Source organism: Streptomyces sp. NPDC048514, from assembly GCF_043199955.1.
In the GTDB taxonomy this organism is placed as follows: domain Bacteria; phylum Actinomycetota; class Actinomycetes; order Streptomycetales; family Streptomycetaceae; genus Streptomyces.
The window spans coordinates 1-112,939 of sequence record NZ_JBICWT010000003.1; the positions used below are offsets into that span (position 1 = coordinate 1).

The 112,939-nt window shown below is 68.8% G+C and carries 95 protein-coding genes and 16 pseudogenes (1 of these 111 cut by a window edge); 57 read left to right on the forward strand and 54 right to left on the reverse strand.

Going from position 1 to position 112,939, the window contains the following annotated elements:
- Positions 1–221 precede the first annotated feature (221 nt).
- Positions 222–605, reverse strand: a complete 384-nt coding sequence (locus ACGFT2_RS05905) for a helix-turn-helix transcriptional regulator (protein ID WP_393273914.1) — start codon at positions 603–605, stop codon at positions 222–224.
- Positions 606–956: 351 nt separating this feature from the next.
- Positions 957–1,700 carry an AraC family transcriptional regulator gene (locus ACGFT2_RS05910; protein ID WP_393273916.1) on the reverse strand — a complete coding sequence of 248 codons (744 nt, stop codon included), beginning with the start codon at positions 1,698–1,700 and terminating at the stop codon, positions 957–959.
- Between the two features lie 54 nt (positions 1,701–1,754).
- On the opposite strand from ACGFT2_RS05910, the gene ACGFT2_RS05915 reads away from it, so the two are divergent.
- Positions 1,755–2,930, forward strand: coding sequence for an MFS transporter (locus ACGFT2_RS05915; protein ID WP_393273918.1), 1,176 nt, complete (start codon positions 1,755–1,757; stop codon positions 2,928–2,930).
- A gap of 92 nt (positions 2,931–3,022) precedes the next feature.
- Here ACGFT2_RS05915 and ACGFT2_RS05920 read toward each other — a convergent pair whose 3' ends face one another.
- Positions 3,023–3,655, reverse strand: coding sequence for a type III effector protein (locus ACGFT2_RS05920; RefSeq protein ID WP_393273920.1), 633 nt, complete (start codon positions 3,653–3,655; stop codon positions 3,023–3,025).
- Positions 3,656–3,783: 128 nt separating this feature from the next.
- Here ACGFT2_RS05920 and ACGFT2_RS05925 point away from each other — a divergent pair, with 128 nt between their 5' ends.
- The 4 genes from ACGFT2_RS05925 (at position 3,784) to ACGFT2_RS05940 (ending at position 7,275) form a co-directional block, all read left to right on the forward strand.
- Complete coding sequence (locus ACGFT2_RS05925; protein WP_393273922.1) at positions 3,784–4,215, forward strand: Hsp20/alpha crystallin family protein; 432 nt, start codon at positions 3,784–3,786, stop codon at positions 4,213–4,215.
- 458 nt (positions 4,216–4,673) lie between these two features.
- The gene (locus ACGFT2_RS05930; protein ID WP_393274915.1) at positions 4,674–5,054 is read left to right on the forward strand and encodes a DUF2267 domain-containing protein; all 381 of its coding nucleotides are present in this window, start codon (positions 4,674–4,676) and stop codon (positions 5,052–5,054) included.
- A gap of 966 nt (positions 5,055–6,020) precedes the next feature.
- Positions 6,021–6,470 carry a hypothetical protein gene (locus ACGFT2_RS05935; RefSeq protein ID WP_393273924.1) on the forward strand — a complete coding sequence of 150 codons (450 nt, stop codon included), beginning with the start codon at positions 6,021–6,023 and terminating at the stop codon, positions 6,468–6,470.
- A gap of 439 nt (positions 6,471–6,909) precedes the next feature.
- Complete coding sequence (locus ACGFT2_RS05940) at positions 6,910–7,275, forward strand: hypothetical protein (protein ID WP_393273925.1); 366 nt, start codon at positions 6,910–6,912, stop codon at positions 7,273–7,275.
- Positions 7,276–7,339: 64 nt separating this feature from the next.
- On the opposite strand, the gene ACGFT2_RS05945 is transcribed toward ACGFT2_RS05940, so the two are convergent.
- Both ACGFT2_RS05945 and ACGFT2_RS05950 read right to left on the reverse strand, forming a co-directional pair.
- Positions 7,340–7,588, reverse strand: a complete 249-nt coding sequence (locus ACGFT2_RS05945) for an SCO4226 family nickel-binding protein (protein WP_393273927.1) — start codon at positions 7,586–7,588, stop codon at positions 7,340–7,342.
- 862 nt (positions 7,589–8,450) lie between these two features.
- Positions 8,451–8,822 (reverse strand): annotated as a pseudogene (locus tag ACGFT2_RS05950) (YdcF family protein); the annotation flags it as partial.
- Positions 8,823–8,836: 14 nt separating this feature from the next.
- Here ACGFT2_RS05950 and ACGFT2_RS05955 point away from each other — a divergent pair.
- Positions 8,837–9,388, forward strand: coding sequence for a hypothetical protein (locus ACGFT2_RS05955; RefSeq protein ID WP_393273929.1), 552 nt, complete (start codon positions 8,837–8,839; stop codon positions 9,386–9,388).
- Between the two features lie 78 nt (positions 9,389–9,466).
- On the opposite strand, the gene ACGFT2_RS05960 is transcribed toward ACGFT2_RS05955, so the two are convergent.
- Together ACGFT2_RS05960 and ACGFT2_RS05965 are read right to left on the reverse strand one after the other, a co-directional pair.
- Positions 9,467–9,781 (reverse strand): NIPSNAP family protein, encoded by a 315-nt coding sequence (locus ACGFT2_RS05960; RefSeq protein WP_393273930.1) that lies wholly within the window; start codon positions 9,779–9,781, stop codon positions 9,467–9,469.
- A 180-nt stretch (positions 9,782–9,961) separates the two neighbouring features.
- Positions 9,962–10,129, reverse strand: coding sequence for a hypothetical protein (locus ACGFT2_RS05965; protein ID WP_393273932.1), 168 nt, complete (start codon positions 10,127–10,129; stop codon positions 9,962–9,964).
- A gap of 1,451 nt (positions 10,130–11,580) precedes the next feature.
- Between ACGFT2_RS05965 and ACGFT2_RS05970 the strand changes: the two genes are divergently transcribed.
- From ACGFT2_RS05970 to ACGFT2_RS05990, 5 genes and pseudogenes are all read left to right on the forward strand, one after another.
- Positions 11,581–12,192 (forward strand): toxin, encoded by a 612-nt coding sequence (locus tag ACGFT2_RS05970; RefSeq protein WP_393273934.1) that lies wholly within the window; start codon positions 11,581–11,583, stop codon positions 12,190–12,192.
- Entirely contained in the window at positions 12,189–13,382 is a 1,194-nt protein-coding gene (locus ACGFT2_RS05975) for an MAB_1171c family putative transporter (protein WP_393273936.1), read from the forward strand. Before ACGFT2_RS05970 ends, ACGFT2_RS05975 begins: the two co-directional genes overlap by 4 nt.
- Positions 13,375–14,766, forward strand: coding sequence for an NAD(P)/FAD-dependent oxidoreductase (locus ACGFT2_RS05980; protein WP_393273938.1), 1,392 nt, complete (start codon positions 13,375–13,377; stop codon positions 14,764–14,766). The genes ACGFT2_RS05975 and ACGFT2_RS05980 overlap by 8 nt, the downstream gene beginning before the upstream one ends.
- Before the next feature lie 197 nt (positions 14,767–14,963).
- A pseudogene (locus ACGFT2_RS05985) lies at positions 14,964–15,989 on the forward strand (transposase).
- 24 nt (positions 15,990–16,013) lie between these two features.
- On the forward strand, positions 16,014–16,664 hold the full coding sequence (locus ACGFT2_RS05990; protein ID WP_393273940.1) for an HAD family hydrolase: 651 nt from the start codon (positions 16,014–16,016) through the stop codon (positions 16,662–16,664).
- A 127-nt stretch (positions 16,665–16,791) separates the two neighbouring features.
- Here ACGFT2_RS05990 and ACGFT2_RS05995 read toward each other — a convergent pair whose 3' ends face one another.
- A complete protein-coding gene (locus tag ACGFT2_RS05995; protein ID WP_393273942.1) occupies positions 16,792–16,998 on the reverse strand; it encodes a hypothetical protein in 207 nt (68 codons plus the stop codon).
- Between the two features lie 468 nt (positions 16,999–17,466).
- Entirely contained in the window at positions 17,467–17,826 is a 360-nt protein-coding gene (locus ACGFT2_RS06000; protein WP_393273944.1) for a sodium-independent anion transporter, read from the reverse strand.
- On the opposite strand from ACGFT2_RS06000, the pseudogene ACGFT2_RS06005 reads away from it, so the two are divergent.
- The 4 genes and pseudogenes from ACGFT2_RS06005 to ACGFT2_RS06020 all read left to right on the forward strand — a co-directional run.
- A pseudogene (locus ACGFT2_RS06005) lies at positions 17,761–17,961 on the forward strand (transposase); the annotation flags it as partial. The gene ACGFT2_RS06000 and the pseudogene ACGFT2_RS06005 overlap by 66 nt on opposite strands.
- A gap of 271 nt (positions 17,962–18,232) precedes the next feature.
- Positions 18,233–18,697: a PaaI family thioesterase gene (locus tag ACGFT2_RS06010; protein ID WP_393273945.1), complete on the forward strand. Its 465-nt coding sequence runs from the start codon at positions 18,233–18,235 to the stop codon at positions 18,695–18,697.
- Positions 18,694–19,680 carry an MBL fold metallo-hydrolase gene (locus ACGFT2_RS06015; protein ID WP_393273948.1) on the forward strand — a complete coding sequence of 329 codons (987 nt, stop codon included), beginning with the start codon at positions 18,694–18,696 and terminating at the stop codon, positions 19,678–19,680. Before ACGFT2_RS06010 ends, ACGFT2_RS06015 begins: the two co-directional genes overlap by 4 nt.
- A gap of 296 nt (positions 19,681–19,976) precedes the next feature.
- Positions 19,977–20,381, forward strand: coding sequence for an acyl-CoA thioesterase (locus tag ACGFT2_RS06020; protein ID WP_393274917.1), 405 nt, complete (start codon positions 19,977–19,979; stop codon positions 20,379–20,381).
- A 378-nt stretch (positions 20,382–20,759) separates the two neighbouring features.
- On the opposite strand, the gene ACGFT2_RS06025 is transcribed toward ACGFT2_RS06020, so the two are convergent.
- Together ACGFT2_RS06025 and ACGFT2_RS06030 are read right to left on the reverse strand one after the other, a co-directional pair.
- Positions 20,760–21,728 carry a CU044_5270 family protein gene (locus ACGFT2_RS06025; protein WP_393273950.1) on the reverse strand — a complete coding sequence of 323 codons (969 nt, stop codon included), beginning with the start codon at positions 21,726–21,728 and terminating at the stop codon, positions 20,760–20,762.
- Entirely contained in the window at positions 21,725–22,312 is a 588-nt protein-coding gene (locus tag ACGFT2_RS06030; protein ID WP_393273952.1) for an RNA polymerase sigma factor, read from the reverse strand. The genes ACGFT2_RS06025 and ACGFT2_RS06030 overlap by 4 nt, the downstream gene beginning before the upstream one ends.
- A 482-nt stretch (positions 22,313–22,794) precedes the next feature.
- Here ACGFT2_RS06030 and ACGFT2_RS06035 point away from each other — a divergent pair, with 482 nt between their 5' ends.
- Positions 22,795–23,535, forward strand: coding sequence for a class I SAM-dependent methyltransferase (locus ACGFT2_RS06035; protein ID WP_393273955.1), 741 nt, complete (start codon positions 22,795–22,797; stop codon positions 23,533–23,535).
- A 30-nt stretch (positions 23,536–23,565) separates the two neighbouring features.
- On the opposite strand, the gene ACGFT2_RS06040 is transcribed toward ACGFT2_RS06035, so the two are convergent.
- The 8 genes and pseudogenes from ACGFT2_RS06040 to ACGFT2_RS06075 form a co-directional block, all read right to left on the reverse strand.
- Positions 23,566–23,694 (reverse strand): hypothetical protein, encoded by a 129-nt coding sequence (locus ACGFT2_RS06040; protein ID WP_393274966.1) that lies wholly within the window; start codon positions 23,692–23,694, stop codon positions 23,566–23,568.
- A 188-nt stretch (positions 23,695–23,882) separates the two neighbouring features.
- Complete coding sequence (locus ACGFT2_RS06045; RefSeq protein WP_393273957.1) at positions 23,883–25,412, reverse strand: amino acid permease; 1,530 nt, start codon at positions 25,410–25,412, stop codon at positions 23,883–23,885.
- 43 nt (positions 25,413–25,455) lie between these two features.
- Positions 25,456–26,352, reverse strand: a complete 897-nt coding sequence (locus ACGFT2_RS06050) for a hypothetical protein (RefSeq protein ID WP_393273959.1) — start codon at positions 26,350–26,352, stop codon at positions 25,456–25,458.
- 1,087 nt (positions 26,353–27,439) lie between these two features.
- Positions 27,440–28,408, reverse strand: a complete 969-nt coding sequence (gene sph, locus ACGFT2_RS06055; RefSeq protein WP_393273961.1) for a sphingomyelin phosphodiesterase — start codon at positions 28,406–28,408, stop codon at positions 27,440–27,442.
- Positions 28,409–28,956: 548 nt separating this feature from the next.
- Positions 28,957–29,349 carry a hypothetical protein gene (locus tag ACGFT2_RS06060; RefSeq protein ID WP_393273963.1) on the reverse strand — a complete coding sequence of 131 codons (393 nt, stop codon included), beginning with the start codon at positions 29,347–29,349 and terminating at the stop codon, positions 28,957–28,959.
- A gap of 37 nt (positions 29,350–29,386) precedes the next feature.
- A complete protein-coding gene (locus ACGFT2_RS06065; protein WP_393273964.1) occupies positions 29,387–29,896 on the reverse strand; it encodes a hypothetical protein in 510 nt (169 codons plus the stop codon).
- Between the two features lie 409 nt (positions 29,897–30,305).
- Positions 30,306–30,592: pseudogene (locus ACGFT2_RS06070) on the reverse strand (IS110 family transposase); the annotation flags it as partial.
- 191 nt (positions 30,593–30,783) lie between these two features.
- The gene (locus ACGFT2_RS06075; RefSeq protein ID WP_393273966.1) at positions 30,784–31,185 is read right to left on the reverse strand and encodes a TraR/DksA family transcriptional regulator; all 402 of its coding nucleotides are present in this window, start codon (positions 31,183–31,185) and stop codon (positions 30,784–30,786) included.
- A 150-nt stretch (positions 31,186–31,335) separates the two neighbouring features.
- Here ACGFT2_RS06075 and ACGFT2_RS06080 point away from each other — a divergent pair.
- From ACGFT2_RS06080 to ACGFT2_RS06090, 3 genes and pseudogenes are all read left to right on the forward strand, one after another.
- Positions 31,336–31,482: pseudogene (locus ACGFT2_RS06080) on the forward strand (transposase); the annotation flags it as partial.
- 179 nt (positions 31,483–31,661) lie between these two features.
- Positions 31,662–31,847, forward strand: coding sequence for a hypothetical protein (locus ACGFT2_RS06085; protein ID WP_393274918.1), 186 nt, complete (start codon positions 31,662–31,664; stop codon positions 31,845–31,847).
- Positions 31,840–32,706, forward strand: a complete 867-nt coding sequence (locus tag ACGFT2_RS06090; protein ID WP_393273968.1) for an RNA polymerase sigma factor — start codon at positions 31,840–31,842, stop codon at positions 32,704–32,706. The genes ACGFT2_RS06085 and ACGFT2_RS06090 overlap by 8 nt, the downstream gene beginning before the upstream one ends.
- 739 nt (positions 32,707–33,445) lie before the next feature.
- Here the strand turns inward: ACGFT2_RS06090 and ACGFT2_RS06095 are convergent.
- Both ACGFT2_RS06095 and pepN read right to left on the reverse strand, forming a co-directional pair.
- Positions 33,446–34,291: an LLM class flavin-dependent oxidoreductase gene (locus tag ACGFT2_RS06095; protein WP_393273971.1), complete on the reverse strand. Its 846-nt coding sequence runs from the start codon at positions 34,289–34,291 to the stop codon at positions 33,446–33,448.
- 1,637 nt (positions 34,292–35,928) lie between these two features.
- Positions 35,929–38,412: an aminopeptidase N gene (gene pepN / locus ACGFT2_RS06100; RefSeq protein ID WP_393273973.1), complete on the reverse strand. Its 2,484-nt coding sequence runs from the start codon at positions 38,410–38,412 to the stop codon at positions 35,929–35,931.
- A gap of 663 nt (positions 38,413–39,075) precedes the next feature.
- Between pepN and ACGFT2_RS06105 the strand changes: the two genes are divergently transcribed.
- Positions 39,076–39,399, forward strand: a complete 324-nt coding sequence (locus ACGFT2_RS06105; RefSeq protein WP_393273974.1) for a hypothetical protein — start codon at positions 39,076–39,078, stop codon at positions 39,397–39,399.
- 377 nt (positions 39,400–39,776) lie between these two features.
- Here ACGFT2_RS06105 and ACGFT2_RS06110 read toward each other — a convergent pair whose 3' ends face one another.
- Positions 39,777–40,196 (reverse strand): hypothetical protein, encoded by a 420-nt coding sequence (locus tag ACGFT2_RS06110; RefSeq protein WP_393273977.1) that lies wholly within the window; start codon positions 40,194–40,196, stop codon positions 39,777–39,779.
- A gap of 314 nt (positions 40,197–40,510) precedes the next feature.
- Between ACGFT2_RS06110 and ACGFT2_RS06115 the strand changes: the two genes are divergently transcribed.
- Entirely contained in the window at positions 40,511–43,405 is a 2,895-nt protein-coding gene (locus ACGFT2_RS06115) for an XRE family transcriptional regulator (RefSeq protein ID WP_393273979.1), read from the forward strand.
- Between the two features lie 267 nt (positions 43,406–43,672).
- Here ACGFT2_RS06115 and ACGFT2_RS06120 read toward each other — a convergent pair whose 3' ends face one another.
- Entirely contained in the window at positions 43,673–44,011 is a 339-nt protein-coding gene (locus ACGFT2_RS06120; protein WP_393273981.1) for a hypothetical protein, read from the reverse strand.
- Between the two features lie 104 nt (positions 44,012–44,115).
- Between ACGFT2_RS06120 and ACGFT2_RS06125 the strand changes: the two genes are divergently transcribed.
- Entirely contained in the window at positions 44,116–44,478 is a 363-nt protein-coding gene (locus ACGFT2_RS06125; protein WP_393273984.1) for a hypothetical protein, read from the forward strand.
- 15 nt (positions 44,479–44,493) lie between these two features.
- On the opposite strand, the gene ACGFT2_RS06130 is transcribed toward ACGFT2_RS06125, so the two are convergent.
- A complete protein-coding gene (locus ACGFT2_RS06130) occupies positions 44,494–44,952 on the reverse strand; it encodes a PPOX class F420-dependent oxidoreductase (protein ID WP_393273987.1) in 459 nt (152 codons plus the stop codon).
- A gap of 45 nt (positions 44,953–44,997) precedes the next feature.
- Here ACGFT2_RS06130 and ACGFT2_RS06135 point away from each other — a divergent pair, with 45 nt between their 5' ends.
- Positions 44,998–45,234, forward strand: a complete 237-nt coding sequence (locus ACGFT2_RS06135) for a hypothetical protein (protein ID WP_393273989.1) — start codon at positions 44,998–45,000, stop codon at positions 45,232–45,234.
- A 116-nt stretch (positions 45,235–45,350) separates the two neighbouring features.
- Positions 45,351–45,799: pseudogene (locus tag ACGFT2_RS06140) on the forward strand (IS5 family transposase); the annotation flags it as partial.
- 265 nt (positions 45,800–46,064) lie between these two features.
- Here ACGFT2_RS06140 and ACGFT2_RS06145 read toward each other — a convergent pair.
- Positions 46,065–46,472 (reverse strand): hypothetical protein, encoded by a 408-nt coding sequence (locus ACGFT2_RS06145; protein ID WP_393274968.1) that lies wholly within the window; start codon positions 46,470–46,472, stop codon positions 46,065–46,067.
- Here ACGFT2_RS06145 and ACGFT2_RS06150 point away from each other — a divergent pair.
- Complete coding sequence (locus tag ACGFT2_RS06150) at positions 46,426–46,965, forward strand: DUF4265 domain-containing protein (protein ID WP_393274920.1); 540 nt, start codon at positions 46,426–46,428, stop codon at positions 46,963–46,965. The two genes, ACGFT2_RS06145 and ACGFT2_RS06150, sit on opposite strands and share 47 nt — an antisense overlap.
- 228 nt (positions 46,966–47,193) lie before the next feature.
- On the opposite strand, the gene ACGFT2_RS06155 is transcribed toward ACGFT2_RS06150, so the two are convergent.
- Complete coding sequence (locus tag ACGFT2_RS06155) at positions 47,194–47,352, reverse strand: hypothetical protein (RefSeq protein ID WP_393273991.1); 159 nt, start codon at positions 47,350–47,352, stop codon at positions 47,194–47,196.
- A 223-nt stretch (positions 47,353–47,575) separates the two neighbouring features.
- On the opposite strand from ACGFT2_RS06155, the gene ACGFT2_RS06160 reads away from it, so the two are divergent.
- Genes ACGFT2_RS06160 through ACGFT2_RS06180 form a run of 5 tightly spaced genes read left to right on the forward strand, consistent with a single transcriptional unit; the run spans position 47,576 to position 51,551 of the window.
- Entirely contained in the window at positions 47,576–48,244 is a 669-nt protein-coding gene (locus ACGFT2_RS06160) for a DedA family protein (RefSeq protein ID WP_393273993.1), read from the forward strand.
- Positions 48,241–48,846, forward strand: a complete 606-nt coding sequence (locus ACGFT2_RS06165) for a phosphatase PAP2 family protein (RefSeq protein WP_393273996.1) — start codon at positions 48,241–48,243, stop codon at positions 48,844–48,846. The genes ACGFT2_RS06160 and ACGFT2_RS06165 overlap by 4 nt, the downstream gene beginning before the upstream one ends.
- Positions 48,843–49,550, forward strand: a complete 708-nt coding sequence (locus ACGFT2_RS06170; RefSeq protein ID WP_393273998.1) for a phosphatase PAP2 family protein — start codon at positions 48,843–48,845, stop codon at positions 49,548–49,550. The genes ACGFT2_RS06165 and ACGFT2_RS06170 overlap by 4 nt, the downstream gene beginning before the upstream one ends.
- Entirely contained in the window at positions 49,525–50,187 is a 663-nt protein-coding gene (locus ACGFT2_RS06175; protein ID WP_393274000.1) for a response regulator transcription factor, read from the forward strand. Before ACGFT2_RS06170 ends, ACGFT2_RS06175 begins: the two co-directional genes overlap by 26 nt.
- Positions 50,184–51,551 carry a sensor histidine kinase gene (locus ACGFT2_RS06180; protein WP_393274001.1) on the forward strand — a complete coding sequence of 456 codons (1,368 nt, stop codon included), beginning with the start codon at positions 50,184–50,186 and terminating at the stop codon, positions 51,549–51,551. The genes ACGFT2_RS06175 and ACGFT2_RS06180 overlap by 4 nt, the downstream gene beginning before the upstream one ends.
- Here the strand turns inward: ACGFT2_RS06180 and ACGFT2_RS06185 are convergent.
- Together ACGFT2_RS06185 and ACGFT2_RS06190 are read right to left on the reverse strand one after the other, a co-directional pair.
- Complete coding sequence (locus ACGFT2_RS06185) at positions 51,532–52,431, reverse strand: hypothetical protein (protein ID WP_393274004.1); 900 nt, start codon at positions 52,429–52,431, stop codon at positions 51,532–51,534. The genes ACGFT2_RS06180 and ACGFT2_RS06185 overlap by 20 nt on opposite strands.
- 152 nt (positions 52,432–52,583) lie before the next feature.
- Entirely contained in the window at positions 52,584–53,426 is an 843-nt protein-coding gene (locus ACGFT2_RS06190) for a hypothetical protein (protein WP_393274005.1), read from the reverse strand.
- Positions 53,427–53,787: 361 nt separating this feature from the next.
- Here ACGFT2_RS06190 and ACGFT2_RS06195 point away from each other — a divergent pair, with 361 nt between their 5' ends.
- Together ACGFT2_RS06195 and ACGFT2_RS06200 are read left to right on the forward strand one after the other, a co-directional pair.
- On the forward strand, positions 53,788–54,657 hold the full coding sequence (locus tag ACGFT2_RS06195) for a sodium-dependent transporter (RefSeq protein WP_393274007.1): 870 nt from the start codon (positions 53,788–53,790) through the stop codon (positions 54,655–54,657).
- 408 nt (positions 54,658–55,065) lie between these two features.
- Positions 55,066–55,539 carry a hypothetical protein gene (locus ACGFT2_RS06200; RefSeq protein WP_393274009.1) on the forward strand — a complete coding sequence of 158 codons (474 nt, stop codon included), beginning with the start codon at positions 55,066–55,068 and terminating at the stop codon, positions 55,537–55,539.
- An 87-nt stretch (positions 55,540–55,626) separates the two neighbouring features.
- Here ACGFT2_RS06200 and ACGFT2_RS06205 read toward each other — a convergent pair whose 3' ends face one another.
- The gene (locus ACGFT2_RS06205) at positions 55,627–55,782 is read right to left on the reverse strand and encodes a hypothetical protein (protein ID WP_393274011.1); all 156 of its coding nucleotides are present in this window, start codon (positions 55,780–55,782) and stop codon (positions 55,627–55,629) included.
- Positions 55,783–56,032: 250 nt separating this feature from the next.
- On the opposite strand from ACGFT2_RS06205, the gene ACGFT2_RS06210 reads away from it, so the two are divergent.
- The 5 genes and pseudogenes from ACGFT2_RS06210 to ACGFT2_RS06230 form a co-directional block, all read left to right on the forward strand.
- A complete protein-coding gene (locus tag ACGFT2_RS06210) occupies positions 56,033–56,410 on the forward strand; it encodes a hypothetical protein (protein WP_393274014.1) in 378 nt (125 codons plus the stop codon).
- Between the two features lie 63 nt (positions 56,411–56,473).
- Positions 56,474–56,718 (forward strand): annotated as a pseudogene (locus ACGFT2_RS06215) (transposase); the annotation flags it as partial.
- A gap of 169 nt (positions 56,719–56,887) precedes the next feature.
- Positions 56,888–57,196 (forward strand): annotated as a pseudogene (locus tag ACGFT2_RS06220) (DUF1048 domain-containing protein); the annotation flags it as partial.
- Between the two features lies 1 nt (position 57,197).
- Positions 57,198–57,524: a DUF1048 domain-containing protein gene (locus ACGFT2_RS06225; RefSeq protein ID WP_393274017.1), complete on the forward strand. Its 327-nt coding sequence runs from the start codon at positions 57,198–57,200 to the stop codon at positions 57,522–57,524.
- A gap of 1,095 nt (positions 57,525–58,619) precedes the next feature.
- A pseudogene (locus ACGFT2_RS06230) lies at positions 58,620–59,005 on the forward strand (transposase); the annotation flags it as partial.
- A gap of 9 nt (positions 59,006–59,014) precedes the next feature.
- Here the strand turns inward: ACGFT2_RS06230 and ACGFT2_RS06235 are convergent.
- The 4 genes from ACGFT2_RS06235 to ACGFT2_RS06250 all read right to left on the reverse strand — a co-directional run bounded on the left by ACGFT2_RS06235 (position 59,015) and on the right by ACGFT2_RS06250 (position 64,749).
- Positions 59,015–59,632, reverse strand: a complete 618-nt coding sequence (locus tag ACGFT2_RS06235) for a hypothetical protein (protein ID WP_393274018.1) — start codon at positions 59,630–59,632, stop codon at positions 59,015–59,017.
- 685 nt (positions 59,633–60,317) lie between these two features.
- Positions 60,318–62,303 carry a S8 family serine peptidase gene (locus ACGFT2_RS06240; RefSeq protein WP_393274021.1) on the reverse strand — a complete coding sequence of 662 codons (1,986 nt, stop codon included), beginning with the start codon at positions 62,301–62,303 and terminating at the stop codon, positions 60,318–60,320.
- Positions 62,304–62,562: 259 nt separating this feature from the next.
- Positions 62,563–63,513 (reverse strand): hypothetical protein, encoded by a 951-nt coding sequence (locus ACGFT2_RS06245; RefSeq protein WP_393274022.1) that lies wholly within the window; start codon positions 63,511–63,513, stop codon positions 62,563–62,565.
- A 294-nt stretch (positions 63,514–63,807) separates the two neighbouring features.
- Positions 63,808–64,749: a hypothetical protein gene (locus tag ACGFT2_RS06250; protein WP_393274025.1), complete on the reverse strand. Its 942-nt coding sequence runs from the start codon at positions 64,747–64,749 to the stop codon at positions 63,808–63,810.
- A 281-nt stretch (positions 64,750–65,030) separates the two neighbouring features.
- Between ACGFT2_RS06250 and ACGFT2_RS06255 the strand changes: the two genes are divergently transcribed.
- From ACGFT2_RS06255 to ACGFT2_RS06275, 5 genes and pseudogenes are all read left to right on the forward strand, one after another.
- Positions 65,031–65,636: a papain-like cysteine protease family protein gene (locus ACGFT2_RS06255; protein WP_393274028.1), complete on the forward strand. Its 606-nt coding sequence runs from the start codon at positions 65,031–65,033 to the stop codon at positions 65,634–65,636.
- 4 nt (positions 65,637–65,640) lie between these two features.
- Complete coding sequence (locus ACGFT2_RS06260; RefSeq protein ID WP_393274030.1) at positions 65,641–66,543, forward strand: hypothetical protein; 903 nt, start codon at positions 65,641–65,643, stop codon at positions 66,541–66,543.
- Positions 66,544–66,818: 275 nt separating this feature from the next.
- On the forward strand, positions 66,819–68,471 hold the full coding sequence (locus ACGFT2_RS06265; protein ID WP_393274032.1) for a M4 family metallopeptidase: 1,653 nt from the start codon (positions 66,819–66,821) through the stop codon (positions 68,469–68,471).
- A gap of 71 nt (positions 68,472–68,542) precedes the next feature.
- Positions 68,543–68,688: pseudogene (locus tag ACGFT2_RS06270) on the forward strand (DUF1990 family protein); the annotation flags it as partial.
- A gap of 750 nt (positions 68,689–69,438) precedes the next feature.
- Positions 69,439–70,557 (forward strand): GDSL-type esterase/lipase family protein, encoded by a 1,119-nt coding sequence (locus ACGFT2_RS06275; protein ID WP_393274034.1) that lies wholly within the window; start codon positions 69,439–69,441, stop codon positions 70,555–70,557.
- Positions 70,558–71,007: 450 nt separating this feature from the next.
- Here ACGFT2_RS06275 and ACGFT2_RS06280 read toward each other — a convergent pair whose 3' ends face one another.
- The 3 genes from ACGFT2_RS06280 to ACGFT2_RS06290 form a co-directional block, all read right to left on the reverse strand.
- Entirely contained in the window at positions 71,008–71,160 is a 153-nt protein-coding gene (locus ACGFT2_RS06280; protein ID WP_393274037.1) for a hypothetical protein, read from the reverse strand.
- 79 nt (positions 71,161–71,239) lie between these two features.
- Entirely contained in the window at positions 71,240–73,177 is a 1,938-nt protein-coding gene (locus tag ACGFT2_RS06285; protein WP_393274040.1) for an ATP-binding cassette domain-containing protein, read from the reverse strand.
- On the reverse strand, positions 73,174–74,064 hold the full coding sequence (locus ACGFT2_RS06290) for a phosphotransferase (protein ID WP_393274043.1): 891 nt from the start codon (positions 74,062–74,064) through the stop codon (positions 73,174–73,176). The genes ACGFT2_RS06285 and ACGFT2_RS06290 overlap by 4 nt, the downstream gene beginning before the upstream one ends.
- A 1,008-nt stretch (positions 74,065–75,072) precedes the next feature.
- Between ACGFT2_RS06290 and ACGFT2_RS06295 the strand changes: the two are divergent.
- Positions 75,073–75,348, forward strand: a pseudogene (locus tag ACGFT2_RS06295) (aminoglycoside phosphotransferase family protein); the annotation flags it as partial.
- 219 nt (positions 75,349–75,567) lie between these two features.
- Here ACGFT2_RS06295 and ACGFT2_RS06300 read toward each other — a convergent pair.
- A pseudogene (locus tag ACGFT2_RS06300) lies at positions 75,568–75,825 on the reverse strand (ATP-dependent DNA ligase); the annotation flags it as partial.
- Between the two features lie 309 nt (positions 75,826–76,134).
- Between ACGFT2_RS06300 and ACGFT2_RS06305 the strand changes: the two are divergent.
- The gene (locus ACGFT2_RS06305) at positions 76,135–77,871 is read left to right on the forward strand and encodes an Imm49 family immunity protein (RefSeq protein WP_393274922.1); all 1,737 of its coding nucleotides are present in this window, start codon (positions 76,135–76,137) and stop codon (positions 77,869–77,871) included.
- Between the two features lie 148 nt (positions 77,872–78,019).
- Here the strand turns inward: ACGFT2_RS06305 and ACGFT2_RS06310 are convergent, their stop codons facing one another.
- From ACGFT2_RS06310 to ACGFT2_RS06320, 3 genes are all read right to left on the reverse strand, one after another.
- A complete protein-coding gene (locus tag ACGFT2_RS06310; RefSeq protein ID WP_393274924.1) occupies positions 78,020–78,367 on the reverse strand; it encodes a barstar family protein in 348 nt (115 codons plus the stop codon).
- A gap of 512 nt (positions 78,368–78,879) precedes the next feature.
- Positions 78,880–79,065: a hypothetical protein gene (locus ACGFT2_RS06315; RefSeq protein WP_393274046.1), complete on the reverse strand. Its 186-nt coding sequence runs from the start codon at positions 79,063–79,065 to the stop codon at positions 78,880–78,882.
- Positions 79,066–79,517: 452 nt separating this feature from the next.
- On the reverse strand, positions 79,518–80,000 hold the full coding sequence (locus tag ACGFT2_RS06320; protein WP_393274048.1) for a hypothetical protein: 483 nt from the start codon (positions 79,998–80,000) through the stop codon (positions 79,518–79,520).
- Between the two features lie 1,208 nt (positions 80,001–81,208).
- On the opposite strand from ACGFT2_RS06320, the gene ACGFT2_RS06325 reads away from it, so the two are divergent.
- Positions 81,209–81,697: a GNAT family N-acetyltransferase gene (locus ACGFT2_RS06325; protein ID WP_393274050.1), complete on the forward strand. Its 489-nt coding sequence runs from the start codon at positions 81,209–81,211 to the stop codon at positions 81,695–81,697.
- A gap of 793 nt (positions 81,698–82,490) precedes the next feature.
- Here ACGFT2_RS06325 and ACGFT2_RS06330 read toward each other — a convergent pair.
- The 4 genes from ACGFT2_RS06330 to ACGFT2_RS06345 all read right to left on the reverse strand — a co-directional run bounded on the left by ACGFT2_RS06330 (position 82,491) and on the right by ACGFT2_RS06345 (position 86,124).
- Positions 82,491–83,021, reverse strand: coding sequence for a dihydrofolate reductase family protein (locus ACGFT2_RS06330; RefSeq protein ID WP_393274053.1), 531 nt, complete (start codon positions 83,019–83,021; stop codon positions 82,491–82,493).
- 322 nt (positions 83,022–83,343) lie between these two features.
- Entirely contained in the window at positions 83,344–83,982 is a 639-nt protein-coding gene (locus ACGFT2_RS06335; protein WP_393274056.1) for an NAD(P)-dependent oxidoreductase, read from the reverse strand.
- A gap of 13 nt (positions 83,983–83,995) precedes the next feature.
- Positions 83,996–84,958, reverse strand: coding sequence for an EamA family transporter (locus tag ACGFT2_RS06340; protein ID WP_393274057.1), 963 nt, complete (start codon positions 84,956–84,958; stop codon positions 83,996–83,998).
- A 338-nt stretch (positions 84,959–85,296) separates the two neighbouring features.
- Positions 85,297–86,124 carry an SDR family NAD(P)-dependent oxidoreductase gene (locus ACGFT2_RS06345; protein WP_393274059.1) on the reverse strand — a complete coding sequence of 276 codons (828 nt, stop codon included), beginning with the start codon at positions 86,122–86,124 and terminating at the stop codon, positions 85,297–85,299.
- A 363-nt stretch (positions 86,125–86,487) separates the two neighbouring features.
- Between ACGFT2_RS06345 and ACGFT2_RS06350 the strand changes: the two genes are divergently transcribed.
- The 4 genes and pseudogenes from ACGFT2_RS06350 to ACGFT2_RS06365 all read left to right on the forward strand — a co-directional run.
- On the forward strand, positions 86,488–87,429 hold the full coding sequence (locus ACGFT2_RS06350; RefSeq protein ID WP_393274061.1) for a LysR family transcriptional regulator: 942 nt from the start codon (positions 86,488–86,490) through the stop codon (positions 87,427–87,429).
- The gene (locus ACGFT2_RS06355) at positions 87,413–88,123 is read left to right on the forward strand and encodes a Tn3 family transposase (RefSeq protein WP_393274063.1); all 711 of its coding nucleotides are present in this window, start codon (positions 87,413–87,415) and stop codon (positions 88,121–88,123) included. Before ACGFT2_RS06350 ends, ACGFT2_RS06355 begins: the two co-directional genes overlap by 17 nt.
- Before the next feature lie 177 nt (positions 88,124–88,300).
- Positions 88,301–90,739, forward strand: coding sequence for an FxSxx-COOH system tetratricopeptide repeat protein (fxsT, locus tag ACGFT2_RS06360; protein WP_393274064.1), 2,439 nt, complete (start codon positions 88,301–88,303; stop codon positions 90,737–90,739).
- A gap of 113 nt (positions 90,740–90,852) precedes the next feature.
- Positions 90,853–90,981 (forward strand): annotated as a pseudogene (locus tag ACGFT2_RS06365) (recombinase family protein); the annotation flags it as partial.
- A 120-nt stretch (positions 90,982–91,101) separates the two neighbouring features.
- Here the strand turns inward: ACGFT2_RS06365 and ACGFT2_RS06370 are convergent.
- A pseudogene (locus ACGFT2_RS06370) lies at positions 91,102–91,433 on the reverse strand (diadenosine tetraphosphate hydrolase); the annotation flags it as partial.
- 867 nt (positions 91,434–92,300) lie between these two features.
- Between ACGFT2_RS06370 and ACGFT2_RS06375 the strand changes: the two are divergent.
- Positions 92,301–92,879, forward strand: coding sequence for a GNAT family N-acetyltransferase (locus tag ACGFT2_RS06375; protein WP_393274066.1), 579 nt, complete (start codon positions 92,301–92,303; stop codon positions 92,877–92,879).
- Between the two features lie 16 nt (positions 92,880–92,895).
- Positions 92,896–93,165: a hypothetical protein gene (locus ACGFT2_RS06380; RefSeq protein WP_393274067.1), complete on the forward strand. Its 270-nt coding sequence runs from the start codon at positions 92,896–92,898 to the stop codon at positions 93,163–93,165.
- Between the two features lie 651 nt (positions 93,166–93,816).
- Here ACGFT2_RS06380 and ACGFT2_RS06385 read toward each other — a convergent pair.
- Together ACGFT2_RS06385 and ACGFT2_RS06390 are read right to left on the reverse strand one after the other, a co-directional pair.
- Positions 93,817–94,344 (reverse strand): 2'-5' RNA ligase family protein, encoded by a 528-nt coding sequence (locus tag ACGFT2_RS06385; RefSeq protein WP_393274070.1) that lies wholly within the window; start codon positions 94,342–94,344, stop codon positions 93,817–93,819.
- 707 nt (positions 94,345–95,051) lie between these two features.
- On the reverse strand, positions 95,052–95,294 hold the full coding sequence (locus tag ACGFT2_RS06390) for a DUF5302 domain-containing protein (RefSeq protein ID WP_393274073.1): 243 nt from the start codon (positions 95,292–95,294) through the stop codon (positions 95,052–95,054).
- Positions 95,295–95,784: 490 nt separating this feature from the next.
- On the opposite strand from ACGFT2_RS06390, the gene ACGFT2_RS06395 reads away from it, so the two are divergent.
- Together ACGFT2_RS06395 and ACGFT2_RS06400 are read left to right on the forward strand one after the other, a co-directional pair.
- A complete protein-coding gene (locus ACGFT2_RS06395; protein ID WP_393274075.1) occupies positions 95,785–96,171 on the forward strand; it encodes a hypothetical protein in 387 nt (128 codons plus the stop codon).
- A gap of 394 nt (positions 96,172–96,565) precedes the next feature.
- On the forward strand, positions 96,566–97,021 hold the full coding sequence (locus ACGFT2_RS06400; RefSeq protein ID WP_393274078.1) for a GNAT family N-acetyltransferase: 456 nt from the start codon (positions 96,566–96,568) through the stop codon (positions 97,019–97,021).
- A 202-nt stretch (positions 97,022–97,223) separates the two neighbouring features.
- Here ACGFT2_RS06400 and eno read toward each other — a convergent pair.
- Together eno and ACGFT2_RS06410 are read right to left on the reverse strand one after the other, a co-directional pair.
- Positions 97,224–98,429 (reverse strand): annotated as a pseudogene (gene eno / locus ACGFT2_RS06405) (phosphopyruvate hydratase); the annotation flags it as partial.
- Between the two features lie 37 nt (positions 98,430–98,466).
- Positions 98,467–98,964 (reverse strand): hypothetical protein, encoded by a 498-nt coding sequence (locus ACGFT2_RS06410; RefSeq protein WP_393274081.1) that lies wholly within the window; start codon positions 98,962–98,964, stop codon positions 98,467–98,469.
- A gap of 842 nt (positions 98,965–99,806) precedes the next feature.
- Here ACGFT2_RS06410 and ACGFT2_RS06415 point away from each other — a divergent pair.
- Both ACGFT2_RS06415 and ACGFT2_RS06420 read left to right on the forward strand, forming a co-directional pair.
- Entirely contained in the window at positions 99,807–100,364 is a 558-nt protein-coding gene (locus tag ACGFT2_RS06415; RefSeq protein WP_393274083.1) for a DUF3291 domain-containing protein, read from the forward strand.
- Between the two features lie 146 nt (positions 100,365–100,510).
- Positions 100,511–101,053, forward strand: a complete 543-nt coding sequence (locus ACGFT2_RS06420) for a GNAT family N-acetyltransferase (RefSeq protein WP_393274085.1) — start codon at positions 100,511–100,513, stop codon at positions 101,051–101,053.
- A 365-nt stretch (positions 101,054–101,418) separates the two neighbouring features.
- On the opposite strand, the gene ACGFT2_RS06425 is transcribed toward ACGFT2_RS06420, so the two are convergent.
- Positions 101,419–103,986 (reverse strand): CehA/McbA family metallohydrolase, encoded by a 2,568-nt coding sequence (locus ACGFT2_RS06425; protein ID WP_393274087.1) that lies wholly within the window; start codon positions 103,984–103,986, stop codon positions 101,419–101,421.
- 1,083 nt (positions 103,987–105,069) lie between these two features.
- On the opposite strand from ACGFT2_RS06425, the gene ACGFT2_RS06430 reads away from it, so the two are divergent.
- The gene (locus ACGFT2_RS06430; protein WP_393274090.1) at positions 105,070–106,056 is read left to right on the forward strand and encodes an Ig-like domain-containing protein; all 987 of its coding nucleotides are present in this window, start codon (positions 105,070–105,072) and stop codon (positions 106,054–106,056) included.
- A gap of 350 nt (positions 106,057–106,406) precedes the next feature.
- On the opposite strand, the gene fxsT (ACGFT2_RS06435) is transcribed toward ACGFT2_RS06430, so the two are convergent.
- The 4 genes from fxsT (ACGFT2_RS06435) to ACGFT2_RS06450 form a co-directional block, all read right to left on the reverse strand.
- A complete protein-coding gene (fxsT, locus tag ACGFT2_RS06435; protein WP_393274092.1) occupies positions 106,407–108,854 on the reverse strand; it encodes an FxSxx-COOH system tetratricopeptide repeat protein in 2,448 nt (815 codons plus the stop codon).
- A gap of 146 nt (positions 108,855–109,000) precedes the next feature.
- On the reverse strand, positions 109,001–109,468 hold the full coding sequence (locus tag ACGFT2_RS06440; protein ID WP_393274094.1) for a hypothetical protein: 468 nt from the start codon (positions 109,466–109,468) through the stop codon (positions 109,001–109,003).
- Between the two features lie 572 nt (positions 109,469–110,040).
- Positions 110,041–110,730: a hypothetical protein gene (locus ACGFT2_RS06445; RefSeq protein WP_393274096.1), complete on the reverse strand. Its 690-nt coding sequence runs from the start codon at positions 110,728–110,730 to the stop codon at positions 110,041–110,043.
- 1,142 nt (positions 110,731–111,872) lie between these two features.
- A complete protein-coding gene (locus ACGFT2_RS06450) occupies positions 111,873–112,253 on the reverse strand; it encodes a hypothetical protein (RefSeq protein WP_393274099.1) in 381 nt (126 codons plus the stop codon).
- Between the two features lie 343 nt (positions 112,254–112,596).
- On the opposite strand from ACGFT2_RS06450, the pseudogene ACGFT2_RS06455 reads away from it, so the two are divergent.
- Positions 112,597–112,939, forward strand: a pseudogene (locus tag ACGFT2_RS06455) (transposase); its annotated part runs 7 nt beyond the window's last position; the annotation flags it as partial.

Sequence of the window (112,939 nt, forward strand, 5' to 3'; positions counted from 1 at the left end):
ACCCACCACCACAACCACCACCACCATCATCTTCCTCATAACCCACCCAACGACACACAACCCAAACAGTTCGCCCACCAACCACCACCACACCCCACCCCCACCCAAACAGACCCCCCCACACCACACCCTCCCCCCGGCACCACTAGCGCATCGGCATGCGGAGCCACGCCTACCCGGTAGTGGTCACTGTCCGGTGGGTCGCAGTGGTGCAGCTCCCGTCAGCCGGCACCGACCAGCCCCTCTCCCTGTGTCTCCTGCGCAGAGACCAGCCCAGCGGCGTCCGAGCGCCTTGCCCGGTGGCGGCCCGGGGCGATTCCGTACTTCCGCTTGAACGCCCTGTCGAAGGCGAACTCCGAGGCATAACCGGTCCGCTGGGCGACCACCCGCAGCGGCTGGTCGCCCTCGCGCAGCAGCTGGCCGGCCAGGGTCAGCCGCCACCAGGTCAGATGGCCGGGCGGTGGCTCGCCGACGAAGGCGGTGAACCGTTTCGCGAACGCCGCCCTGGACAGGCCTGCCATCACACCCAGCTCCTCCACCGTCCATGGACGGGCCGGCTCGTGGTGGATCGCGCTCAGCGCCCGCCCGATGGCGGGGTCGTGCAACGCCGCCGCTCAGCCGGCCGTGGGCTGGGCGTGTTCGGCGTACCAGGCCCGCAGGATGTACAGCAGCGCGGTGTCGAGCAGTCCAGTGGTGGCGCGGCCGCGTCGGACCGGGCCTCCTGCGTCTCGATGCGCAGCAGCTCCAGCACCCCGCCCAACGGCCGGCCCTGGCTGGGCAGCCGGACCAGGCCCGGAAGGAGAGGTCAGCAGCGGGTGCGGGCGGGACCGGTGCAGCTGATAGGCGCCGCACAGCATCAGCGTCCCCGGCGTCGGGTCGTCGGTGGTGACCGGTCCGACGGCCAGGACCCGTCCGTGTTCGGGACCACGACGGTCCGTGAGTCGGCAGGATCCTGCTCACACGTCGGGCAGGGAGCCGGGGGTGCGACCGAACGCGCGGCGGAAGACGTTGATGAAGGTGCTGGCGGATGACCAACCGCATCGGTGGGCGACGGCGGTGACGGGAGTGTGGTCGGCCAGGAGGATCAGTGCGTGGTGGAGCCTGATCTGGGTGCGCCATCGGGGGTAGGTGAGGCCGAGTTCGTCGTGGAGGTGGCGGGAGAGCGTGCGGGCGCTGGCGCCGATCTGTCGGCCGAGTTCGTCGAGGGAACGGTTGTCCGCCGGGTCGGAGCACAGGATGTCGTGCAGTTGCCGCAGCAGGGGGCCGGTGGGTGTCGGCAGGTGCAGGGGCTGCTCGGGGGAGATTGTGAGCCGGTCGAGCATGACGGCGCGTAGACGCAGGCGGGGCGGACTGTCGTCCTCGGGGGCGCGGGTGTAGGCGATGATGAGTTCGCGCAGGAGGGGACTGACCGCGAGGACGGCCGGCTTGTCGAAGCCGAGGGGGTTTTCCGTGGCGGGCAGGCCGACGAGGTGGAGATCGAGTTCGCCGTGGGCCTGGTGGCGGTGGACAGTTCCGGCGGGGATCCAGAGCGCGCGGGTGGCTGGAGCGACCCAGGAGCCGGCGTCGGTGGTCACGGCGACGGTGCCCTGGCCGGCGTAGACGATCTGGTGGTCGTCATGGCGGTGAGCATCGATCTCGCCGCCGGACGACAGACGCTGGGTCCGGGTGGGTGCGACGGGAGTGTGGCGGATCTTCTGCATCACTTGGCAATCTATCGAAAGCGCGACAGTGACCGTCTCTCCCAGCATGGACGGGTGCGAAGGAACACATCAATCTCTCTGCTGGCCGTGGGCCATGCGTGCGTCGACGTCTACCAGGGCGCCGTCGCGGCGCTGGTCCCGTTCTTCGTGGCCGAACGGGACTACAGCTATGCCGTGGCCTCCGGCATCGTCCTGGCCGCGTCCCTCCTGTCCTCGGTGGCCCAGCCGGTGTTCGGCGCACTCACCGACCGGTGGGCGATGCCGTGGCTGCTGCCCGTCAGCACCCTGCTGGGCGGTGCGGGCATCGCCCTGAGCGGCCTGAGCGCGTCCTACGGACTCACCCTGGTCTTCGTCGCGATCTCCGGGATCGGTGTCGCGGCCTATCACCCGGAATCCGCCCGCGCGGCCCGGCTGGCCAGCCGGGGCAGCCACAGCGCGATGAGCTGGTTCTCCCTGGGCGGCAACATCGGCTTCGCACTTGCTCCCATCATGGTGTCGGTCGTGGTCGGGCACGGCTCCCTGCGCGCGACACCGGTCCTGGTCCTGCCCGCACTCGCCGGAGTCGCCGTGTGCGTACCAGTGCTCCGGATACTCGGCCGGCGCCAGGCCAGCACCTCCACGATGTCGGCGGGCGCAGGCGCCGACGACGTGGCGTCGTTCGTGAGGCTGTCCTTTGCGGTGGTCTTCCGTTCCATCGCCTTCACCGGCCTGAGCACCTTCATCTCGCTCTACGCCCAGCAGCGCGCGCACGGCAGTGCCACCGCAGGGACCATCGCCCTGTTCCTGCTGTTCCTGGGCGGCGCCGTCGGCTCGGTCCTGGGCGGCGCCCTGGCCAACCGCTACGGCCGCGTCCGCGTCGCCCGCTGGTCCTACCTGCTCTCGATCGCCGCCGTCACCGGAGTGATCTACACGCCCGGACCGGCCATGTCACTTTTCGTGGCCCTCACCGCTGCCGGCCTGTACGTCCCCTTCTCCCTCCAAGTCACCCTCGGACAGGACTATCTGCCCTCCCGTATCGGCACCGCCAGCGGCGTCACCCTCGGCCTCACCGTCAGCGTCGGCGGCCTGACCAGTCCCCTGCTCGGACGCCTGGCCGACTCCACCTCACTGCGGACAGCCCTGACACCCCTGATCACCATGCCCGCCCTGAGCTGGCTGCTCCTGCGCGCCCTGCCCGAACCCGCCGTCCTCAAGCCCCAACCCACCGCACCGGCACCACAAGACGCATAACGCCGCACCCACGAACAGCCACACGGAACTCCTGACGCGGAAGATCCCCCGAACCACAGACCAGGGCTACCCGCGTGGAACAGCGGATGAGGTCAGGGGGGCGTGAGGGTGTCGACTTCTGCGGCGAGGTCGGCGTGGGCGGTGGTCAGATGGGGGCGGGTGGCGTAGAGGGGGCCGATGAGCTCGGCGGGGTCGTCCTGGGCGAGGGCTGCGTGAAGCCGGCTCAGCGGGTGGTGGGCCGCGGCGGGCAGGTCGGTGAGGGCGGTGATCTGGCCGGCGATGCGGCGCAGGTCGGCTGCGTTGCGGCGGGCCCAGGTGGCGGTGGTGCGTTCGGCGGCGCGGCGTTCACGGGTGGCCTGGACGCGCTGCTCGCCGGTGGTCCCGGCCGGACCGGGGCGGCCGCGCAGGTAGCGGCGTTCGGCGGCCTGGCGGCTGGCGACGCCGAGGGGGTGGGCGAGGTCGGCCCAGCTGGCGCCCGCGTGGCGGGCGGTTTCGATCAGGCCGGATTCCCATCCGGCCAGCTGCTCGCGTACCTGCCGCAGCAGCAGGAGCGAGGCCAGGGCCTGCTGCGGGCCGACGTCGTGGGTCTCAGCAGTACCGGAGGCCTCGTGCCGGGCCGCGTGCAGGGCGTCATCTATGGCTTTAAGGGCCGCCGCGGCGGCGAGGAACGAGGCCGGGCCTTGCGTGTCGGCGCTGGACGACGCCGGCTGGTCGGCTGCGGTCATGGGCACCTCCCTCTCCTTGTCATCGGATGGACGACATCCCGCTTGTCATCCATTGGATGACATGTTACAACGGTTCCAGTGAAGCGCATTGGCAGCAACTGCCCAAACCTGCTGGAGGTGTTTTCACGATGTTGATGCGCACTGACCCCTTCCGTGAGCTGGACCGGCTGGCACAGCAGCTGATGGGACCGGGCACCTGGTCAAGGCCGTCTGCGATGCCGATGGACGCCTACCGCGAGGGCGACGAGTACGTGGTGGCCTTCGACCTCCCGGGCGTCAGCGCGGACGCGATCGACATCGACGTCGAGCGGAACATGCTGACGGTCAAGGCCGAGCGCCGGCCGGTGGCGAAGGCCGACGACGTGCAGATGGAGCTGTCCGAGCGGCCGCTGGGCGTCTTCTCCCGCCAGATCGCACTCGCCGACACCCTCGACACCGAGCACATCCAGGCCGACTACGACGCGGGCGTGCTCACCCTGCGCATCCCGATCGCCGAGCGCGCCAAGCCGCGCAAGATCTCCATCGGCGTCGGATCCGGCCGCAAGGAGATCTCCGGCTGAGCCGGACAGCCGAACGCCGACCAGCGGTGGAGGACGGGACCTGATCCCTCTCCCGTCCTCCGCGCCCCATGGACCGAGGAAGGGGCGCGGCCGACGTGAGTGCGCGACGGGAAGCGTTCCTCGACCAGGTGGAGGGCACGCGGCGAATACATCTCCTCGCAAGAGGCCGAGCGCGTGGACCGCGTGGTGCCCGCCCCGCCGGGCGCACACCTGGTCGGCGAGGTACGCACCCAGCGGCACCGCGTCCGCCGGAGGACTTCGCCTGACTCCGGGCTACGACCCCTCTTCGGCCACCCCCACCCCACCTTCCTCTTCGGCCACTCCCACCCCACCTGACCACCCACCCTCGGTGACCGCACACCGGCCACCACGACCCTGGTGACAGAAAGGCAATCACCGCAGTGAAGCCCGACCAGAGCGCACCCCTCCAGCAGCCCTGCACAAGGGCGTACGAGCAGATGCTGGAAAAGGTCCGCTACGACGGCGCCTACCCCACCCGAGAGAAGGCCGAGGAAGTCGTCCGCCTCGTCCTCGCGGGACTGGGACGCCAGCTGACCGGCGACGAACGCGTCGAACTGGCCCCCCGCCTCCCCCTCGAAGCCGCACGCATCCTCACCGCGCAGATCCCAGACACCCAGCCGCTGACCGGCCCGGCCTTCGTCAAGGACCTCGCCGCCCGCACCGGCGCCTCCCTGGCCACCACCCGCTGGGACACCGGAACCGTCTTCTCCGCCGTCGCGGCCTACGCCGGCCCCGACCTCATCACCCGCATCCTGCACAAACTCCCCTCCGGCTACTCGCTGCTGTTCGGCCGCGCCCAGCTCACCACCGCCGCGTAGCCGCCGACATGCGTGCTCGGACGCGACCGCCGCGACGCGGTCCGCCCTGCGCCTCGAGGCCCATTAGGTGATCACCGCCGCCCGCTCGACCGCCGGCACCGACGAGTCGGCACGCCCGGCATGAGCCACGCCAACGTCACCCCACCCTCCCCCGCCCCTCGTCCGTCGATCCGCATGCAGACCTCCACGCGGGCGTACCGCTTGGCCATCCAACGGGCGGCCCCGGCGCGCAGGCCGGAGGTTGTGCGGGTGCCGGACTTGCTTGCGCTGTCGTCGGCCAGGGCCTGTCCGCCACGAGGTCCCGTGGGCCTTGTCGGCGTGGACCGTGTCGTCCCGGTGGAGCAGGCCGGGGGGTGATCGGGAGGACCGACGGACGGTTGCGGGGGGTGGTGGTCTGCTGTGCTCGGTGGAGATCGAACACGTCGTGCTCGCGTGTTCCGCAGTGCCCTGCCGGTCGCAATGTGGAGTAGTGATTACTCCGAACCGTGCGGGGCCGGTGCATGTCCTCTTGAGGGAAGATCGCGTTTCCCGTACAAAGAGTAGTAGTCATGGCATTTCCCCCTGCGCCGGCGGCCGGCTCGCGGACCGCTGCGGCGAACGCGGACGCGGCCGGCACCGCGCGCGTGACGGCCTCCGGGCACCGGGACCGGCGGGCGCGGCGCGTCCCGACTGCCGTGCTCGGCGTCAGCCTGCTGGCGGGCCTGGCCGCATTCGGTTCCCAGCACGCCGCCTACGCGGCGCCGCAGCGTGCCGCGGCGTCCACGATGCCTGCGGTTCACAGCGCTCATGCGGTAGCCGCTTCGACGACGGCCAACCAGGTCCGGCTGCCCGCCCCCGGCCCCCACACGACCCTTATCGGGACCGGCAAGACGGGACGGTCACTCGGCGGCCTTCTTCGACGCCCACACCAGCGCGCAGAAGACGGTCAAGGACTACACGGCCAGGCTGAAGGCGGCGGGCTACTCCGTGTCCCAGGGCCGCCAGGACGGTGAGCCGATCAGCAACGTCTACAACGCCACGAAGCAGGGCGTGAAGCTGATCCTGGAGGCACGGCAGACCTTCACCGCCGACACCGTTCTCGTCGTCCAGGTGCAAGCCGGCCACCCGGTACTCCCCAAGGCCCCGTCGTCGGGCGGCTTCGAGAAGAGGGTGCCCACGAGCAGTCAGGTGGTCCTCATGGCCGCCGGAAAGAACGACGGCGACACCCCCCGGGCCTTCTTCAACCTGAACCCCATCAGCTCGTTCAACGACTGCATCGGCGCGTTCAAGCACGCCGGATACACCGTGAAGCAGGCCACCCAGGACGGCGAGCCGATCGCAAACGTCTACCGCGCCACCAAAGCGGCCAAGTCCTTCACCTTCGAACGGACCGTCCTCTACAGCCTCTTCGGAGACATGATCATCGCCACCCCGTAACGACAAACCGGTCACGCGGAATACGACCGGACACACCCCACCCGGCCCCGCGCGACACCAGCTTCGGCGCACCCGTCCTGCATGCGGGACGGGTGCGCCGGCGTACCGCGTACGCTCGCAGCCCAGGTCCCCGAGCGTCACCGCCTTCGCAGCAATGCCGGCTCCGGCCCCTGGCAGGCGAGAGCGGACCCCACCTACGCCAAGGGCTGTCGCCCGGGGGTGAGGCAACAGTGCACCGGCCGTGTCCGATGGCCGCTCTCCGGGACGTGGAACCGCCCCCAGCAGCCGAATTACCGCGCAACCGCCGGGCGGAAGGCGCTGCACTCGCCCGTGCGCTCGCAACCGGGGCACCGCTGTGTCCCTGGCCCGCATGACAGGTGAAGCCTCGGATGAGCCACCTATACTGGCCCGCAGCAGCACAGGGGGAAGGGGACTGCGGGTGGACTGGTTCTGGTGGGTGCTCATCGTCTTCTGGACGGGCGGCTTCGCCTGGGCAGCCGACAACGTCCGCACCGCACTGCGCAATCGGCATGAGCGCAAGTTGCAGCTGCTGGAGGCAGCGAGGCAGGAACGTTTGGCCGTAGAAGCGGCGAAGAGGTCCCCTGAGCCAGTGTGTGGATGCACGCACCATCTCGCCAAGCACGACAAGCAAGGCCGGTGTCACGAACGCGTCGAGGTACCGACGGCCTGGGACGAGAAGAAGCAGCCACTGCGTTACGAAGCCGGCCAGTGCAACTGCCAGCAGTATGTGGGGCCGCAGCCTCTTTCGCAGGTGTTCGCCGAGGAACTGACCGACCGCGCCTGATCAGGACGGAAAAGCAGTACGGCCAGTCCCTTCTCCGCGTGCTGATGTAGGTCGTCCCAGGCCCTCAGACCTGGAGTGGTACCGGATGCACTTCGTCCGCGCGGTGCCCGGCGCGCTCGTGGACGCGTTGGACGGCCTCGGCGGAGGGTGCCTCGGAGAGGCAGTAGACGAGACCGGACTCGGGGTCCGCCCAGGCATGCTCGAAGTGCACGGACTCCTCCTCCTCGACGGCGAGGTCGGCCTGGTGCGCTTCCAGCAGTTGATCCGCTGTGATGCCGTGCATGTCGCGGTGTACGTCCATGAACTTAGCCATGGGCCCACACCTCCTTTTCACTACCACCGGTGCTTTCCACCTGCTCACCTCCATGCTGCGCCCGGCGGGCGGGCGGGGCATCCGGTACGGCACGCGCGTGCCGGTCAGCCGCCCTGGCAGTGCTGACCAGGCCCGCAGCCGCCATCCGAGTCGCAGCCGCACGCACCGCGTGTTCTCCACGAAGGCCGACGCCTCCGAGGGCGGCGGACTGTACCGCTCGGCGATCATCGCCCGGCTCACCGCAGTCGCCCGCCGTATCCCGGACCGCATCACGCCGCTCGGTGACGAGCGTGATACCGAGCGGCACCTCGGCGCCGCGGACGAGCTGGTGGCCCACGGTCTGGCCGACGACGTCCGGAATGGACGGCGCACTTCGCCGCTGCCGAGCACGCCGGTGCCCGCGCGGTTACCGCCCGCGACCACGCCAGGTTCGGCCGGCAGCGCAAGCCCGCGAGCGTCCACTTCATCTACGCCCTTGCCCTGCGCGAGCCGGGGTTCGAGCGGGTGCGCGTCATGGACCAGGTCGGACTGGCCGCCGCGCTGTTCACCGAGGGAGACCCGTTAGGTGCACCGACCTGCTGCGCCGCTGTGCGGAGGAGGCGCCTTCGCTCCCGGTGACGCTCGATGGGCTCCGTCAAAGGCATCGCGTGGCAGCTCAGGCGAGGGTCATGTTCGTCTCCCAAGTCCGGCGCAACCTCAACGGGGATCAGTCGCGATACCCCGAAGATCCCCGTGCGCCGCCCGCGGATCCGCCAGGAGATCGGCACGACATCCAAGAAGCCCTCCTCACTGTGGGGCGCAGCATCACCTGCTGGCGTGGGCTCATGAACCACCATGCGTGAGGCCAAGCGACAGCGGCTGTCTAATGCGAGACCTGCCGCTCGTCGGCCTTGAGGCCGCGGAGTGTCCAAAGTCCGTACAGAGCCAACAACGGTTTGACGACCATCCACTCGCCAGGGCGGTAGTCCTCCGCGCGCACCAGCCTCTCTGCAAGATCGGGGCGCTGCCGCCGCAAGTACGCACGGGCCTTGAGCGCATGAGCTGGCTGGGAGGCGATCTTGATGCGATCCACGTCCTCAAGCAGTGGGATCACGTCCGTGATGTTCTCCCAGGTCGTCGTGCTTTGTTCTTCGAGGAGCACCGTGCCGTCGAACTCAAGCACCGACTTCGCGTAGTCAGCCATCAACTGAGCCTCCGTGGCGCCGCCGCTGATCGCACCGCCGCTGACGCTCACTAGCATCACGCTTCATGATCGCAGTGGTCGTCACCATCGGGCTGGCCTTCGCCGGCTACGTCGTCACCTACCTCAACGGATTGCGCCTGTCGCAGCGCCATGAACGCCTAGCTCGCGTAAATCGCCAGCTCAGCGACTTCTATGGCCCCCTGTTCGCCCTCACCGAAGCCAACAGCCGCATCTTCGGTGCGTTCATGGAGCGCAATGCTCGCCCTGACGGTAAATCACCCTTCGCTCAAGAGACGCCACCCACCGAAGAGGAGCTCGCCGAGTGGCGGCTGTGGGTCATGACCGTCTTCCTCCCGAACATCCAGGCCATGCGCAACCTCGTCATCAAGCACGCCGACCTTTTGAGCGAACCAGAGATGCCGCCACTCCTGCTTCAGCTGTGCGCACACGTATCGGGCTACGAGATCACAGCCGCCCGATGGGGACAGGGCAGCGACGACCAGCACCTCTCAGTCGTACCGTTCCCCAGCGAGGAGATTGCCGCGTACGCACGCAAGGGGTTCGCCCAGCTGAAGAGGGAACAGGCCCGCCTGCTGGGGCAACGGCGCGACATCTAACGCAAGGAGATGACCTCCAAAGGTCATCTCCTTTGACTGAGGCCGTCAGCTGTGATGGGGACCATTCAGTGCGGCTGATCAGGGGGATCCGGGTAGCAGTGGGCGCATGAAGGTGCGGTCGTAACGCAGCACGCAACCACTTTCATCCCTGATGCGGTCCGCATCGATGAACTCGGGGTCCTTGCCGAACAGCGCTCGATACTCCTCGTACGCGGCGAGGCTGGGGAAGCTGAACAAAGCGATCGCCTTGTCGCTGGCGCCCTCTGCAGGCAGGAAGTAGCCGTGGTGTGTGCCACCATGCCGGTCGACCAGCTCCATCCAGCGGCGCCCAAAGCTCTCGAACGACTCGATCTTCGCCGGATCGATCACGTACTCCACCACGCAAGTAATCACTCTCCGAGGCTAACGCCGTCCCGCTCCGTCCGCTGCGCACCGTCGTCTGACGGCCCGTCCGGGTGGCCTCCAGTCCCTGAGGCTTGTCGCGGGCCAGGCAGGCCAGAAAGAGGCGTAGCGGTCCTCCTGTCTGCGGTCCTCCGGTGACGGGTTGTCACCGGAGGACCGAGCGTGCAGGGGTCAGCGTCTACGGGTCCAGCCGGCACCGATTCCGGCCACATGCAGGGCCAGCGCCGTCAGCCCCAGCAGCATGACGTTCGTCGAAGAAAACGCATCGTTGGTACTGATATCAGCCGCGTTGATCAAGAACGAAACGAAGAACAGTACTGCCGCGACTATGCCGAGCATGACGAGCTCCTCTCAGAAGGGGGTGAGGCCCGTATGCCCGGCTATCGCGCTCGCAGACGCGAGATGCCGCCCGGATCATGCCCGGCGGGAAGGCGGGGCGGCCAGTACGCCCGACGTCGACGTCCTGCAGGCACCCGCGCGCCCTGCCGGCGATTCTGCGCATGCCGCTGCGTGTCCGGGTGAGCAACCGGGAAGTGTCCGCAATCATGTCCATCGTCTCGCCGAACTGATCAAGGAGGCAGTGGCTGGACGGTTCCCACTCGCCGTCCGGCGCGTGCCGATCCGCCATCTCACGGCACCGAGTGAGGAACTCGGCGCTTATACATCAACCCCCAAGCCAGTGGCCACAGCTCGGTTAGCGAATGCGAGAAGGAGACTCCGGTCGATTGCGATCTACACGATGGCACGGCACCGAAGCTACGGACGAACTGCGCCTGTGCGGTGGCTGCCAGCGATCAACCTGCATGAGATGGAGCACGGAGCAGACATGGTTGCGATACGCCGAGCGGAGGTACGGCATGCCTGACACGCCAAGTTGCTCTGCTGTGACTGATCGTCACATTCAAGGAGATCCCGGCAAGACACGAGCATCAATGTCAACTCCTGTATCCATCGAGGCATACTTTCTTATCCATCGGTCCAGTTGAGGCGCAGGTTGTGCTGTGCGGCTCCCCCCTCCTTGCTGTGGCACGTTGTCGACGTCGGCACCCCCGTGGCGTGCAGCGCCGGTCGCCAGTAGTCGGCTGCACTTGCCGTGGTCGTAGCCGCGGTCCGCAAGGAGGGCATCCGGTCGGCGTCTGGGACGGCCGACGGCGCCGGCAACGGCCGGGACGCCGACGACAGCGAGCAGGTCCGGCATGAGCGAAGCGCGGCCTGGCGCCATGGGCGGTCCTCTGAGATCCGCAACGGCGCGATCCGGGCGGACGTGACGCTCCGCCCTGCCGCCGAGACACGACGCACGCCGCCAATCTCCCGCGCCGGCGCTCTGTGACCTACGCGGGGCATCGGGCGCCCCTCACCCACCTCGTCGGACGCACAGGCAGCCCGGCCAGCAGATCACCATGCACGAGGACCGCACCCGGGCCGGCACCGCAGTCGTCCTGGAGGTACCACCCCGCCACAGCCAAGTACGCGGGATGCCGTGACTGGCTCACAGCCTTCCCGCTGGTGGACGTGTCTCCGTACTCCACCCCCGTGCCGGGGGCGATGCGCAAGGCGCGTGTGACTGATCGTAGTTACATGCACAACGTTCGTTTCCATGGTTGCAACGCCGACGTAAGATGCGGCCGAAGGAAGCTCGATCGCTGCCCCATCAGGAGTTCATCGTTGGAGCCATTCAATCCACCCCTGTCCGCGGCTCCTCAGCGCCTGGACGCAGTCATCGACGAGCACGGGTTGAGCAGAGCGCAGCCAGGGGTACCGGTTCCTCCGCGAGACGGGGGACCTGACCGATGAGCGCCCGGGCAATGAGGTCTTTGCTCGCAAGTCTCGGCCGCGAGGCAGCCAAGTCAGTCCAACGACCGGCGGAGCCAAGGGTGGTCATGGCAGAGTTCTGTCGAGCCATGAGCGCCCGCAAAGGCCGTCCGATCCAGCTCGTGTTCCGAGCGTTCCCGCCCGATCTGCCGGTGTCCGGGATGCGTCTGGACTGCGGGGAGTACTCCATCATCGTAGTCGACGACACCACCGTTCCCGAGGCCCAACTGGTCATCCTCGGTCACGAACTGTGGCACGAGGAACAGGGGGACTGCAGTCACCACATCGGCGGGCTGCAGGCTTCGACCCGCACTCTGACATCCCTCCCCGGGCCGGATGCCATCCGGCAAGCCGCCCAGGAGATCCTTGCCGCCGAAGAGGTGCCGATGGCCGCGATCCTCACAGTGGCTGCTCGGGCCGAGTCCGGCGACACCCACGAGGTCGACGCGGAAACCTTCGGGCTGCTGTTCGGCCGAGAAGTCCGCACGTGGATGACCGGACGGTACGCCCAGGGTCCCGTGAACGCGGCCACCCTCGAGGGCCGAATAAACCTGTCCCTCCTGAACCGCGGCGGACGCATACTCGGATGAACCCTCACTTCCTCATTCCCTACGCCCTCCCCACGCTGCTACTGGCGTTAGCCCTGGCCCTGAAGGCCCCCACCCTCGTGCGGGCCTGGCGGGACCCCGACGTACGGGCCACGACGCTACTACTGGCCTTGGCCACTGCCGTTCTCGTCGTCATTACTCCGGTCAACATCGACCGGCTCAACAAGCTGACCGGCATCCCGAACATAGCCTCTCCCTGGGCGTACAGCTTCTTGACGGCATTCTGCGCCACAGAATTGACCATGATCATGAGGTGGCGAGAAGAGCCATCAGCGCGGCGGCGCCGACGGATGATCACCGTGTACTGGGTATACGCCGGAATCATCGCCGCCCTGTGGGTGACCTTCCTGCTGGCGGATGTACCGCGACCACGCATCTACGACCTCGACACCTATTATGCCAACACACCGTGGATGCGCGAACACACAATGCTGTACATCGTCGCGCACACGGTATCGTGCCTGGTCGCGGCATCCATGCTGTGGAAGTGGTTTCCCGAGGTCACTAACCGCTGGCTTAAGACCGGGGTTATATTCCTGCAGCTGGGCTACGCGTTGGGCCTCGTCTTCGATGCATTGAAGTTCATCGCGATCGGTGCCCGCTGGACCGGCGGGAACCTTGACTTTCTCAGCACCAACGCAGCACCGCCCTTCGCGCTCCTGGAAGCCACCTTCGTGGCTATCGGTTTCATCGCCCCGCAAGCCGGGCCATTCATACAGCAACGACATCGGGATCAGCGTGACTACCGGCGTCTGCGCTCCTTGTCGCGAGCGATCCGAGTAGTCCAGCCTGCCGGCCCTCTGGCCCGCCTCAATCTCTGGACCCCTCTAGACCTGCGGCTCTTGGCTCGGCGGCAGCGCATCCACGACTCCCTGCGCCTGCTCTCACCCTTCTACGACTACAGCCTCTACAACCGGGCCTACACGACCGCGGTGGCCTCGCACGGCGAGAGCGCGGCACGGGGCATAGCCGGTGCCGTGGCGATCCAAGCCGCGACCGCCGCCTACCAGGCCCAAACCCCGCGCAGCCCCGGCAGCGGACCTGCGTCCGCGATCGGCCCGGACATCACGAACCACATCGATGCCATCGCATCAGCCCTGCAGCACCCACGCACCACTGACAGCATCCGCCAGCGAGTGACCGGCACAGAAAGCACGAACGCACATGCCTGACAGAGCCCGCCCCACCGCCATCGTCATAGGCGCGAGCGCCGCAGGCCTCTTCGCCGCGGCCGCGCTAGCCGAGGTCGCCGAGGTCACCATCATTGAGCGCGATGTCCTCCCCGCCGGCCCCGAACCCCGCCGCGGTGTGCCCCAGTCCCGGCACGCGCACCTCGTGTGGAGTGGAGGCGTGAATGCGTTCAACGAGTTGCTGCCAGGCATCGTCAACGACATCGTGGGCAAGGGCGGCCGCCTGGTTCACATCATGGGTGACATGATCTCCCGCGCCCCGAATGAGATCTGGTTCCGGCGTTTCACATCAACCCATCACCGCAACCTCGTATGCTCCCGCGACCTGCTCGACTTCGTGCTCCGGGAACGAGTCCTCTCCCATCCACACGTTTCCGTCCGTCAGGAGACCACCGTTCTCGGCCTGAACGGCACGGCCGCCCGGGTCACCGGCGTGCGAGCCCGTACAGGTGACGAGGAATCAACCTTGAGCGCTGACCTAGTCATTGATGCCTCCGGCCGTGGATCTCGGGCCCCCCAGTGGCTCGAAGACCTCGGGCTCCCCCCGATCGCCCAGCGCAAGGTCAACGCGGGGGTGGCCTATGCCACCCGTGTCTACCGTGCACCCGGCACAGCCGCCGGCCTGGACTTCCCGCTGGTCAATGTCCAGGCCAACCCCGCGAAGGCACCTGGGCAGGGAGGCATCATCCTGCCCATAGAAGGGAATCGGTGGATCGTCACCCTTTCCGGCACACGTGGCGGAGAGCCCACCTCGGATCCGGAGGCGTTCGTAGACTTCGCTCTCGGTCTCGGGGACCCCATCATCGGTGAACTACTTCGCGGCGCTGAGCCACTCAGCGAAGTGGCCACCACCCGCAGCACTGCGAACCATCGCCGCTACTACGAGAAGTCGCAAGCCTGGCCCGATGGCTTTGCCCTGCTCGGCGATGCCATCGCTGGGTACAACCCGGTCTATGGACACGGTCTGACGGTCGCTGCACAAGGGGCTGTTGCCGTTCGCGACGTGCTGCGCACCAAGAGCATCGCGGCACGCGGTACCGCTCGGCGCCTCCAGTTGGCCGCTGGCCGCCCTGTGGCGGCCGCCTGGGATCTGGCTGTCGGCCAGGACGCGTTCTATCCGGGGGCCAGCAGCACCCCGCCGACCGCTGTGGAACGGTTCCTGGCTCGGTTCGTCGACCGAGCTGTGGCCAACGGCGCCGGCAACCCCCGTGCCCTCGGTGCCCTGCTGGACGTGATGAGCATGGAGAAGCCGGCCACGCGACTGTTTTCCCCGGACATGCTGATCCCCATGCTGTTCGGGCCCAGGAGGCCGCACTTGCAAGGACCACCCATCTCGGACCAGGAGCGAGCAGCAGCCAGTTCCTGAGCAAGCTTGTCCTTGAACGTCCGGACCCCGCACGATCGACGTGTGGGGCTTCACCACGTCCGGCTCCAGGACATCGGGCAATGCTCGAGACCTGTGGATCGGTTCCGGGAGGGATGCGGAGGGCGTACCTTCCCGAATGATCCTTTGATGGTCATCGAGTAGGCCCGCGTTGCAGCGCGGGTCGGGAAGGCACGCCCGTGCTCAGCGTAGTCACTGCCGACGGTTCCACCGTGTCCGGTGCCCTGATCGACGAGATCGTCCGCGAGGGCGCCCGCCGGATGATGGCCGCCGCGCTGGAGGCGGAAGTCAACCGATACATAGCCGAGTTGGCATCCGAGATCGATGAGCGCGGGCGTCGTAGGGTGGTCCGCAACGGCCACCACCGACCCCGGACGGTGGTCACCGCGGCCGGCCCGGTCGAGGTCACCGCGCCGCGGGTGAACGACCGGCGGGTCGACGATGCGACCGGCGAGCGGCAGCGGTTCTCCTCGAAGATCCTGCCGCCATGGTGCCGCAAGTCGCCGAAGGTCTCCGAGGTGCTCCCGCTGTTCTACCTGCACGGACTCTCCTACGGGGACTTCGTCCCGGCGCTGGAACAGTTCCTCGGCTCGGCGGCCGGGCTTTCGCCGGCCACGGACACCCGGCTGACGAAGCAGTGGAGCGACGACCACGCCGCTTCCTTCGGCGACGGCGCGATGGGCCTATGGCGGGCGCTCGCCGAAGTGTTCCCCGGTGCTAGGCATCAGAGGTGCTGGGTCCACAAAGCCCGAAGTGTTCCGAATAGCCTGCCGAAGTCCGCACAACCGGGCGCGACGAAGGCTATGCAGGAGATCTACAACGCCGAGGACCGCGCGCATGCGGAGAAGGCGATCGACGCGTTCGCGAAGACCTACGGCGCCAAGTGGCCCAAGGCGGTCGCGAAGATCACCGAGGACCGGGAGGAACTGCTCGCGTTCTAGGACTTTCCCGCCGAGCACTGGATCCACCTGCGGACCACGAACCCGATCGAGTCGACGTGCTCCACGGTCAAGCTCCGCACCAAGGTCACCCGCGGTGCTGGCAGTCCCGCCGCCGCGCTCGCGATGGTGTTCAAGCTGGCCGAGTCCGCGCAGGACCGCTGGCGCGCGATCACCGGAGCCCACCTCGTCGCCCTGGTCCGCTCCGCTGCCAAGTTCGCCTACGGCGTCTTGGTCGAACGCTCTGATAGCAGCACAGCTGCCTGACTGGTGAGGTCCTATGCTGCGGGGATGATCAAGCCCATTGAACTCGTCATATTCGACTGCGACGGCGTGCTGGTCGAGAGCGAGCGCATCGCCGCACGCGTGCAGGTCGCCCTGGGAGCCGAGTTGGGCTGGCCGCTGACCGAGGACGAGGTCGTGGACCGGTTCATCGGGCGCTCACACGCTGCCATCCGCGACCAGGTCACAGCTCAGCTCGGCGAGGACACAGCCGCGACCTGGTCGGAGAGGTTCGAGCAGCTTCACCGCGAGGCCGTGGACGCCGAGCTCTCCCCGGTCGAGGGTTTGCCAGAAGCCCTCGACGCACTCACCCTGCCGACCTGCGTCGCCTCCAGCGGCTCCCACGACAAGATGCGGCACACCCTCGGCCGCACCGGACTCTACGAACGTTTCGCGGGCCGCATCTTCAGCGCAACTGAGGTCTCTCACGGCAAGCCCGCCCCGGACCTGTTCCTGCACGCCGCCCGACAGATGGGCGTCGATCCCGCAGCCTGCGTGGTGATCGAGGACAGCCAGCCCGGAGTCCGCGCTGCCCGCGCCGCCGGCATGCGATCTTTCGGCTATGCCGGCGGGCTCACCCCGGCTGAACGACTTGAAGGCCCCAACACCACCGTCTTCTATGACATGCGCAAACTGCCGACACTCATCGCGGAGCGGTAGTCACCTGCACCGTCCCATCCACACGAATTGACAATTGCTCCAGGACATCGGACCTCACCGCTGTGCTGGATGAGCGACGGCCGCACCGATTATGGTCTCGCGCATCGCATTGAACACTCACCCGACTTCAGGAGACCTGCCGGTGAGATAACCGCTCCGCGCGCTCGACGAGCCCCTGAGGCACATCGACTCCCCACTCGGGGCCGGCAGGAGTCGTCGCGACATCTTCGACAGGCAGCGGCTGGAGCAGCTGTCGATCGCCAGTGGCGAGCCCGTCCACGCCGTCGAGCTGCTGCTGTCCGGTGATCAACTGCCGCAGGAGGACGTCGGTCACCGGATTGTCCGCCGCTTGGAGTTTCTCCGGGAGGCAAGGAGGCGTCCGGATGGAACCAAACATTCTCATGAAGACATTGCCGCCTCTTGCGGACAAACACCCGCCAGCCTAGCGAATCTGGTAAGAGGGGCGAAGAACATCCGGGAGCCGGGCCGAGGCAGCGGACCTCGGGCTACCACACAAGCCGGTATCGAGACCTACTTCTTCGGCGAGCCCAATGGCTGGCTGAGCCGCGACCCTGCAACCGCCCTCAACGACGCTCTGCAAACCGTCCTGGAAGAACTTCTGCAGGAACAGGGGGAAACGGCACCCAGCCCTCGGCGGGCTTTCGGTGGAATGCGGCAGCCCCACTCAGCACCGCCGCCGGTCCAGCGACGCTGTCTCCTCCGTTGGTGGCCGATGCCGGCAACTGCTCGTTCAGATCACCGGTGATGAGCAAGTGGCTCGAGCCTACGTGGGTCGACTGCTTCAGCCAGTGCGCTCGTGGTACACAGGCCCTCGAGTGGCCCCGCCTTCGGAGGGGTCGGCGTGGAGTGCGGCTAGGACCGCCTCCCGGGGACGTGCGAGTACCAGCTCGCGGTGGTGCCTCGCAGGAATGGCGGTGAGCCGCGCCAGGGCCTGCGCCGCGGTGGCGTCCACGTGGAACACCGCTCCGGTGTCCAGCACCACGTACCGCGGGATCCTGTGGTGGACGCGGTTGGCGTTGGCGAGGAACAGCGGAGCGTCCACCCGGTTGAACAGCACCCCCGTGTCCTCGGATTCGTCGGCCCCTCCCCCGTCGACCGCGCCCGCCCCGGCTCGAAGCACCACCTGATCGTCGACCGCCACGGAACGCCGCTCGCCGTCACCCTCACCGGCGGCAATCGGCACGAAGTCTCCCAGCTCCTGCCGCTGCTGGATGCCGTCCCGCAGATCCGGGTCCGTTCGGTGATCATCCCCCGGATGTGCGGACGTGACCGGCGAGTTCGTGCAGTTCAGGGCGCTGCGCGAGCACCGGCTTCAGCCTGGACCGCTCGTTCTCCGGCGGGGGTCGGGGTGGGCCATGATCCACCCGCGACGGTCCGCGGCTACGGGGGTCGGGCGGCCGCCCCTGGGCCGCCCGTGCCAGCGGTGCCACCGGTGCCACCGGTGCCACCGGTGCCATGATGATCGCCATCGGCGGTCTCTTGCCGGTGGAAGGCCGGGCCGGCTGAGGAGTCCGTTCCGCTCCACCTGACACAGCCCGAAGGAGAGCATGCACGTGGAAGACCGGACACAGCAGGAACAGGCGAGCCCCGCGGTGCGGAACCGCCTCCAGAAAAGCTCCGGCCTGGAGGGCCTCACGTCCCACGTCGGCGCGCGGATCAATCGAGTCGGGCCGGGCCGGGAACACAGCCTGCTCCCAGCTCGCCCCGAGGTGAAACGTCAGCACGGCCACATGCACGCCGGCGCCACGAACGCCATCGCGGACGACGCCTGCGGACACGCCACGTTCGCCGGGTTCGACGAGGAATCGGAGGTCCTGACCGCCGAGCACGAAATCGACCTTCTCGCGGCCGCCGCCGGCGACCACCCAGAGATGCTCGGCACCCTCCTCAGGCCCGGACGCACCCTGACCGTCCGTCCATCAAGGGTCTACGGCGGCCAGGCCGACGGCGCCCGCACAGTCGTCGCCAGCGGTCTGCAGACCCTGATCCGCAGCGACTGGAGCCCCGCATGAGCCTCGATCCCTCCGGTGCGGCCCTGCCGTCCTGGCTGACGTGGTGGCAGCGGCCCTTCCCCGACGCCAACACCCTTCTCCTGCCCGGGCGGCGACCAGCGCTGATCGACAGCGGCTTCGTCGGTCATGCCGACGAGACCGCCGACTGGGCCCGCGCCCACGCCGGCAACATCGACCTGGTCGTCAACACCCACTGGCATTCCGACCACGTCGGTGGCAACGCCCTTCTCCAGAGCCGGGGAGCTGCCATCGCCGCGGGAGCCCCGGAGGCCGAGGCCATCACTCGGCGGGACCCCGGCTGCTGCGTGGCCGAGTACCTCGACCAGCCCGTCGCCCCGTACACCGTGGACGTCTCGCTCGACGACGGTCAGGTCCTGCGGCTGGGCGAAGCCGACTGGATGGTCGTGCGCACCCCCGGCCACACTCCGGGTCATCTGGCGTTGTGGCAGGCGGATGAGCGCCTGCTGGTGGTCGGGGACGCGCTGTCGGACTACGACGTCGGCTGGGTCAACGTCGCCCTCGACGGTCCCGACGCGGCGGCCACCGCGCTCGCCTCCCTCGGACGGATGGCCGACCTCGAGCCGCGCGTGATCCTCCCGTCCCACGGTCCGATACCCGCCGACCCGGCAGCCGCGTTCGCCGCCGCGCTGCGCCGAGCCCAGCGGCTCGTCGACGACCCGGCCGGAGCCACCTGGTACGGCGCCCGTCGGATCTTCGCCTTCGCCCTGATGATCCGCGACGGGATCCCGGCCGACGAGGTCGAGCCGTACCTCCACGTCCGCGGCTGGCTGACCGACGCCGCCCGCCTCCTGGACACGACCCCCGAGGCCCTCGCCACGGAGCTGGTCACCACGATGCTCGCCAGCGGCGCCGTGATCATGCGTCACGGACGCCTCCACGCCGCCGCGGACCACTCCCCCGTGGCACCCGAGGCGTTGCGGGTGCCCTTTCCCCGAGCCTGGGAAGCGACGGAGCCGCGCTGACACATAGGCCGGCCCGTCGGGCGTGTCCGTCCGCCGTACGACAGTGTCGAGCGGAACGATCAGGCCGTCGGCGCCGCGCCGGGCGCGGTCGGCGAGCGTGCTGAAGCCGGCGACACGGGTGCGGCCCGGCGCTATTTCGTGGAGTCGCTGTGGCCGTCCGTGCCGACGAGGCAGTGCCCTGCCCAGATCCACCGGAGAATGAGAGGAGCCCATCGGGGCAACGCGGCGTACCGAGACCCTGGACCGACCGTCCTGAAAGGAACTACATGCCTGCTCTACTGTCGACTTACCGTGGAATGGTGTATCCCTGGCACTGCGACCACATGGGACATATGAACGTCATGTGGTACGTGGGGAAGTTCGACGAGGCCACCTGGAACCTGTTCGCCGACATCGGCCTGACGGCCAATCACCTGCGCTCCCACAAACGGGGGATGGTGGCCGTCGAGCAGAGGATCGCTTACCGGCGCGAACTGCTGTCCGGGGACACCGTCGTCATTCACTCCGGGATCAGGAAAGCATTTCGGAAAGGGTTGGAGTTCTTTCATGAGATGCAGAACGGGGCGACCGGTGAGGTAGCGGCGGTGACCCTGCTGACCGGCCTCTACATCGACACCGAGGCGCGCCGTTCCTGCCCGCTCCCCGACGAGATCCTCAAACAGGGTCAGGACGCCGTCACCGAATACGCCATCGACCTGTGACGGCGACCGGATCTCCCGGCGGGAAGGTCCGGCGCTTCCGAACCTTCGACCTACTCAAAATCCCGTTGCCCCGCAAGATCTAGCCCGGAACGAGCCCATCTCGAGCCGAATCGTGGCGATTCCGAGATGCGACGGAATGTAGTCGTCGTAGCGGCATCACTGCAGGCCGGAGGGGCAACGGGGGTGTACTGCTCCGGCCGCCCGCCATCCGTCGTCCGGCCGCCCGGGATGCCCGGCGTCCTCTCAGGCTGCCGAGTCCCTGCCTGCGTATGAGGCGGTGAGACGTCTCGCCCGAGTGGTGTCCCACAGTCCGGAATGCTGTGGGACACCGTCCACGTGTGCGCGTGCCCTTCTATCGCCCTCGTGGTTCGAGGTGGGTCACGGGCGCTGCTTGACCTTGTCGACGACGGCGTAGCGGGAGAGGTACGTGCGCTGGTCGTACTTCTTCTTGCCGTCGTCCGAGGCGTGCGTGTCGTGGAGACCGAGATAGGCGTAGGTCTTGGCGTCGAAGACGAAGGTCGTGTGACCCCAGGCGTCGCCCGGCTTGGAGATGCCGATGCCTTCCCTTCCCTGGGCGTCGGTCTCATTCTCGGTCGTCTTGACTCCCGGTACCTGAGCCAGGGCCTCGAATACGGCCGGGCGCAGTCCTTCGGGCATGACCGGGACGCGGTAGAGCAGGCCGGCGAGTCCGAAGTAGATGGCGTCCCATTCCTGCTTCTTGATGGGCCGGTTGTAGTCCGGCTTGGCGTAGTCCCAGTCCCGCACCGCGATCAGGAGCTTGTCAGGATCGGTCGGCAGCTTTTTCAGGGTGGCCCAGTCGCTCGGCGGCCAGACCGAGTCCTTGTGCTCGGCCGGAGGGTTCCACCAGCCGTGGCCCAGCTCCATCGTCCAGCCCTTCTTCGAGCCGTCGACCGACGTCCAGTTCTCATCGACGTATGTCTTGGCCGCACCACCGCCCTCGGGGGCTTCTTTGACGATTTCCTTCGTGTAGATGAACTGGTTGCCGCGAGGTTCGATGGTCCTCGCGCCGGTGCGGTCCTGCTGCGCGGCGCCGTTGAGCACGGTGGCGGCGCTGGCCGTCTGGGTTCCGCCGGTGGCTCCCAGTGCGACCGGTACGGCGACGGCGGCCGCCACGGCGGTGGCGATGGCGATGCGGATGAGGGGGCGGCGATGAGGCCTGGGCGCTGCGGGCGCCGACTGGGCGCTCTGCTCGATCTCCTGCATGAAGTAGTCCTCGAGAAGGCGTTGGCGGCCTGCGGGCAGGTCCCGGTCGGCCGGAACCGGCAGCAACCGGGTCATCTCCTCGCGCTCGGCCGCGCTGGGCCGAGACGGGCGGCGGACGTTCATCGGGTTTCCTCCTGATGGGGCCGGGCCGCATTTTCGCGGCCACCTCTTACCTGTCCGCAGCCTGACTGCACTTCCCGATCCGTCCGCGTCAGTTCAGCGCCGGTGAGCTTCTGCAGCTTCTTGCGGGCGCGGGAGAGGCGGGAGCAGACCGTGCCGACCGGTATCCCCAGCGCCTGTGCAGCGGCGGCGTAGTCCAGACCGGACCACACACACAGCGCGAACACCTCCCTTTCGGTTCGGCGTAGACGGCTCAGTGCTGCTCGCACCGCGGCCAGTCTGTCTGCGTCGTCGATCCGGCCGACCACCACTTCGGCGAAATCCGGCACTGCGTCCTCCTGCGGAAGCCTTGCCAGAGCGGCCGCGTGCCGCCGCGCCGCGCGGCGGGTATTGCGGACGACGTTCGTCGCGATGCCGAGCAGCCACGGTCGCAGCGAGCCGCCCTCCATATCCACGCTGGTACGCAGACGCCACGCTTCGAGGAACGTCAGCGCCACCACATCCTCCGCGGTAGACCAGTCGCCGGTCAGCCGGAACGCATGGTTGTACACCGAACCGGCATAGGTCTTGAAAAGGTCCCTGAACATGTCAGGGTCCCCGGCCCGTATCCGGGCACGCACACTCATCTCCACACCATGGGTCTGTCCGGCCGGCCCACGCGACTTCCCGGAACGTGTCCTACGTCACGCGCCGGCGAGAGCAACCCGGCTCTTCCACACCCTCGCCCCCGTCAGCGTTGCTGACCGGAGCGCCGCCGCTGGGGCCGCGGCGGTCGCCGCCCGGAGTGGCGGCCAGGAACCGGAGCGCCGTCGACGGGGGCCGCGTCGGGTGAGGAGAAGTCACCGGGGACACTCGCCCGGGCGGGAGCCGGAGCGACGGCAGGCTGCTCGGCGGGGGCGCGCGGCGCGGGGAAGCCGGTGTGCATCGCCCTGGACGCGGTCACGGGTCCGCAGGTCCAGCCGGGCTCGTCCGGCGGATCATGGGCCGAGGCAGGGCCGGACCGAGGGAAGGGCCGGCCAGTGCCCTAATCGTGTTGACCGCCCCCGGCAGGCAGTGCTGGAGTCGGCACGTGGACAGCATCCCCGCCAACCGGCGGCTCTGGAACCAGATCAGCAGCGCCTACCAGCACGAGCACGACCCGCGAATCGGCGCCACACCCCGGCTGTGGGGCATGTACTCCATCCCCGACGCGAAACTGCACGCCCTGGGCGACGTCACCGGCAAGCGCGTCCTCGAGCTGGGCTGCGGCGCCGGCCAGTGGTCCAGAGCACTCGCCGCCGAGGGCGCCACCGTGGTCGGGCTCGACCTGTCCGAAGCCCAACTCGCCGCAGCCGCCAGCGCGATGGGAGCGGCCCGCTACCCGCTGGTGCAAGGTGCCGCCGAACAACTCCCCTTCGCCGACGACAGCTTCGACCTGGTGTTCTGCGACTTCGGCGGGCTCAGCTGGGCGCCCCCGCACCTGGCCGTCCCGCAGGCCGCACGCGTCCTGGGCCGAGGCGGGCGCCTGGTGTTCAACGTCGCCAGCCCATGGTTCGAAGCCTGCTACGACGAAGCCGCCAGCCGCGTGACCACGACGCTGCAGCAGGACTACTTCGGGCTGAACACCATCGCCGAAAACGACGGCGCGACCAGCTATCAGCTCACCTACGGCGAGTGGGTCAGAGTCCTGCGCGGCGCGGGTCTCATCATCGACGACCTCATCGAGCCGCGGCCCGAGCTCGGAACACCCAACGGCTACAACGAAACCGACCCACCCGACTGGGCACACCGCTGGCCGGCGGAACTGCTCTGGGTAACCCACAAACCGTGAGTTCCGCCGCGCCGAGACGTGAAGGCATCCCTAGCCGGACATCGCCAGGGCCTGCCCGGCCGAGCACGGTCGGAGCCAGAGCCAGAGCCAGAGCCGGATCGAGGCGAGGGTGACGGTCCCGTGGAAGACGTAGGCGCGGCTGTCCAAGCGTGTGGCCACGCCCCGGGCTCCGCACCGCCGCAGCCGCATCTGCTCCGCTTCCCCTTGTTGGGCCCGGGATGCGGGTCACGATGGACCGGGCGAACGAACAAGACGTTCGCCGGAGCCGCATACGTGCTCGACCATGGCTCTCTCGGTGCCCGCTCGACCGGTTTCCGCCCTTCCTCACGTGCATCGGCTCAGATCGCCTACCAGCGACCTCCCGTCCTGCCGCTGGCGTCCTTACGGCCCAGTGTGGAGTTGCGCGGGTGTGCCGTGTTGAGGAACCAGGTGCGGGCGGAGGCCAGCCACCAGATGCCGCAGAAGGCGACGACGACACCGACCGCGAGGGGCGCGTAGTTGAAGGTGTGCGCGGTGACGGGAGAGGTCTGCGGCAGCATGAACAGCACGGTGATCACGAGCACCCAGACGACGGCGATCGTGCCGACGACGGAGGACCAGGAGCCGAGGTGCCAGGGTCCGCGCTCGAACCGGTCGCCCTGACGGAGCCGGAGGTAGGTCGGGATGACATAGGCGATGTACAGGCCGATGGTGGCGATCGAGGTGACGGCCGCGTATGCGGTGGTGTTCCACAGGTAGGGCAGGCCGAGGGCGAAGGCGCCGCCGGTGGCGAGCCAGACGGCGTTGGTGGGCGTGCGGGTGACGGGATTCAGCTGGTGCCACACCCCGGAGAACGGCAGGGCGCCGTCGCGGGAGAAGGCGTAGATCATGCGGGAGTTGGCGGTGACGGACGCCATGCCGCAGAAGAGCTGGGCGACGATGACGACCAGCAGCAGCCACTTGCCGGCCGCGGCGCCGAGGGCGTCCATGAGGATCTGGGCCGGGGGCACCCCGGTCCCGGAGGCGAGTGCCCCGGCGTAGGACTGAGTGGCGTAGGTGAAGCCGAACAGCAGGACGAAGCCGGCGGCGAGGGACACGAGGATCGCGCGGACGATTCCCTTGGGGCCGGCGGTGGAGGCGTCGATGGTCTCCTCGGTCATGTGGGCGGAGGCGTCGTAGCCGGTGAAGGTGTACTGCGCCATCAGCAGTCCGATCAGCACCACGTAGGTGCTGGAGGAGAAGCCGGTGTTGTTGACGAACCCGCCGAAGACGAAACCGGCCGATCGGTGGTGGTCGGGCACGAGCACCAGGGCGCCGCAGATGACGACGACTCCCAGGATGTGCCACCAGATCGAGATCTCGTTGAGGAAGGCGACGATGCGGACCCCGAAGGTGTTCAGCACACCGTGGAAGACGAGGATGATCCCGAACAGGGTGATGGTGTGGCCGGGTGTGGTGGTGAAGCCGAACTGCAGGTCCAGCAGGGCGTTGAGGAAGGTGGCGGCACCGAAGTCGACGCCCGCGGTCACCGCTATCTGCCCCAGGGTGTTGAACCAGCCGGTGAACCACGCCCAGGCCGCGGCCGATCTCGGCGGGGCCATGCGGTGTGCCCAGAAGTACAGGCCGGCGCTGGTCGGGTAGGAGGAACAGACCTCGGCCATCGAGAGTCCGACGAACAGGGTCATGAGGCCGACGAACAGCCAGCCCCACATGATCACGGCGGGGCCGCCGGTGTTCATGCCGTAGCCGTACAGGGTCATGCAGCCGGACAGGATCGAGATGATCGTGAAACTGACACCGAAGTTCGCCCGGCCGGACATCGAGCGGGCCAGCGTCTGCTGGTAGCCGAGTTGCTTCAGGCGTTCCTCGTCGGACATGCGGGAGACGTCAAGAGGCATGAGAGGGCCGTCCTTCGTAGATCAGAGAGATGGTGTCGGGTGCTCAGCGCCGCGGTGGGTTGTAGGCCCAGGCCCGGTGCCGCATGAACAGGTCTTCGGCCTGGCCGCAGTAGGACCACGGAACCGAAGTGGCATAGGGGCCGATAGCGTCGAAGACGTCCGCCGCCTCGCTGTGGCGGTTGGCGAACGACAGGGCGTGCGCGAGATAGTTGGCGTCGTCGGCGAAGCAGGCGTGGGGGCGGGGTGCGCGGTACCACCACCAACGCTCCAGAGCCTGGTCGACCTGCGGGCACTCGATCCAAGGGTGGATGCTCAGCCCGTAGGCCATCTGGTCCTTCTCCTGACGGGATCGGTGGGTCTCGGCGACCACGACCAGCGGGAGGACCGCGATCGGCAGTCCCTGCGGGGCCACGGACGCCTGCTCCTCCGCCCACCACATCGCCTCCCCCGCCTGGCCGTGGTACCGCTGGAACAGGTAGGTGACGGCTTCGTGGTGGGCCTCGCGGTTCCACGGATCACGCTGCTTGATCTCCGCCCACACCTGACGCAGGGTCGCCTGGTCAGGTGTGTGCGTCCGCAGCAACGCGAGCATCACCACCAGGGGTGCGACATCCTGTGGCCACACGTCCAGTGCGGCGCGACAGGTGGTCCACGCTTCCTCCATCAGCGACCAGCCGCTGTCCCGCCCGGCGATCATTGCCCGGATAGCCTGTACGTTCGCGAGGAGCGTCAGCGCGTGCGGCGAGCGCGGTTCCGCCTTCGCCCAGGTGTCGGCGAACCGCAGCCGCACCCCCGCTTCGGCGAGTACCTGGAGACGGAAGATCCGGCGGTCCCAGTCGGCGCCGGTGGTGACCAGCAGGTCCCGCAGACCTTCCCACAGCCCCATCGAGGCGTCTTCCAGGACCCGCCCCAGGGCGTCGTCATCTCTCGCCGGGCGCATGTCGAGGGGTGGCCGACCTCCGGTTCTAGGCATCCTGTCGGCTCCGGTGACCTTCTCCTATCGCCTTGCAGGAGGGGGCGTGGTCGCTGGGCGGTCCGGGTCTCGGCGCCGAGCGCAGCCGAGACGGCCCGCTGGTGAATGAGGCCTTACGCACCAGCCCGGCCTCCGGGGTGAAGCAGTCCACTCAAATGAGCAGAGCTGAACGCGCCGCCAGCTATGTCAGCGCCGGAATCAAGAGAGTAATGAGGCAAATCAACTCGACCTTGCGTCAATTTCAGAATGGGTCCCAAACCATTACACGAGCCGTCGCAGCGTGTCTTGAGTAGCAGCTACTCGCCGTAGAGCAGCCCTTGAGGATCTTCTGGTTCGCCTGGGCCGAGGGGCGGTCCCCTTGAGCGGGCCGGCGGAGGGTGACGGTGATGAGTGGCCAGGTCATGGGAGCTTCGGACTGATACGGCAGGCACGTGCAGCCAAGAGGCGTTGCGTCCGACTCGCACGACCCGGGCAGGATTTCGGGCGATCTATAACGACCCGGAACCGGATACCGTACTCGGCGGGGCAGGGATACGAGGCAGGCAGGTTGATATCGGGCCCAAGTCGTTCTTTGTCCCGCCACGGCAGGATGCTGTCGCACCTGGAGCGCTTGGCTGAGTTCGCCGACTTCGCGGGGGAACGGACCCGCGAGATTCGAGCAGGAGTCGGTGGACGAGATGCTGCTGGCGGCTTGGGTCTTGTACTGCCCAGGTCGACGGACCCGTCGTGGCGTGGACAAGGAGTCAGCTTGTTTCGTCCGGGCAGCCCGCGCTGGGCGAGTTCCGCCAGCGCGGGCCGATCACCGTTGACGTCGTTGTGGCACGGGTGGGTTTCGCCGGTGAACGAGCGACCGCCGACGCTGACGCTCGTGGCACCTCCTCCGACCACGACGAGTCCTAGTCCTCCCACCCGAACGTGGCCTCCCACCCGTGCGCGCCGAATGCAGGATGGGTGCTGCCCTGCCGGACGGCAGGGTTGCATGCCGCGGCGGCCCGGGTGCGTCACCCGGCGGGACGTTCCGGGCCGAAGCGGAGGGCTCCGTAGGCCCGCTGGATCAGGAGCGGCCCTGCACCGGGTAGTGGTCGGAGTACCTGTGGTACGTCTTGCCGTCCAGCGACCACGGCGGCGAGGACACGTCCAGGCCGGTGTTCCGCCAAGTGGTGGGGTGCGCATGCCGGTTGTCGAAGAGGATGTAGTCCAGCCACTGCTGGGGGTCGTTGGGGTAGCGTTCGTGCGCCACGTCGTTGGTCTTCGGGTCCATCGTCCACGGAACGCCGTCGTACGTCGGCTCGTCGGCGCTCAGCGTCTGCAGCATGTTCTGGTACTCGGGACCGTGCCAGTTGATGTTGAAGTCGCCCGCGTAGACCACGGGCTCGCTGGCCGGGATGTGCAACCCGTCCACGAAGTTCCGCATCTCCCGCAGCTGACCGGCTCGGATCTTCGCGGCCTCCCCGGTGCTGCAGAGCGAGTCGTCGGCCTGGGTGTGGGTGCCGATGACGTGGACGGGTGAGCCGTTCACGTTCAGCCGGGCGTACGCGAAGCCCTTCTGGGAGGCGGAGTCGGTGCCGCACGCGTCGTCGTAGATGTACTGGATCCTCTTCGTGATGGGCCACCGGCTGACGATTCCCACGCCGCCGTCCTCGGGAGCGAACGCCGAGTAGTCGCCTTGTGTGTCGTCCCAGCCGCTCGTGGAACGGCCGACCACGGGAGTGCGGTACGGGTAGCCCTTCAGCTTGCTCATGAGGATGTCGGAGGCGCTGTTGTCGAACAGTTCCTGGAAGACCATGACGTCGTGGCCTGCGACGTAGGGCGCCGAACCGATCAGGCCGCCCCGGACGTCCTGGGCCCACTGGTCGGTGACGAACGACGGAAGCAGCATCGTGTTCGAGGTCACCACGTCGAGCGACGTGACGGCCGATGCACTCTCCGTCGGCGCGGGCGCCGCCGAAGCCTGCGTCGAGATGACGCACGCACCGGCGAGAATGCCGCTGGCCGACAGCAGAAGTACGGACCTGAGCCTCATCGGGAACCTTTCTGAGGGGTGGAGTATCCCCCGATCCTCGTGCAAGAAGGCTGGATAGTCGTGAGTCGTGAATACTCATCTCGCCCTGCTTCGCACGCGAGAAGGCAACGGACCGTTATCCGTTGCTTACCCACGGTCGGCGCTGGTCCCCTCCGCCTCCATGTGCACGCCGGAGGGCCCGGGGCCGGGCGCTCTGTGACGGGTACCGGCAAGGCGGCCCAACGGGTGGCCGGTCAGGCCACGGTGAGGCACGGCCCACCACGTTGCCGACCGCGACGAAGCCCCCTGCGGGATGCTGCGACTTCGACGTCCGCCTCGGCCCCACACCGACCGCCGCGCAGTGGCTGGCCCTCCCCTGGCCGACCTCGAACGGCTGACGGACCACCCGGGACGCAGCGACTACAAACTGCCCTGCGAGCCGGACGTGTGGCCGAATGCAGACGCGGCCACCGTGGCGCCAGCCACCTTCCCGGCCACCTTCACTAAATGACAGCGCGCCACCCTGCCCGTGCTATGACGGACAGAGTGGCGCGCCTTGTGGGTAACTACTAGTAGACGTGATATTCAGCGCCCCTCGGGCACTGGACTGAAATCCGATTCTCTGGCGCGGGGGCAATCCAGACTTCGGACCACGAGAAAGCCTCCTCGTGGCGGTTGTTGTGATCGTAGAGCGTGTACAGGTTGCCATTCCAGGAGAATGGCGGGGAATAGCTCTGCATGTGGAACGTCGGAGTCTTTCCGACGAGATTGATGGGACCACTGACGTCTACGTGAAACGTCCAGGGCCAGGCCAGGTTGTGCGCGACGCCGCCCGGAAGGTAGGCATTAGGATCGCACGGGGTCCATCCAGGAGTGGCACTGGCACCCGTGGCGGCGCTCATCAGCAGGCCAAGCCCGATCAGTGGCGCGGCAAAAAGATACTTGATTCTTCTCTTGAGCACGATGAAGCCTATCGATGGGTGTGAAGGAGCAACTTGGTCAGGCGTACGAGTAATCGCTGCCCACGGCACAATGAACAAAGAGCGTATTACCCGGCGCAGGCGGTACCCAGATGTTGTTTTGGGCGATCGAGCCGTTCACGCCCTTGACGAACTTGTTGAGTTCACCCGTGTGATAGAACGGGGGTGATCCGCTGAGGAGCTCATAGGTGCCGGAAGTGCGCCCAACCATCGCAGCCGTGCTCTTCATTGTGAACTGAAAGTTGTAGGGCCAAAGGAGGTTCTGGGCGTCCATTCTGAACCCTGTGCCGGGACCGCAACTTCCCGAAGTGTATGCACTGGCACCCGGAGCCACGGAAAGGGAGATTCCAATGGTGGCGCCGAGCGCGATAAGGGCCGTAAGGGCCCGTCTACGGCTTTTCATGACCACATTACCTACTTCTTCATGAGATTGTTCGCCGCCGATTCGGCTGTGCCGAATGCCGGGCGTTCCGTGACGCGGACTGGTGGCACTTGCCGGCAGCATCCGGGCGTCCCGGTTGATGGCCAATGTAGAAGGTGTGGTGAAGTTGTGAATGAGTACGCGCTACTCGAAAGTTGGAGCGGCGGAAGCAGCTCACTCCTCAAGTCGCAGCCTTGGCGCGGGAGGCCGCCGTCGGCACTCGATGGGCGCTCGACCTCCTGGGGCTTACGCGGTGCTGGTCGGGCCCGTGGCCGGAACTGGCGTGCCGGTTGCCGGCCGGTGGTCGGTGCGTGGCCATGGTGGTGGCTCCTTCGCTTCGGACCGCCGTGACATCTCAGGGGGCTGAGAAGTCAAGCGGGCCCCCGGTGGACGGACTTGTGGGCCAGTCAACGGCAAGTGCACCGGCCACATCCTCCGATCGAGCCCGTGCTCGACAGCACGGAACTGTGAAAGCGCCGCCGTATCCGCGCGCGAAGCCGAGCGGGCTTGCGGGTCGTGCATGCGCCTGAAGGCGTGGGGCGAAGGTGCGTTGTTCGTCGAAGTCCTGCCGGGTCTGGAGGCAGTGGTGGCGTTGGCCGAGGAAGCGGTTGAGCGGGTGGCGCCGGGCGGCGTTGCGCCAGTCCCCGTGCTCGCGTCGGCGCCGGTAGCGAGCGTTCGCACCAGGTGAGGTCTGGTGGGCTGAGATAGCTCAGAGAAAACCTGGCGTGCACTAGCCGGTTGCTCTGGACGACTTCGGTGAGATCGATGTCGTCGAAGGCGAGCCCGAAGACGCGGGGCGTGTCCTCTCTGAAGAGGTGGGGCGCTGTTGGCCTTCGCGTGCGCGATGGCCACCCGGACGGGGAAGCCAGACGTGTGCTTGGGCCCGCTGCGGAGTTCGTTCAGGCGCATGATCCGCACCGCCTCCGGAGTCAGGCAACCGAAGGTAATGGTCAAAGACGTCTGAACCGTCGTCGACTGCCGGACCTAGGCCGGCGTCAAGCGCGGCGTGGTTCTGACCCGGCGCAGCGGACACACGTGGTCGCCGCCGGACGGATCTCCAGGCGTTCGGGCGGAATCCTCCCGCCGCAGCCTTCGCACTGTCCGTAACATCCCTGTTCGAGTCGTTCCAGTGCCTGGTCCAGTTCTTCCAGGTGCTCTCGCGCCTGCGCCATCAGGGAAGCGACGTGGGCCCGCTCGAAGGCGGTGGTGCCCCCTTCCGGGTCGTGCTCGTCGTCGACCGCGACCAAGGCGTTCGCCGCGACGATCCCGTCGAAGTCGCGGCTCAGCGCGGCCGCCCGGGCGAGGGTGTCGGCTCGGTCGTCGGCAAGGCGAGCGCGGACGGCCGAGAAGGCGGACGGGCCAGGCTCGTCATGACCGTACCGGCGTACATCTCCCATGCTGCGGCAACGCTGATTCGCCTTTCCCCATTCCCCCCGGCGCAGGACGCGCCAAGATTCCCCCGGCACAGGACGCGTGCCAAGCTGCCCGCCGGAAAGGACGGAGTGCCGGCGGCGGCGTGGCGGACTGATGGCGTGGTCGCCGGGCAGATGGCGTTCGACTGCCGCCTGTGCACTGCCTGGCGTACGGGGGTCCGGCTGGAGCCGCTCTTGCCGGTACGAGGGCAGCGTGGCGGCCGGTGGAACGATCACCGCAGGGTGATCAACAGGATCTTGCTCCGGGTTCGGACGGGCATGGCGTAGCGGGGCCTTCCCGAGCCTCGCGCCGAGCTCCGGCCGGCCCGAGGTGGCCCGGATCCGGGACAGGGTTTTCGACGCTGTGTAAAGAATCCGGTGGCCGTGGGGCTCTCAGCTTGCGTACGGCCGCTGCCTCACCGTGGGGCGCTGGGCCGCGAACTGGAGGAGGTCCGGTGGAGATGACGGGTGGTGGGGTGGTGCAGTTCCTGTTGCTGCTCTTCGCGCCGGCGCTGAAGAGCGTGCTGCAGAGCATCGCGTTCCGCAACCGCGCGGCGGGCAAAGCCGAGATAATCCGTGCGAAGGGGACGTCGGACGTGCGGGCGGGCAAGGGGCGCCGCGCGGGGAAGCGGGGGCGGCGTGGCTGACCGGGAGATGCCGCGGTCGCGGCACGCCGAGGCGCTGGGGGCGCTGGTCGAGGACCGGTACGTGAGGATGGTTCGCTTCGCCGGGAGACGGCTGCACACCCGCGGGGTGCCGCAGTCGTGGGCGGACCCCGAGGACATCGTGCAGAACGCCCTCAAGTCCGTGCTGGCCGTCACCGAACCGATCGACAACGTACGCGCCTACGTCTACACCTGCATACACCACGAGGTGGTGCATGCGGCAGAGCGCCACGCCAAGGGCAGCGGCTACGCCTCGCTCGACGCGGACGTGCGGCCGGAGGACGAGCCGGCGGTCCACCCGGTCGCCGACGCCGAGCTGCGTCACGCTGTCGACGAGGCACTGAAGGGCCTGCCGCTGCAGCAGCGCAGGGTGATGCTGCTGACCCGGGAGCTGGGCATGACCCAGGCGGAAGCGGCCCGCGCGATGGGATCCGCGCCCAGCACCGTGGGCGTCCAGGCACACCGGGCGATGCGCGCGCTGCGCGTGACGCTCGCCGGCCTGGGCACCGCCCTGACCGCGTGGATCACCTGGATCACCACGTTCGGCGGGCGGCACCTCATCCCGGCCGCAGGTATCGAGTCGCCGGCCGGCGCAGTGACGCTGGGCCTCACCGGCACGGTCGGCATCCTGATCATCGTATCGGGGGTGCTGGTGACGTGGGCGACGGGAGATCGCGCCCTGCGGTGGGCGCAGATGGTGAGAGCGCTGCTCAACGCCGGTGAGCCCGGGCGGGCAGGCCGCGACGAGGGCAGCCCCTCCCCTACCTCCGCCGGAACGGTGCCACCGGAACCCACCATCGGCTTCCCGTCCTACCGCGGGGCCGCCGATCCACCCCAGTGACGCCCGCAGGGAGCAGCCGGCTCGCACGGCCGCCCCGACCCGGCAAGGGCGCACCAGCAGTGCGAGACCACACCGCCTGCGGGAACCGAAGCTCGGCGGCTGTCACCGGCAGAGTCGGCCGACGTGGCGAATGGACCTGTCGAAGCAGCCTGCGTATCACGAGTGAGGTTCGCGGCTCGTCACGCACGTCTGTACGGGAGATGGCTGCGGCGCGGATGTCGGGGCGCCCGGTGGGGCGGGACAGGGCCCGCCACGGCCGCGAAGAAGCTGGACCGGTCGCGGGCGGTGATCGACTCCTCCCACCAGTGGGCCGCTCGGTGGGGCCCACCCGTCGGTGAGCTGTCGCTTCGGGACGGTGGAACAGCGAAACGCGCTTTGACCAGCGGCTATGTGCCTCGCCTTGAACGCCGGAACGGGACGCGTCCTCATGATGCGATCCGGGTCCCCGCGGCGGGATGACAGATCGAAATGGTGCACTCTCATCCGCACGAGGTGGTGCCCTTGCAGCACGAACTGGATCCGCACGGCGCCTGCCGGTCCGGGTTCCGAGGCCGGGCCGCCACCCGGCTTCGGACCCGGCTCAGGCAGCAACGGCTCGATCGGCGACCACAGTTCGTCCGACACGAAGGTTCGCCCGACACGATCGAAGTCCGCGACTGACGCTTCCCCACGAGCAGACCTACGACCGCTCAGCCGGAGGCCACAGGGTCAACGGCCTCTGTCAGGACCGGTCAAGCCGTCACAGGGCGTCGGCGAGGCGGTCTACCTGGTCCGGGTCGAGGCCGTAGCAGTAGAGCATGACCTCGTCGGCGCCGAGGTCGGCGAAGCGGGCGATCGCATCGCGGATCTCGGTGGGCGTAGTGAGCGATGCGGCGACCATCCGGTCGGCCATGCCGGTGAAGGCGTAATACGCGCGCATGTTGGCCTGGGCGTCGTCGATCACGTGCTGAGGGCCAAGGGCGACGTTGACCTGCGCGACGATGCGCGGCTCGCCGTCGCGGCCGTGCTCCCTCCAGAAGGTGCGGACGGTGTCGAACAGGCCGCCTGCCCACGAGGGTGCCGCGGCGGCGAGGAAGCCGTCCCCCCAGCGGGCAACGCGTTCGAGCGCCACGGGCTTGAAGCCACCGAAGAGCACTTCAGGGCCGCCGGGCCGGGCGGGCGCGGGGCCGATCGGGCCGACGCCGTCGCCGTACGGCTCACCGGACCAGAGACGGCGCATCACCACCATCTGCTCGTCGAGGCGTCGGCCTCGGGTGCGCTTGTCGATCCCCGTCACCTGATGGTCGTCCGCGCGGCCGCCGATGCCCAGGCCGAGGACCAGGCGGCCACCGGTCATCCGGTCCAAGGTGGCAACCTGCTTGGCGAGGAGGGCCGTATCGCGCAGCGGGGCGAGCAGCACCTCAGTCTGGACGCGGATACGGGAGGTGGCGCCCGCGAGGACGGCGAGCGCGACCAGGGGTTCGGGGTTGTGGTAGACGAGCCGGTCTAGCAGGCCGAGCGTGCTGAAGGGCCCGGCGTCGGCGCGCTGGGCCCAGGTGAGCAGGGTGGCCGGGTCGCCGATGGGCAGGCCGATACCGACGTGCATGAAGGAAACCTCCGAAAGGAAGGGTCGACGAAGACTGCTGCCGCCCCTCCGGCACCTCAGCGAGGTGGGACGCTCCCGCTCTGCGGCGTGCTTCTGGGGAACGTCTCGTAGAGGTGATCTGACCTTAGGGCGAGCCGTGTTCGCGGGACAAGCCGATTTGGCCAGCCCCTGCCCAGCAGTTACGGGCAAGACCTCTGGAATCGCTTTGGTGCGGAGAAGGTGTCCGGGGTCGCGACGCTCGCCGAACTCAACACGATGACCGCCGGGTTGGACCAGGAGAACGACGCCCCCCGGATACAGTCCCGTCCTCGCACGATCGGTGAGTACTTCACGCGGCCGAGCGGCCGCTGCTGACGCCGCGGCCGAAGGAGCATTTCGAGACGGGCCGGCTCCTCACCCCGCGGGTCGACCGCTGAAGCCGGCCCAGCGCTCGCGCCGGCCGCTGCTCGGCGCCGGTCCCGGCCTGCACGGATGTCCGTGTCTCCGGCTCACCGGTGAAGGGGGGGTGGCAGGCATGCCTGCCATGTCGGCGAGGCGACAAGGACCGGTCCCTCTCGCCGTGTTGGCCACGGGAGGGTGCTGAGTTGAGAAACCCGACCCATCACGGCCCGCGTGACCACATCATCACGCGGTGCCGTCGGACAGTCCGTACGAACGCTCGTGCACAGCCAGCCATGACCGTGAGCGACCGCCTGCCCCTCCCTCAGTGCATTGAGCAGTACATACTCATGCCTCGAGCGGAGGCGTCGCAGACCATGTGAGTCGGGTGATGGAGTGTTCACCTGCCAAGTGAGGTTTCCCGTGGGGCACACAGCTGAGCTTTCATCCTATGCACTGACGACATGGACTTACGCCTTGTTCTGTTCACCTCTGCGCCGGAGTGATTACATTGATGCGGATGTAGTCCACAAAGTCGTCGCTGAAGAACTCGTTCGGCATATGGCCACACCTGGAGGAGTGGCGGGAGTCGTTGCGCAGTGTGCAGGCAACTACCCAGAGTTGTTCGCCGCCAGAATGTCCTGGTGCCGAGAGCACGCCATGGGAGCCTATGCGACATACTGCCACGAATGCCGTAACCCGTGAGCGGCACGCCGGCTTTCGATGGTCATTGCCTTGGCGATCCGTGCTGCACAGCAGAGGTAGATGCATACAGTCAGCTTTGGTGGACAGTGCAGCAGGCAACTGACAACAAAGGCCGCACGCTTCCTCGAACGGACAGCCTCCGTCAGTGGTGCGGAATGCTTCTCGACGCTCTCATAGCCTTCCAGGAAGAAGTAAGAGAGCTACGCGAGCCACGAGATCGGGCATGGTGTGTCGAACTGAATCGAGAGATCTGCCAAGTTCTGCGGCCGGTGACCGGCGGTCTGCCGGCACATCGATGGCTGATCCACGCTCGACATCGCACGCATGTTGTCGCATACAGGTCGCCTGATCGCGACCTGTATAAATCGTGGCTCCTCGTCCTCGTGGCCGCGGTACGAACTCTCATCGACCGGACGGCAAGAATCGTCTCACAACCAGCGGAGAGTGAACTGAACAACACCGCTCGAATCGGCCTTATGAAGGCTCGTCACAAGCTGCAGCACGCTTGCCGATATCTCTACTATTCAGGCAGTCGTTCTTTTCGCAAGTGACACTCACGCCAGAGGGAGGCGTGGACCGAACCGGGGTGGCCGAGCAGGATCAGAGGCGCCGCGAGAGTGCAGTATGCGGCGCATCCGGTCGGCCCGGTCCAGGAGATGCGTGCGGACGACCGGGACGGCTCGTGCCGCGACGTCTTCCGCTCGTTCCACGAAGGTCAGGTCGATGCCGAACAGCGGGAAGAGGCATTTGGTGTAGGTCGTCGCCGGCATGGTTCCGCTGCGGTGGATGGTTGTCACGAGATCGAGGTAGGCCTCCGTGTAGGGCCTCAGCAAGTCGTCCTGACCAGCGCTCCAGAACAGCGTCGCAACCGAGTGGACCGAAGCGATGGGCACCGCGCGATCCGTCACCAGCGTCTGCCACACCGCTTTTTTCTCGGCCGCGTCCAGGGTCGCAGCGCTGACTTGGAGCCGGCTGACCCATGCTTCGGGATCCGGGTCGCGGTCAAGGAGAGCCTGTGCCTCGGCTGCGGTCGGGGTTCCGAGCTGCGCCTTGCGAACCAGTGCTCGCCACTGGAGATCGATGTCCTCCCCGGCCTCGGTCTGGAGCCAGGCCACCTCCTCCGGTTCGGCCGCGGTACGAGCGAAGCCGCGCAGCGCCGCTTTGCGGTAGGCGCCGACGCCGGAGAGACCGCGGCACGCTGCTGCCACCGTTCGGAGCAACGCGTCCCGCTCCGACGCCGGGCTCCACAGATCTGCGGCCTCGACAGCCAGGTTGAGATACGGCTCGATCACCGACGCGGCCGTCTCGACAGCCAGCACTCCGGTCAGGCACTGCACGGCTTCGGCGGCTGTCGCTTCCCCGTTGATCAGCATGTCCCAGGCCGTGGTGACGGCGATACCCCGCGCGGTCGCAGTGGGCAGGCGGGCCGCGTTGCGGAAGAACGCGTCTCGGGTCGTGGCGTCGGGTCTCGTCGAGGCGAAGGTCAGGTCTTCATCGTTGACCAGGTACAGGTCGGCTCCTGCGGGCAGGTCGAGCCGGGTCCGTTCGCCTGTCACCTCGACTTCGACGAGTGCTGTTCGTTCGAGGTGGTCCCCTGAACGCTCGTAGGCGCCGACGGCAAGCGCATGCGGGCGCGGTCGGCCACCCGGACCCTGAGCGTCCAGGGCAAACCCGTCTGCGTCGTGGTCGAGAGTCAGCCGGTCGGTGCCCGCTGTCTCCAGCCATCCCGCGCGCCACTGGTCCAGGTCACGTCCGCTGGCGTCGGCGACCGCGTCGATCAGATCCTGCAGCGTGGTGCTGCCCCAGGCGTGCGCGGCGAAGTAGCTGGTGAGACCCGCGGAGAAGTCCGCTTCGCCGACGTACGTCATCAGCTGCTGCAGCACGGACGCGCCCTTGGAGTAGGTGATCGCGTCGAACGTCGCTTCAGCCTCGGAGACATCGCGGACCTGCTGGCGGATCGGGTGCGTCGTCGGTCCCTGGTCCATGAAATAGGCTTTGAGTTTTTCGCCGGCCAGATGTGCCGTCCAGGCATCGGTGTACGACGTCACGCTCACCGCGGCCCAGTTGCTCGCGAACTCCGCGAACGCCTCGTTCAGCCACAGGTCGTCCCACCAGCGCATCGTGACGATGTTGCCGAACCACATGTGCGCGAGCTCGTGCAGCAGGTACCGCGAGAAGATGTCCCACTCCGCCCTGGTCGGCGTGCTCCTGCGCAGGAACCAGTCCATCCAGGTGACGCAGCCGAAGTTCTCCATCGCGCCGGGGTACTCGGGCGTGAAGACCTGGTCGTACTTGTGCTGCGGAAACGGCATGCCGAACTTGCCGGCGAAGAACTCGAGCCCCTGGGTGGTCAGGGTGAACAGCTCGTCGGCGTCCCGGTCCAGGATCGAGGCCAGCGACCGCCGGGCGAAGAGCCCGAGATCATGACCAGCTCCGCGACGACGCAATTCGTAGTACGGGCCCGCATTGATCACGGTGTTGTACGCTGCCAGCGGCGGCGTCGGCGGGAAGGTCCAGCGTCGCACCGAGCCGAGGTCTTCGATCCGCGGGTCGCCGCTGTTGCTCAACACCCGCCAGCCGGCAGGAGCGGTCACGGTGAACGCCCATGGCGCCTTGAGGTCCGGCTGATCGAAGCAGGCCAACACGTAGCGGGCGTAGTCGGGAGTGAAGTCGGTGTAGACATACGTCTCGCCGTCGGCGGGATCCACCGCCTTGTGCACGCCCCGGCCATCGGTCGAGCACTCCGTCACCGAGACCACCGTGAGGACGTTGCGCTCGGCAAGATCGGTCAGTGCGATCCGGCCCTCGCCAGCCGATCGCAGCACGACCCCGTTGAGCGTGGCGCTCTCGACGGCCGCCGCACAGTCGGCAAAGGTCTCGGCCCCGGGCCGGTGACACGTGAAGGTGATCGTCGATTCACACCGGACCCGCGAGCCGGTCATCAGATCCGAGAGGTCGACGGCGATGTCATATCGCTCGACCGTCAGCAGGCTCGCGCGCCCCTCGGCCTCAGTCTGGGTCAGGCTCCTGCCGCTCATCACTTGCCCTCTCGAAGATTCGTTCATGCGCTTCGAACCGCCCGCTCAGCAGCGAGAGGCCCACGTGAGGCGGGTGGGCCCATCGCCTCACCTCTCGACGGTCACGACTGACCCTTCGTCACAACGAGCTCAGCTACAGGTCGGCTCCACGAGGGCCTCGAACCCAGTCGCTGCCGGGGATCCAGCTGATTGTGGACTTGTCCCAGACCTTGGAGGACAGAGCACCCGAAGACGATAAGCGATCCCCTCCCTGCCGTGTTGAGCATCTCCTACTCATCCGATGCCGTGGAACCTGGTGATCATTCGCTCGACCCCGGAGCCGCCGCTGGCCGGGGCGATGGGCCGCGCGTCCTGCGGGTGGACCGCCAGGTCCGACCGGACCGCCACGACAACCGATCTCCCGCTCGCCGAGGCCGTCGCGGAAGCCGGCGTTCTGCCTGTGGCCGGCCTCGACCCCCACCGCTGGCGGCGCCAGACCCCACCGGTCAGCTCACCGGTGGTGTCCAGCGCCAGGCGGCCGCTTCTGCCTCGAGTCCACCCGGATCCGCTGGCGAGCCGTGAACGCACCCCACCTCGTTGCCCTCGTCCGGCCGGAGCCCGCTTCGAACGCGGCCAGCTGGTCGTAACGCCCCGAGGCCTCAGCGGCATAAGGTCTGGTGCACCATGACCGACTCCAACATCTACGGCACCAGCAGCCACACTGCCGACGAGCTTGTTCGCCTAGTCGGCAGTTGCCTCGGGCTGGTCTTCACCAAGCGCGACAGCTACTACAGGGGGATCTATCATCGCGCGGACAGACCCGACGGCGAGATCGAGATCCAGCCCAACCCGATTCCCGGCGACGACGGTGAAGACGACCTCTACGTCACCGAGCACCCGACGATTCAGGTGTTGCCGCTGACGACCACTCCAGCCCCCAACCCCGCCCTGCGGGCACAGCTCGTCGCCATCGAAGGGCTTGCCCACCTGAAGCACGAGTCATGGTGAACGGCTGATGATCCACCTTCACGGCCCCAGCCATGCACCAGGCCCAGACACTCGGGACGGCAGCTCGGCCCGGCTGCCGACGCACAGCCCGGCATCCTGGCGATCAGCGCGGACCTGCGTACGGGACGACCCGCCGAACCGCGTCTCGAAGGCCGCCCGGGCTTGCTGCTGAGCGGTCGGGTCGGGTGCTTCCGTCGGGCGGTCCGGCGTGTGTTCACCAGGTCGTCTCCCTCGGACGCTCGTACGCACGTCAGACCGTGACCGTGCACGTGTCGGACACGACCCGGGAGGGCAGAAGCGCCCTGTAGCCGTTCCCGGTGGTCCCCCGGCGGGAACGGCTACAGCTCACCGCGTGCTCAGGTCGTCGTGCCTAGACGTCAGCTCACGTCCTCGCAGGGCAGTCCGACCGAGGTGTACGTGCCACCGGAGAGCTCCCACCCTTCGGCGCAGGTCTGGCCGGTGCCCCTACCGGTCCCCGCGACGCCGGGATAGGCACTGTCCTGGCCGTTGACCCTCATGTTGGGACCCCACACGTTGATGTGGCCGTAGAACCGGTTCGAGCCGCTGTAGTAGCCGCTGGTCTTGTAGCCGGACGCATTGCCGGTGACGTTGATGCAGACCTTGTGGTTGCAGCCGTGCGCATCCTTGATCTGGGCCTCGTCGCCCACCCGAAGACACACGTCCTTCGCGCATGTCCACCCTGCGCTGGACGCCTGAGCCGTCTCCGCGGCTCCGGCGGCCGCGCCGCTTCCTACGACCAGGCCGAACACCGCTGCCGCGACCAGTACCGAACGCATGATGCCTCCCGTGTGACGGTGTGAAGGTGTGACAGGCCGAGGGATCGTTCCCGGCCTCGGTCCAGAGATAGCCGGAGTTCTTTGTTCGGTGTCCGGACGAGTGCGATGAACAATCAATCGCGGAACATCACATTGCCCGCGGAGTTGCCCACCGGTCTGACCAGCGGTGCCTCCTGGCGCGAGGCGTCCGTGGGCGGGAAAGCCGGCCCCTGTCACACAGGCTGGTGACGAACGGGCCGAAAATCATCGCTCTGACATCGCTGTCCTGTGCGGACCACGACACTTGTTGCGGAAGAGAACGGAACGGGGGAACGATGCCGCGCAAAGAGTCACCGCTTCCGGAGGATGACGACCCGGTGGTGCGGTTCGCCGCCGGGCTGAGGGAACTCCGCCGGGCGGCGGGCGGGCCGTCCTACCGGGATCTCGCCGCACGCGCGCACTACTCGGTGGCAACGCTGTCGAGCGCTGCCGCGGGCCGGAAACTGCCGTCCCTGGAAGTGACCCGGGGCTACGTCAGAGCCTGCGACGGCGACGTGGAGCAATGGGAGGCCTCCTGGCACGCGACGGCAGCCGTCATCGCGCCCGCGCAGAGCACCGCGGATGCCGCTGCTCCCTCACAAGAACAGGACGACTCGCCCTACCCGGGACTCGCCTCCTACGACTCACGGCAGAGCCGGTTCTTCTTCGGCCGAGAACGGGTGGTCGAGCAGCTGCGAAGGCGCCTTGCGGAACAACGGTTCGTCGCCGTCTTCGGCGCTTCGGGAGCCGGCAAGTCCTCGGTGCTGCACGCGGGCCTGTCACCGTGCCTGCAGTCCGAGGGGCGCCTCGTCATCACGCTCACGCCAGGTGTCCGGCCTCTGGAGGAGATGGCAGTGCGTCTGGCGGCCCACGCTGCCACCACACCCGCCCGCCTGCTGGCGGAACTGCGGGCAGACCCCGAGAACCTGCACCTTCTCCTGCGGCAGATCGCCTGTGCGGAACCCGAGCGGGACGAGGTGGTCCTGGTCGTCGACCAGTTCGAGGAAATCTTCACCCTCTGCTCCCGTCCCGCGGAGCGTGCCCGATTCATCGACGCCATCGTCTTGGCCGCCCGGGCTCACAACAGTGCCTGCCGCCTGGTCCTGGGAGTACGGGCGGACTTCTACGCCCACTGCATCGCACACGTCGAACTCGCCAAAGTCCTCGACGCGGCGATGGTGACGCTCGGGCCGATGGACTGCGAGGAGCTCCACCGGGCCATCTGCCAGCCTGCCGTCTCGGTGGGCTGTCGAGTCGAAGGGCGGTTGCTGGCCTATCTGACCGCCCAGGCCCATGGCAACGCCGGGATGCTTCCCCTGCTCTCCCACGCACTCCGGGAAACCTGGAGGCACCGCCGGGGCACACTGCTGACCATGGAGGCCTGCCGGGCCGCGGGATCCATCGGGCACGCCCTGACCCACACCGCCGAACGGTTCTGGGAGTCACTCAGCGCCCGGCAGAAAGATGCCGCCCGGCACCTCTTCCTTCGGCTCGTCGCCGTCGGGGAGGGAACCGAGGACACCAAACGCCGCATCCTCCGCTCCGAGTTGTCAGCCGATTCCGACACGATGGCGATCGTCGACCGCGCCGCCTCCGAACGACTGATCACCGTGGACGGCCGGCACGTGGAACTGACACACGAAGCACTCATCCGCGGCTGGCCACGCCTGGGCGGATGGCTCGCTGAAGACCGCGAGGTGCTGCGCACCCGTCGGCAGCTGACGGAAGCGGCAGCGACCTGGACGCACCTGGAGCATGACCCGGGCGCCCTGCTGAGAGGGGCGCGGCTGGAAGCGGCTCGCCCCCTGGCGCAGGCCGGGCAGGCCGGTCTCACGGCACCCGAGAGAGCGTTCCTCGACGCGAGTCTGGCGGCGGAGGGCGCCGACATGGCGGCAGCCGCCCGGCGCCGGCACCGACGGCGCCTGCTGACCACCGCGTCGGTGATACTCCTGGCCGTATCCCTGACCGCGTCCCTGCTCGCGGTGCACGCCAATCGGGAGGTCACGGCACAGCGCGACGACGCGGTCGCCCACAACGCGAGTGCGACAGCCACCGAACTGTCGCACAGGTCACCGGACCTGGCCGCACGGCTCGCCCTGGCCGCCTACCGGCTGCGGCCGGCCCGGCAGAGCCGCGACGCGCTCCTCAGCACGCTGATGTCCACCTGGACCGCGCACCGGGCCGAGATGTACGCCATCGACGTGAGCCCCGACGGCGCGGTGCTGGCGACGGCAGGCCGGGACCGCACGGTGCGGTTGTGGGACGTGCGCGCTCCGCGTCACCCCCGCGAGACGGCGGTGCTCACCGGCCACAGGGACGCCGTCTATGCGGTCGCCATGCACCCCGGCGGTTCCGTACTGGCCAGCGCGGGGGCCGACGGTGTCCTCACCCTGTGGGACATCTCCGACCCGCGCAGACCCCACCGGCTCTCCACCGTACAGACTCGTACGAGGACGGTGCGCGCGCTGGCCTTCAGCCCGACGGGACGAACCTTGGTGAGCGCCGGAAGCGACGGAGACGTGGTGCTGTGGGACTCGAGGTCCGTCAGGCGGCTCCACCGCGGCGTCAGCTTGCACGGTCACCGGGACGAGGTCCGCTCGGTGGCCTTCAGCGCGGACGGCAGGCTCCTGGCGAGCGCGGGAGGCGGTGACAAGCGCGTCATCCTCTGGGACACCACGTCCCCGGGTCATCCCGTGGAGCGTGCCGACTGGCCGGCTCATTCCACGACCGCCCTCTCCGTCGCCTTCAACCCGCGCACCGGTGTCCTGGCCACGTCCGGCGGCGGCGACCATCCCGTGAAGCTCTGGGACGTCACGGGAGCGCGCCGCCCGGTGCTGCTGGACGCGCTGGACGGCCCCACCGATGTGGTCGGCAGCGCCGTCTTCAGCCCCGACGGCCGGATGCTGGCCGCGGGCAGTGACGACCGCACAGCCCGGATCTGGCGAATCTCCTCACCTCGGCGGGCGCGGAAGGAGGCCGTGCTCGTGGGATTCACGACGGCGGTGCTCGGAATCAGGTTCACTCCGAACGGGCGACAGGCGGTCATCGGCGTGTTCGACGGGACCGCCCACACTCTGCCGACCAACTTCGGGAAACTGGTCGCCGGTGCGTGCAGATTCGCCGGCACACCCCTCACTCACGACGAGTGGCGGCACTACCTGGGTGGCGTGCCCTACCGTCGGCCGTGCTGACCTGCACCCGGTCGGCCGACACGTGATCGGTGCGCATCGCCGCGCTCGTTGGAGAAAGCGCAGGCGGTGCGCTTCGGCGGCCGCGGATCGCTCAGCACTGTCGGATGCCGGACAGTGGCCCCGCCCGGCACCGTGCGGGGCCACTGGTGCTGCACCGGGGTCTGGACGGCCTGACTAGTACTGCATCGGGGCCTCGGCGGACGGACCAGTACTGCACCGGGGCCCGGGCGAACTGACTAGTACTGCACCGGGGCCTGGGCGGACTGACTAGTACTGCACCGGGGCCTGGGCGGCCTGAGCGAAGTGCATGACGGCGGCCTTGGCTCCGGCGGCGACCTCATCGGCCAGGGCCTCGCTGCGCGGGTGGGTGGGGTGCTTCATCGCCCAGAGCATGGAGAACTTGATGATCTGGTCGACGTCGCTCGGGCGCAGCAGGATGGCCTGCCCAGTGTGCAGCGGCTCGGGGGACTTGTGCTGCCACAGACGGTAGAAGCGACCGTCCGCGTCGTTGAAGCCCAGATGCCGGTCGCCGTGGGGGTTGATCAGACTGGTCGTGAAGGGCAGGTCATTCGGGCCCGGCTGCCAGGGCTCTTCCTGCTGGCTCAACGTGTCCTCCGTTGGCGTGCGGTGATCACAACAGACCCGAGTCTGGCAGTAACGGCTGGAGACGGGTGGGCTTTCCAGCCAATGCGCCTGACTGCATCTCTCCGATGCCCTGCTGGAGCGCGTGGCAGGGGGCCAGGCTCGCCGCCGGTGCCGGACCCGGCGGCCAGGTCTTCCTGGCGGCCGGGCAGTGGGGCCACTTGGGGAGCATCCCGCGGGGCGGGCGAAGCCGATGCGACATGCGCTGCACGATCCCGGAGAAGACTGACCAGGTCCGCAATCGCAAGAGGCTCGGTTCCCGCGGTGGTCGCCCGCCGGAGTTCGACAAGGACGACTACAGGGAGCGGCACGCGGTCGAGTGTGGGATCAACCGGCTGAAGCGCCACCGCGCGGTTGCGACGTGGTACGACAAGATCGCCGTCCGCTACCACACGACCGTGCTGGTCGCAGCCATCAACGAGTGGCTATGACCGGCACGGTCTGACCTAGCCGTTGATATCCAAGGCTGTGCCATAGAGCCGCTCCACCCTCAACCGAATGACGATCCTGCGCTCGGCGACCAACTGCTGGAAGAACGCGTCTTCGTCCTCCGGCTTCGCGGCCGTCGGGATCATCGCGAGCAGTTCCCGCCCGACCGCGTCGCCGGGAACCGTCGTGATCTCGGAAGCCTCCGCCGCACCCTCGGCGACGGCGAACGACCAGACGTCGCCACCCTGCACATGCAGCGCCGCGCGCGGGTCGCGCTGCAAATGCTTGACCTTGATGCGGTCGGCCGTGGTGGACAGCCGCACGATGCGGGCCTCGGAGTCCCAGCTGTAGAGCATGGTGGTCAGGTGCGGATGGCCACTTTGCTTCACTGTGGCGAGGGTCCCGAACTGTTGCTTGGCAAGTAGGTCGGAGAGGGCTTCGTTGGACAGGGAGCGAGGCGCTGGTCCTTGAGTCATGCTGTGATCAACTTCCGTAACCTCCCCGGCATTCCACGTCCTCTTGTGCCCTACCATCCACTTTCGCAACAGGCGCTGGTCCTCGAGGACCTGAGCCGTGAGCAGGTGCTCGACTGGCGGGTGCGGGCGCTCAAGGACCACCAGGTGGTGTTCGATCACATCGACCGCTATGGCGAGCCGTCGGCCCGGCGCCTGTTCAGCAACCAGCTGGTCGACCAGGCGCAGCACCACTCCCGGCTCGGGCACCTGGACCTCGGCTACACCTCGTGGGGGCAGGCATGAGCGGCGGCGAGACGTCAGGCGTTGACCTGGCCCGGGTCGCGCTGCGGGCCGCGATGGAGGGGCCCGGAAGAACGGCAACGGCCAGAAGACGAAGCGGAAGCCGCGGGCGGCCACGACCCTCGCCGGTCGACCGGGCCCGGCCCGGCCCGGCAGCAAGCACCACCTGATCGTCGCCCGGCACTGCACTCCCCTGACCGTGTCGCCGACCAGCGGGAACCGTCATGACATCACGCAGCTGATTCCTTTGCTGAACTCCATACGCCGCATCCCCGGGGTCCATGGCCGGCCGCGGCACCGGCCTCGACGGCTGTTCGCCGACCGCGGCTACGACTACGACAAGGTCCGCCGCCTACTCCGGGCCCGTGGCATCACACCGAAGATCGCCCGCAAAGGCACCGCCCACGGCTCCGGCCTGGGCAGGAGCCGCTGGGTCGTCGAGCGGACCTTCGCCTGGCTGCATCGATTCAAGCGGCTACGGATCCGCCACGTGATACGAGCCGGCCTCCACCTTGCACTGCTCCAACTCGCCTGCAGCGTCATCTGTTTGAGACGCCTCCGAACCTCATCCCGAAACGATCAGTTAGAGCCCGACATCACTGGTGGCGCTCACGCGTCTCGAAGGTCGCCCCCCTGCGCGGGTTCGGCCAGGCGGGCCTTCGGCCCGAGCAGCAGCAAGGGGAGGATGGCTGGCGTCGGTGACTCTGCATCAGGTGATGCAGCATGCACCTTTGACAGAACCAACCGTTCTCCTGCTTGTAAGCAAAACCTGAATGAAGGCTGGAATCTTACTCTTGCTTCTCCGCGCTCCGCCCTCTAAAAGGTGGAACGCCCTACTTCACAGAGAATTCGAAGCCGACTGGGCAGGCAACATAGAGAGCCGTGTTGAGAGTCGGAGGAATCCAAATAGTCGTCTGGCTTTGCGTATAAGCCTGGTTCGGCTTGCCGTCTTTAGTCGACCATGCGATGCCATATGGGTTGAGGTCGCCATGGTTGTAGAAGGGTGCAGCCATGGAGGTGTACTCCCACTTACTTCGCGCCACATTGTCCCATACGCCCAACTTGCTTACGAATATCTCTGCGGGGTATGGCCAGATGGCGTTCTGATAAAATGTTGCATACTTAGCAGTATTCGTGCAGCTCTTCGGTCCCATATCCGCTTGGGCCGCAGGCGCCGAAAAGAGGGTTACTCCGATGCTGCCAATTAGGGCAGCAAGGGTCGCTAGCTTGTATCGGTTCATATTGTTCACTCCTCCTGGTGGCCGTGATTCTACGGTTTACTTGCACCCGCTCTTGAGCAATGACTACTCATTCAACTGTCAGGTTGAGTGGGAAGTGGATGATGGTTCGGCGACGAACATCAGTGACGACCACGTGAAGGTCCATTTCCGCAAGGAGATTGACGAGGACGGCCGGCCGCCGGCGGGTGTCGAGAGTCTGTGGGCTGTCGACCTGGGCGATGGCACGGTGCGGCTGGACAACACTCCCTGGTTCGTCCGCGGAGTCGCCAATGGTGACGTCATCAGGATTCAACCGGATGATGACGGTCTTCTCTGGGCCGGAGAAACAGTGGCGCCTTCGCAGAACTGCACCATCCGGCTCATCGTGCTGAAGGACGACGGGTCTGCCGCTGCCGGGCATGGCCGGCCCCCTGGTCGGGGCCGGCGCCCGCCGAGCCGCCGACGACGGCGAGAACTGCGGCGATCACAGCGACCATGGCGATGCCGGCCATAACCGAGTTGCTGAGAGCCAGGCGGCCCGGCGTAGACCACGGCCCCGACGACTAGCGCGACGACCAGGACCAAGAGCACGACGACCAACAGAGCAAGCGTGGACATGCTTTCCCGGAACGCGGCACACCCCCACGCCGGCGGGGAGGACCGCGCGGCGCATCCGGCGGCGTATGGAACGTCCGGAACACCCCGCGTCGGCGGGGAGGACGTGGTGGGCTCGGGCAGAGCGTCACGCTTCGATGTGCGCATTGCGGGTGCTGCCGTCACCGAGATCGTCGGCATCGTCCTGGACAACGCACGGCGTCACGGGCGGGGCACCGTGCAGGTCACGGTGCGGGATCTGGACGGGGCTGTGGCCATCGATGTCGGGGACGAAGGAGTCGTGCACACCGTGCGGGCTGCTTCACCTGGCCTGCGCCGCACACGTGTGCGGCGCCGGGGCCGACGGGCGCACGCGCCGGCGCCGCGGTGCCGCGGCTCGCGCGCGGCGGGAACTCCTCGCCACCTGCCGGCGTCTACTATCCTGTAGACCGTCTACTCTAATGTAGTCGCTCTGCTGCCGGTTTCTGCCCGCCCTTCGGGTCGGGCACAGGGAAAAGGGCTCCGCTCTCATGACGACATCGATGCACCTGGCCTCACAGCTCGCCGTGAACGTGCTCGACGCCCGGTCCCTGCTGACGACGTTCGGAGTCCTGGGCGTGGGGGTGGTGCTGTTCGCTGAGACAGGACTGCTGGTCGGGTTCTTCCTCCCCGGCGACTCACTGCTCTTCACAGCCGGTCTGCTGGCTACGGGCACGTCCGAGGGCGCGGTGAAGCTGTCGTTGGGCCCCTTGCTCGTCTCGGCAGCCGTCGGCGCGCTGGCCGGGGCCCAGTGCGGCTATCTGATCGGCCGGCGCGCCGGCGGGTCGCTGCTGGCGCGCAGTCGGTCGCAGCGGCTCCATGAGGGCTCCAAGCGTGCTGAGGAACTGCTGCAGCGCTACGGGTACGCGAAGGCGATTGTCCTGGCCCGGTTCATCCCGGTGGTCAGGACCGTCCTCAACCCGCTGGCCGGCGTGCTGGAGGTGCCCGTCCGGACGTTCACGTTGTGGCAGGTCATCGGCGGTCTGGTGTGGTCCGTCGGGGTCACGCTCGCGGGATACGCGCTGGGCTCGTCGATCCCGAACGTCGACCGCTATCTGCTGCCGCTGGTCGCGCTGATCGTGGTGGTGTCCCTGATTCCTCTGCTCGCCGAGGTCCTGCGGAGCCGCCGGGGAGCCAAGGCGAACGGGGAGACTCGATGATTCTGGCCTTCAACGGATCATCCCTCGACGGTGCCGCGTACGAGGACGTGGTGCACGACGCTCAGCACGTGCCCGGCTGGCTGGACACGCTGGTCTCCCTGTGGTCGACGTTCGGTCTCGCGCTCTTCGCCGTCATGAGCGCTGTCTGCTGGTGGCGGGCGCGCCGCAGCAGCCCTGCCGCGGCCGTGACAGCGCTCGCCGTTCCGGTGGTCGTGCTCGCGGCCTACGGCGTGGACATGGTGCTGAAACTTCTCGTGCGCGAGGACCGGCCGTGCCAGAGCCTGCATGTCCAGACTCTGCAGGCGTGCCCGGCGCCGGGCGACTGGTCCTTCCCCAGCAATCACGCGGCGATCGCCGCGGCGGCCGCGGTAGCGCTGGTGTTCGTGGGACGCCGGCTCGGCGCGGCCGCGGTCGTGGCCGCGGTGGCGATGGGAGCGTCCCGGGTGTGGATCGGTGCGCATTACCCGCATGACGTGGTGGCCGGCCTCGTCGTCGGTGCACTGGTGGCGTGCGGCGTGATGCTCGTCCTCCGCGACCGGTCACAGGCCGTCGCGGCCTGGCTCACCCAGCGGCGGTTGGGCGCCCTGCTGCTCGCCGCATGACCCGCTGTGACCTGAAGGAGCTCGCCGGGAGCGTCGGCCTCGGGCTGTGGGCCGCCTTCGCAGTGCTGGCCGCGTTCGCGGCCGGGGCCGGCGGCGCACCGCTGGAGCTGGACCAGGACCTGCTGACCTGGTCGGTCGGTCACCGGCCCGAGTGGGCGCTGACACTGGCGCGCATGGTCACCGCCACCGGTACCGGCGTCATCCCGTACGTCCTCGTCGCGCTGGCCGGTGTCGTGGCCGGGCGGACGCCACGCCAACGGCTCACCGCTGCCGCGCTGTGCCTGGCCTGCCTGGCCGTGGCCCAGGCCTTCCGCTACGCGGTGATGGAACCGGCTCACCGGCCCCGCCCGCCGCACGCGGACTGGTCGACCCACGCCTCCGGCTGGGCCTTCCCGTCGGGTCACAGCACCACGAGTGCGCTCGCCGCCGGGCTGCTGATGGTCGCGGTGTCCGTACGGGCACCGCGCGGAGCGACACCGCTGCGGCTGCTGATCGGCTGCTGGGGTGCGACGGTGGGGCTGACCCGGATCCATCTCGGGGTGCACTGGGCCACCGACGTTCTCGGCGGCTGGTTGTTCGCGACAGCCTGGTTGACCGCGTGTCTGTGGGCCGCGGCCCGGTGGCTGCCCGGAGGGCTCCCCGCACGAAAGACGACGGCCCCCACACCGAGGGAGGATCATGCGTCCGAAGATCCTCATCGTTGAGGACGACCACGCGTTGCGTGACGCACTGCGCCGCGGGCTGTCCGACGACTTCGACCCCGTGCTGGCTGCCGACGGTGCCACAGCGCTGCGGCTGGCCACGGACGACATCGCAGCTGCCGTCCTCGACATCGGGCTGCCCGATGCGGACGGCCGAGACGTGTGCCAGGCCATGCGGGCCAACGGGTTCCCCGCGCCCGTGATCTTCCTGACCGCCCGGCATCTGATCACCGACCGGCTGTCCGGCTTCTCCGCCGGCGGTGACGACTACCTTCCCAAGCCCTTCCACCTCGCCGAACTCGCCGCCCGCCTCAGAGCACTGCTGAAAAGAGCCGCCCCCCGGACCGCGCTCTGCAACGCCGATCTCGCACTGGACGCGGTCAACCACAGCATGTCCGCCGACGGCCGTGCGCCGATCGACCTGTCGCCGACGGAGTTCCGGCTCCTGGCCACGCTCGTCGCCGCGGACGGCAGCATCGTGCGCCGCCTGGACCTGGTGCGCGCCGGCTGGCCTGAAGGTGCGCACGTCAACGACAACACCCTCGACCAGTACCTGACACGACTGCGGCGCAAGCTGCGTGACGCCGGCAGCGCCAGGACGATCACCACCGCGCGCGGGGTGGGACACCGCCTCTCATGACGAATTTCGCATCCCGTCTCGGCCCGCACACACTGCGGGGGCGCCTGTCCCTGGTCGCACTCACCACGGCCGCGCTGCTCATGGCCATCCTGACGGTCGTGTTCAACGTCGTCATGGACCGGCACCTGCAACACCAGGCCGACGCCGAACTCCGCAACCGGGCAGAGGCAGTCGCCACGACCATCGACACCGGCGGCGCCCGGGCACGCGTCCTGGAAACCGTCAACGACCAGCTGCTCGACACCAACGTCTGGGTCTACGCCGACGGCCGCCTGCTGGAGAAGCCGCCCTCCGCGGCCGCCGACAGCACGATGTCCCTGGCCGCCGGCCGACTGGCGGCCCATACCAGCCAGGGCTGCGCGACCGTGAGCGGTGATCCCCCGGCGCGCCTGTGCGCGCTGCCGGTCAAGGGCGCCCACGCCGCCACGGTCGTCACCGCGCTCAGCCTGGGCCCGTACCAGAGCTCCGCCGACACCCTTCTGGCCGGCTCCCTCGTCCTGGACGGCGTGATGCTCCTGTGCACCTACGTCCTGACCCGTCTGTCCGTCGGCCGGGCCTTGCGCCCGGTGCAGACCATGACCGACCAGGCCACCCAGTGGAGTGCCGTGGCCTCCGAGGACCGCTTCGGCGCCACCCATCACCCCAGGGAACTCGCCCGGCTGGGATCCTCACTGGACGCGTTGCTGGACCGGATACGCACGGTGCTGCGGCACGAACAGCAGCTGACCGGCGAGCTCTCCCACGAACTGCGCACCCCGCTCACCCGGATCATCATCGAACTCGACTGGTGGAAGGCCCGGCCGCGCTCCGACGACGAAACCCGGGCCACCCACCAGGTGATAGGCGAAGCGGCGCAGTCGATGCGGGCCATCTGCGACACCCTCCTCAACGACGCCCGCGAGCGCACGCACGAACGGATGACCGTGCCGGGCACCACCGACATCGTGCCGGTCCTCCACCGCCTCGTCGAGCAGTTCGACGCGCCCGAGCCGATCAAGGTCGCGTTGGACGTGGACGCCCCCCGGATGGACGCAGCCGCTGCGCCCGCCCTCCTCGAGCGGATCCTGAGCCCCCTGCTGGCCAACGCCGCCCGCTACGCCCACTCGACGGTGACGGTGTCCGCACGGCGGTCGGCCGGCACGGTCCTCATCGACGTCGTCGACGACGGCCCCGGTGTGCCTGACTCCTTCGCCGGCGAACTGTTCACACCCGGACGGCGGGCCGACAGCGGCGACGGACACGACGGCGCAGGCCTGGGTCTGCCTCTGGCACGGCGGCTGGCGCGCGCCGTCGACGGCGACGTGACCTTCGACGCCGTGCTCCGGCCCGGAGCACGGTTCTCGGTCAGCCTTCCTGCCGACTGACCTGCTCCTGCCGGGCGGCCTGGACGGCGAGGCGTCGGTGTTCGCGCCGGTGCGCGTAGGCCATCATGGCGAAGAGGACCGCGAGGAGAACCGCGGAAGAGCCCGAGGTGCCGAGGTCCAGGCCGCCCTTGGCGACGGGCTTGGTGAGGAAGTCACCTGCCGTGGCGCCCAGCGGACGGGTCAGGACGAACGCGATCCAGAACAGCGCGACGTTCGGTACTGCCGGGACCTTCATCAGCATGACGAGCACCAGGAGCAGGCCGACCACGAGGAGGGCGGCGCCGGCGTAGCCGAGTCCGGAGCTGTCGGACAGGAAGTCACCCATGGAGGTGCCCAGCGTGTTCGACACCAAGATCGCGGACCAGAACAGCGCCTCCCCGCGGAAGGTGACGATGTCGCGGATCTGGAACGTCATCCCGCTCATCTTCCAGAAGAGGAAGATCGCCACGAGGATCGAGACGAGGATGGCGGCCCCGACGGGGTAGCCCAGACCGAGTCCCTGCGGCCCCCACCCCAACGAAGTGGCGCCAGCCGCCAGATACTTGGCGCTGGCGTCACGGTTCATGAAGTCGGACATCGTGGTCCCGGCCATGCTGGTCGTCAGGATCACGGTCCAGTAGAAGAACGGGTTGTACCGCTTGGACCGCAGCTGGATCACCAGCGTCGCCACGAAGATTGCGAACAGGGCGATTGTGGTGAGGAAGTAGCCGAGCTTGAGGGTCTGAGCGAAGAGATCGCCGGCCGTCTCCCCCAGCGTCGTCGCAGCGATCTTCATGGTCCAGAACGCCAGGGTGACTTCCGGCAGCTTCTTCATCACGGACTTCACCGTGCTCGACGTGCGCGGCGCGTCGAGTTCGTCGACCATGTCAGGTTCCCCCATGGGCGCACTCCTGTTCGCTCGAGCGGCAGAGCGCCCGCCCCGCGAGGGGACGGGCGCTCCATCGAAGCCGGCTGCCCCTCTGCAAGACAGCCATGGAACGAACCTCACATATCGGTCCTGAAATGTTCCTGAACGCTTGGGCCGGGGACGACTCAGGCCGCGTGCGCGGACGGCGCTTCCGCCGCCAGGGCGACGTCCTTGCGGCTCACGGTCAGGTAGATCACGAGAGCGAGGATCACCGTGAGGAACAGCCCGCTGGTCACCACGGTCCCCAGCCCCAGACCGCCGTCCGCGGTCGGCTGGGAGAGGTAGTCACCCAGGGACGCTCCGAGCGGGCGGGTCAGGATGTAGGCGATCCAGAAGGCCCACACCGCGTTCATGCCGAGCGCGAAGTGCGCGACGGCGACGGCGGCGATGGCCAGCGCGAACAGGACGGCGGACAGCCAGTAACCAAGACCCATGCGCTCGGAGACCAGGTCTCCGGCGGCCGTACCCAGGGCGAAGGTGAACAGTACGGCCAGCCAGTAGAAGCATTCACGACTGGTGGTGTCGATGTGGTGGATGGACAGAGTCCGCTCACGCCAGAACCAGAGCGCGAAGACGATCGCGAGGGCGACGGCGAACACCGTGGTGCTGGTCTCCAGCGGCACACCTATGTTGTCCGTGAGGTTGTCGCTGATCAGGGTGCCGACGACGCTGATGAGAGCGACCGCCAGCCAGTACACACCCGCCCGGTAAGACCGTGTGCGGAACTGCACGACCAGCGACACGGCGAGCAGGGCGCTCATCAGAAGGGACACGCCCGTCAGCCCCAGCCCGGCCTTCTCGTTCAGCAGATCCGCCGCGGTCTCGCCGACCGTAGTGCACAGCACCTTGATGATCCAGAAGTAGACGGTGACCTCAGGCACCTTGTTCCAACGCAACCGCCGGCCGGACGACGGCACCAGGCCGTCGGCGGCGACAGGAGAGGAGGGCTTGGACGTCTCGTATGTCATGACGCCACACCGTGCCACCGGCCACCTGAAAGCATCCTGACCGCCGCGCCGCACCACCTCCAGCGCCCGCCCGGTCACGTGCAGTATGAATCCATGCCTCGCCGTACAGCGCGCCACGACATAGCAGCGCTCCGTCCTTCAGTCCCAGTTGCGACGGAAGAGAGCCGCGTTGACCGCCCAGCACCCCCAACACCTGCCGACCGACCGTGCGACGGCATGGCTGCGGCAGCGGCTCGGCTGCGCCGTGGGCACGTCGTATGCCGCGGCCGTGCTCTTACCCGGCCCAGGACTCTGGCTACGCCGACCGCATCATCTGTCCGAGGCAGCCGCCGCAGTCACGGCGCCCGTTTCCGCTGCCCAAGTGCTGCTCGCGCTGGTGCTCTTCGCCGCCGGTCTGCAGGTGCCGCTCCACAGCCTGGGAGGCCTCCTGCGGCACCCTCTCGCCCTGCTGACCGGCCTCCTCCTGCATCTGGGAATCCCCGTACTGACGATCCCGACCGTGTCGTTCCTGCTGCGCCAGACCCCCGACACCGACGGCGGCAGCGGTGTGGTCACCGCGATGATCGTGATCGTGGCGATGCCGGTAGCGGCCGGCGCCACCGTCTGGACTGGTGCAGGCCTGGGTGACCAGCCCACCATGGTGGGTCTCGTACTCGGCTCCACCCTCCTCAGCCCCCTCACCATCCCTCTCGTCATCGGCCACCTCACCCCCCTGCTCACCAACGACTACGGGCACGCGCTGATCGGGAACAACTCCGGGCTGGGCGGACCCGCCCTCGCCACGGTGGTCGCGCCCTGCGCGGCCGGCATTCTCAGCCGACTGCTCCTGCCGTCACTGTGGGCATCCAAGCTCGTGACAGTCGTCGCACCCGCCTCCCTGGGCGCCTCAGTCACCTTGACCTACATCAACGCCAGTGGAGCTCTCGGATCCTTCGTCACTCACCCGCGCCCGCTACTGCTGGGCGCCGCGCTGATCGTGGCCGCCCTCGTCTGCGCGCTGTCCTTCGGCATCGGCCGCTCCACCGCCCACCTGCTGCGACTGGACCCCGCATCCACCGCATCACTCACCCTCGCCTGCGGCATGAACAACAGCAGTGCCAGTGCGGTACTGCTCACCGCCGCCCTGCCCAACAGGCCGCATCTGCTCCTGCCCGTCCTCGCCTACGGTCTGCTGCAGAAGACGGCAGCGAGCCGCATCGTCCGAACCCGGCACCCCGCTACCCCCGGCTAAGCGGCCCAGAAGCGTTCCACACCTGTCACGAATCGCATCACGGCCGTGCCGGTGCACCATCACCCGCCGACCACCCGACGACGACAACCGATGCACGACAACCGGCGCGCCTCTCACGCCCCCAGCCTGAACCAGACGGCGACTTGCCGGCCCCGCACCAGTGACCGATCACACCCGCGCACGACGTGGGTCGTGCGCGGGTGCCGACCCGGGCGACCGGGGGCGCGGTGGCTATGCACCAGTGGCTGCGTAGGTGAGATCGGAGAGCACTTGTAGGCGGTTTCGGAGAGAGGTCGGGGTCTCTGACCCTCTGGGATGTTGCTGAGAACTGGCAGCAGGCAGTTGCGTCGGAACCTGGGTGAGGTCAAGCAGATGTTGACCGTAGGCTCTCGGCGAAAGGCAGGTGCAGTGGACATCACGGTGCAATGGATCAAGACGTCCTGGACGAAGCAGTCTCGGGGCGGGGAGGCCGCTGCCCGCAGGAACGCGGCGCCGGTCGGCTTCTCTTTGCCCCAGGTGCCCTCCGGGTCTGCCCACTTCGTCCAGATGTCCGAACGTGACGGCTTCGAGCCACGTTCGAGCCAGAAGGACCGTCGCGAGGTCGGTGTCAGCCTGCGGGACGAAGGTGATCGGCTCCGAGTACTCGCTCGTGTGGAGCCGCTCTTCGGGTTGCCGCCTCGGTCGCGCAGGCCGCCGGCAGTTCGGCTGCGTCCCGGACAGTGGGTCCGCTGGCAGTTGAACTACCGGTTCACCAGCGCCCTGGGAATCCGCGGATGGTCGTACTGGCTCGACACGTTCAACATCGCTTACGGCCCCGTCGACCGGGATGTCTTCCTGTCAGAGCCGACCGTGACCGTCGATGAGTGCGGGCCAGTTCGATAGCCAGTCGGATCGTGCTCAGACGCCTGCTGCACGATCGCGGCGAAGGACCGGTAGTCCGTGACGGTGCCGCACCGGCCGCCAGCGCCCTCAGGGCCCGCGCCGCCCGGTCCAGCCGTCCGCCAGCCACCGGTGGCGCCGGCAGACCTCCAGCCGGTAGTCCACCGGCCGGTCACGCGCCCGGGAGCGGCGTTCGACGACGGTCGACGGTGCGGTGCAGGTGGTGATCTGCCACAGGATCGGCACAGCGGTACCCCCTCCTGGTCGTGGGTGAAGAGCTGATCATGCCCACGGGAGGGGTGCGCCGTCGTCCACGATTGGACGCTAGGGCTGTGACCCGTCTCGCATTCCCGGGGCCGCGGGGCGTGGCGTGGGGCAGCCGGTTCCGTGGCGACGAGCCCACGGGCAGAGATGCTGGGGGGAGGGCTGCCGCACCGCTCAGCCCCCCCGGTCGCTGGGGCCAGGACCGGGCGCGCACCTCGGGATTGTCTGACAAATGATCTCTGCGAAGCTGAGGTATCCGAGGCTTGACGGAGGGGTCATGGGGATCGAGCTTGAGCTTCACTCGGGGCGTCCTGTGCGAAAAGGGTCGTCCCGAGCCACGTTGCTGCGGGGGTCCTACGAACACGGGGAAGCGCTGGCGCGGGCGCTGAGCGGGCTTGACCGCCACGGCTCGGGCAAGCTCGCCTGGGTGGATCCGTACGGCGACACGCTGTTCAACGAGCAAGAGGCTCACGTGGCCGGCGAAGAAGCCGCTGCCCTGGCGAAGAACTGCGGCGACGAGCAGCAGAGGGCAGCTCTTCTCGACCTTGCCGCACTTCTTGAAGCCTGTGCGGCAACGCCAGGAAGCTACCTGTGGTTCGTGGGCGACTAGCCACAAGCGATCATTCGCCTCGCGGCTGGTCGTGGCGAGTTGACGGATGCGGCGTAGGAGCGGATAGCGCCGTTGTTGCCGGTGCTCGATGGTCGGGGGCGACCCTGGCGTGATCACCGGCAGGTCATCGATGGGGTGCTGTGGCGCTTGCGGGCCGGGGCTCCGTGGCGGGATCTGCCGGAGCGCTATGGGCCGTGGCAGACGGTCTACGAGCGGTTTGCGCGGTGGGAAGGCCTCGGCCTGTGGGCCCGGTGTTGGAACACGTGCAGGTCCGTGACGATGCGGTCGGCCGTCTGGAGTGGACGGTCTAGGTGGACTCCACCATCAACCGAGCTCACCACCATGCCACGGGCGTCCGGAAACAGCAGCGGCCATTGCCGCAGCCAAGAACAGCCGCCCATCGGTTGAGCTGATGGATGGGCCGTTGCACGTCAACATGCTGAACTTGACGGAGAATCCGCCGGGTGGGGCACATCCGAGGCGTTCGGAGCCCGGGTCGAGGCCCTGCCGGACGACTACCGGGAGGCGTGGGACCGGATCGTCGCCCACCTCTTCCCCTACGGGGACTTCACCGGCCGCAACCTGACACCGATCCTCGACTCCGCCCTGAGGCTGCTCGAAGTGTCGGCAGCGGACGGGCAGAGCGTCCACGAGGTGCTCGGCGACGACATCCAGGGCTTCTGTACGGCGCTGGCCGGCGGAACAGGGGCCCGTACTCATCGCGACCGGTGGCGCGAGCAGTTGAACAGGAACGTCGCACGGAAACTGAGCCGGCTGGGAGGCTGACGTGAGCATCCAAGACATCATCGAAGGCAAGAAACAGTGGCGGGCGCACGTGGCCCGGGTCAAGGCACTCCCGCCGGACTACCAGATCGTCTACAAGGAGATGCAGAAGTACCTGTTCAAGGTCGGACCGGTCAGCCTGTCCGACGGCTCTCTCCTCCCCGGACTCGTAGACTTCTTCGAGGAGGGCGTCGCCGCGGGCAAGGGAGTCTTGGAACTCATCGGCACCGACGTCGCCGCGTTCTGCGACGACCTGATCAAGGATTCTCCCGCCTACGCGGATGCCTACCAGGAATCCATTGGCGGGGAACCCGGCGCGGCCAGGAAGTGACAGCCGCCGGACCGGTTCGCGACGCTGCCGGGTAACACCACGCGGGATTCATGGTGAGGTCGGCTCCTGCGCGTCGATCCGGTCGTGCTCGTGGTGGTCGGCCAGCGCTCGCAGATGTGCGGCCGCGTCGGGCGGACGCGAGCGGCGAGGGGCGCGTGCCAGTCGTGCACGGCCGACACGGCGACGTCGGGGACGTCGCTGGAGTCACGACTTTGTGTACGCACGGACCTTCAACTCGGGCGAGTTCTCCGCCGTGCACCCGGGCACGCTGTGCGCGACGCAGGGCAGCGAAGCCACGGTGCAGCTCCTCGCCACCACGGGCCGGCCGACGTCCCCGGGGCCACCTTCACAGGAGTCACCTGCGCCGTGTTCACGCAGCGCCCCCGCCGCAACCTCGAACAGGACGCCCTCACCCCGGCAGGTGGACCGTGCTGATGACAACCGCGTCATGGCTCGATGACGTCCCACCGCTGGACACGGACGACCTGGGGCAGGTGCAGCGGTTCAGCCGCGCCGTCCTGGACCACCTCGCAGGCGACCGTGAACTCCTCACCCAGCTCGCCAACGACGTCGTCTATAACCCGGAGCGCCTTGCCGCGAGCCGTGTCACGCTGCTCCTCAACCGGCTGTCTGTACCAGGCCCCGGATCGCGGCTTCGGGATCCGCCTGAACATGAACCCCCGACCGGACAACCAGCGCGTCCCACACGACCACTGCTACGCGTTCGCCACGCGCATCCTCACCGGCGGGTACGTGCACGTCGTACGGCGGCGCACCGACAGCTGGAGCGGCCCGTTCAGGGGCGCGGACCTCGCGCCGGGCATCGTGACCGTGGAGCGGCCCGGCAGCGCGTACGCGATCGGCGACTCGATGGTGCACCAGGCGGTGATGGAGCCGGACACGGTCACCCTGTTCGTGCGCGGCCCGCGCCGTAAGAAGCTCTCCCACGCGGCTGAGGAGCTGATGCCGCCGCCGGAGAACTGGCCTGAGCCTGCCATCCCGGCTGACCCCCGGGAGGAGTCCTGGGCGTGCACGCTCACCGAGTACCAGAGCATGCGCACCTATCTGGCCCGGCACAACCTCATCGGCTGGCCCTTGCCTTTACGGGTCGGGCTTTCCGCGGCCAACACCCACGACAGCCTCGCCCTGAAGCCGATGCTGTCCACTTCCACATGGGACACGAACTGCACGCGAGGGATTCCAGGCCGAAGCGCCTGCATGCGGTCAAGGCCTACGACATCCCTCACCTGCGACGATGACTGAGAGGCAAGCACATCGGCGTGCGCATCGCCCGCAAAGGTATCGAGTCCAGCGAGCGATTGGGCCGCCGGCGCTGGGTGATCGAGCGCACCATCTCCTGGCTGTCCGGCTACCGCCGGCTCAACCCCCGCTACGAACGGGACCCGAGGAACTACCTGGCCTTTCTCGCCCTTGCCGCGGCCGTCTGCTGCTACACACGACTGCTCAGCCTGACCATGTAGGACACGCTCTTAGTTGCCCTTGCGGAGTTCGCGGATGGTGTCGGCGACGCGGGCGGCGATGTCGACGAGACCGTCGCTGGGCCACACTCCGGCCAGGTTGATGTGGTGTGCCTCGGATAGGGTCTCGATGTGTAGAACTCCGCTGTCGGTGACGGCGAGGGTGTAGGCGTGGCTCTCACTGTCGGTCTGGAGGTTGGCCCGCACGCCCCAGCATTCGGACACTGCGGCCCACTCGCTGCCGAGGAGGCCGGCGGCGGCGCGGCCGATGTCGGAGACGGCGAAGGGGAACTCCGCGCCGGACTCGGGGTGGCAGTAGCCCGCTTCGTCGCGTGAGAGGGAGGCGGCGTACGCCTTCTCGTACGCCAGGATGGCGTCCAGCGTGACACGGCTCGCGAGTCGACGGTATTTGCGGCGATGTCCGACCTGGGCGAAGCACACGGCGGCGATGGCCTCGTTGACCTGCTTAGCGGTGTCGGCCCAGACCGCAACATGGCTGCGGGCCGCCGCGTACTCCCGCATCACGGTGAGGTGCATAGTGAGCAGAGGAGCCACGCGCACGGGGAAGGCGGAGTACCCGCAGTGCGCGGCGCGCGCCTCGGGGATGTGCGGGGCGATGGTGTTAAGCATGATTGCTTCCTTTCGAAGCAGACCGGATACTCCCCGGCCGGACGCTGCGGCGAGCGTCTCGGGGGCGACCCCGGCGGAGGCGGCAGCCCCACGTTCCCGTGCCGCCGGCCAGGAGCCCGAGGGTGGAGCGGGGCACCAGCCGTTCGGCGCGCCGTGCGGTGGGCGTACGGCCTTCGGAGGAGCGGCCGGGGGCGTGGAACGCCGGACCGCACAACCTGCGAATGACTCGGCACACCCCTGCGGGCATGCTTGTGTGGGGTCGCAATGCCCTCCGAAGGATGGGGAGAGCCGACCGCTCGCCACTCCAATGGTCCCGCGTACTTTCCCACCCTCCCGGGGGCAGACCGCATGCGTGCCATACGCCTTGTCATGCCGCGGCGCTTCTCGCCGCCGCCAGAAGGAGACGTTCCCGGCCCGTTGCGCCTGGGCGGCGGCGCGCCCCGCGAGTGGGCGATGGCGAGTTCGGCCTGGCACGATCGCAGCGGCCCCCGCCTACCAGTGGACGGCCGTTGGGCGGCCTACGGCGTCAATCCGCCTCGGCGACAGCGCCAGACCCACGGGCCGGGGAAGCACCGAACCGGTACGACGCGGTCGGGCGGCGGCGGACCGGCGGGCCAGGAGCGCACGGGCCGGTGCCGGGGGGCGCGCCCGTCTGACGGTCGCGCCCCTTCTACGCATCAGCCGGTCACCGGGTGGTGAGGGTCACATCGTCGATGACAAAGCTCGTCTGGTTTGCTTCGTCCTCGGTAGCCGAGAACTGGAGCGTGATCGAGCGGCCCGCGAACGAGGACACGTCCAGTACCTTCTCCAGGTACCCGGGTCCCGCGTCGGTGTTGCTGTATGTGGCCAGCGTCGTACCGCCCATCGAGACGGTCATCTGGTCGTACGCGTGGTTCTCCCGTTCTGCGGTGTCGATGCGCAGGTACAGGCTCAGCGTGGCCTTGCAGTTGGCGGGTATGGTGATGGGCTGCGCGATGTATTCGGTGTGCGCGGAGCCGTAGCCTGCCAGCCAGGCGACACGTGTCCCCGTGTGGGCGGGTTTCTCGGGGAACTGGTCGATCGTGTGCAGGTCACCGGTCCATGGGGCACGGCCGGCCTCGAACCCCGGGTTGCCCACCAGCTGCTTCGAGGTGCAGCCCCCGGTCGTGCCGACCGTCCAGGTGAAGGTCGTCGAGCCGGTGTGGTTGCCGGGGTCCTTCGCCGACACGGTGACGGTGGAGCTGCCTGCGGTGGTGGGAGTACCGGTGATCAAGCCGGTGGCCGCGTTGATCGACAGTCCTGCGGGCAGACTGCTCGCCGCGTAGGTCAGCGGGTCGTTCTGCGGGTCGGAAGCCTTGATCTGCAGCGATACCGCGGTGCCGACTGCCGTGTTCTGCGGGCCCGGGTCGGTCACGATGGGGGCGTCACCGGGTGGCGTCACCCCGCCGACGTAGAGCAGACGGTTGGGCGAGCCGGTACCGATGTTGCTCAGGACGTTCTTGGTGGAGTTGGCGACGATGAGGTCTTTGGCCTGTGCCATAGTGAGTGCGGGGTTGCTTTTCAAGGCCAGTGCGACCGTGCCCGTCGCGAGCGGCGCGGCGAAGGACGTGCCGTACCACCCGGTGAGGGTGTGGGTGTCGCTGTCCTTACCCGCGCCGGTCACGTCGGCCCCGGGTGCGAACGCCGTTGTGCACGAGCCGTAGCTGGAGGCATTGGTGCTGGTGTTGCGGGAGTCGGTCCGGGTAGAAGCGCCCATGATGATGGCGCGTGGATCCTTCGGAGAGTTCTGACAGTCGCCCTTGTTGAAGTTGCCGGTGATCAGAACCAGCAGCAGGCCGCTGTCGATCATGCCCTTGGCTGCGTCGTCCATCGCTTGGTCGGCCACGCCTTTGTCGCTCTCAATGCTCATGTTGACCACTGAGGGCTTGGTGGCGTTCTTGGCGGTCCAGTCCATCCCATCGACGATCTGCTCGGTGGTCGCCGAGTTGTTGCAGTTCAGGATGCGGACGGCCTTGATGTTGGCCTTCTTGGCCACGCCGTAGGTCTTGCCCGCGATGTGGCTGGCGACGAACGTGCCGTGGTTGTGGCAGTCATTGGTGCCGTTGCCGTCATTGATCGATGTGTACACGCCCTTGGCGCGTCCCTCGAACTCCGTGTGGGTGGCTCGCACCCCGGAGTCGAGGACGTAGACGTTGACCCCGGAGGCGTCGTTCGGCGGGTCGTAGACGCGGTTCAGTGGCAGGTTGCGCTGATCGATGCGGTCCAGGTGCCACGGGGCGTTGTCCTGCGCGGCACCGGCGGCCTGCGTCGCGCCGCCCGCCTGGTGGTGGACGCGGACGGTCTGCAGGTAGGCCACCCGCGGGTCGTGGCGCAGCGCGTCGACCGCCGCTGCGGGCAGATCGGCGGAGAAGCCGCGCAGCGCGGTGGTGTAGTGGCGCCGCACCTTGCCGCCCCTGTCACGGGCGACGGCCAGCGGCTCCGCAAGCGCGTCGGCAGCCAGGGACGGACCGCCCTGGTCGGGGCGTTTGAGGGCCACGATGTACCTGCCGGGAACCTCATTCGCCTTCGGTGACGAGAACAGGGGCGCGGGTGGGGGGGCGGCGGAGGCGATGGCTGGGCTGATCACGCCCGCCGCCAGAGCGGTGGCCAGCGTGCCGGCCACCCGACGGAAGAAAGAACTGTGCAGGGGCATCTCCAGCTCCGATCGAACGGCATGGGTGAAGGGACCAGAAAGTAGCCGCTGAAATCACCGCTGTGATCGGTCTGCGCCAGCGTGCGCCAAAAGTGTGGCCGAGCCTCAAAACTGTGGCGAGAGCGGTGGCGGGAGCGGTGGCGGGAGAGCGGGGCGTCACACGGTGGCAGCTCAGCGGAGGAGGCGACGCGGGGCCCGGTTCCCGGCACCCTGCGGGACCCGTTCTAAATGGCTGCCAAGTTTGCCGGGACGAACGGTCTCAACTCCATTCCCAGCGCACGCCGATGATTCCTGGCGAGACGTCGGGGGTGTGGACGTGCGTGACCCGGTTGCGATAGCAGGGCAGGGTCTGCTCCTTGGTCGGCTCGTCACCCCACCGGTTCGCGCGGAACGAGCGTAGGCGTACCGGGACGGCGTCGGGGTGGAAGACTACGCGCAGCAGGTAGCTGCGGCATGGTGACCGAAACGCCTTGTAGTAGTGATCACTTGTCTCTGGGCGGACGCGAGCAGCGGTGAAGTGCTGGTCGAACGCGACCAAGTGCACATCGCCGCGGTTGAGCTGGCGGTCGAACAGCAGTTCCGCGACCAGGTAACCGGACTCTCGGTCGACCCGGGTGCGTCCCAACCGGCAACCGTCGACGGGGCGTACGTCGGGGTGGCTGTCGTCGTCGGCGCGGTAGTACACCACGCACCCGTCCACACCATCGGCCAGCGCCGACACCAGGTTGCGCACCTCTATGCGGCGCACCACACCGTCACTGTCGAGCGTCATGCGGTCCTCGACGGTCTGATACGTGCAGCGGTCCGGATGGACGAAATCACCGGTGGTCATGATGCGGGTCAAACGCGCGTGGTCGTCGAAGATCGCATCGTAGGACACGACCCCGTGCGCGTGGTCCAGCCATCGCCCACGCGGTTTGCGCGGACCCAGCAGTTGGATCAGCGCGTCCTGGGGCAGACCGAGGATCTGCTCCATCGCTCGCAGGGCGTGTACGGACTCGGCCCGTTCGGGGCGACTGCGGCCGGTCTGCCAGTTGCTCAGGCTCGACGTGCTGACGTGAATCCCTCTGGTGGCCAGCCGGTGGACGAGGCGTTCCAGACTGAGTCCGCTCGCGCGCACCGCTGCCTTGACTGCTAGGTCGAATGGGCCCGATCGCAGAATGCGGGCCAGCTCGCGGTCAGCCGAGGCCGGATGGTTCGGCTGTGTCACGGTGGAAGCCTCCTCCACTGGCCGCAGCGCGGCCAGCTCGTCTACGGGCTGCCCGGCATGAGGCGCAGACCATTCGACGATCTCAAGCCGACATACCCTTTCTCGATCCCGAGAGCAGTATGGCCGCCGTCCGGCCGGGCGCAGCCTCTTATGTTCGATCGCAGTGCGGGGCCGGCGGGGCCGTCGACGTGACCGCCGACGGCACCTGGCTTCCCCCGTTGTCATCGTGACCAGCATCCCCGCTGACACTCGAGGCCGTGTCCTGCGAAGGTCGTCGTCTTTCCGTGATGCCCCTTACTCCCAGTCCCAGCAGATGCCGAGGAGGCCGGGAGCCGCTTCCTGGTCGAAGAGGTGCACGGTGCCGTGAGCGTTGAGTGTGAGTTCCGCCGTGAACGTGGGCGGCACGGAGACCGAGGTCTGGGTGAAGCTGCGGCACCTCACCGGTAGTGCGGTGTGGTCGAAGGTGATCTGGAGGGCGTACGGACTGCCGGCGAACAGGAAGGCGCGCGAGTACTCCTGGGATCTTTCACCCGTACCGTCCTGGAAGCGGTAGCGCACCATCGTCGTCTCGCCGACCCGCAACCGGGCGTCGAGGAGCAGCTCTGCCGCTACCAGGCCGGCTTCCTGGTTCCGGCGCACCCTGCCCGGACGGCAGTTCACGAGCCCGGTCACCTCCACACGTTCGGCCGCGCAGCCGTGTTCGCCGACGTGGACGGCCAGGTAGCGGTCCACGCCGTCGCGGTGGGCGCGCAGTACCTGCTGCGACTCGCGGGAGGCCAGCCGCCGGTGAGCGTCGATGGTCACCCTCTCGGTCTGCATGACGGTGTGCAGTCCGCCGTCCTGCGGTGCTTCAAGCTCTGCCAGTAGGTCGCCGATGCCCGAGCCGACCAGCGTGCTGTACCGGCGGCCGGCGGGGAGCCCCGTGGTGTCACGCGGCTCCAGCAACTGGGTCAGCGCCTCTCCGGGCAGCTCGAGGAGGTCTTCCAGGGCGGTGATCACGCGCAGTGACTCCCGCCGGCCCGGATGGCGGATGCCGCGCTGCCAGTAACTGAGCGTCGTGACGCCCACGTTGATCCCCCGCTCGGAGAGCCTTTCCCGGACCCGGTGCAGAGCCAGGCCGCGGGCGGACAGCGCGGTGTGGAGAGCGAGCGAGAACGGCCCCGTGCGCAGTGCTTCCTGCAGGTGAGTCTCACCTTCCGTACGGTCGCCTGCGGTCCGACTCTTCGGGAGAACCATCCGCTTCCTCCTGCTTCTGCACCTGGGGCAGGTATGTGGATATTCACTCTCGCCTTCGGGCCGAGCCCGGGGCGGCAGGCCAGGGAGGGTGAGTGTAGGCCATCGTGTTCACAACCAAGGGGGCCGCTGTTCACATCACCTATGTCGCAGCCGAGGCAGGACGTTGACCGTGGCTCGTCATGACGTGATTCTCGTCGGCAAGCGTTCGGACGCTCTCTCCCCACTAGGAAGCGTCCGGACACTTCCCCACTCTCCGTCCCCCCTCAGGGAGAACCGGTTTCATGGCACCTCACTCACAGCGCCCGGGCCTGTCCCGGTGGCGGCGCGGACTGACCGCATCGTCGCTCCTGCTGGCCGCAGTCCTCTCGTCGACCGCCGTATCCGCCATCGACGCATCCGCCGCCGGCACCAAGAAAGTCCTCGACTTCACCGAGCAGGTGCAGAGCAAGGACAACTGGTGCTGGGCCGCCACCGGCGCCTCCATCGCCGCGTACAAGGGACACTCCGTGTCGCAGAACAGCTTCTGCAACGCCGCCTTCGGCAGAACCCAGGGCACCACCTGTCCCAACAACCAGGCCACCCTCGCCAACGACCAGGCCGCGTACCGGTGGCTGGGCATAGCCCCGGGCACATACATCAGCAGCCCTGTCAGCTACTCCAGGCTCCAGAGCGAGATCAACTACGACCGCCCCGTGCAGACCCGCATCGAGTGGTCCTCCGGCGGCGGCCACATGGAGGTGCTCTACGGCTACGACACCTCCACCAACTACGTCTACTGGGGCGACCCGTGGCCCGACGACAACCGCTACAACTGGGCGTCCTACAGCTACTACCAGGACAACAACGAATTCACCTGGACCCACACGCTCTACGGAATCGGAGCGTGACCCGATGACCACCCAGACCCCCAGGACCGCCGTGACGCGCAACTCCTCCCCGATACGCGCCCTCAGCGCCGGAGCGCTGGCCGTCGCCGCACTCGGCCTCGCCACCACGACCGCCTCCGCCGCCCCCCACGCACGCGCTCCGCAGACCTACACGGCCGCGCAACTCTCCGCGGCCCGGGCGGCCGCCACCGCCGACAGCACCATCACCGTTCTCGGCAAGTACTTCGCCCACGCTCCCGTACGCGGCACCGCACACGCCGCCCAGAAGGGGCAGACCACCCCTCGCGTCGTCGGCCGTAGTGTCACCGTCAGCTCGCTGAACCCCGCCTTCGTGGCCGGAGAGGCCGGCGCACCGGTCGCCAAGCCGTCCTTCGTCGCCACAGACGTGGTCTCCCCGACCGGCCAGACGGCCACCGTGCAGACGGCCCCGACAGCCAAGGGCTGGCAGGTCGTCAACATTGCCAGCGGCACCAACGAGACCGACTACACCGCCAAGGCCCACGGCAAGGGCACGGTCTTCCGCGAGCCGCAGATCAACGCCTGGTACACCGTGCGCGGCGACGAGATCCTCCCGCTCAACACCGAGGCGCGTGCCGTGGTCGGCGCCTCCGGAACATCGCTGGCCGCCTACTACCGGCATGTCCACAGCGCCTACGGCCACAAGATGCCCGGCTCGTCCTACGACAAGAAGGGCATGGCCGGCGGATTCGGCAACGCGGCTTCCGACGCCGTCGCAGCGCGGAACAAGTCGGCCGAGATCGAGACACCCGGCAAGTCCGCCGAAACCACGGCAACCGGCGACAGCGTTCCCATGTTCGACAGCACCGGGACGACGCTCCTTGCCATCGCGGTAGCCGCTCTGGGAGGCGGCGCCTTCGCCGCCCGACGCCTGTTGCAGGCCCGCTGACCAGACTCCTGGCGCTACTGGTGCAGTGACCGTTTAGCTTCACCAGCTTGCTCCCTGCGCTGGTTGGAGCCCTGACGCTCAGGCCGACTCGCAGCAACCCCAGGGCTCTTGAACCCCGGCGTGAGTCGATTTTCGGCCAACATCACTTCAGGGTCCTGACATGTACGCGCCATTGACGTCACTCTCTCTCCACCGCCGCAGCACAGCAACTTCTCAACGCCACACTCTCCGGCCAGTACCCCACGCTGACCGGACTCCCCCACGAAGGAGCTTCTGTGAGCCCCCTCTACACGCGCCACAAGCGCACCACTCTGGCCATCGCCACCGCCGTCGCCGCCGGAGCCCTCCTCACCACCGGTCTGACCACCGGTGCCAGCGCCTCCCCGGCCGGACCCGCCGCCACGCCCCTGGCCGCCGCCCCGACCGCGCTATCCACCGCGGCCCGCACCTCCCTGCTCCAGAAGGCTCAGGCCGGCGCCGCCGAGACCGCGCAGCACATAGGTCTCGGCGCCAAGGAGAAGCTGGTCGCCAAGGACGTCGTCAAGGACGTCGACGGCACCCTCCACACCCGCTACGAGCGCACCTACGCGGGCCTCCCGGTGCTCGGCGGCGACCTGATCGTCCACACCGCCAAGTCGGGCAGGACCGAGGGCGTCACCAAGGCGAACAAGGCGGTCCTCAAGGCATCCCTCAAGCCGCAGGTCTCCGCCGCCAAGGCCGAGAAGCAGGCGGTGTCCGCCGCCAGAACCCTCGGCTCCGCCAAGACCACCGCGGACGGCGCCCGCAAGGTGATCTGGGCCGGCTCCGGCAAGCCCGTCCTCGCCTACGAGACGGTCGTCGGCGGCCTGCAGGACGACGGCACCCCCAACCAGCTGCACGTCGTCACCGATGCCGCCACCGGCAAGAAGCTCTTCGAGTACCAGGGCATCGAGAACGCGACCGGCACCGGCAAGAGCCTGTACTCCGGCACCGTCGGCCTCAACACCAACCTGTCGGGCTCGACGTTCCAGCTCTATGACACCTCGCGCGGCGGCCACAAGACCTACAACCTGGCGCGCGGGACCTCCGGCACCGGCACCCTGTTCACCGACGCCGACAACGTCTGGGGCACGGGCGCGGCCTCCAGCTCCCCCACGGACCAGACGGCCGCCGCGGACGCCACCTACGGCGCGCAGGAGACCTGGGACTTCTACAAGAGCACCTTCAGTCGCAATGGCATCAAGAACAACGGCGTCGGCGCCTACTCCCGCGTCCACTACGGCAACGCCTACAAGAACGCGTTCTGGAACGACAGCTGCTTCTGCATGACCTACGGCGACGGCAGCGGCAACACCCACCCTCTGACCTCGCTGGACGTGGCCGGCCACGAGATGAGCCACGGCGTCACCGCCAACACCGCGGGCCTCAACTACAGCGGCGAGTCCGGCGGCCTGAACGAAGCCACCTCGGACATCTTCGGCACGGGCGTGGAGTTCTTCGCCGGCAACGCCTCCGACACCGGTGACTACCTCATCGGCGAGGAGATCGACTACAACGGCAACGGCACCCCGCTGCGCTACCTGGACAAGCCCAGCAAGGACGGCAACTCGGCGGACTACTGGTCCTCCGGCGTCGGCAACCTGAACGTGCACCACTCGTCCGGCGTCGGGAACCACTTCTTCTACCTCCTCGCCGAGGGCAGCGGTTCGAAGACGATCAACGGCGTGACCTACAACTCGCCGACCTACAACGGCTCCACCGTCACCGGCATCGGCCGCGCCAAGGCGCTGCAGATCTGGTACAAGGCGCTCACGACGTACATGACGTCGACGACCAACTACAAGGCCGCCCGCACGGCGACCCTGAACGCGGCGTCCGCGCTGTACGGCTCCACCAGCACCGAGTACAAGGCCGTCGCCGCGGCCTGGTCCGCGGTCAACGTCGCCTAGCGGCACCCGCCCCGGCAACGGGCGGCACCCGGGGGGGGCTCCTCCCGGGTGCCGCCCTACCCCTGTGACCCATGTCCTCAGCGTCCTTCACCTACGAGCAGGTCGGCGCGACCCGCGACGACCTGGCCGTCTGCCCGCCCGGCTGCCACCGCCTCTTCGTCCGCACCCGGCTCGGCGAGGGCCAGGAGGTGTCCGACGGGCCGCCGAGGCGGTCCTGATGGGTTCGACGGGCGGAGCGCCCTTCCGGCCGTGGACCTTCTTCTCACCTCGCCGACCCGCAGCCGCTTCTCTTCGTCGTCCAAGGGCACGGCGGGCACGCTCACGAGCCTCGGCGGGGTCGTCGTCCAGCTCCTCGTCGTCGGCCTCGCGGTGGCGTCGGGCGAGTGCCTCTTCCCGGTGGAGGGCAAGTGCTTCGAGCATGCCGGACCGCGGCCCAGGGCAGCAGGTCATGGAGCCGGCCGACGGCCTGGCCGAGTTGTTGCTGAGCATTTGATCCCTTGCGGCCAACCCGTGGACGAAGCATGGGGCCCTTCAGTGCTGCCGCGCGGCAGACACGGAGGGGTGGTGGCCCGGTTCGGGCCGAGGTCTGCCCTTGGGGGACGGGGCGCGCGGGGAGGCAGTCGGCTGGACTCGGTCGACCGGCTGGAGGTCGTCACACCACAGCATCTCGCCGCAGCGGTCCGGCTGAATGTCACCCACGGCGCGCACCGGGGCCGGATCGTGCAGGCGGTCGTGTCCTCGCGCGCATTTGCTCCGGGTGGGAGCGCTTTTTCCGTTCTGGGGTGGTCTCGGAGTGGTGGATTCGAGTAGCGGTTACTCGGGACGCCGGATGGTAGTTCGATGTTCAATCGGCGTGCGCCGGGGCCTCTAACGCCGTGATGTACGTGTGAGGCGTTTGCGGGTTTTGTCGGCGCTTTTCCTTTCCTTCTGTGCTGATTTTTGGGTAGGGAGTGCTGTGAGAAGACGTGTGTCGTTGGTTGCCGCTGCAGTTTCGTTGCTGGCTGTGCCGTTGATCGCCGGCCTCGCGGACACCGCTCAGGCGTCGCCGGGGTCGTCGACCACGGCGATCGTTTCGATGGGTGACAGTTTCATCTCCGGTGAGGCCGGGCGGTGGGCGGGGAACAGTCTGAACAATGACGGTGACCGGACGCTGACCGACCGGGCGTACCGCAATGGTGGTTACGATCCGTCGATTGTGTACGGGTGGACGGCGACGAACGGCTGCCACCGTTCGGACGTGGCGGAGATCCAGGCCGCGATCTCGGTGACGGTGCACGAGAACATGGCGTGTTCGGGTGCGAAGGCGGTGAACACCTGGCGGGCGTCGTCGGGTGGTCAGTCGTTCAAGGGTGAGGTGCCGCAGGCCGACCGGCTGGCCGCGCTGGCCTCGAGCCGGAACGTGAAGCTGATCGCGCTGTCGATCGGCGGGAACGATCTGGGTTTCTCCGACATCATCTCCTCCTGCGTTACCGGCTTTATCGCCAACGGCAGCCCGTGCAGGGCTGCTCAGCAGTCGGTGGTGGACGCCCGTATGCCTGCCGCGATGGCGAACGTGTCGAAGACGGTTGATGAGATCCGTTCGGTGATGGCCGGTGCCGGCTACTCCACCAGCGACTACCGCCTGGTCCTGCAGTCCTACCCATCGCCCGTACCGCGGGCGTCGGAGAACCGGTACACCGAGAGCGGCCAGACTCGTACGGTCATGGGCTGCCCTATGTGGGACACCGACCTGAACTGGGCCCGAGACAGCCTCGTCCCGCGGATCTCGGCCGAGCTGAAGAAGGTCGCCGTCAACAAGAACATCGACTTCCTCGACCTGAAGGACGCCTTCCAAGGCAAGGAAGTCTGCTCGAAGTTCTCCTCGCTGGTCGACGCCACCCACCTGCCTTCCTCCAAGACCAGTGAATGGGTCCGTTTCGTCAACTCCGGCGCCTTCCAGGGCGACCAGGCCGAGTCTCTACACCCCAACGCATACGGGCAGAAGGCCCTCGGCGCCTGCCTGAGCGCGTTCAACCTCATGCCCCGCGGCCGCTACGCCTGCACCAACAACGCCAACGGCAGCATGCTCGTCAACCCCGCCCCCTAACCCCCCTCCCCTGACCAACCGCGGGCCCGGGCCCCCTCGATGGCGGACCGGGCCGGCCGTCCGCGCTTACAGCGGCGACGTGCGGCCGGGTCGGGGGGGCCTAGCCGTATACGACGTGTACCGGCCGTCCCAACACCCCGCAGTCCCTGACTCCAGGTGACGCTTGCCGCGCTGTCGCTGATGAGCACCGACGCCTGCCACCACTACGCCCACGGCACATCCGGCGCCCGCATCCTCGCCGGCGTCGACCCGCTCGACGGCACCGACGTCGCGCACCTGGCCGCGGCGACCGGCCTACAACGCACCACGGTGCGCCGCCGCGTGGACAAGCTCGTCGAGGACGGTCTGGCAGAGGAAGCCGACGGCCTGGTCTCCCTGCCCCGCCACCTGGCGGCCGGCGAAGGCCTTCGCCCTGACCCCGACCAGCCAGGTCCAGGAGGCGCAGGCCGGTCAGGTCGCCGAGGACTTCGGCGCCGGGTCCGGTCGGCCGGAATCCCCAGGAGATGCGGTCGACTTCCGGGATGTCGGTGCCTCGTTGCAGATGTGGGCGCCGTACATGGTCCAGGCGCGGTCGTTTACGGCTTCGGGCTCGGTGCTGTGCATGGCGCTCCTTGGCGTCGAGGGAGTGGCGGGGCCGCGCCGGCTGCACGGCCCCGCATGGACCTCTGCTGGGGGCCGCGGCTCAGCGGTCCTGGGCGAGGGCGTACAGCTCGCCGAGCAAACTCCCCTCGGTCGCGACGAGTTCGTCGAATGAGCCCTGCTCCCGGACGGCTCCCTTGTCGATGACGATCACTCGGTCGGCCATCCTCACGTTGTCGAGGCGGTGGGTGACCACCACGGTGATCCGGTCCGAGGCCATGGCCCGCAACTCCCTGAAAATCTGGTGCTCTCCTCGGGCGTCCATCTCACTGGTCGGCTCGTCCAGGACGAGCACGGCCGGCTCCCTGTACATCGCTCGCGCGCAGGCCAGCCTCTGCCACTGCCCTCCGGACAGCTCGTGGCCGCCCCACACCGACCGGGCGAGCAGCGTCTCCAGTTCCTTGGGGAGTTCACGCAGGGCCTTGGTCATGCCGACCCGTTCGGCCGCGTCCCAAATTCGGTCGTCGCCGTGCTCGCGGGGCTGGCCCAGGGTGATGTTCTCCCGGGCGGCGAGCGGCCAGTGCCCGTTCTTCTGCGGCACCAGGCCCACATGCCGCCACACCGATTCCGCTTCGGCGCCGGCCAGGTCGGTGCTGTCCCACAGGACCTTGCCCTCGGTCGGGACGGTCAGTCCGGTGATCATGCGGATCAGCGTGGACTTGCCAGCGCCGTTCTCCCCGACGAGGGCGACGACTTCCCCGCGGTTCAGGGTGAGGGTGATCGGCTTGACGGCCGGGGCCTCCTTGCTCGGGTAGGTGTAGGAGGCGTCTTCCAGGCGGATCTGCTGCGGGGACTTGGCCCGCGCGGTGCCGCGGGCCGTGGTCATGGCGCGGATCTCGTCGATGAAGTCGTAGTAGTCGGAGAGGTAGAGGCCGTGGTGGAACATGACCGTCGAGTAGCGGATGATCGAGTTCAGGGCGCGGCCGGCCGTCTGGGAGGCGACAACCGCGGTGCCCGCGATCGAGGTCGTCATGGCACCGGCGAGCACCAGGCCGGCGAGCGAGGCCCACATGCCGAGGGTGAACAGGCCGCCGAGCGAGGCGGCCAGCAGGGTGATCCGCAGATAGGGGCGTGCCCCGGCGACCTCCCGCATCTCGACCCGGTCGCACATGGACCGGTACCAAAAGTGCAGGTAGCCGCGCATGGTGTTGGCTCGTAGCTCGTCGGCGAGCTCGGCCGTCGTCAGCCACCAGCGCATCATGCCGCGGACATTGCGGGCGGAGATGGTCTGGTCGTGGACGCGGTAGTCGACCCGGGCGGCGATCACGCCACCGAGGCCGCGGGGGACGACGGACAGCAGCAGCACACCGAGCAGCAGCGGGTGCAAGGTGGTGAGCACCACGGCCGCGGAGGCGAGCTGGACGAGCCCGTTGGTGAGGGTCTTGGCGTCGTCGGCGAGATCGACGGCGCGCAGCGCGCCGATCTCCGCCGCCTGGCTCCGGTCGCCGAACCCTTCCGCGTCGTAGGCGGCGAGTTCGGCCCGCATGTGGAGATCCACGAGCTGCAGGTCTGCGGCCGAGGCGATCTGCGGATTCAGGCGCCGGGTCGCCCAGTCCGCGAGGATCCACATGGACGCTCCGGTGGCCATCGCGACGACGGCGACGGTCAGCGCCGGCCACGCATGGGCCAGGCCCTCGCGGGGGTCGTCGACCATCAGCTGCGGCAGGGCCTTCGCGACGGCGGTGAGCATCACGGCCGTGCCGATTCCGGACAGCAGTTGGCACACGACGATCGTCAGGGCCATGCGCCGGTCGACGCTCCAGGCCAGGCGGGCCGTCTGGATCAGGGCCGCGGGGATCCGGCGGGCCATGTCCCACAAGGTGGCGTCGTCCATGGCCCGCCGGTGTTTGCGCCCGTTGTAGTCGAGCTCGGGCGGCGCGGAGGGCTGCGGAGCGCCCGTCCGCGCGGCCGGGAGCGACGCCGCCCCACCGCGTGCTGCGTCGACGGCCGGAGAGTCGGCCCGGTGGTGCGGCGCGGTCATGCGAACACCCCCGCCATCAGCCGGTCCAGGGTGCGCCGTCCGCGTGCGGCGACGTGGGGGTCGTCGAGCTTCGGCCCCCAGACCAGGCAGCTCACCGCGTCGATCGCCGCCAGGCACGTCAAGGCGCGCTGCTCCTCGCGCGTGAGGTTGCGGCCGTAGCCCTGGAGGCATGCGGCGCGCAGGTCGGGCCGATCGGTCCAGGTGGAGCAGGCCATCAGCACGAAGTCCTGCACGGCGGTCGCGGCCCGGGCGCGCTCGAAGTCGATCCATCCGGCCTGCTGCCGGGCGGTCGACCACACGAGGTTGCGATCCCACGCGTCGCCGTGGATATAGGCGAGCGGCAGCGGCGGCAGGGCCCGCAGCTCCTCGGCCAGCTGGCGCACGAGCTGCTGCTCCGGCGCGGTCAGCCGGTCCCCGGCCGCCGCCAGGTGCCCCTCGGCGCCGTCGGCCGCAGCCTGCAGCGCCTGCTCCGCCTCGGCCCGTCGACGGCCGGAGAGGTCACCGGCCGCGTGGAGGCGGGCCAGCAGGGCGCCACCGTGCCGGTACGCGCGGGCTTCCTCCACGGGCGAGAGCTCCAGCTGCTTGAGCGGCCGTCCTGGGACGGCGGTCAGCAGCAGTGCCAGATCCTCCGCGCTCGAGGCGCGCAGATGCGGCGCCCCACCGGCGCCGAGGGCCGGTGCGGCACTTCGCAGCGCGAGCGTCTCGCGCTCGTACATCACGGCCTTGGGGGAGATCTTCAGGTAGAAGCGGGCCGCCCCGGTCAGGTCGAGCCGCCAGACGCGGGAGTTCTCGCGCGGAGGGCTGACGTCCCTGACGGCGGGACGGGCGCCGAGTGCCCGGCTGGCCCACGCGAGCAGGGCAGGGGGCGCCGTGGTCAGGTTGGTCATGCCCCCCACCCCGATGACGGTCGTGATGCTGCAGCGAACAGGACGCGACGGACGTCGACGGGCCGCCGGTGCGCGAGAGCCTCGGCGGCCGCAGCAGGAGGGTTCTCGACGACAGGGTGAAGGGTGACCAAGCGGACGGGATTCACGGTTTCTCCTCGGTTCGGAAAACGGGGCAGAGCACCCGGACAACGCACCTGATCACAGGGCGGCTACGGGCAGCCGCGGGCGACGAGTCGAGTGAAGGTTCGACGCCGGGACGCGGACGGCAAGCGCCGTCTGCGTGGGCGGCTCCTCTCGCTTCGTTCGATTCACACGTACGGGGAAGGCGGCGGGACGATCGCCCGAGGGGCGGATTGCATGACGCGTGGACAGCACCTATCTCCTTCGGCGAGGTGCGGCTGTGCTCTGCTGACGGACCCTCGCCCACGCCACTGACACTCCTCGGCCACCAGCACCGTGATCCGGTCATCCCCAGCCTCCCCTGCCGCCAGCCGCCACCCGTGAAGGGGTGGGCTCTGAACTGGGGTGATGCTGGGAGAAAGGATTCTTGAACTTCCCCGGCCGGCCCGGAATCCGGCGCCCGCGAGAGTGGCTCGATCTGGTCCGCGGCCGGGTGAGCACCCGGAGCGTCATGCCCCTGGGCGGTCGCGACGGCGGCTAACATCGGCACCTTCGACGCGGCCGGCACCCGCCCGGGTGGTCTTCTCGCGTTCCGTGCCCGCGCCCGCAGAAGGGGCGCTACGTTCGAACGCGCCGCCTCCGGCTGCCCCCTGTGGAGCCGCGCCGCGCACAAGGTCACCAGGAGAGCCACGCCCATCCCCGCCCAGCACCCGGCACGTCGGTGACCCGCCGACCGGTAGGAGCCGTGCACCAGCACGGCGCGGCGTACCCGGGCCGGGCGGTGCGCCGGTGATCGTTCTCCCGGAGGCGTTCGTGCGGGTCACTGTGGACCGCGGAGGCCCGGCCGGCTCGGCATGGCTCTCCACCCTCCCGGCCACGGTGCAGGAGATGGCCGAGCAATGGCACTTCACGCCGGACGATGACCCGCTGTACGGGGGCGTCGGCATCGTCGTCCCGGTGCTGCGCAAGACGACCGAGCCCGCCGTGCCGAAGGTGTCCTTTCCTCGTCCCGAGAACCGGTCCGAGCCGGACGCGCTCTCGGTCTGGGGCGGGCGTGGAGCGGTCCTGCTGCACGAGCGGGACGACGACCGGTTCGCCATGCTCCTGGAGCGGGCGCACCCCACGACGCTGGCCCAGGCCGCGCAGGGCGACGAGGTGGCGGCGATCGCGGGGAGCGTCAGCCGTCGCCTCGCCGTCCCCGCGCCCGCCGGACTGCCCCGGCTTCAAGACCGGGGCCGCCGGGTGGGAGGAGCAACTACGCCGGGAAGCCCCGGACTTCCCCGACACCCTGCCGTCCCGGACAGTGCAGGCCGCGATCGCGACGGTCAGGTGGGCGGGCTGCTCCCGGGCGTTACGCTCGGCCCTGGCACCGCGGAGCCGGGCTCGGTGCCGCAGTGCTGTGAAGTCCGGCCTGCTGTCCTGCCAGACCACCAGCTCGGCGTCGACGACCGCCTCGACGCCGAGGGCGGCCGCGGCCCGGGTGATGTCCGGGTAGGCCTGGCCAAGATCGGCGCCGCGCCGGGACTGGAGGTACGGCTTGAGGCCGGTGAACACGAGCACGCGGAATCCGTCCGCCTTCTGCTCGAACAGCCGGGGCCGTGCCCCGGGCGACGGCAGAGCCGTCACGGAGCGGGCCAGCATCGGCTCGACCGGCGGTGAGAGGTGCACCCTCCACTCCTGCACCCTCCACTCCTGCGCCTTCCGCGCCCCGTCCGCCCACACGCCGCGCGGCTCACCTGCAGTTCGGCACTCGGGCGGGAGGTGCTCGGTGGCCGGCCCCGGCCCGCGGCTGACGAACGACGGTGGCTGCCGGCCATCCTGGGCTCGGAGCCAGAGGTGGCGCGGCCCGGGCCCGGGCCACTGCTGTCGCTGGCCTGTCAGATCCGGCGTCTAGGCTGCCGTTGCAAAGATCGATCAAGGAGCAGGGCAGTGCGAATAGAGCGTCATCAGGTGGGCGGGGCGGCCGTGTCGGCAGCGCGCGACGACTTCACGAACCGCATCGGGGGCCAGGTGCGGTCCATGTCCAGGGCCGGCCGGATCACCACCTACGAGTGGCAGTCGATCGCCGACGAGTTCCTCGCCTACCTGGGCGCCCTCTCCGTCGAGACACCCGGCCTCGACACTCCGGAGGCCAAGGCCGCCCTCGAGGACGCCTCCGAAGCCGCAGCCGGCGCCGTCGCCTACGCCGCCTACCACCCGCACTGCAGCTTCCAGGTCTTCCTCAACTACGTGAACTTCGGTCTGAGCTACGACCCGGGTGACGACTCCCCCGAGGAGAGCGTCACGACCGGAGAGTGGATCGACGCACTCTGCCTGACGGTCCTCACGGACACGGCGAAGACGCACGGCGAGGCGTTCCATTTCGCCCGCGACAAGTTCGCCGCGCAGGCGAAGGGCACACCGGCCGGCGAGCTCGCCACCGGATTGATGGCCGTGGTCCTGGACGACACCGGCGACGACGAGGAGTACCCGCCGAGCGCCCAGGCCAAGCTCGCCGCCATCGAGGCGGCACTGGACCGCCTCCGTTCCCGCGCCGCGCAGACCGGCGAACCCCTGCCGGACCGTCCGGACAGCACAGCGCTCCGCGCGCTGCGCGCCCTGGTCGCCGAGGACCGGGAGGCCTTCGATGCCGCGCTCGCCGATCTCCTCACCAGTCACGCCGCCCTGCACGCCCCTACGGCCTCCCCGAGCACTCTTCTCCCCCTCGTTCCTCTCGCTCTCGCCGCCCTCGCGTACCGGACATCGAGCTGGGCGCCGGCCGTCCGCACGGACTACCTCCCGTACGCGCTGATCACCGGCTTCGAGAGCCGGGGTCCCAGGGTCGGAGGGTTCGGCCGGAATCGGCGGCCGGACGCGGTCGCCGCGCTTGCCGCAGCCCCGCTGGTGGTGGAGCGGCCCGCTTGTGAGCGCGAGGGGATCGAGCAGATCGAGGTCGTGTACGAGGAAGACCTTCGGGAGGCGCTCACCCCCGTCGACGGAAAGCCCGTTGCCGGCTGGCGTCTCAGTGGTGTCATGGGCGACCAGGAGCGCCTGTTCAAGTGGCGGGCGGGAAACCCCGGCGCCATCACGGACGCCCAGCTCGCGACTCTTCGGCTGGCCTCCCAGACGGGGGCGGCGCTGTTCCGCATCGCGCTGGCGGAGCCGGGCACCGAGGTCGAGGTGACCATCGGCGGGCGCACACTGCGCTACCCGGCCGAGCGGGGTGAGGCAGCCGGTGCCGGGAACTGGCAGACGGCCGTTGCCTTCGCCTTGATCACCGGCGTACGCGAGGACCTCGCCCCGCTGGTCCTCACCGGCCCCACCGTCGCCGGCCCGGACCGCTCCGCGTTCGCCGCGTACCGAGGAGCCCTCCACTCCTACCTGAAGGGCGCCGACCCCGAAGCCGCCGCGCAGCGGGCGCTACAGGAAGCCGAGAAGGCCACGCACTGGGGATTCGCGATGCCCCCGGCCGTGCTGCTGTCACAGCTCGTGGAGGGTGACGAGGAAAGCTTCAACCTCGCCCTGGCCGACGCGCTCGAAGCCCACCGCGCCTACTACCAAGTCGCCGACCGCGCCCATGGCCCGAATGTCTCCGTCGACCTCGACATCCTCGCCCTGGCCTGCCACGCCCGCCGCCGCGGCTGGGCCATCCGCGTCGAGTCCCCCTACCTGCCGCAGGACATCCTGCGGGTCGCCGAGCCCTTCTAGAGCACGCCGCGCACTCGAACGCTTCTGCGGCCCTGGCCGAGGAAGGAGCAACGCCGCCGCCTTCCCGGACGGCGCTCTCCCACGGCCGGGGCCTGAAGCACCTGTCCTCAGGCCCCGCAGGGAGAAGTAGCCGCAACTCCCTCATACTTCACCGCAGTAGAACGTCGATGTCATGGGCAGCGAAGATCTCTAGGAGCACCTCGAAAAAGGCTCCCGTGTCCCTGCCTCGCACTTGGTTGTTGACCAGCCGTGACCTCGCTATGCCTGAGTCCTGCCACTCCAGAGTGAACGGAGGTCTGGCACCAAAGCCTCCTCCGAGGCAGTCGTCCACGGCAGCGAGATTCCACCCGAAGTTCCCGCCGGGCCCGTTGATGGCCTCACCCAGCGCACAGTAGAGGCTGTCCGCATCAACGACCTGCCGGCCGTCCAAGGTGAACACCCGTCCTGGTGCAGCGTCCTCCGGGCGTCCGCGGCGCTGGTACTGCCGTGACCACATGGCCACGGACAACCAGGCTTTCCGCCCTTCCGCGTCGAGCGAGTGCCACAAACCCAAGTGTTCCTTGCGGCGAGCATCCCAGGAGTTCGACCTGACGAAGACCGTCCTCACTCGGGGTGAACAAACCCCTGGCTTCCGCCGCGAAGCCCCAGAATTCGCTCTCTTCCTCGTCGCTCGTCAAGGCGTACTTGCGCTCTTCTCCTGCACTGCCCGCCTGCGTCCACAACACCTCCTGATGAGCGGAAAGCCTACAGAGGGGCCCATCAGGAAGCGTCGACCAACCGACAGGACAGCCCGAGTCGAAAAACACTCACTAAGTAGGTGTTTCTGAAGCCGCTGGTGGCCCGGCTGCGCGTGACGGCGTGTGGAACACCGTCGAGCGGTGCGTCAACCGGCTCAAGCAGTGGCGCGGCCTGGCCACACGAATCGACAAACTCGCCATCGTCTAACCAGGCCGCACTCCACCTCGCCGGCATCCTCATCCGGACCCGACGCTGACCAAAGAGACAGAACTAGCCGACCATCTTCCACGACTGCGGTGTGTTGTAGGCGGAGCCACAGGTCCACAGGGTGAGCCAGGCGCCGTTGTCCACTGAGTTGCCCTTGCCGGTGATGCACTTGAGTCCGTGGTAGGTGAAGATGTGCTCGCCCTCGTCGAAGAACCGCTGCGCCCACGGCCAGGGATCAACAACACCCACTTACGGCGGACGGGACAGCACATACCGGCGCCATCACCCCAGCGTCGGCCGGGAGGACGGCGGCCAGCGCCTGGGCCAGGTCCCCGAATCCGGAACACGCGCGTCGTTGGTGCTGCCGGGGACAGCGGTGTAATCGAACCGGGCCGGCGCAGCCCTTGTCACCGCCTCCCCGGCTCTGAGCCCATCACCGCTCTTCGTGTTGATGGATAACCAACTGCGCCCCGGCTGTGGTAAATCATTCGGTTGCGGGGGGCGGGGTCGTGCCGACCCCGCCCCCCCGTCAACGATGCCAGTTACAACGTCGTCCGCCGCTGACCTGCCGCCCAGATTCCGCGAATCCGCTGCTCAGCGGAGCCCTGTGGGCTCCGCTCATGGCTGTACGCCGACCGCCCCCGCCCGATGTACGGGCCGGGGGCGGTCGGTGATGCCGGTCGCTCGGCGAGCGGGGTGGCTCAGGGCGGCGCGTCGGGCAGGGTGCCGACCGTGTAGGTGTCGTAGATGTCGAGGAGGTCCTCCTCGGCGTCCAGCCACACCCCCGGCGGCATCCAGCAGACCAGGGCGGTCAGCCGGACCAGGGCGGTCAGCGCGGGCAGCCGGTCGGCCTCCTCGGTCGGCAAGGGCTCCGTGCCGGGCCACTCGGCGGTCAGGGCGCGCAGGCAGTCGTGCCGGGCACGGTCCTCGTCGAGGGCCGGACGGTCGTCCGTGACGTGCCAGAGGCCCGCCGTCGGAACCGGTCGGCACGCGGCGACGAGGTGCCGCCGCAGTGACGGGTCCGCGTCCTCCCACGAGGCGGGGAGGGCCAGGCCGGCCAGGGCCGCCGCGGCCTTCTCCTCCGCCTCGGTCAGCCGGTCCCGGGCGACGCCCAGCGCGGTCAGCCCGTAGGGGGGCTCACCGTGCCAGTGCAGCAGGCAGAGCCCCCGCGGACCATGATTCACAGGCACATCTCGTCCCATCCCTTCAGGTACTGCTTGTCAACGCCGGCGTCCTACCCGAACGTTGGTCAGGGAGCTGTGAGCCAGAGGCCACTCGCTGCGCTCAGGACCCATCCGCTCTGCTTGTTGATCTGTGTGAACGCTGCCGGGGTCCACTGATTCGGCGGTGGTCAGCGTAAGGGCCTCCTGGAGTTGGCGGACGGCGTCCTCCGCCTCCGCGTATTCCTCAGGGCTCGGGAGGACAGTGCCGAAGGTGCCACCAAGGCCAGATGGCAGGGCACGCCAGCGCAGGACCGGTTCGAAACCAGGCCAGGCGGCCGCGAGTGCGCGCGACGGCGACAGGACGGCGAGCGTTGCCCGCAGGTGCTCGAGTCCGGCGGACCGACAACGTCGCGCCGGCCGGCCTCGGCCTCAAGGGCGAGTGCGCGGTCGCTCGGCGCCACTTTCCACGCCCGGTCTCGGATCTGCCGTTCAGCATCCTCGGCCAGCACTGCGACGATCCTCCACACGTCCATGCAGACCACTGTAAAGGCACGGGTCCCGGCGCCCGACTCGGTGGCGGCGCCATGACGTCGCCTGCCGCACCTGGTGCTGTTGTTGGGAAGAGACCGGGCGTACCGGGGCGGATATCGAGGCGATGGCAGTCCCCGTCATCGGACCGTCCCTGGCAGCATGGAGCCACTGTCGGAGCAGCCGGATCGGGTGGTGCACGGCTCATGTCCGACCCTCAAGTGCGCGGTACCGTGCCGCACTGAGCGGCGCCGCGGGTGGCGCCCTGCGATCCCAACCGGATGGTCGTGAGGTGGTCCCGCGTCGCCACCCCAGCGCGTAGCCGTCATGGCGCAAGACAAGCACCGGGGCTCCTCTCGGGGCAGGCAATAGGCCGGTGCATCCCAGCTGTTGCATCGGCGTCTCTGTGAGTGCTCCCGCAGCGTGGGAGCACAGCGAATGCGTCAGCGAGCGCGGGGCAGGGTCCGATCTCCTGGCTCGTTGTGGGCACGGTCAAGGGGCGTGGCGCGATGGTCAGCTCAGGTTGTCAGTGGTTCGTGTCAGGCGGTTGAGCCGGTCGCCTGGGATGACCAGCGACATGCGTGCGCCCTCGGCGCCGCAGTGCACGCCGAGGGCTCACCTGGGCGAGACGGAGCGACTAGGCCGTGTTTTTGAAGGGCCCGTAAGGGTCTCATGGGCATTTGACCCCTATACTGCATGCCATGGAGTGCATAAGGATCAGGCGGGCCACTGGGATGGATGCTGAGGGGCTCACAGCTCTGGTGCAGGAGTCCCAGGCGTACCGCGGCCAGTACGCCAGCGTCATCGCCGGCTACCAGGTGACCGCTGCCTACATCGAGCGACATCAGGTCTTCGCCGCAGTCGACACCGCTGGTCAGCTGGTCGGTTTCTACTCCCTGATACTGGATCCCGCCGAGTTGGACTTGGCGTTCGTCTCCGACGAGGCGCAAGGGATGGGCGTGGGCAAGCTCTTGATGGAGCACATGCTCGACCAGGCGCAGAGTGCGGATTTGGCTCATGTGCGAGTCGTGTCAAATCCGCCGGCGGAACGGTTCTACCTCCGTATGGGTGCCAAGCGGGTCGGCGTCGTGGCCCCCACGCCGCCGAAGGTCACGTGGGAACGTCCGGAGCTGCGGTTCGTTGTGAGCCGCCCGCGTGACATCGGCACCGAGGTCACGACCATGCGTTGATCGCGGCGACCCAGATGGTGGCCTCGAATCCGCGCGGTGAACCCTTCTGCGGGACATGACCGCCCTGGAGGTGCCGGCCGCCCATCGGCGCACAACTGCGCCCGGACACTGACCGCCCTGGCCGACACGAGCGGTCGTCAGACCGTCTCCTCCGCAGCCGGCGTCACGAGGCTGACGCGCACGGGGGGGCACCCGGCAGGGCCGACTCACGCACCCCGTGCTGTGCACACCGCGGGTGCGGCCCCCGTCGCGAACCGCGCCCGGCCGTGGACGCCTCCTGGTCGCCGGTGGAGCAGCCGCGCCGGCCGCCGCTGCCATGGCCGACACTCTCGCCCTCACCGACAGCTCCGCGCACCAGGCCAACGCCGCTCAGAGGGCGGTTCGCGCCCTGGTTAGGCGGTGACGGCCCCGGACTTGAGGTCTCGGCGCAGGTGCTGCAGCCGTTCTCGTCGGCGTCCAGCAGTGCTTGAAGGGCAGGGCGCCGGTGCCACCGGGGCGGATGAGGTCGCTCCGGTCGGTGCAACCGTACCGCCCGGAGCAGGCCTGCCGTTGACCGTGAAGCGGCCACATGCGCCAGTGGTCGATCCAGATCTCTCCGGTTGGGAATGCAGTCACCGGTGGAGGCGCGATCTCGGCGCGGGTCGCTGCGGGCTGCGCGTCGGGTTCCGCGGGGGCGCCGTTGCACGACGTCGGCGAGCACCGTGGTCTCCCGTCTGCCGGCGACGGCTGCGACGGGTTCGTCCGGGCCGGCAGTTGCGGCGCTCTGCGCGGGCGGTTGCCCCGGGGCGTGCCGTTACTCCTCTACGGTGTAGCGCAGCTGGGCGAAGCCGCCGCCGACGTCGGCGGCCGAGTCCAGGCGCAGCGGGACGTCCTTGAGCAGTTCGCCGAAGAGCCGGTGGCCGGCGCCGATCAGGACCGGGGCGACGCTGATGACGAAGTGCTGGATACGTCCGGCACGGATGAAGCTCTGGATCAGGCGTCCGCCGTCGGGGTAGACGTGCTTGGTCCCGCGCTTGTCGAGGTCGGCGACCAGGCCGTCCATGTCGCGGTGGACGGTGATGCGCGGGTCGGCGTCCTGGGGCAGGGTGGTGCTCAGGACGCCGACGTGGCGGTCGCCGAAGTGCCAGTTCTCCTCGCCGAAGCCGGCGACCTTGTCGTAGGTGCTGCGGCCCATGATCACGGCGTCGACCGAGTCGAGGAACTCGAAGAAGCCCAGGTCGCCCGCGCGCTCGCCGCGTGAGGTCAGCCATTCGATGTCGTCGTCCGGGCGGGCGATGTAGCCGTCGAGGCTGGTGCCGATGAAGACGGTGGCGGTGAAGGTCACGGGGGTTCTCCTGAGCAGACGGTCATGGTCGTCGTAAAAGCGGTGGGGTCAGCGGCGCCGCTTGCGTGCCCACCGCGAGAAGGGAGGCCGTCTGGCCCGCACGGCGGGCGCAGCGCAAGGCGTGGCAGGTCGGTGCTCGACCGGGGGCTCGTCTTCGTGTGTCAGCGTCGGTGTGAGCTGCTCCCCCGCGCTGCCGCGTCGAGTCGCGGGTGTGCGCTGCGCCATGGACGCGCAGCGGAGGAGATCGTGGAGGTCGAACCGGCCTGGCACGGCGTCATGCTCCGCCGCTGCACTCGTCGTTGAGCGGCAGCGCCGCGAAGGCTCAGTAGCCGACGGTGAAGCGTGCGCGGTGGTGTGTGGGGTGTTCCGCCTCGTCCAGTACGGCCACGGCGAGGTCTTCCATGGAGATGGTGGAGTTGCCGTCGGCGTCCACCAGGAGTTCGTCGGTGCCGACCCGGTAGGTGCCGGTGCGTCTGCCCGGTTCCAGGACGGCGGCCGGGCTGAGGTAGGCCCAGTCGACGTGCCCATCGGCCTGGCAGACCGCCAGTTGTTCGTTGCAGGCCAGGGCGATCGGCCGCCAGTCGGTCGGGAAGCCCGGGTCTTGCACTACCGTGCGTTCCCCCTCGCCCGGCAGGCGCAGGCTCCCGGCGCCTCCGAGCAGGATCAGCCGGACGCCGGTGCGGGAGAGGCCGGCCAGCAAGGCGCGGGCGGTGTCCGGGAGGTCCTGCTCCTGTCCGGGCGCCGGCCGGGTGGCGCTGATCACCAGGTCCTGCCCGCTGCTCAGCGCGGCGACGGTGTCGGGGTTCAGAGCGTCCCCGACGACGTGTCGGGCACCGGGATGGAGGGCCGTGAAGCGGCTCGCGTCGCGGGCGACGGCGGTGACCTGGTGCTTACGGTCGACGGCTTCGGCGACGATCCTGCTGCCGGCGGCTCCGCCGGCTCCGAAGACGGTGATGCGCATGATGCGGTTCTCCTCAGTGGATTCGAATCTGGCCGGCCGAGACCGGGGGTGCGGGGCGCCCGGCCGATGCACGGGACGGGGCGGGTCGGGAGGGAGCGGGTCGGGAGGGGTGAAGCTGGGCGAGTGTCACCGCCGCCAGGGTGAGTGCGCCGCCCAGCAGCTGCGGCACGGTGAGCTGTTGTCCCAGGGCGATCCACCCGAGACTGGCGGCGACCAGGGGGCTGAGCAGGCCGAGGAAGGTGACCTTGGTCGGGGAGAGTGTTCTGATGCCGCGGAACCACAGGGTGTAGGCGAGCGCGGCGCCGATCACGCTCAGGTAGACATAGCCGATCAGGTTCTCGGTGCTCAGGGCGGCCGGCGGGGGTCCTTCGACGAACAGGGCCACCGGCAGCAGGAGCAGACCGCCGGCGACCAGTTGCCATCCGGTGGTCGCCAGCAGCGGGGCCGGGGAGGTCCACCGCTTGCTGAGGACGACTCCGCTCGCCATGACGACCGCACCGCCCAGGGCGGCGGCGATCCCGAGGGCGTCCAGGCGGGCGTCGGCGCGGAGCACCAGCATGGCGACGCCCGCGATGCCCGTCACGCAGGCCAGCAGGGTCCGTAGGGTCAGGCGCTGGCCGAGCAGGACGGCGGACAGGCCCGCCACCAGCAGCGGCTGGACGGACCCGACGGTGGCGGCGACTCCGCCCGGCAGTCGGTAGGCGGCGATGAAGAGCAGGGCGAAGAAGACGCCGATGTTCAACGCGCCGAGGACCACGGACTTCCACCACCAGTCGCCTCGCGGCAGTCGCCGGGTGATGAGCAGCAGGAGCAGGCCGGCGGGCAGGGCCCGCAGCACCGCGGCCAGCAAGGGCCGGTCCGGTGGCAGGAGTTGGGTGGTGACGAGGTAGGTGGAGCCCCAGATGGCCGGGGCCAGGGCGGTGAGCCAGGTGGCTGTCCGCAGGCCCGGTGCTGACGGCAAGGCAGGGGTGTTCATGGTCTTCTCCTGGTCGCGGGAGACAAAAAGGGAGGTGCCGGGGACGGGATGCCTGAGGCGGCGCAGGCGGAGTACCGGAGGCGGCGCAGGCGGGGTCCCTGAGGTGGCAGGGGGCCGGGTGCCTGGGGTGGGGGGCGTGCGTGGGCCGGGGGGGGCGGCTGTGGAGGTGAGCTGGTTTCCGGCCCCCGTGCGGGTGGCGGCGCCCCGACGGCGGAGCAGGTGGTGCGGCGTCCCGACGGTGATGCGGGTGGCGGCGCCCCGACGGCGAAGCGGGTGGCGGCGCCCCGACGGTGATGCGGGCACTTCAGGTGAGCAGGGCGGGCGCGGGTTGTTCGTTGTCAGCCTGCGGCGCGGCTGGCTTCCTCCCAGGAGGCCCAGATCGCTTTGCGGCTGTCGGCGGCTTGCTGGGCGACGTCGTACATGGCGCTGCCGAGGATCAGCCGCAACGGCGGATCGTCGCTGTCGGCGAGGGCGAGCAGGGCCTTTGCCGCTCCGGCCGGGTCGGCGTCCTCGGCGTCGCCCCACATCTGGGCGAGCGCGGTGTGCAGGGGTTCGTAGGCCGGGTGGGCGGGTTCGGTGCGCATGGACGTGTACAAGCCGGTGGTGTATCCGCCGGGTTCGACGATGCTGACCTTGACGCCGAAGGGTGCGATCTCCTGGGCGAGTGCCTCGGACATTCCCTCAAGCGCCCACTTGCTCGCGCTGTACAGCCCGGTGGTTGCGAAGCCGATGACACCGCCGATGCTGCTGATCTGTATGAGGCGGCCTCCGCCCTGGCGGCGCAGGTGGGGCAGGACGGCCTGGGTGACCCAGAGCGCGCCGAAGAAGTTGGTTTCCAGCTGGGCGCGGGCGCCGGTCTCGGTGAATTCCTCGACGGTGCCGCTGCCCATGATGCCGGCGTTGTTGACGACCACGTCGAGCCGGCCGTGCGCCTGGGTGGCCCGGTCCACGGCGGCGAACACCGCGCTGCGGTCGGTGACGTCGAGGGGAAGGGCGTCAAGTCGTCCGGGGTGCTCGGCGACGAGCGCGGTGAGCGGCTCGATCCGGCGGGCCGCCCCGATGACCCGGTCGCCGGCGGCCAGGGCGGCGCGGGTGAGGGCGAGGCCGATGCCGCTGGAGGCGCCGGTGACGAACCAGAGGCGGTCCGAGGTGGTGGTGCGGGTCATGGAATCTCCCAAATCGGCCGAGACGACTCGTCTCAAGCCGTGTGAGTGTGCGTGTGCCAGGGCCTCGGCTGCGCCGGGGCCCGTGCGGCGGCAGGTTGCGCTTCGCGTGATGTCCGGTGTGCTCAGCGGGGGTGCCGGGCGCGGACGACGGCGTGGCCGCGGCCACGGGTGGGCGTCGCCGTGCTGAGCGGGGCGGTCATGGCGAGCGCCGGCGTAGGGGTGCGTGGCAGGGGGACATGTCGTTGTCCTGGGGGGCGAAGGCGGTCAACTTGCGTGCGGACCAACCCTGCAACGCGGTGGGGACGTCAACAAGGTGACATAGTGGAACGCTCGTTTAGCCAGGCTCAATGATCGGGGGGAACAGTGCTGGAGCGGCTGGAACTGGAGGCGTTCTTGACGCTGGCCGAGGAGTTGCACTTCGGCCGCACCGCCGAACGCCTGCACCTGACGACCGGCCGGATCAGCCAGACCATCAAGAAGCTGGAACGCCGCGTGGGGACAGCGCTGTTCGAACGCACCAGCCGCCAGGTCCGCCTCACCACGGCCGGGCGGCAGCTTCACGAGGATCTTCTTCCGGCCTGCCGGCAGATCGAGGCCGCGCTGGAGAGAGCGATCAACACCGCGCGGGGTGTCGACAGCGTCCTGCGGGTCGGCTTCGTCGGCGCCGCCTCGGGCCAAATCGTCTTCGAGACCGCCCAGTTGTACGCCCGGCGTAACCCCGGCTCCCGCATCCTGCCCAGGGAACTGCAGATCGTCGACGCGTTCCCCCGGCTGCACGACGGGGACGTGGAGGTGCTGATCGTCTCCCTGCCCCACCAGGAACCGGGGATGGTCAACGGCCCGGTCCTGTTCAGCGAACCCCGGATGCTGGCGGTGTCCTCCCGTCACCCCCTGGCCGGCCGCAAGACCGTGACCCTGGAGGATCTCGCCGCGGTCAGGCTTTTGCAGGCGGCCCGGACAGTTCCCGACTACTGGCGCACAGCACGCACACCCCTGCGGACCCCCGCTGGCAAGCCCATCGAACGCGGCCCCGAGTTCGGGACCTTCCATGAGGCACTGCTCCTGATCGGTGCCGGCCAGGGCGCCTTCGTGGTGGGCGCCCAGGCCGTCCGCTACTACTCCCGCTCCGACGTGACCTACATCCCGTTCAGCGACGCACCGCCCCTGAAGTGGATCTCCACCTGGCTCGCCTCCCCCACCCCGGCCACCACAGCCCACATCCTCTCCTTCAACAGGGCAGCCCAAGACGTCGTCACCCGCATCCGCCTCACCGCCGACACCTCCCCGCTTGACGCGGTCCCCTGACGCCGCTCCTCCGCCCGTAACCGAGGTCAGCAGGTGCGCGGCGCGGTCCGGCCGGCGAAGCGGCCCGCGAGCTAAGCTGCTGGCCAAGTACGCCGACGTCGACAAGTGGCACCTGATCGAGCAGCAGTACGACCAGATGGCCAAGTACGCCACCGCCCTTCGCCTGGGCACCGCTGAGGCCGAGCAGGTGCTGCGGCGCTTCACTCGCGGCGGCCTCAAGCACCCCACCTACTCCGCGCTAGAAGAACTCGGCCGCGCCGTACGCACGACTTTCGCGTGCGACTACCTCGCCAGCCCCGGCCTGCGCCGCGAGATCCCCAGTGGGCTCCAGGTCGTGGAGAACTGGAACAGCGCGAACATCGTCCTGCACTACGGCAAGGACGGCGCCCTGACCGGCCCGGACAAGGAACACGCCGAGACCTCGATGCTCGCGCTGCACGTACTCCAGTCCGCCCTGGTGCACGTCAACACCCTGCTGTTGCAGCAGGTCCTCGCCGAACCGGCCTGGGCGAAGAAGCTGTCCGACGAGGACCGGCGAGGGCTGACTGCGCTGTTCTGGTCGAACATCAACCCGTACGGCACCTTCCGCCTCGACATGGACAAGCGGCTCGACCTGCTGCCTGCCCCGGTGCCCGGGCCGCGCCGGGCGGCGGATGACGGCGTTCAAGCAGCAGGCTCGGCATCCGGCCGCTGAACCGGAGCAACACCGCCGCCCGCGTCGTGACCACCCGCAACCTTCCATGGACGTGATCCACGCGGGAGCATCCTGGTATCGGTGGACGGGGGGCAGACCATGGGGCGTAGCCGGGGTGCGTGGGCCGGGTCGGCGGTAGCGGGAGCAGCCGCAGTGGTGGCGGCTGTGCTGGGGCCGGTGACCAACTACGCCAGTGCGGCGGTGCCTGGCTGGGCGGCGCAGGCGTGGGTGATCTGGCTGGTGTTCGCCGTGCTGGTGGCGGTCAGCATCGGGCTGTTGCTGTGGGGCCGACATCTGGATGCCGCAGCAAGGCCCCCGGCGCGGCTGGCACCGGTGAGCCGACTGGCCCGGGGCCAGCAGACTTCGTTACGCCCCCCACATGTTCAGCACGTGCGGGGGCGTGAGGGCGAACTCGCGGTGCTGGCAGGCATGCTGCGGCGGCCACAAGGCCGGTTCGCGGTGCTGTGCGCGGTCGGCGGGATGGGCAAGACAACGGTGGCCGCGCAACTGGCCACCCAGGCCGAGTCGGCGGGCTGGCGAGTGTTTTGGGTGCGCTGGCGCGACGGTGCCGAGCTGGCGCAGCAGATGGTGCAGGCGGCGCTGGCCTGCGGCCTTCCAGAGGCAGAGCTGGAGGCCGCGCGAGCGGGGCAGGCGAGCCTGCCGGATGTGGTCTGGCGACACTTGGGCCGGGTGCGGCAGTGGCTGCTGGTGGTGGACAACGCCGACGAGCCGCACGAGATCGGCCCGGCAGGGGAGCCGGTGGCCGACTATCGCGGCTGGATCCGTCCGTACGGCCGGGGCCTGCTGGTGGTGACCAGCCGGGATGGCAGCGAGCAGACCTGGGGTCCGTGCGCACGGCTGCTGCCACTGGAGCCGCTGCCGGTGCGGCCTGCGGGGCAGGTCCTGCTGGACGCTGCTCCCGCAGCCGGCACCGCCGAGCAGGCCCGGGAGCTGGCGGCGCGATTGGGCGGGCTGCCACTGGCGTTGCACGCGGCCGGCACCTATCTGGCCGGACCGACCAGCCGCTACCGCACCTTTGCCGCCTACCGCCAGGCCCTGGAACAGGAACTGCGGTTCTTGTTGGGAGCGGCGCACCCGAACGCCTCCCATCCGCAGGTCGCCCGCGCCGTGGTGCGGCACACCTGGGAGGTTTCCTTGGATCAGCTCGCCGGGGAGGGCAACGCTTTGGCCCGCCCTGTGTTGCGACTGCTGGCCCTGCTGGCTCAGGCCCCCGTCCCACTGTCCCTGATCACCCCGGACCTGCTATCCGTCGTCACCGGACACGACGTCACCGCGGTGGCCCTGGAGGCCGCGTTCGCCGGCCTGCACCGCTACGGTCTCCTCGGCCTGCCCCACTCTCCCGGCAGCACCGGCCCGGCGTCGGGCGGCAGTGAGGGGGCGCAGGCGGTGCTGCATCCCCTGATCCGAGAGATCAACGCTGTCGCCCTCACGGCCGAGACCTCCGATCTCGCCGTGTGGCACCAGGCCCTTGCCGAGCGGCTGACCACGGCCGTGCACGAGGCCAGCCAGCGCGGGCGCGCTGGTTGGCCCGCAGCCGTGCTCCTCGCCCCCCACCTGCCGCTGCTGCTCGACTATGCGGACCCGCGCACTGCCACACACCACCGCACCACTCTCAACGACCTGGCGCAGGTGCTGCAGAAGGCCGGCGCTTTCGGTGCGGCGCGCCTGCTGCATGAACGGGTCCTCGACGTCGAGACCCGCATGCTGGGCCCCGAGCACCCCGATACCTTGACCAGCCGCAACAACCTGGGCAATGCCTTGTTCGGAATGGGAGAGCCGGCCGAGGCGATACGCCTGCTCCGGCAGACCCTGGAGGACCGTACCCGAGTCCTGGGCCCCGAGCACCCCGATACCCTGACCAGCCGCAATGACCTCGCATGCGCTTTGGACGGGACGGGTGAGCATGCCGAGGCGGTAGGTCTGCTGCGGCGGACCCTCAACGACCGTACCCGTGTCCTGGGCCCCGAGCACCCGCATACCCTGGCCAGCCGGGACAGCCTCGGTCTCGCGCTGGACGGGATGGGCGAGCACGCACAAGCAGTGCGCATGCACCGGAGCACCCTCGACGACCGCATCCGTGTCCTGGGTCCCGAGCACCACCTCACCCTGCTCAGCCGTCACAACCTCGCCAGCGCCCTGACCAGGGCGGGTGAGCAGACGGAAGCGATACAGCTGCTGCGGCAGGCGCTCAACGACCACGCCCGCATTCTGGGCGACGAGCATCCGCACACGCTGGCCAGCCGGGACAGCCTCGGTCTCGCGCTGGACGGGATGGGCGAGCACGCACAAGCAGTGCGCATGCACCGGAGCACCCTCGACGACCGCACCCGCATCCTGAGCCCCGAGCACCCGGATACCCTTGCCAGTCGCCACAACCTTGCTCTCGCTTTGACCAGTGCAGGTGAGCAGGCCGAGGCGATAGACCTGCTGCGCCGAACCCTCGACGACCGCGTCCGCATCCTGGGCGACGAGCACACGCATACCTTGAGCACCCGAAACGCGCTGGAGACAGCGCTGGCCATGTCCACCCAACGGCCACAGAGCCGGTGGTGGCACTGGCTGCGGCGCAGGAACGTCGCAGCCAGTGGCGGTTGAGGAGGCCCTGTATCCCCGAGCCGCCGCCAAGTGACAAGTAGCACTCTGTAATTCGTGTTGCATCACTGACGGTCACACGGCTCGACCGGCTCTCCCGCTCCGTGCTGCACCCGGTGACTCTCGGCGCTGACCTGCGCGAGCACGGTGTCGGGCTGCACGTCATCGGGCAGGGCATCGACACCACCTCCACGATGGAGGGCCGGGCCATGTTCGCGATGCTGTCCGTGCTCGCCGAACTTAAGCGCGAACTGATCGTGGCCAACGCCGACGACGGTCTCGACTCCGCGCGGGCCCGCGGCCGGGTCGGCGGCCGTCGACCCGAAGCTCACCGCGGTCCAGGCCGCGCTCGCCCAACGGCTCTACTCGAACCGGGGCCAGACGTGAGCATGCAAGAACGGGTCGGCGTTCCCAGGATCTCCAGGTTGACCCGGCGGAAGCCGGGGTCCACGCGTCGACAGACGCGCTCAACGGCCTCCCCGAGCCGGTCCATGTCGGACAGAAACGACAGCCTCCTCCCCTTCGGCAAATCGGACAGCCGCTGAACACCTGGTTCGTCCACGAGGAGAACCGAGTAACCCGGCATGAACTGAGCGTCGCCGATCACCGCGAACCCCGACTCAAGCCGCCGCAGCACAGTCGGGTTCTCACCTCGCAGGGCAGCCCCGATCCGATCCATCCTCCAGTCACCAGTCATGGCCCCAACCTAGCCACAGGCGCCACCGGGGCCACTGCGGACGCAGCGATGGTCGTTAGCTATGCGCGCAGTCTGCGCCACCCGATCGTTGCTGATCTGCTGGCCCAGGCCGAACCGGTCACGGACGTCACCGTCACGCACAGCACGACCAACCGACGCTACTACTACGAACGTCTCAGAGCCTGGCCGGACGGACTGACCGCCCTGGGGGATTCGGTGGCCGCGTTCAACCCCAGCTACGGTCACGGAATGTCAGTGGCAGCCCAGAGCGCCCTCGCACTGCAACGGCTGCTGTCCTCTGCCGGCATTGGAGACGGACTGGCCGGACGGGCTCAGCGCACCATCGCCCGGACCGTGAACGTCGCGTGGTCCCTCGCCGTGGGACAGGACGTTCTCCACCCCAGCACCGAAGGCGGAAAGCCGAGCCTCGATCATCGGCTCCTACATCGTTACGTCAGCCGACTCTCGTACAACCGCAACAGTTTTGCTCGCAGCGATCGCCGGCCCGCTGCGTCCGCGGCTGACAAGGCCGACGTTCACCCAGGAGGAGCACCAGCGCATGTGGAGCGCAGGCATACTGCTGAACTAGTGCCGCATCAGGGGACGTTCGCCCGGTTCCCGACGAGAGGATCGCCTCCTTCTTTGGCCCGCACATGCGCGGAGTCGAGGACTGGACGAGACAGGCCGGCCAAGTTCCGCTCGTCCAGGAGTTGCTGCAGCACCATCTGATGCAGGCGTCCCCGACTCCAGCGGGAGACCAGACGGCGAAGCGGCGACGTACGGTCGACTGTGAGTCGGTGACCTGGCTCGGCCGCACTGGCTGGGGTCGAGGGTCTCTACCGGGCACGACCTGGTTAGGCTTTGTTCATGCATACGGCCAGGACCAGCGGCGGGGCCGGTGAGCCCCTCATCCTTGACTTGATGGAGCTGGCGGCCGATCCGGGCCTTTGGGCCCGGTTTGCGGAATCGGCCCATCGGATCCTGGCGGACCTGGTCCGTGGAGGTGCCGCACTCGGCTGGGTCGAACCTCCCTCGCCCGACGAGGTGGCGGAGCTCCTCCTCGACCAGGTCGTCCCCGCGGTGCAGGACGGTGATGCAGCGCTGCGTGCCGCTTACATCGACCGTCGGCTGGTCGGGCTGGGCTACTGGATGCGCTACACGCGACCCACCCATCGTGCACACGCCGATCTGGAGAAGATCGCGGTGGATGCCGCTGCCCACGGTCGCGGCATCGGCCGGGCCCTCACCGTCGCTTTGATCGCTGACGCCAGGCGGGCGGGAATCGAGGTCCTCACCCTGGACGCCCGTGGCGACAACACCAATGCCCTGCACCTCTACCGGTCGCTGGGCTTCAGCGAATACGGCCGTCTGCCCGCCTTCGTCGCCGTCGGGGCACGCCGCTACGACAAGGTTTTCCACATGCTGGACCTCCGCCCGCAGCAGTGACCCCACGCCTGACGGCATGGAGGCCAACCGCTCGCACTTCGTGATCGATGATGCCGGAAGACGGCGGTACGCGTGGTGGGGCGGGTTGTTCGAGGTCGAGCCAGTCGGCGTAGTCGTCGTCGAAGCCCATGAGATAGCCGTGTTCGCCAAGATCGACGTTGAACGTCACTTCGCGGATCAGCACGGAGCCCTCTTTCAGCTGAGCGGATGCCCCGCCTTCCGGACACGCCTGGAGGCGGCACATCTGTCGGGCGGTTGGTGTGGTCGCACTCAGACGATCACGTAGCCGGGGTCGTGGTCCATGACGTGCATGTTGCCCCGCCACACGATGACGGCCCCGCCCTGGGTCCTGTCTCGTTGACCTTCACCCAGGTGATCTCCCGCTGGCCGCAGGCAGGTGCGTGCCGCCTTCGTAGGATGAGGCTAACGGCTACTCGTCGCACGAGGTACGTCCGGCACGCTTCGCGTCCGCCGGCGCAGTCCGCGGGCACACCGCCTTCCGGTTGGCCTCCTCCTGCGTACTGTCGGGAGTCGGACTGTGCGTCCCCAGCGCGGCGACCGCCTGCCAGTGATTGACCGTCTCGCCGCCAGTCGGCATGGCCACGGTCTTCAGGTTGTTGCGCCATCGAAGCCGCAGTCGTGACATCGCCGGCGGTGAGGCTGTTCTTGGCGAGCCAGCCGTCGCTGTGCTGCGGTCTACCTGCCAGGACGTCCCGACGCGAAGCGGAGTTCGTGCTCGCTCTTGGTCGAGACGCCCGTGTCGTTCATGGTGCCGGAGCCCAGGTCCCGGCTGGAACCGGCCTGTCGGCTCCCGCGTCGAATCCTCCTACTTTCGCAGGGTCTCCTGCAGGCCGCCGAACCCTTCTAGGGCAGGGTCCCCCGGCAAGACCGCCCCTGCCGGGCCCTCCGCCGCCAAGCCGGCACCCGGCAGCCGTCGTCAGGGCTCCAGCACCTCCAGGGCGCCGGTCTCGGTGTCGTAGCTGCGCAGGGTGGTGAGCCGGACCCACAGCGGTGGCGCCGGCAGCAGCTCGGGTACCCGCCGGCCGGCGAAGGCACCGGCGCGCCGGGTCCGGCCGAGGGTGATGTGCGGGCTCCAGCGCCCGGGTTCGTGCAAGGGGTTGAGGGTCTCGGGCGGGCTGTCCGAGACCACCGCTTCCCACACCCGGCGTTGCATGTCGGCGAGGGCGGAGTCGAGGTCCAGCGCCCAGGCCAGCACGGAGGTGGGCCGCTCGAAGCGGACCACGCCGGTGACGCGCACGGGCAGCGGCAGGGCGGCGGCCACCTCGGCGAGTTCCCAGCGGATCGGTGCGGTCAGCTCCGGGCAAGCGGCCAGAGTGAGGTGCGGGCTGTTGGTCGGTGAGCGGTGGCGCGCCTGACTGGGCAGCCCCGCGTCCGCGAGCCGCCGCCAGGCCTCCCGGACTGCTTGATCTGCCGCCTCGTTCAGCAGAAGCTCCACCGTGCGCACCGCCGCAGCCTACCGGCGAGTCGCCTGCGGTTACGCCGGTCGCCGGCTGTGTTCTCGGGCCGACGGGCGCGGGGTCCTTGGCCTCGTCAGACCGGGGGCTCGCTGAGGGGCGCAGTCAGAGCGTCCAGTCCGGCCGCGAAGTATGGGGCGGAGGGGGGCGAATCCCATGCCGGTGACATGCCGGGCAAGTTCCAGGGACAGCACTCCGTGCGGCCGGGTCCACGCTCCGGCAGCCGTGCCCGGTCCGGGGGGGGCGGCCAGTGCCTCACGGTTGGAGCACCACCTTGCCGATCGTGCCGCGCCGCTCCAGGGCCCGGTGCGCCTCGGACGCGATGAGCCGCTATGCGACCGAGCCCGCCACCGACATCGCCTGAAGCCGACGGAACGGCCCCGGCCGCCCTCCTTGCGGCCGGTGAGGCCGGGGCGCTCCCCCTTGGCGTCCGGACCCCTCCGGCGACGGACCAGGTCTGCTCCAGGGCTTCCCGGCAATCTACGCAGCCGACGGGCACCCGTGAACGGGTGGCCCATGAACGGGCAGCAGTGGATGTGCGAGGACATCGTCGCCATCGAGCCCGCAGCCGAGGACGAGAAACCCCGGTTTCGCCGTCGGAGCAAGCCTTTGCCCGGTACCCGGCAGGACCGGCCCAACCCATCGGCATGGCTGCCGGGCCGTGTCCTGCCGATTCCCGTCCGGCGGCCGGTTCGGCTCAGCCGCCGCTCTTCCGGCGGAACGACCGCTGGTTGGCAGCCGGGCCGTGCGCGCCGCGGACCTTCGACCCGTCGGTGTTCGCAGCGTGGTCGGCGGTGTCCGCCTGCACACCGCGCTTTCGCGCCAGCGCCTCCCGGAACTTGCGCTTCAGGTCGTACTGGCCGTCCTCGTCGGGCGAGAGGGCAGGGCTCTCGACGTCAGCCGACTCCGAACCTTCTTGTGATGGAGACTCTGCGGCCATGGTGACCTCCTGGGCTCGGGCAGTGGAGAGCACAGCTTGTCATGCGTGGACGTGCGGTTCGGCCACCACCCCGATATCGCACTCCTCCACAGCCTGGACAGTGTCAGCGCTCCCGGCCGCCATACCACCCGGCAGCTGTCACGGAGGGGCGCGGGAGCTGCGGCGAGACGGATGACCACGGGGTTGGTGAACAGGAGTTGATGGCGCACGGCGGCCGGGGAGCTCGGGCGGCTGCGCTGGGATGCGGGGTGCGGGGGTGCCGGGGCGCGGTGGATACTGCGGTCTCGGGCTGAGCCGATGTCGGCTGGGCGCTCTCGATCTCTGCATGGGAAGCGGTATGCACGACATCTTCCGGGACGGGGTACGCTCCGCGGTTCGTCTTCTGGGAACGGCGCTGCTGATCGGGCTGGCATCCTCCTGCTCATCGTCGTCGCCCACGCGTGCGTACGCGGTGCCCGACGATGTGTGTGGCACCAAGGTGACGAACGCTGTGCTGGAGTCACTGCTGCCCGAGGGACAGCAGATCACCGCTCAGCCGACGTCCGCGGTCGGCGTCAAGCGTTGCCGGTTCGTGGTGGACGGGAAGATCGCCTTCTCCAGCAGCCTGGAGATGCACGGTGCCGACACCACCGCCCGTGACGTGGCGCTGTCCGCATACGGCGTGGAGCCGACCGACACGGCTGCCGACGGAGGCCACGTCATCTACTCGCGAACGGGAGCCGTGAGCCTGGTCAGGTGCCCCGCCGGCTCGTCGGACGGCTCCGTCTGGGCCACCGCGCGAACCGAGCACGACGTGAAGGCGTCGGACATGCGCCGTTTCATCGAGGCGTACGCGACTGCCGTGGCCAGGGGTGACGGATGCCGGTCACTGCAATGAGGGAGTGGGTGGAACCGAGCGACCGGGATGCCGCACCGCACCCGACGGGCGATCCCGGAACGGCCGGGACCTCGCGCCGGGCGGGCTGCGGATGATGTTCCGGGCGCGTCGCCCCTGCCGCGGCACACGTGCCTGCCAGGGCTGATCAGTTCAGACCCCAGCTTTGGCATGGCGGTGGTCCAGTCGCTGGCGATGGCCCGGCCCAGCGGCGGCGGCCGCGGCGGCGGCGGCGGCGGCGGCGGCGGCGGCGAGTGATCTTGTCGCTCTTCTCAGTACGGTCCAGGGCCCGATCGAGTCAAGGTCGTCATAGTCTCGTTCCAGGCCGCTCGGAGAGCGGATACGTCAGCAGAGGCGGCACTCGGGGCGCCCAGGGGTTCGGAGAGAGGATGACGCATTGGAGATCGTGGTGGACGACCTCTCTGGCCCGGAGATCGCCGGGTTCCTCGCCGAACACATCCAGCAAATGCGGTCTCTCACGCCCTTGGAGAGCAAGCACGCCCTCGACCTCGACAGTCTTCGGCAGCCCGACATCACGTTCTGGTCAGCCGTGGACGGCGGCAGCCTCGTGGGCTGCGGTGCGATCAAGAGACTGGATGCGAGCCACGCGGAACTGAAGTCAATGCGCACGAGGCCGACGCGACAGAGAAGCGGGATCGCCTCCCGATTGCTGGCGCACATCTTGCGCGAAGCCAAAGCCATGGGCTTTACGCGTCTGAGCCTGGAGACCGGCTCGGCGGAGTTCTTCATGCCAGCCAGGAAACTCTACGAGAAGTTCGGCTTCCGCCACTGTGAACCGTTCGCGGACTACCAGCCCGACCCGAACAGTGCGTTCATGACCAAGATCCTCTGAAAGCGCGCGAGCAAGGCCGTCGGTTGAGTACTCGTCCGCATGGCGTCGCCGCAGGAAGGGGTGCCCCCCACTTTGCTGGTGCGTGATCGCCATGGCGTCTTCCCTCTCCCTCCTGAACCGATGGTGCCGAGCATGCACCACTGCAACTGACAGGGCGGGGCCGGCGTTGCCGAGGGGCCGGGCGAAGAGGCGTTGCAGTTCGTCAGGTACGGTTCAGCACCGCCCCGCCCGCGTACCGTGCGGATCCACCCAACTCCTCTTCGATCCTGATGAGCTGGTTGTACTTCGCCGTACGGTCGGACCGGGACAGCGAGCCGGTCTTGGTCTGGCCGCAGCCCGTCGCCACCGCCAGGTCCGCGATGGTGGTGTCCTCCGTCTCGCCGGAACGGTGGGACATGACGACGGTCCAGCCGGCGCGGTGCGCGGTGGTGACCGTGGCGAGGCCTTCAGTCAAGGTGCCGATCTGGCTGACCTTTACCAGGACCGAGTTGCCGACACCCGTGCGGATGCCCTCGCGCAGCAGATCCTCACTGGTGCAGAACACGTCGTCGCCGGTGAGCTGGCAGCGGGCCCCGACCCGGGCGGTCAGCTCCCGCCAGCCGTCGAGGTCGTCCTCCGCCATCGGGTCCTCGATGGAGATGATCGGGTACGCGTCGATCAGCTTGGCCAGGTAGTCGGCGTGTTCGGTGGGCGTACGGCGTACCCCCTCGCCCGAGTACACATACGTGCCGTCCATGAAGAACTCCGACGAGGCCGGGTCCATGACCAGGCCGATGTCCGTGCCCGGCCGGTAACCGGTGCGCTCGACGGCCGCCATGACGAAGTCGAGCGCTTCCTCGGCGGTACGGAGTGCGGGCGCGAAGCCTCCCTCGTCGCCGACGCCCGTGGCGTGCCCGGCGGACAGCAGATCCCGGCGGAGCGTGTGGAAGACCTCGGAGCCCATGCGGACGGCTTCCGCGAAGTTCTCCGCACCGATCGGAGCGATCATGACCTCCTGGAAGTCCAGCGGGTTGTCGGCGTGGGCGCCGCCGTTGACGATGTTCATCATCGGCAGCGGGAGAAGGCGGGCGTCGGCGCCGCCGAGGTAGCGGTAGAGCGGCTGGCGGTGGGCCGCCGCGGCGGCCTTCGCGGCGGCGAGGGAGACGCCCAGGAGCGCGTTGGCGCCGAGCCGGGACTTGTCGGCCGTGCCGTCGAGCGCCACGAGCGCGGCATCGAGTCCCGCCTGATCGTCGGCGTCGCGCCCGACCACCGCCGTCGCGATGTCCCCGTTGACGTGGGCCACCGCACGGTCGACGCCCTTGCCCTGCCAGCGCCCGCGCTCGCCGTCACGCAGTTCCACGGCTTCGCGCGCGCCGGTGGAGGCGCCGGAGGGGACCGCGGCACGGCCGAGGGATCCGTCCGCGAGGAGGCTTCGATACGGAGCCCCCGCCGCCCGGGTGGCCGGCTCAGCAGTTTCGGATGGACCAGACCGGGTCCCAGTTGTAGAAGTGGTTGACCCGGTCCGGGGTGAATGAGTGCAGCACCCTTCCCTGCTGGTCGTAGAAGTACGACGTGACGTTGCCGGTCTGGTTGTCGAAGTAGCCGCCGTCGCCTTGCCAGTTGAACAGCTGGTAGGCGCTGCAGGCGGCGAGGTGGTATTGCCGCCATTTACCCGATGCCGGGTTCCACACGGCCGGGCAGAGGACGCCGTTGCTGCACGGCGCGGGGAACGCGCCCCCCGGGTATTCGTCGTACCCGGCCGCGGGGGCGACGGTGGGCGCGACCGCCTTCACGCCGGCGGGGAGCCTGGGCGCGGGCGGGAGCCGGTGTGGCGCGGACGTCTGGGCGCTGGTGACATCGCCGGACGGTGGGGCGGTCGTTGAGGCGGCCGCTGCGACCGGGACGAAGCCGGCCAGCAGAGCCGTCAGGCCGGTCATGGTGACGAGGAGGCGGTTGACACGCATGGTGGTGGACTCCCTGGGTCGGACGGGCGGAGGCCGGGGCGTGAAACGGGTGCGTGCCGCAGCAGAGCGGCGCGGCCGGATGCGTCCCTCGGTCCGGTGATCGGTGTGGTGCGGCGTGGCGTGGCGTGCGGCGCTGGCCGGCGGATGGGAAGTCGACGGGGACCGTCCGGGCTCGTCCGTCACCGCTCGCGTGAGCGTGCTGCTCCTGTGTCGTTGAGGCGGGAAGGGAGCGGCGCGCGAACGGCGTACGCACTGCCCCGTGCTCCAGGTCGTCGTGTGGCGCCGCCCTGTGCCCGGTCCCGTCCCCGGGCACCGGTATAGCCCGGAAGCGTTGTACGGCATCAGGTGAAGGGCGCCGAACAATCAAACGCCGCACAAAGGGTCCTCGCTCGGGAGACGTTGAAGCCGGGCGAGCAGCGCACCCCCGATGTGGCGGGCGGCGAGGTTGGCCAGGCACCCGTTCGCCCTGCAGGGTGCGGGCGTACCGGCCGGCACCCGGGCGGCCTGCAGCCGGAAGCCGGGGCTGGTGATGAGCTCCGGCAGGCAGCCGGCAGGCCATCGCCTCGACCTCGGCGGCCTGCAGCGGTGTGAACGAGGCGGGACCGCCATGACCGCTGCAAGAGGCCACTTGGGCAAGGAAATTGCAACTTCGACATGGCTCGCAGAGGCAGCTACCTTCAGCTGGTCTTCGGTGGTCGCCACGGTCGCAGAGAGGTACCTGCAGGCTGGGCCGGCTGCGACGGGACGAGTCGGACGGTCACGCCCCACGAACCAGCGCCCTCGTGCGCAAGCCATCGAACCGGGTCCACACCAGGCACCGCCAACCAGGGAGAGACGCACGTATGCCCCAGCTTGCTCTGTACACATTCGGCGTCCTGAAGTCACCTCTCGCCGATCCCGCACCTCTCACCCGCGAGTTCTACGACATGGGTGAGGCCGTCTACCGGAAGGTCAGTCGGCACCCCGGGTACCTCGCTCATGCCGAAGCGGCAGACGGTGACCGGGGCATGCTCTTCGAGGCGGACTGGGGTCCATGGGGAGAGTTCGCCGTACCGTCTTGGTACGGCAAGGGCCGTACGGTGGAAACCACCGCCCTGGCCGCGACCCTCTCACTCTGGACCGACCTGCGCCCCGCCTTCGACGCCATCTACACCGGACTGCACCGTGAGGCGCTGAACAGGCGTTACGACTGGTTCGAGAGGACAGGACACCCCAATTACGTGGGCTGGTGGGTCTCCGACGGCGTGATACCCACCTGGCGGGACGGCGTTTCCAGGCTGGAACACCTCCACGACCACGGCTCCGCGCCGCACGCCTTCACCTTCCACCACTCATTCGCCCCGGACGGAACTCCGACCAGGGCCAGCGGAATCGGGCCGAAGAGCGACCAGACTCACTGACAAGGCGACAACGTTCACCGACAAGGCCACAACGCCCCAGGCTGCCGACCGCCGCATCGGACAGCACTGGGGTGAAATCCAGGTGACGCCGTGGTCGGTCGTCTGGGACAAAAGCCGGACACTCAACCGATTCCGTGAGGCTTTCCGTGACGATCACATGGCGCAGACTTCGTGAGGCCGACTTCCCGCAGCTGAGGGAGTGGCTCCTCCAGCCCCATGTCGCGCGTTGGTGGAACCACGAGACCTCACCCGAAGCGGTCGCACGCGACTTCGGACCGGCGGCCCGGGGTGAGGAGCCCTCGGAGGACTTCCTCGTCGCCGTCGACGGAGACCCGGTCGCCCTGGTGCAGCGGTGCTGGATCGCCGACTATCCGCAGTACAGCGACGATCTGGCGGCCCAGGCCGAGGTTCCCGAGCAGGCGATGACCGTCGACTACCTGATCGGTGACCCCCAGCTGACCGGCCGAGGGCTCGGTACGCGCATCATCCAGAGGATCGTCGCGGCCACCTGGACCGATCACCCGGATGCGAAGAGCGTCATCGTCCCCGTCCACTCGGCCAACCGTGCCTCCTGGCGGATGCTGGAGAAGGCGGGACTCCACCGCTACACCGAGGCATCCCTCGAACCCGACAACCCCGTCGACGACTGCCGGCACTTCGTCTACCGGATCGACCGCCCGGCCGATTGACCGACCGACCGATCACCCGCTGGCCCCCGGCCGATTGACCGACCGACCGATCACCCGCTCACCTCGCTCCAGGTTCCCACACAGGGGCGGTCGTTCGGAAGCGAGAAGAAGACGCGAGCACTGCCGGGGCGGCCGACCGGGACTGCGGTGTTCGGCGGAGCCTCCTGAGTCCGGTCCCGTCGTGCTGGGTCGGCAACCTTCTGGCACAGCGCCTCGTTCGGCGAGGTGACCTTCCGGGGCGCCGCCTCGTTCAGCTCGGCGACCTTCCCGCCAGGTGATGTCGCGCCACCGGATCAGGGGGCTTGCTGAGAGCCCTTCCGAAGGTCGGTGGCGCAGGAGGGCCGTCGCACCGACAGCGCCCGGGTCTACGGCCGGGGTGTGGAAAGGGCCACGAACCTGTTGCCCCCGGCGTCGCCCGGGGTGATGACCACACGACCGAAGGGGAAGCCCTTCTCAGTGGCGGTGGTGGCGTGTTGCCAAGTGCTCCACGAGCCGTCGGGGAACCGGGTGGCGTACCACACGTTGCCGTCCTGGCCGACGGTGGCGAGCCGCGCCGCGCCACGGCCGTGCAGGGTGTCGGCGGCGATGTCCACGGAGCTGGCAGCCGTGCCGGGGCCGTCGGCACCGCGGACTCGGGTGAAGCCGCTGAATCGGCCGTCGGCGTCGCGTACCTGGTGGTAGACGAGACCGTCCAGGCCGATGGCGGCGATCTGCAGCGAGCCGTCGCTCATGCTGGTCATCGCCAGGGCCGGTCCGGCGAAGGCGGCGGCTCCGTCGTGGCCGGCGAGGCGGGTCCAGCCGGCCCAGGAGCCGTCGGTGCGGCGGGTGCCGAGGTGGAGGTTTCCGTCGAGGCCGTAGGTCAGGACCTGCAGTGTGCCGTCGGGCATGCCCTCGGCGGCGACCTTGGTGGCGTGCCACGTGGGCGCCCCGTTCGTCCCGGGCACAGGTCGGAAGCCGCTGAACCGGCCGGTCACGCCCTTACCGCGACTCTGGTGGTAGAGCGTGCCGTCCACGCCGATCGCGAGGTATCGGGTGGAGCCGTCGGGCATCCCGGCGATATCGGCCGCCTGGAACTTGAAGTCCGTCGCACCGGCCGGCCCGGGGACCCGGCGCCAGCTGTCCCACAGGCCGTTCCACGTCATACGCGTGACGTACAGGGCTTGGTCGTCGCCGACGGCCAGGGCGGTCTTGCCGTCGGCATGCGGGAGGACGATGGACACGTCGGCCGCGGCGAAGGCCGCGCTGTAGTCGGTCGTGCCCGGCAGCGGCCGCTCGCCACCACCGCCGCCGGTACCGAAGGGCACCTCGGGGGCGGCCTGCCCCCGGGGACGGATGCCGGAGGTGGCCGCATCGTTCCCGGCGGTGGAGCCGTGGAACCAGATCGGGTTGGTGAACGCGACCATCTGGGTCAGCACCGTCCAGGCTGGCTCCATCCGGCGGACCTCGAGGCGGGCGAACATCGATGCCTTGCCCCAGCCCCGCCAGCGTAGTTGCGCCTGGCCGCCGGCATCGATCTTGACGGATGTCATGATGCCCCACTCGGTGATCAGAGTGGCGACCGTGTTCGGGGCGCCGGAGATGTCGGCCGCCACGTCCACGGCGTCGAAGAAGCCGAGGGAGAGTGTCTCGCCGGGGCCGACGGTGTGACCGTTGGCGCTGGCGGTGAAGTCGACCGTCACCTGGGACGATTCCGTGATGTAGGACCTGCCCCGGCGCATCGCGTCGAAAAGTGCCGCGGCCGAAAGGGTGTCGGCTCGCACCACGTTCTGCGGCCGCCCCACGATTCCGTCGCCGTGGGAGTGCGAATCGCTGTTGCCCAGGGCGGGCATCCGGTTGCCCGCCATCAGCATGGCCTGCCAGGCGATGACGTTGAGCTCGTCGTCGCCGGTCCAGGGGTTCGTGCCCTGTCCGCTGGCCCCGTTCCAGACCTCCATGGCGTCGACCTTGTCGAGCCCCAGGCCGAACTCCCAGCCCGAGCCCAGCGCCGGGGTCATCGGGTGGGCGGCGACCACCAAGCCGCCCGAGCGACGCACCCGTTGAACCTGTGTCTCGAACTTCCCCTCGGACGGCTTGTACCAGAAGTCGATCCACTCCCCCTGGGGTATCCCCAAGGCCAGCCAGTGACCGTGCGGCGTGGTCACCTCCTCCCCGTTGATCACCAGCAGTCGCTGGGGGATGTTTCCGCGCCAGGACACCCCGGTCGAGCTGGTGTTGTGGTCGCTGATGGAAATGAAGTCCAGCTTGTTGGCGATCGCCTCGCTGATGTATTCGTCCACCGTGCGCTGCGAGTCGGAGTGCACGCTGTGCATGTGCAGGTCGCCCCGGTACCATCCCGGGCCTGTGTTCGGGATCTTCGGGGGCAGCAGGTCGTAGGGGACCATGGGGGGCAGGGGATCGCCGTACTCGAGGGTGATCTCGACCTGCCACCCCATGCCCCCCGGGTCACCGGCGCTCGACGGGGTGGCCACCGACCACTTGCCCTGCTGGATCGGCCCGGGTATGTAGCCGGGGGTGGCGTCGGCGGCCGACAGGGTGAACTCACGCCGGAAGCTGCCCGAGTAGCCTCGGAATCCGGTCGGCCCGAAGATTCCGATGTCCATCAGGTTCCCCCATGTGCCGGGGATTCCGGGGCTCGTCGACGGGTCGAAGGAGTAGCGGACCGAGATACGCTGCACGCCGGCCGGGACGTCGAAATCGACCGAATACCACTGGGCGTAGCCGAACGGCACGCGCCCCGAGTAGTTCGTCGTCACTTTCCGGCCGGGTGTACCCGTCGTCGCCGCAGTGGCGATATCGATGGGAACGAGAGCGGCTGCGCCTCCGGCGGCCAGCAGCGCGCTCCAGCGCAGCAGACTGCGCCGGCTGGTTCCCGCACCGCCCGCGGCCTTGCCGGAGAGCGGAGTGTGAAGTCTTTCCCGGTCCAGATCGCGCATGCGTTTCCTCACTGAGGGTCAGGCCCGATGCGGTGGCGGCAAGGTGCGCCCGACGGGCTCACGGGGACGAACGGCACGTCGTTCTTCGATCTCGAGCAGGGGGCGGTGGGCCGATGCCCGCCAGGGTCTTGACGGAGGCTGATCCTCCTCGGCGGCAGGCGGCGGCCGACCCGGGCAAGCGCGCACTCTCTGGCCTTCGAGGGGACACACGCCTGGTGGGACGTGCAACTCCAGGCGCCGCAACGGGTCCCCGGCGCCGGCCGCCTCTCCGGGCGGGCCCACGGAGCGACGCACACTGCCGCCGGACCGGTCTCGTCCAGCACGTACAGGGAGACATCGCGACCACCTCCCGCCCGAGGCCCACGTCAGCGGCGAGGGGCCCCTACGCCCGGGAAGCCGATCCCGATGTGCGGCGAGCCGCTGCAGGTCTCGAAGCCGGTCTGGAGAGCGGCGCCGAAAACCACGGTGGAGTTGAAGCGTTGACGCATCGAGCGCACGGCGACTCCGGTCTGTTCGCAGGGGCGTTCTCGAAGGCTCTGTTCGCAGGGGCGTTCCCGAAGACCACGGCATGCGGGCAGCGCGGCGCGGACCGCGTGGCGGTTCTCGTTTGTTCGAACGAACAGTAGGGCAGTTGCGCCTAGCTGGAAAGTGAGCGGCTCATCCCCGACGTCGCCGCCCGGCACTCCACCGACCTGCGGCCAGGGCGCAGAAGGGACGAACCTGATCGTCACGTAGATCGCCCCTCGGATCCAGGACGCAATCGCCATGTACGACCTGGCCGCCGAGAAAGGCCGTGCGGACGCGATCGTCGCCCCGAACCGGCTGCGAGCTCAAGGGTTCGGAGCCTCGACGCCGGCCTCGTCCGTGCCCTTCCGAAGGCTCTGTCAGCAGGCTCTGTCAGCGTAATGCGCCAAAAACGCGGTATCGGAGCGGGACGGCGATCGAGCAGGGGCGCCCTCCCTGGCCATGCCCGGCGAGATTTGGGGCACCCTTTACGTGAGGCATGCAACTACGACCCCGGCCCGCCCGTCTGACATGGAGTCGGGCCCTCCGGGGCCGTGGAACGAGAGAGCGGGGTAGGTCGTGGGGCGGCGCAAGGGCAGCATACGGATCGCCCTCGTCACGGGTGCGCTGCTGGTGGGCGCGAGTGCCTGCGGCGGAGGCGGAAGTGACCAGGCCGGCGGGGACGACGCGAAGGCACCGGGCAAACCGGCCACGAGCGCCTCGCCGTCACCGACGAAGCCCGCGGGCCCGCCGATGCTTCTGGAGACGATCACCCCCCAGTCGGGAACCACGGTCGGCGTGGCCATGCCGATCTCGGTGGTCTTCACCAACCCGGTTGCGGCTTCGGCACGGGCCACGGTGGAAAAGCACATGAAGGTGAGCGCCTCGCAGCCGGTGGTCGGCGCCTGGCACTGGTTCGGCGACAAGCGCGCCGACTGGCGGCCGAAGTCGTACTGGCCCTCCGGCACCAAGGTGAAGATCGACGCCGACATGAAGGGCGTCACCAACGGCAACGGACGCTACGGCGTGCGCAAGTACACCCACACCTTCACGATCGGCGACGACGTGCGCGCGGACGTCTCGGTGACCGGCCACACCATGAAGGTGACGCGCAACGGCAAGGCGGTGCGCACCCTGTCGATCAACGCGGGCAGCGCCCAGTATCCGACGTGGAACGGCACGATGGCCGTCATCGACAAGCAGGAGAAGGTCCACATGACCTCCTGCAGCGTCGGCATCAGCTGCGACAAGGGCAGCGCCAACTATTACGACCTGACGCTGCCCTGGGACGTCCACCTCACCCAGTCCGGCACATACGTGCACTACTCGACCGGCGACCCCAATCCGGGGAGCGGCAGCGCCCGCGGTTCGCACGGCTGCGTCCACCTGTCCCTGTCGGACGCCAAGTGGTTCTACGGTCAGGTCAAACAGGGCGATCCCGTCACCATCACCGGCTCGCCCCGCGCCAAGGCCCCGGCGGACAACGGTTACGCCGCATTCAACCTGGGTTGGGACCAGTGGCTCGCGGGCGGCGCGTCCGGGGAGGGGACGGCCACGACGCTGTGACGCACCGGCGCGGCCGCGGCCGCGCCGGCCGGGAGCGACACCCAGGTCACCGCGAGCCGCGCGGGCCCACCGGCGTTGGCGGGACGCTCGGGCGGCTCGGCCGCGGTCACGCTCGGTACCTGCACGGCACGGCCCGCAGGCGTCGACTTCGGTTTCACCCTCGCCCGGCCGCCGTCCCGCGCCGTGGACCTGCGGGGCGCGCGGGTGTCCTACCTGCACGGCAGCGACCACGGTTGGCCGGACGTTGTGGAGCTGGACGGCTTCGTCTACGACTCCGTCAAGGTGGACGTGGCAGGCGAGCGACGGGAATCAGTCGATGGATCAACAGCCGCACCTCATGAATTGAGCGGTCAGATCCTTTTTCGAAAGACGCTAGGCACCTCACTCTTCGCTTCACGTCGCCAGTGGGCGAGGTTGTTGCGGGCCGCGCGGGTGCGGGGATGGTGCCGCCCCAACACCCGTACCATGTCGGCGACGAGTTGGACGAAGTCTGCCGCGGCGCGGTCTGCGTCCCCCGCGTTGCCTCGCCAGTAGGCGAGGTTCCCGCGGGTGATGAGAGTGGTGGGGTGATCGGCCCCCAGCACCCGCACCATGTCGGGCAAGAGCTCTTCGTAGGCGGTCACGGCACCAGCCGCATCACCCGCCTCACCACGCCAATAGGCCAGGCCGACGCGGGTGGTCAGCGTGCCCTGGTGGTCCGCTCCCAAGGCTCGAATCACATCGGGCACGAGCTCCTTGTAGGCGGTCACGGCACCAGCCGCGTCCCCCGCCTCTCCACGTTTCGCGGCGAGGTCGCTACGGGCGGCGAGGGTGTCGGGGTGGTTCGGCCCCACCACTCGAACGAGATCGGGCACGAGTTCCTTGTAGGCGGTCACGGCACCAGCCGCGTCCCCCGCCTCACCTCGCAAGTCGGCAAGGAGCTGCCGGGTGGTGAGGGTGTCGGGGTGGTCCGTCCCTAACACCCTCACGCAGTCAACCAGCAGCTGCTCGAGCCGTTCGCAGGCCTCCGCAGCAGCGGCAGGGTCCTCCGCATTCCCCGACAAGCGGGCCAGCTCGCGCCGGGTGGCGAGCGTGCCCCGGTGATCCGGTCCCTGCACTCGGATCCGGTCGGCGAGAAGTTCGGCGGCGGCGTCTGCGGCGCCGGCCGTATCCCCTGCCATGCCTCGGTTCTTGGCGAGGTTGGCGCGGGCAGCGAGGGTATGGGGATGGTCGGCCCCCAGCACCCGCACGAGGTCGGGCAGGAGTTGCTCGATGAGGGCCACGGCGCCAGCCGGGTCTCCCGCGTTGCCCCGCCAGCCGGCGAGGTCGATTCGGGCGGAGAGGGTGTTGGGGTCGTCGGGCCCCCACACTCGCACGATGTCGGGCAAGAGTTGCTCGATGACGGCTACGGCGCCGGTTTCATCCCCGCCCTTACCCAGCCAGTGGGCAAGGTTCTTACGGGCGGCCAGGCTGTCGGGGTGGCCGGGTCCCAGGACGGCATGGGTCAAGTTCTGGAAGTGGGTGATGGCCGCATTGATCTGGCCAGCCTGCCCCAGGCTGTTGCCGGTGTGAAGAACCACCGGATGGGCTTCGTCAGCGGAGCAGAGCGCATCCTGAGCGCAATTGATCAGCGCATCGGCGTTGGCACGCAGGATCTGCCCGAGAGGTTTGGCGTCGGCTGTCTCTGGCCATGCCTCGGTGACGGCGTCGGCGGCGGCACGGGCGGTTTCGTCAAAAGCCTGAGAGGTCAGATCGTCCCGGGTGGCACGCTGGATGAGCTGGTGGACGCGAACGGCCTGATCGGGGGTGTCTGGAGTGTGGTCGATGAGGCTGAGCTTGTGCAGGGCGCGCAGCGCGAACACGGCGTCCTCGGCCGAGGCCGGAGCCGGCTGCTGGTTGCCGCCGCCGGGGGTGCGGTGCTCGGTAAGGTGCGCGAGGGTGGGCTGACTGGTGAGGACCGCGGTGGGGATGCCGTTGGGCGCGAGGAAGGCGGCCAGCTGGAGCATGGGGCGGGCCAGGCCTGCCGGGCGGATCTGGTTGGCGCGTTCGATGGACAGGGACCAGGTGGCGGCCACCGTGGTGGTCTGATCGTCCGGCAGCGCGCCCGACTCAGGCAGCAGGTCGGCCAGTTCCCTGATCCGGTCCGTCAGCATCTCCCGATAGGAGGCACAGGTCAGATCCGTGTCGATGATGTATGCGGCGGCCTGGGCCAAGGCGAGGGGCAGGTATCCCAGGTCGGCGGCGAGGCTGTTGAGCTGGTCGGTTGGCTCTTGGCGGTCGTGCGCGGCGAGTACGGCGGTGAGGTAAGCGGCGGCCTCCTGGGAGGTGAACAGGCCCACGGTCACCAGACGCCGGCCTGCTCCGGTCAGGGCGGCCTCGCGGCGGCGCGTGGTGACCAGGGCACGGCCGTGGCGGCTGGGAGGCGGCCACCAGCCGCGCATATCGGCAGGGTCCGCCACGTCGTCCAGTACGACCAGCCACCGGCACGGCTTCTGGTCGGCTTTGGGTTCCAGCCAGGCCAGGAACGCCCGCGCGGCCCGCTCCGGGTCGCCGGGCTCGGCCGCAAGAACCTCTATGGCGGCCTGCGCGTAACCGGCCGTGATCGCTGAGCGGCTGCTCGCGCTGATCCACACCAGTACGTCGACCTCGCCGCTGTCCCAGGCGGTGCGGGCGTAGTCGGCAGCCAGCTGTGTCTTGCCCACCCCGCCGGTCCCGGTCAGTACCTGGCTGAGCACCGCGGTACCCCCGCTGCCGACCGCCGTCCGCAACTGGTCGACCCCGGCCCGGTGCTGGAAGGACAAGGCGCGGGGCGGGAGCACACCGACCTGGTGTGGCCAGGTGGCCGGTGTGCGGGGCGGGGCGTTGTGGTGGACCTGCCCGGCGTAACCGACGGCGATGCTGCCGTGGTCGGCGAAGATGCCGCTGATGTGGTGAGTCGGCGTGGCCGAGGCGGTACCGGGTGCGCTCAGTCCTGGTGCGGACCCGGCTGGGGAGGGTTTCCCAGTGTCACGTTCCCCATGGTCACAGCGGCGGCGGACCCGTGGTCGGCCCGCACGTCTCCGCCCACGGCCAGACCGCCCCGGTCGGCCGACACGCTGCGGTGGGAGGGCTGTTGGGCCAGCAGGGTGCGCAGCTCATCCGCGACCCGGGCCCGCTCGATGTCCTCCAGACTCTCCAGCAGGGCCTCGATCCGGACCTGCCACGTCGCCTCCTGACGGATACGTACCCGCTCCTCCTCGGTGGGCCCAGCCGCCTCCAGCACGGTTGCAGTCTGATCGAGGCGCTCCAGCTCGGCCTGCTCGCGCTGCGGATTTCCCCGGCCGAACCAACGGGCCACCTGCTGGCGTATCCCTGTCCATGTGTCCGTGCCTGCGGCCTGCACCACCGCGGTGCCTCCCGCCGCGGCCAGCGCGGTCATTGCCTCCGACAGCATCCTCGCCCTTCCCCCCTGAGAGATCAGTCCGGAACCGGGGAACGCACCTGCACCGGTCATTCCAGCAGACATGCGCCACCGTTGTCCCTCGTTTCGTCAAGAGAGCAGCCGTGGGGGGGGGGGGGGGGGGGGGGGGGGGGGGGGGGGGGGGGGGGGGGCGGGGGGGGCGGCCCGGCGCGCGGGGGGGGGGGCGCCCACCACACCCCCCACCCCCCCCCCCCCCCCCGCCCCCCCCCCCCCCCCCCCCCCCCCCCCCCCCCCCCCCCCCCCCCCCCCCCCCCCCCCGGCGCGAGATCCAGCCGCAGTTGAGCCTCCGCACGGCTCTTACTCGGCAGGCACTCCCGACGCACTCCCGCCCCGGGCGTCCCCTCCTCAGCGCCAGGAGCACGCTCTTGACGCCCGCACGGCACCTTCGCCCGAAGTGCTCCAAGATGCGGCTCCAGGAGCACCACGGGGGACCTGGTGCCTGGCCTCGGGTCGGAAACCCGAACAAGCAGCGCCCGCCGCTGCACCGGCTGCTGGTCCTCGCGTTCGACGGTCGCCCCGCGGGTCGGCCTAGACGCGAGCGCCTGTCAGCCGGGCCAGGTGCTTATCCGGTACTTGACAGTGCACTGCCCCTCGCCGTTGAAGCCACTTGCGAATGTCCTATGGATTCCGTCCCCAGTACCTGCTGCGGCCAGAGTGGCAGAGTCCATCGTGAACGACGCCTGGCCGTAGCAGATGTTGTCGTTCCACAGACCGGTACCCCAGAAGTCGGGGTCCGCGTCGTTCAAGTCGACCGTCACCCACATTTTCTCTTTTTCGGCAGGGTTGAAAACGTGACCACTGCTGACGGCATGCCGGTCGTCGGTCTCGCAGTAGTGAGTGCCTTCTTCGTAAGCGCCAGCACACCAGTGCTTGAGATCGTAGGACTGCCCTTGCTTAATGGACGCCACAGGCGTGTTGAACATTCCAGTGGGATCGTCATCGCGGCCCAGCATCCCCAGCGAGGAAACCTCCATAGCACCCGCGAAGTTCCCACGAGTTATCTGGAACTGTCCGTACAAGTCAGACCTGGTGCTGCAGTCCGGCGGATTGTTGTCCGGTGGAATGTAACAGCCGGCCGAGTCGTCTTCGTGGAGCCTGGGGAACGTGACGCTGTCGATGATGAGGTACACCATCTTCGGGCTCTCAGCCGCCGACGCCGTTGGCGCCGAAGCGACGATCGCCGCACCACCGAGCACCAGGGATCCCAAGAGGGCTTTTACTTGAGCAGTGCGCATTCGCATACTTCCAGTCGGTTCTCTGCAGGGGTACTTGCACCAGCTGCTGCGACGCTTCCAACAACGTCCGGTCCGCGCCTTTCGACACGCCGACGGCAGCCAGCATCGCGTTCTGTACGGCTATTCATGAGCGCCTGCGAGCTGAAGACGCATCAGGAGAACGTGTAAGTGGATCCGGTGAGACAGCGCACATTCGGGAAGATTCCCGGCAGGCCGGACGGGGGAAGCCACACGCGCACGCTCTTGTCGAACTCGCCCGAGTTCGAGAACGGAGGGGCCGTGAGGGAATACCACTGCCACCATCCGTGCTGGTTCGGCCCCGAAACAGAGATATCGATAGGATAGGGCCACGCGACATTGGCGTAACCGCCGATCGATTGGAACCCGCCATTGCACGGTCGCGTAGTGGCCGCTTCCGCAGTCACGGACGAACCTACTACCACCGTGACCGTAGCTGCGGCGACCATGACAGCCGAGACAGCTCGGGACAGGGCACGTTTCACTTTTCACTTCCTTCTACCGGCCGACAAGGAGCCCAGGCCACAGACCCAAGAGGGGTCACGCCTTCGAAATCAGCAACTGGCGGAAGAGCACCAGTCCGCGAAGAGTTGGGGAACGCCGGGCCAGGGTGGGGCACCGGCCTACAGCAAAGGCAAACTCGGCTTCGCGCGACGCGTGGCCCAGGTTCCGGACGAGGCATCTGCGTCAGATGAAAGTATGCGGTGATTTAAATCAAAGCGGCGAGTAGTCGCTACTCGATTCGTCCGCACACCAGCACCCTGCGACGACCACACCCAGCCCGGCAGGCCATGCCCCGCCCCGACTCCTTCATCACGCCGGCAGCAGTGCGCCACTCGCGGGACTACTGGGCCAGCCCAGCACACAGGCAGCAGGCAGCAGGCAGCAGGCAGCAGGCAGCCCATTCGACAGCCATCACCACATCGGGCCGGGCAGCGCCGACGCGAGCTTTGTGTGGGTTAGTTCTGCTTGGTGATCAGTAGGCGGGTTGCGGCGAGTGCGCGGTCGGTGCGGATCTGGCCACGGATCGATCCACTGACGCGGGGCGCCGGCCGACCCGACATCGCTGACGGTGGCCGCGGCGTGGCGACGGCACTGCCGCCGCCCCGTGGATCCGGCGGCGGTCACTCCGCCCGGACCGAGGCGCCGTAGTCGTCGATCTGGCGGAGCACCGCAGCCTCCTGGGGTGGTGCGGGCCATACCTGGATGAGGTACCACTCGGTGACATCGTCCGGGGCGAGGTCGACGGCGGTGTCGCGGCCGCGCGCGTGGACGCGCAGCCGGTAGTCGCCCGGCCCGCTGAAGGACAGCTCGGGCAGTTCCTCGTCGAGGTCGGCCATCAGGCCGCGCACCATCAGCTCGCCCGAAGCCGAGTGCATCGACACTTCGACGGTCTCCTCCCACTCGGCGCCCCCGGGCTGGGGGGCGTCGGTGTGGAAGGTGACGGTGACGTCGACCTCGCCGGTGTGGACACCGGTGAGGATGGTGGCGATGCCGTCTTCCACCTCGATCAGGCCGTTGTGCCGGCGGAGCAGGTCGGGGCCGGCGGGGCCGTGCTCATCGCTGATCCTGAACTGGGATCATGCGCCAGTTGAACTTCCCGCCCCAGGTGGACGCACCCTGCCAGGTGGAGGCGAAGAGGTACTCGTCGCACTCCTCGCCCGAAGGCCGGTGCCGGCTGGACGGGCACGCCTTGCTCCACTAAGAACTCCTAACGAAATGATCTTCGAAGTGGTTGGATCACTCCGGGACTGTTGATCTGGGGGTGTAGGGTGGCTCGGCCGAAGCCGTGGGAAGTCGATGACGAGTTGTGGGCGATGGTCGAGCTGCTGTTGCCCAAGGTCAAGCAACGACGTCACCCAGCTCATTCCACTGCTCCAGGCCGTCCCTCCCGTGCGCGGCAAGCGCGGCCGACCTCGACGCCGTCCGGACATCGTGTTCGGCGACCGTGGCTACGACCACGACAAGTACCGCCGTCTCGTCTGGGATCTCGGCGTGAAGCCGCTGATCGCCCGCCGCGGCACCGCGCACGGTTCCGGTCTGGGGCCCAACGGTGGATGGTCGAGCGCGCGTTCGCCCACCTGCACTGGCTCCGCCGACTTCGGATCCGCTGGGAGATACGCGATGACATTCACGAGGCGTTCCTCATCCTCGGCTGCGCTCTGATCTGTTGGCGGCGCCTGAAATCGCT

Excerpts from the sequence above, each read along its gene's own strand:
- ACGFT2_RS05910 (WP_393273916.1), bottom strand. The coding sequence starts at position 1,700 with ATGCAGAAGATCCGCCACACTCCCGTCGCACCCACCCGGACCCAGCGT.
- ACGFT2_RS05920 (WP_393273920.1), bottom strand. The coding sequence starts at position 3,655 with ATGACCGCAGCCGACCAGCCGGCGTCGTCCAGCGCCGACACGCAAGGC.
- ACGFT2_RS05925 (WP_393273922.1), top strand. The coding sequence starts at position 3,784 with ATGTTGATGCGCACTGACCCCTTCCGTGAGCTGGACCGGCTGGCACAG.
- ACGFT2_RS05930 (WP_393274915.1), top strand. The coding sequence starts at position 4,674 with ATGCTGGAAAAGGTCCGCTACGACGGCGCCTACCCCACCCGAGAGAAG.
- ACGFT2_RS05945 (WP_393273927.1), bottom strand. The coding sequence starts at position 7,588 with ATGGCTAAGTTCATGGACGTACACCGCGACATGCACGGCATCACAGCG.
- ACGFT2_RS05955 (WP_393273929.1), top strand. The coding sequence starts at position 8,837 with ATGATCGCAGTGGTCGTCACCATCGGGCTGGCCTTCGCCGGCTACGTC.
- ACGFT2_RS05965 (WP_393273932.1), bottom strand. The coding sequence starts at position 10,129 with ATGCTCGGCATAGTCGCGGCAGTACTGTTCTTCGTTTCGTTCTTGATC.
- ACGFT2_RS05970 (WP_393273934.1), top strand. The coding sequence starts at position 11,581 with ATGAGCGCCCGGGCAATGAGGTCTTTGCTCGCAAGTCTCGGCCGCGAG.
- ACGFT2_RS05975 (WP_393273936.1), top strand. The coding sequence starts at position 12,189 with ATGAACCCTCACTTCCTCATTCCCTACGCCCTCCCCACGCTGCTACTG.
- ACGFT2_RS05980 (WP_393273938.1), top strand. The coding sequence starts at position 13,375 with ATGCCTGACAGAGCCCGCCCCACCGCCATCGTCATAGGCGCGAGCGCC.
- ACGFT2_RS05990 (WP_393273940.1), top strand. The coding sequence starts at position 16,014 with ATGATCAAGCCCATTGAACTCGTCATATTCGACTGCGACGGCGTGCTG.
- ACGFT2_RS06010 (WP_393273945.1), top strand. The coding sequence starts at position 18,233 with ATGCACGTGGAAGACCGGACACAGCAGGAACAGGCGAGCCCCGCGGTG.
- ACGFT2_RS06015 (WP_393273948.1), top strand. The coding sequence starts at position 18,694 with ATGAGCCTCGATCCCTCCGGTGCGGCCCTGCCGTCCTGGCTGACGTGG.
- ACGFT2_RS06020 (WP_393274917.1), top strand. The coding sequence starts at position 19,977 with ATGGTGTATCCCTGGCACTGCGACCACATGGGACATATGAACGTCATG.
- ACGFT2_RS06025 (WP_393273950.1), bottom strand. The coding sequence starts at position 21,728 with ATGAACGTCCGCCGCCCGTCTCGGCCCAGCGCGGCCGAGCGCGAGGAG.
- ACGFT2_RS06030 (WP_393273952.1), bottom strand. The coding sequence starts at position 22,312 with ATGTTCAGGGACCTTTTCAAGACCTATGCCGGTTCGGTGTACAACCAT.
- ACGFT2_RS06045 (WP_393273957.1), bottom strand. The coding sequence starts at position 25,412 with ATGCCTCTTGACGTCTCCCGCATGTCCGACGAGGAACGCCTGAAGCAA.
- ACGFT2_RS06050 (WP_393273959.1), bottom strand. The coding sequence starts at position 26,352 with ATGCGCCCGGCGAGAGATGACGACGCCCTGGGGCGGGTCCTGGAAGAC.
- sph (WP_393273961.1), bottom strand. The coding sequence starts at position 28,408 with ATGAGGCTCAGGTCCGTACTTCTGCTGTCGGCCAGCGGCATTCTCGCC.
- ACGFT2_RS06075 (WP_393273966.1), bottom strand. The coding sequence starts at position 31,185 with ATGGGAGATGTACGCCGGTACGGTCATGACGAGCCTGGCCCGTCCGCC.
- ACGFT2_RS06085 (WP_393274918.1), top strand. The coding sequence starts at position 31,662 with ATGACGGGTGGTGGGGTGGTGCAGTTCCTGTTGCTGCTCTTCGCGCCG.
- ACGFT2_RS06095 (WP_393273971.1), bottom strand. The coding sequence starts at position 34,291 with ATGCACGTCGGTATCGGCCTGCCCATCGGCGACCCGGCCACCCTGCTC.
- pepN (WP_393273973.1), bottom strand. The coding sequence starts at position 38,412 with ATGAGCGGCAGGAGCCTGACCCAGACTGAGGCCGAGGGGCGCGCGAGC.
- ACGFT2_RS06105 (WP_393273974.1), top strand. The coding sequence starts at position 39,076 with ATGACCGACTCCAACATCTACGGCACCAGCAGCCACACTGCCGACGAG.
- ACGFT2_RS06110 (WP_393273977.1), bottom strand. The coding sequence starts at position 40,196 with ATGCGTTCGGTACTGGTCGCGGCAGCGGTGTTCGGCCTGGTCGTAGGA.
- ACGFT2_RS06115 (WP_393273979.1), top strand. The coding sequence starts at position 40,511 with ATGCCGCGCAAAGAGTCACCGCTTCCGGAGGATGACGACCCGGTGGTG.
- ACGFT2_RS06125 (WP_393273984.1), top strand. The coding sequence starts at position 44,116 with ATGCCCTGCTGGAGCGCGTGGCAGGGGGCCAGGCTCGCCGCCGGTGCC.
- ACGFT2_RS06130 (WP_393273987.1), bottom strand. The coding sequence starts at position 44,952 with ATGACTCAAGGACCAGCGCCTCGCTCCCTGTCCAACGAAGCCCTCTCC.
- ACGFT2_RS06150 (WP_393274920.1), top strand. The coding sequence starts at position 46,426 with ATGCTGCCAATTAGGGCAGCAAGGGTCGCTAGCTTGTATCGGTTCATA.
- ACGFT2_RS06145 (WP_393274968.1), bottom strand. The coding sequence starts at position 46,472 with ATGAACCGATACAAGCTAGCGACCCTTGCTGCCCTAATTGGCAGCATC.
- ACGFT2_RS06160 (WP_393273993.1), top strand. The coding sequence starts at position 47,576 with ATGACGACATCGATGCACCTGGCCTCACAGCTCGCCGTGAACGTGCTC.
- ACGFT2_RS06165 (WP_393273996.1), top strand. The coding sequence starts at position 48,241 with ATGATTCTGGCCTTCAACGGATCATCCCTCGACGGTGCCGCGTACGAG.
- ACGFT2_RS06170 (WP_393273998.1), top strand. The coding sequence starts at position 48,843 with ATGACCCGCTGTGACCTGAAGGAGCTCGCCGGGAGCGTCGGCCTCGGG.
- ACGFT2_RS06175 (WP_393274000.1), top strand. The coding sequence starts at position 49,525 with ATGCGTCCGAAGATCCTCATCGTTGAGGACGACCACGCGTTGCGTGAC.
- ACGFT2_RS06180 (WP_393274001.1), top strand. The coding sequence starts at position 50,184 with ATGACGAATTTCGCATCCCGTCTCGGCCCGCACACACTGCGGGGGCGC.
- ACGFT2_RS06185 (WP_393274004.1), bottom strand. The coding sequence starts at position 52,431 with ATGGGGGAACCTGACATGGTCGACGAACTCGACGCGCCGCGCACGTCG.
- ACGFT2_RS06190 (WP_393274005.1), bottom strand. The coding sequence starts at position 53,426 with ATGACATACGAGACGTCCAAGCCCTCCTCTCCTGTCGCCGCCGACGGC.
- ACGFT2_RS06210 (WP_393274014.1), top strand. The coding sequence starts at position 56,033 with ATGATCTCTGCGAAGCTGAGGTATCCGAGGCTTGACGGAGGGGTCATG.
- ACGFT2_RS06235 (WP_393274018.1), bottom strand. The coding sequence starts at position 59,632 with ATGCTTAACACCATCGCCCCGCACATCCCCGAGGCGCGCGCCGCGCAC.
- ACGFT2_RS06240 (WP_393274021.1), bottom strand. The coding sequence starts at position 62,303 with ATGCCCCTGCACAGTTCTTTCTTCCGTCGGGTGGCCGGCACGCTGGCC.
- ACGFT2_RS06250 (WP_393274025.1), bottom strand. The coding sequence starts at position 64,749 with ATGGTTCTCCCGAAGAGTCGGACCGCAGGCGACCGTACGGAAGGTGAG.
- ACGFT2_RS06255 (WP_393274028.1), top strand. The coding sequence starts at position 65,031 with ATGGCACCTCACTCACAGCGCCCGGGCCTGTCCCGGTGGCGGCGCGGA.
- ACGFT2_RS06260 (WP_393274030.1), top strand. The coding sequence starts at position 65,641 with ATGACCACCCAGACCCCCAGGACCGCCGTGACGCGCAACTCCTCCCCG.
- ACGFT2_RS06280 (WP_393274037.1), bottom strand. The coding sequence starts at position 71,160 with ATGCACAGCACCGAGCCCGAAGCCGTAAACGACCGCGCCTGGACCATG.
- ACGFT2_RS06285 (WP_393274040.1), bottom strand. The coding sequence starts at position 73,177 with ATGACCGCGCCGCACCACCGGGCCGACTCTCCGGCCGTCGACGCAGCA.
- ACGFT2_RS06290 (WP_393274043.1), bottom strand. The coding sequence starts at position 74,064 with ATGACCAACCTGACCACGGCGCCCCCTGCCCTGCTCGCGTGGGCCAGC.
- ACGFT2_RS06310 (WP_393274924.1), bottom strand. The coding sequence starts at position 78,367 with ATGTGGTCACGGCAGTACCAGCGCCGCGGACGCCCGGAGGACGCTGCA.
- ACGFT2_RS06325 (WP_393274050.1), top strand. The coding sequence starts at position 81,209 with ATGGAGTGCATAAGGATCAGGCGGGCCACTGGGATGGATGCTGAGGGG.
- ACGFT2_RS06335 (WP_393274056.1), bottom strand. The coding sequence starts at position 83,982 with ATGCGCATCACCGTCTTCGGAGCCGGCGGAGCCGCCGGCAGCAGGATC.
- ACGFT2_RS06340 (WP_393274057.1), bottom strand. The coding sequence starts at position 84,958 with ATGAACACCCCTGCCTTGCCGTCAGCACCGGGCCTGCGGACAGCCACC.
- ACGFT2_RS06345 (WP_393274059.1), bottom strand. The coding sequence starts at position 86,124 with ATGACCCGCACCACCACCTCGGACCGCCTCTGGTTCGTCACCGGCGCC.
- ACGFT2_RS06375 (WP_393274066.1), top strand. The coding sequence starts at position 92,301 with ATGCATACGGCCAGGACCAGCGGCGGGGCCGGTGAGCCCCTCATCCTT.
- ACGFT2_RS06380 (WP_393274067.1), top strand. The coding sequence starts at position 92,896 with ATGGAGGCCAACCGCTCGCACTTCGTGATCGATGATGCCGGAAGACGG.
- ACGFT2_RS06390 (WP_393274073.1), bottom strand. The coding sequence starts at position 95,294 with ATGGCCGCAGAGTCTCCATCACAAGAAGGTTCGGAGTCGGCTGACGTC.
- ACGFT2_RS06410 (WP_393274081.1), bottom strand. The coding sequence starts at position 98,964 with ATGCGTGTCAACCGCCTCCTCGTCACCATGACCGGCCTGACGGCTCTG.
- ACGFT2_RS06415 (WP_393274083.1), top strand. The coding sequence starts at position 99,807 with ATGCCCCAGCTTGCTCTGTACACATTCGGCGTCCTGAAGTCACCTCTC.
- ACGFT2_RS06425 (WP_393274087.1), bottom strand. The coding sequence starts at position 103,986 with ATGCGCGATCTGGACCGGGAAAGACTTCACACTCCGCTCTCCGGCAAG.
- ACGFT2_RS06440 (WP_393274094.1), bottom strand. The coding sequence starts at position 109,468 with ATGCTGTCGGAGGCAATGACCGCGCTGGCCGCGGCGGGAGGCACCGCG.
- ACGFT2_RS06445 (WP_393274096.1), bottom strand. The coding sequence starts at position 110,730 with ATGCGCACTGCTCAAGTAAAAGCCCTCTTGGGATCCCTGGTGCTCGGT.